Consider the following 115343-nt stretch of genomic DNA (forward strand, 5'->3'; position numbering starts at 1 on the left):
CTATCCTGGCTGCCAGCGCTTTCAGCGGTTCACTTGCCGCCGGCAAGCAGGCCGGGAGCAGGGGACTTTACCACGGGCTTGCTACGGGGCTGCTGTTTTTTTTCGCGTTATGGCTGCTGGCCGGTTTGTTCTTACCGGGGCAAGCCGGCCTCAGTATTTTCTCCAAATTTCTGTTATCTTTGAGCGCCGGAGCTCTCGGTGGTGTTGTAGGCGTTAGTTTAACATGAAATACAAGCTTATATTCTATAAAAGTTCATTCAGCCCTAGACTTACGCTTCTTAATGCCTACTATTGATGCTCACCAGAAAAAACCTTTTGCATTTTCAATATCTAGTTTGTGATAAAAATTATTTGTTGTAAATATGTCAACAAACTACGTCCCGCATCCCAAACCTACAAATAGTTGCTCTTGTTGACTGGTAAGTTGTTTTCTGTTAAACTTACTTTAATTACAAAACAATGTTTATGCTGAAGTAGCTTATAAAATACTCATAACCACATAAATTTGTCTAACAATATCGAATTTTGTCTAATTTTCATAAATTGCACACTGTTTTACTCTGTACTACTATTCTCCATAATAGTGAAATTTGGCAACCTCATAATTATTTAAAAACTTACTTAAACTTAGATTGTTATGCTTTAGATAAACCCTCTATGGCCACCAGTACGCCATGCCGGTTTATGATTACAGTTGCCTGCATGCTCACGTCCACGCATAAAAGCTGGGGCGTGCTGCTGGCTAAATTTGGTCAAGCCATCCCGAGTTTACACATTCACCCTATTTCAGGCGAAGAGCCTTTCATTTATCACTCATGGTCTTACGCTTGAAAGGCGGAATCTATTTAACTTCAAGGGAAACGTGTTGTTGAAAATCTTACATGAGCCACAGGGAAATTGCGATTAGAAAAAGTCATTAGAGAGGTTTATTTTGTGTGTCCTTAAAAAATGAAGGCTACATCCTCATTACGTTTGGTGGCAATTACGTGAGGAGAACCAAATAAATAGAGATTGGAACCCAAACGATTCCCAGTGCCGGTGGTCAACGTGGCATGCATTGTTATAAGTTACTGGGGAGGCTTCTTAAACTGATTAGTTTCAGTGCCACCAACGGTACCTTAGAAGGAAACAATAGCCTGGATAGGAGATGAGGGAATTCGGAAAACAATAATATTTTTTTATAAGGGTGGTTATTAGGGCTAATTTTAGCGTCATAATTTATTTTTTTGATTCTAGAAAGAAAGAATTTTTTTGAGAAATCAGGAGAGGTGATGATATTACAATGCTGGACACGCTTTTATTGATACTAATTGCATTACCGTTTATTGCGGGTTTTATTTGTCTTGCATTGAAGAACCACTCTGCCAGGGCAGTAGTTGTCGTTCTTGTTTCCATAGTTTTAATGATAACTTCAATAGTACTACTGGGTTATGGAGACTTCGAGTACACTTTGGGAGGGCAATGGAACGAATTAATTACGTATCTTGATTTTGCATTATTAGCTTATATTGCATTCCAAGCCTTTTACCACAGAAAATACCATTCCTTGTTTGCATACAGCGCTGTTATCTTTGCCATTGCTTCTATTGTAATGGTTTATTATTTTGACTTTGTAATGGCCCATGGGATTGAAGTAGAGCCAACTTTCTTTGCTGATCAGCTTTCAATTATCATGGTATTGATTATTTCGATAGTTGGTTCGTTGATTGCTATTTTTGGTATTCCTTACATGAAGGAACATGAACACCATATACATTTAGAAATAACCAGACAGCCGCGTTTTTTCCTTTACTTAGTGCTCTTCCTTGGCGCAATGAATGGTCTTGTTCTTGCCAATAATATTGTCTGGTTGTTGTTCTTCTGGGAAATTACCACTCTTTGCTCCTTTATGCTTATCGGACATGATAAAACTGAAATTGCCACAGTAAACGCATTAAGGGCGATATCATTAAACATGCTGGGTGGTGTTGGTTTTACTGCCGGTGTTATGATTCTTTTCAACAACGCCCATACACTATCTTTAATAGACATTATCAACAGTAAACATGCCCCAGCATTATTAATTTTACCGCTTTCACTGATGGTTTTTGCAGGACTAACCAAAGCTGCGCAAGTCCCGTTCCAGAGCTGGTTGCTGGGCGCGATGGTTGCCCCGACCCCTGTCTCGGCGCTGCTTCACTCCAGCACCATGGTTAAGGCAGGTGTCTACCTGATCGTACGCTTAGCGCCAGCCTATGCCGGCACCTGGTTAAGCACGATGGTCGCTATTCTTGGCGGTTTAACTTTTGTTATTACTTCAGCTTTGGCGGTTGGACAAAGCAATGGTAAGAAAGTCCTGGCGTACTCTACTATTGCCAACCTCGGTTTGATTATCGCATGTGCCGGGATAAATACTCCGCTCGCATATGCCGGCGCCATATTCTTGATTATTTTTCATGCGGTTTCCAAGGCGTTGCTCTTCCTCTGTGTTGGGACAATCGAACATGGTATTGGCAGCAGAGATATTGAAGACATGCATGGTTTAGTTGATAAAATGCCTATGACCGCCGTAATCAGCGTTATTGGTATGGTTACCATGTTCTTACCTCCTTTTGGCATGTTGATTGGTAAATGGACCGCTATGGAAGCAGCTGCAATTATGCCGATAGTTTTACTCCTAATGGTTCTGGGTAGTGCTATTACAATAGTCTTCTGGGTACGGTGGGCTGGAATTCTAATGAGTACTTCCAGCAAGCCTGTAAAACGGGTTATTGAAAATATTGCCTTCCTGACCAAGACTCCGTTAGTTGCCCTGGCGGCGCTGGCGATTATCCTCAATATTATAATCTTCCAGGTATATAACTTAATGATTTCCCCTCTGGCAAAAGTTTACTATACTAAAGCAGCGGACACCTTTACCCAGGTAGGGAACGGTACATTAGTCAACACCGTAGGATCTTTCACCCTGTGGCCCATATTCGCAACCGTTATAGTGGTCATTCTATTTAGTATTTACGCTGTCGGGAAAGCGAAAAACAGCGTGGTTACCGCGCCATATATGTGCGGTGAAACCGCCGATAATGATGAAGACCGGCCGCGGTTCCGTGCCATTGCTGACGGTTGGGTCGATTACGCTCATAGCAACTATTATTTGAACAAAGTATTTGGAGAAGAAGTACTGACGAATGGTTCCAATATCATTGCTATTATTGCGATTTTAGTAATGTTTATTGTGTCCTACATGGGATTGTAACAGCATCTCTTGTCAATTGTGCTGAAAAATAAATTATTGGGGTGATATATGAGATGAATACAGCGTTGATCGTTGTTTTAGCCATTGTCCTGGGCCCTATCATTGGGGGCTTGCTCACTGGTATTGATCGAAAAATAACCGCTAGATTGCAGGGTCGTTTCGGCCCGCCAATCATGCAGCCTTTCTATGATGTATTCAAATTGCTTGGTAAAGAAAAATTTATTAACAACAAAGTACAAATTGTATATGTAATCACTTATATATTCTTCGCGATGTTAAGTTTTGTGCTCTTTGTTTTAGGCCAGGACTTAATCGCTATCATCTTCGTTCTCACCGTTGGTGGCGGCGCAATGGTCATGGGAGCTCTTTCCGTCCGTTCCCCCTACAGCCAAATCGGCAGCCAGCGTGAGATATTGCAAATGCTGGCGTATGACCCGTTGTTAATCATTACTGCCTTCGGTATGTTTGTAGTAACCGGTAGTTTTAAAGTATCAGAAATAGTGAACTACCAGATTCAAAACAATACTCCTCTCTTATATGTATTACCCTTAGTGTTCATTGTGCTGATCGAAGTATTGTCTATTAAAATGAGAAAATCTCCTTTTGACATCTCGGCTGGACAACACGCCCACCAGGAACTTGTGCGTGGTGTGCATACAGAATTTTCCGGTCCTTATCTGGCGCTGATTGAAGTTGCCCACTGGTATGAATTAATGTTGGCGCTTGGTTTTGTCGCCATCTTCTTCGCAAGCAATTGGTATATTGCTGCAGCCTTGGTGATAGTAATGTACCTCTTGGAAATAATATTAGACAACACTACGGCCAGGTTAACCTGGAGATGGATGTTAAAATCCGCCTGGGGTTTCGGGATTGTGTTGTGTGCTGTTAACGTAATTGCTTTGTATTTTATCTAGCTCTTAAACACTCGCTGGTATATACAGGGGATATAAAGGAGATGATTATATGGGTTTGATTAACAATTCCAGGGCCAAGTCTCCGTGGGTCGTACATTTTGACTGCGGTAGCTGTAATGGTTGCGATATTGAAGTCCTGGCTTGCCTGACCCCACTTTATGATATCGAACGTTTTGGCATCCTGAATATTGGCAATCCAAAACATGCTGATATTCTGCTGGTAACGGGTACAGTGAATCCGCGCAATGAACGTGTCTTAAGAAACGTCTATGAACAAATACCCGAACCCAAGGTGGTAGTTGCGATAGGCGCATGTGCATGCACCGGCGGCGTTTTTGCGGATTGTTATAACGTTATACAAGGTATTGACAAAGTCATCCCTGTTGATGTATACGTACCCGGTTGCGCTGCGCGTCCGGAAGCAATTATCGATGGTGTGGTGCTGGGCCTTCAGAAATTCGGGGAAAAAGTAGCAAAGATGAATAGTAAAGCTGTCGGGAATTAGGAGGTGTTACGAAATGCTGCATAACCAAACAAAAGAAACTAATGAAGTGAAAATTACCATCGATAAACTGTTCGCAGAAACTCAAAAATTAGCGGATAATGGTTATCGCTTCATAATTGCGGATGTCTTTGAAAACGAAGATAATTTCGAACTTATCTATGAGTTTGGAAAGGATTATGACGCAACAACCTTGCGGTTAACTGTTGCCAAGGGTTCGGAAATACCTAGCATCTCCCCTATTTTCTTCAACGCGCTGTTAATCGAAAATGAAAATCAGGATCTATATGGCTTAAAATATAAGGGTTTGGTTGTTGACTTTGGCGGACGTTTATATATGTCACAGGACGAAGTGGAAGCTCCACCACAATCAATGGCCGGTATGAACGTCTCTCTCGTTAAAAAGTGGAACAAAAAAGCTGATACTGCGAAGAAGGAGGGTTAATCATGGGAGAAAGACGTACTGTTATACCCTTTGGGCCTCAACACCCTGTATTACCCGAACCAATTCAATTAAAACTAGTACTTGAAGATGAAAAAGTAGTTGAGGCGCTTCCGCAAATCGGCTATATTCACCGTGGCCTGGAAAGGCTGGTTAAAGTCAGGGACTTTAACCAGATGGTATTTGTGGCGGAAAGAATCTGCGGTATCTGCAGTTTTCAGCACGCTATGAGTTATTGTCTCAGTATTGAAAGGTTAATGAATATTGAAGTTCCTGAACGGGCTGATTATTTGCGCGTGATCTGGTCGGAATTACACCGGGTACACAGCCACTTGCTCTGGCTTGGGCTTATGGCTGACGCCTTTGGTTTTGAAGCCATGTTCATGGAAACCTGGAAAATTCGTGAAGCTGTTGTCGATATGCTGGAAGCAACCGCCGGCAGCCGCGTGATTATCTCCACTTGTCAGGTCGGCGGCGTACGCAGGGATATTTCACCTGAATTATTGCAGCAGATTGTTAAATTAGCCGACGATGTTCAACGCAGGCTAAAAGCTATTGAGCATTCAATCCTGAATGACTATACAATCAAAAAGAGAACTGTGGATAAAGGCATTATCAGCAAAGAACAAGCATGGAAATTGGGCGCCGCTGGTCCAACACTGCGTGGCAGCGGCGTAAAATGGGACGCACGGATGATCGGATATGCCGGATATAAATACTTGAACTTTGAACCGGTTGTAGAAACCGCCGGAGACTGCTACGCCAGGACAAAAGTCCGTTTCAGAGAAATGTTTGCAGCACTTGATTTATTGCGGCAAGCAATTGCTAAAATTCCTGCCGGAGAAATTAATGTCAAGGTTAAAGGGAATCCGGAAGGCGAAGCATTTATACAGGTTGAACAACCGCGTGGTGAAGTGACTTATACTGTTAAAGCGAACGGGACCAAAAATCTTGAAAAAATGCATGTGCGCACACCAACCTTTGCCAACATTCCTGCCTTCCTGACCATGTTGCCTGGTTGTGAACTGGCAGACGTGCCTGTTCTGGCATTGACGATCGATCCTTGCATCAGCTGCACCGAGCGGTAAGAAAAGGAGGACGTAAAGATGTTTGGAATGTTATCACCCATTTTGAAAAATGGCCTTGGGAAACCGGCCACCCGGTTGTATCCCTTTGAAAAAAGGGAAGCTTTCGATAAGGCCAGGGGTCAACTGGAAATAGATATTGATAAATGTATCTTCTGTGGGATGTGCCAGCGCAAATGCCCATCAACCTGTTTAAGCGTCGAAAAAGCTGCCTGCAAATGGGAACTTAACCCCTACAACTGTATTATTTGCGGTGTTTGTGTAGAAGCCTGTCCGACCAAATGCCTGTCTCTTAACAAGGTTTACAGGACTCCAGTTTATGTTAAAGAAAACCAAATAAAAATTGGTAAGCCACCGGTGAAAAAAACAGCTACCAAAGAGAACTCCTAAATAAAATATAATGCATGAACTGACAGTTACCCGGGGCATACTTGAAACTGGTTTGGATATCATTAGAATAAACGCACTCCTAAACAGCTTGGGTATTTTGCAGTATGCTGCTAAATCTGAAGGAATTAGAGAATGGACAGACTATCTAACGCTAATAGCAAAGACAATTTAACTCGGCGGATAATAGAAACCAAAGGGATAGTACAAGGGGTGGGGTTCCGCCCCTTTGTTTTTCAAATTGCCAAGCGGTATGGTTTGCATGGATGGGTCCTTAATACTTCCGGTGGAGTATTAATTGAAGTGGAAGGCGCGGAAGAAAGCTTGCATGCCTTCCTGGATGACTTAACCATGCAGCTGCCGCCGCTTGCCAAAATAGATACCATATCGGTAATTGAAGCAGAAGCAGCCGGGTACCAGGATTTTAAAATCAGGCAAAGTCAAGCACAGCCGGGAAAATATGTGTCTATATCGCCGGATGTCGGCACTTGTGCGGACTGCCAACGCGAATTAATGGATAGCACCGACCACCGCTATGGTTACCCTTTCATTAACTGCACAAATTGTGGGCCGCGTTTTTCAATCATAACCGATATCCCTTATGACCGCCAATTTACCTCCATGCAACGTTTCCAGATGTGCGACACATGCTCTCAAGAATACACAGACCCGGATGACCGCCGCTTTCATGCCCAACCAAATGCCTGTGCGCAGTGTGGACCACAGTTGACTTTTATGGGTGGAACACCATTGCAAGTTATCAATGGAGAAGCGATTAAACTGACGGCGCAGGCCCTGCAGGAAGGTAAGATTTTAGCGATAAAAGGGCTCGGTGGTTTTCACCTGGCCTGCAGTGCTACCGATGAAACCACAGTTGCTGAATTACGCAGGAGAAAACACCGTTACGGCAAAGCAATGGCCGTAATGATGAAGGACCTTGAGCAGGCAGCCAGATATTGCGAGCTTTCTGCTACCGAAGAGAAATTGCTGGTTAGCCCACGACGGCCCATTGTTATTTTGAATCAGCGGCAAGGTACAAAGATAGCGTCCAGTGTTACCTTTGGTTTACCTACCCTGGGTGTGATGCTGCCATATACCCCCCTGCATTTTTTACTTCTTGATAGTTATAGGGAACCGCTGGTCATGACCAGCGGCAATATTTCCGAAGAACCCTTAGTTAGTTCCAATGAAGAAGCAATTGTAAAGCTGGGCGTAATTGCAGACTGTTTCCTGATGCATAACCGTGATATCGTGAATAAAATTGATGATTCGGTGACCCGGATCATAGCCGGACGGGAAGCAGTAATCCGCCGCGCACGTGGTTATGCGCCGGAACCCTTGCTGCTGCCTGAACAACTGCCGGAAATCTTAGGCTGCGGGCCGGAACAAAAGAATACCTTCTGCCTTACCCGCGATTATCACGCTTTTGTCAGTCAACACATCGGCGATCTGGATAACCTGCCCACGCTTGAATACTACGAGCGTATGATTGATTTCTATAAACATATTTTCCGGATCAACCCGCGCATCGTCGCACATGATTTACATCCTGCTTACCTCTCGACCCATTACGCCCAGTCAATCGGCAACGCTCAATTGCTCGGCGTACAACACCATCATGCTCATATTGTTAGCTGCATGCTAGAAAACGGCGTCACAGATCAGGTAATCGGTATCGCCTTTGACGGTACCGGCTATGGAACAGACGGGAATCTCTGGGGTGGAGAATTTTTGCTGGCTGATTATCGTTCTTTTACCAGGCTGGGCCATTTTAAATATGTACGCATGCCCGGCGGAGAAAAAGCAATTAAAGAACCTTATAGGATGGCCTACGGTTATCTTTATAGTTTATTCGGCAAAGATACCCGCACTTTTCAAAAATATCTTGATACTATTGAAGATGAAGAGCTACTGATAATGGCGCAACAAATGGACAAGCATATAAATGCGCCGTTGACGTCCAGCTGTGCGCGATTGTTTGATGCGGTTTCGGCTCTTATTAATATAGCCAGAATTGTGCGATATGAAGGAGAAGCCGCGGTCCGTTTAGAAAGTATCATTGACGAAGGTGTGATAGATTTTTATGATTTTGACTTGCAGGGGTATATTTTGGATCCTGCTCCTCTTTTAAAAGGAGTATATAATGATCTGGCAAATAACATTGTCCCTTCAACCATTGCAGCTAAATTTCATAATGGGTTGATCAAGGCAATTTCTAATGTCTGCCGGAGAATCTCGAATCATACCGGGGTTAAAAAAGTATGTCTGAGTGGTGGTGTCTTTCAAAATGCTTTTTTGTTGAAAGGATTGGTAAAGCGCCTCACAAAAGAAGGCTTTAGTGTTTTCTGGCAACAAAAAGTGCCGGCAAATGACGGCGGCATTTCACTTGGCCAGGTTATGATAGCACACTATAATTTGAGCAGGTAGTATAATTGGTGCAGCTTCACCACCCTCCCCTCTTGGCTTCTTCTTTTATGGAACAGCGGTGGGTTTACTGTAAACAATAACTATATACGAGGAGCTGATGATATATGTGTCTGGGTGTAACAGCCAAAGTAGTCAAAATTGACGGCCAAAAGGCAGATGTAGAATTTGACGGTGTCACCCAAGCTATTTCCATAGCTATGACCCCGCAAGTTAAAATTGGTGAATATGTTATGATCCACGCAGGTTTCGCCATCAGTATCATTGATCAAACGCAGGCAGAAGAAACCATGGATTTGTTCAAGGAGATTAAAAAAATGATGGAAGAGGAACAGCGGGATGCATGAGGCTGAGATTGTCCAGTTACTGATATCTGAGATTAAGAAATGCGAAAAGCCACTTGCGTTTATGGAGGTATGCGGCACACATACCATGGCTATAAGCCGCTACGGGCTGAGGGAAGTATTGCCGGACAATATTAAGCTGCTTTCGGGTCCTGGCTGCCCGGTTTGTGTAACCGCTAACCGTGATATCGATATTGCGATTGCCTTTGCCGGAATCCCTGGCTTAATACTAACAACCTTTGGTGATATGATCCGCGTGCCCGGTTCCAAAAGCAGCCTCGCCAGGGAACGCGCTGAAGGAAGAGATGTCAGGGTAGTCTATTCAATTCTGGAAGCCTTGGAGATAGCCAGGCAAAATCCTGCCCGGGAAGTTGTTTTTTACGCTGTAGGCTTTGAAACAACAGCGCCCAGCACTGCTTTCGGCATTATGGAAGCCAAGAAAGACGCTCTTAAGAACTTTTCCGTGATTTGCATGCATAAGACACTGCCCAATGCGCTGCGCGCGTTGCTTGATTCAGGTGAACTGGGAATCAACGGCTTCCTCTTGCCGGGACACGTAAGCGCAATTATTGGCGCAAAAGTATATGGTTTCTTAGCGCAAGAATATGGTATCGGCGGCGCTGTTACCGGTTTTGAACCACGGGATATTTTAGGATCGATTTTAAAGCTGATTCGTCAACAAACAGCTGGGCCGCTGATTGAAAATGAATACCGGCGGGTAGTAAAAGATAACGGCAATCAAGCTGCCCTTCAAGGAATGAACCAAGTGTTTACTGCCTGTAACAGTGATTGGCGCGGATTGGGTATAATTTCCGACAGCGGTCTGGCGATCAAAGCTGACTGGCAAGAATATGACGCGCTGCACAGGTTTGAAGTTAAAGTGGACGAGCCGGTTGAGCACCAAGGCTGCAGCTGTGGAGACATTTTACGAGGAGTCAAATTACCGGCCGCCTGTCCAATGTTTGGTGTTGCTTGTACACCGGAAAATCCTATCGGACCATGCATGGTTTCCAGCGAGGGTTCATGTGCCGCTCATTACAGATACAGGGAATAACGATATTAAATTATAGCCTGACATTATTTTTAATCCTTACAGTGAAAGATATCACCTTAATTTGTGAAAAAGGGACTACCGAAAAGGAATGTCCCCTTACTTTGAAAGGAAGAATTTTTGTGGATAGAATAATGATCGGTCATGGTGGCGGCGGAAGACTTTCACAACAATTGATCAGTAATTTATTTCTAAAGTATTTTGGCAACCCCATTTTAAACGCCCTGGAGGATGCCGCCACTGTAATGTTGCCGCAGCGTAAAATTGCTTTCACTACTGACTCATATGTCGTTACACCGCGCTTTTTCCCCGGCGGCAATATAGGAAAACTGGCGGTATGCGGCACAGTCAACGATTTGGCTATGCGGGGCGCCCTGCCGCTTTACTTGAGCGTTGGGTTCATTATTGAAGAAGGTTTATCTATCGTCGAATTAGAGGATATTGTACGCGCCATGGCCGAAGCTGCAAGTACGGCAGAGGTACAAATCGCGACCGGTGATACGAAGGTGGTCGGCAGGGGAGCTGCTGACGGTATCTATATTAATACCGCCGGCATCGGTATTGTCGACGAAAAATTGAATATATCAGCTGAAAATGCGCAACCCGGTGATAAAGTAATTATTTCAGGGACAATAGGCGACCACGGGATGACTATTCTCAGCTTGCGTGAGGGATTAAGCTTCAAAGCAGATTTAAGAAGTGACTGCGCGCCGTTAAACGGTCTGGTCAAGGAACTGCTGCGTTTTGGCAATGATATTCATGTCCTGCGCGACCCAACCCGTGGAGGTGTCGCCTCATCCCTCAATGAGATAGCCGGCAGTAGTAATGCCGGCATGCTCATAGATGAGTCAAGCTTACCCTTCAAACCCCAGGTTAAAGCCAGTTGTGAATTATTGGGACTGGATCCCTTGCATCTGGCCAATGAAGGTAAGTTTATCGCGATTGTTGCAGCAAGTGCAGCAGATAATATACTGGAGGTCCTACACGGTCACGAATATGGTAAAGATGCGGTTATAATCGGTGAAGTTACAGATAAGACAAGAAGAGTTGCGCTACGGACCTATATTGGCAGTACACGGATAATTGATATTGCTTCCGGTGAACTGCTGCCGCGCATCTGTTAAGATGACACTGACAATATTGCTATCAAAAAAGAGCAGTTAGCCCCCCTTGTATCAAGAAGGTTCAACTGCCCTTTTGTTGTTATCGGCAGGTTCTATGATGGAAGCGGGGTAAATTCATAGATCAGCCCTTCGATCTGCAAGCTCTGATATACCAATCTATTACCCTCCAGATATATCCTGATTCCATCTGGTGCGCTAACGGCCCCCTTAAAAAAGTATACCTTAATTCCGTCAGCAATAACTTCGTCATAATTTTCAAGTACGGACGGTTCACCTATGGACACCAGAGGCTCATTGGTGGCGCCAAAGCAACCGCTCATTATTACCAGGTCCACAGTAATGGTATCAGACGTTTTGAGAATATAGTCCCTGGCATCTTCAGAAATCTCGACTTTGATCATTTTATTCAATCCCTAGATATTTTTAGTGTATACAGATCAATTTATTACTAAACTCATGTGCTCTGGTGATATTCTATCATATTTATTATTTCTTTTACAATAGTTCATCTATATGTAAAACTAATAACTATATGTAGAACTAATAAAAAGTCTACGGGCTTTATCGTGATCAAAAAAACACTTTTCTTGTTATCTCTATTATTTTGACAACCTGCAGCAAAAATAAAGGGCAGACATTACGCCTGCCGGGGACATTATTTTATAATTTTCATCAGAAAAGCTCTCAAAAAAGACGGAAGTTTTACAAAATATACACGCAAATTATTCACATCCCTTCTTAAACGTTCACTGATAATAGTTTATTTCGGGCTGTGTGTGAATGTGCCAAATATTTTTAAACAGACTTTACCAGGTATTAGTAGTGTTGTCAGAATTAATCCATTCCGACATTTTTGTGATGATCATATCAATACTACCTCTTATGTGGTTTTTCACAGGAAGTGAACGTAAAAATTGTCTGCCGTAGCTCTTGTTGAGAATTCGCCCGTCAAGAACAACCACGAAGCCCCTGTCGCTGCAGCTCCGGATCAGCCTGCCAAAACCCTGTTTGAAGCGGATCACAGCCTGCGGTACGCTGAGCAACCGAAAACCATCCCTTTCTTTTCTGGCTAAATCCTCCAAACGGGCTTCTATAATTGGAACCGAAGGCGACATAAACGGCAATTTCACGATCACCACACAGGTAAGCGCCTCACCAGGAACGTCCACTCCCTCCCAAAAACTGAAAGCTCCAAATAGAACGGTTCGGCTGTCCTGTTTAAACTCCTCCAATATCCTGGACCTGCTGCCGTCCAGTCCATGCCCCAACAGGCACACACCCAGGGTCTCCAGTTTCGGTTTCAACCGCTGATAGACCTCCCTTAAAGTCCGGTGGGAGGTAAAAAGAACCAGGGTCCTTCCGCCAGTTACTTCAACCAGCTTATAAATTGTATGTTCCAGGCTCTCCATATAGACATTATCTGCCACAGCGCCCTGTACGGGGAGATCACGGTTGATACACAACAGTGCCTGGTGGTCATAGGCAAAAGGTGAATCAAAATTTGAGGTAACCAGGTTTTCCCTTTGGATATAACGCAGGCCGGTCCGTTCAATAAAATGGTCATAGCTCCCGTTGACAGTAATTGTGGCTGAAGTCATTATTACCGTGTTTTTGTTTTTAAATAAGCGTTCATACAGCATGGCGCCCACATCAATAGGAGCAGCCATCAGCGTACAGTACCTGACTCCCCAGCGTACGGAAAAGGCCATATCTACCCAGTATACGAAATCTTCGTCGCGACCTTCCAGGATAAACTCAAAGTCATCTACCATACTCTCGCCGGAGTGGACAATTTGCCCAAGATCACGCGCATATCCCGCCCAGGACTCTTCGGTGATGGCCCAAGTTTCCATGAGCTCGACACATTGCTTCATATCGTCCGTCAAGCGGCGCAGTACCTCGATGCATTTGCCGCCGCAGACAACCACCTCACCATAGTTTGGATCGCGGCAAGGCAGCCTTGTGGAAACTCTCCCATACTCGTTGTCAGCCGGCGAAATACTTACTGCTATGGACTCTCCTAACAGTTTATAAAAAAGGCGCATTGATTCTGCCGCTTCAACCCTGGTTTCCTGGGATTTTTTCAGGTTCTCCGACCATCTTGCCCAGTCACCGGGCGGAGCTTTTTCGGCAAACCTGGCCATGGTCTTGCCTGCGATACCCAACCAACGGTTAAACATACCTTGGGCAAACTGCATTCCCAGGTGGGCTGTCGCAGATTCTTCCAGGTGGTGCGCCTCATCTATTATGAGCGGCCCGTATGCGGGGAGTACCCTGTTTTCCGCCTTTACATCGGCAAAGAGCAGTGAGTGGTTGGTAATAATCAGGTCGGCCTCCTCCGCTGCTCTCCTGGCCTTTTGGACAAAACAGTCCTTCTGATAGGGACAACGCATCCCCAGACAACCTTCCGCCTCTCCACAAATACCCAACCAGAGGTCTTCCTCACCCCCGATAATATTCAATTCACTTTTGTCGCCGGCACCGGTGTTCGTCAACCAAACCAGCACACGGGCATAAAATGCGGCCTCTTCCGGCTGATGTTGGCTTTCCAGTGATGTTAACCACCTGCGCAGGCAGACATAATTCTGCCGTCCCTTGGCCAGCGCCGCCCGAAACGGTTTGCTGATGACTTCGGCCAGTACCGGGATATCCTTAAACCAGAGCTGCTCCTGTAGGTTAATCGTATGGGTGGCCACCAACACCCTCTCTTTATTCTTGATGCACCACAGCACAGCCGGAACCAGGTAAGCCATAGATTTACCCACACCGGTCCCTGCCTCCATTAAAAGGTACCGTTCATCGTTAAGAGCTGCTGCCGCACAACAGGCCATAACCTCCTGCTGAGAGCGGTATTCATAAGTGGGTAGAACCTCTGCAAAAGGGCCATCCGGTCCAAATAAGTACCTGATGTCGCTCTCTTCCAAGGTTTCTTTTTGTCTCCCGGGATAATTGTCCTTACGGGCGGTGATGTTTTTACCATCCCCGCCATGTCCACGAGACCAATAAGCCTGGGTAGAAATTTTTTTATCGGGAAAACTTTTCAAACGCTCCTTGACCAAATCATTAAAGGCGCCGTTCCAACCGGAGGCTGCCTCCAGTAATAGCTTGGCCACCTGCATTAATACACCAAGTTCCAGCTGACCAGCTAATTTTAACATCAGCACAAGCAGGCGTGCAGTTGCCAGGGCGTCGTCTAAAGCCCTGTGACTGGCTCCTAAATTTATATCAAATTCATTGCAAAGGGATTCCAGACGGTAACTGGCAGCAAAAGGGGCAACCAGGCGAGCAAGTTCGAGCGTATCGTAAGAATTGTTTGCAAATGGCACTCCCCGGGCAGAAGCAAGAAAGCCCAAGTCAAACTGGACATTGTGCCCCGCAATAGGACTTTCACCAATAAAATCGAGTATCTGAGGCAGCAGGGCATCAATGTCCGGAGCTTGAACGAGATCTGAGTCATCCAGACCGGTGAGCCTTTTTACCTTGAGCGGCAGTGACCGGCCGGGATTTATCAGCGTTTGAAATTTTCCCGTGACCTCTCCCATCTCCAGGCTTACCAGACCCACCTCGATGATGTTATCAAATTTAGGATCCAGACCGGTTGTTTCAAGGTCACAAACCACAATCCTCTTATCCATGTACACTCACCTAGCGCGTTAGCCAATACTATTATATTACTCTAAAAGAATTTCTAGAAAGTCTGACTAAATCCCTTTAGCCCCCCACTACTTTTGCGAAATCGGTCGATGGCAGCGATATGGGATGTGGGACGTGGGACGTCAGAAAATAATTAACCTCATGGTTGTTTGACCATGAGGCTTAAAATTAATCTGGCGACGACCTACTCTCCCAGGGACCGACGTCCCAAGTACCATTGGCTCAGGAGGGCTTAACTGCCGTGTTCGGGATGGGAACGGGTGTACCCCCTCCGACATTGTCACCAGAAATATTTATCGTTTTAGTTGAGATGTTCTCTCAAAACTGTACAGCGTAGGAGTTACAATGTTTTAGTTGCTGTTTTAGGTCAAGCCCTCGACCTATTAGTACCGGTCAGCTGAACTGGTTACCCAGCTTATACACCCGGCCTATCTACCTGGTAGTCTTCCAGGGGTCTTACTAGCTTGTGCTATGGGAAACCTCATCTCGAGGGGGGCTTCGCGCTTAGATGCTTTCAGCGCTTATCCCGGCCAGACATAATTACCCAGCGCTACTCCTGGCGGAATAACTGGTACACCAGTGGTCTGTCCATCCCGGTCCTCTCGTACTAGGGACAGCTCCTCTCAAGTTTCCTGCGCCTGCGACGGATAGGGACCGAACTGTCTCACGACGTTCTGAACCCAGCTCACGTACCGCTTTAATGGGCGAACAGCCCAACCCTTGGGACCTACTACAGCCCCAGGATGCGATGAGCCGACATCGAGGTGCCAAACCTCCCCGTCGATGTGGACTCTTGGGGGAGATAAGCCTGTTATCCCCGGGGTAGCTTTTATCCGTTGAGCGACGGCTCTTCCACTCGATACCGCCGGATCACTAAGCCCGACTTTCGTCCCAGCTCGACCTGTTCGTCTCGCTGTCAAGCTCCCTTCTGCCTTTACACTCTGTGCGCGCGATTTCCAACCGCGCTGAGGGAACCTTTGGGCGCCTCCGTTACTCTTTGGGAGGCGACCGCCCCAGTCAAACTGCCCGCCTGATACTGTCCACGTCCCGGTTTCACGGGACTGTGTTAGAACTTCAATACTCAAAGGGTGGTATCCCAACGTTGGCTCCGCCAATACTAGCGTACTGACTTCCACGCCTCCCACCTATCCTGTACATCCAATACCAAAACCCAATGTCAGGTTGCAGTAAAGCTCCACGGGGTCTTTCTGTCCTGTCGCAGGTAGCCGGCATCTTCACCGGCATTACAATTTCACCGAGTCCCTCGTTGAGACAGCGCCCAAATCGTTACGCCTTTCGTGCGGGTCGGAACTTACCCGACAAGGAATTTCGCTACCTTAGGACCGTTATAGTTACGGCCGCCGTTTACTGGGGCTTCGGTTCAAAGCTTCGCGTTGCCACTAACCTCTCCCCTTAACCTTCCAGCACCGGGCAGGCGTCAGCCCCTATACTTCATCTCGCGATTTTGCAGGGACCTGTGTTTTTGGTAAACAGTCGCTTGGGCCTTTTCTCTGCGACCCCCTCACGCTCCAAACGTTTGTTCTTCACGCTACCGGGGTACCCCTTCTCCCGAAGTTACGGGGTCATTTTGCCGAGTTCCTTAACGAGGGTTTTCTCGCGCGCCTTAGGATTCTCACCCCACCTACCTGTGTCGGTTTGCGGTACGGGCACTCTTTCGCCTCGTTAGAGGTTTTTCTTGACAGTTTGGGCTTAAGCTGCTTCGCTACTTAATTTCGCTCCCCTTCAGTTCTCGGGCTTCTCAAGAGACGGTTTTTCCTATCTCTCACCCTACCTCCTTGGACGCACTTTTCCAATCGTGCGCTCAGCTTACCCTCCTGTGTCACCCCATCCTTCAAACGGCTATGAGTGGCATCGGATTCTCAACCGATTTTCCATCGCCTACGCTATTTAGCCTCGGCTTAGGCCCCGGCTTACTCTGGGCGGACGAGCCTTCCCCAGAAAACCTTAGGCTTTCGGCGGGCAGGATTCTCACCTGCCTTTTCGTTTACTTATACCGGCATTCTCACTTGTATGCGCTCCACAGCTCCTTACGGTACTGCTTCAATGTACATACAACGCTCCCCTACCCAACGCGTTAGCGTTGCCGTGGCTTCGGTGACAGGCTTAGCCCCGTTACATTTTCGGCGCAGAGCCACTTGACCAGTGAGCTATTACGCACTCTTTAAATGGTGGCTGCTTCTAAGCCAACATCCTGGTTGTCCGGGCAACTCCACATCCTTTTCCACTTAGCCTGTCTTTGGGACCTTAGCCGGCGGTCTGGGCTGTTTCCCTCTTGACTACGAATCTTAGCACCCGCAGTCTGACTCCTAGGGTCATAATATCCGGCATTCGGAGTTTGATTGGGTTCGGTAATCGGTGAAGACCCCTAGCCCAGTCAGTGCTCTACCTCCGGTATTCATCCCTAAGGCTAGCCCTAAAGCTATTTCGGGGAGAACCAGCTATTTCCGGGTTCGATTGGCATTTCACCCCTACCCACACCTCATCCGCCGCCTTTTCAACGACGGTCGGTTCGAGCCTCCACTTTATTTTACTAAAGCTTCACTCTGGACATGGGTAGATCACCCGGTTTCGGGTCTACTCCAACGGACTTATTCGCCCTATTAAGACTCGCTTTCGCTGCGGCTCCGCGTCTCTTTCGCTTAACCTTGCCCGCTGGACGTAACTCGCCGGTCCGTTCTACAAAAAGTACGCCATCACACCTCGGTCGTCGGTCGTCAGGCAGCAGTCGTCAGGTTTTCCTGCTTTCCTTTGGAGTCTTTGACCCCATAAAATTGCTTTCACCCTGACGTCTGACGTCTGATGACCGACGACTGAATGGTGCTCTGACTGTTTGTAAGCATACGGTTTCAGGTGCTCTTTCACTCCCCTCCCGGGGTGCTTTTCACCTTTCCCTCACGGTACTTGTTCTCTATCGGTCGCACCGGGTATTTAGCCTTGGGAGGTGGTCCTCCCGGATTCCCACAGGGTTCCCCGTGTCCCGTGGTACTTGGGATACTCTCGTAGTACCTCGACTTTTCGCCTACAGGGGTTTTACCTCCTATGCCGGGCCTTTCCAGGCCGCTTCGGCTAAATCTACTACACTATCTGATGAGAGTCCCGCAACCCCAGTCGTGCATGCACTACTGGTTTAGGCTCGCCCCGCTTCGCTCGCCGCTACTAGGGGGTTCGATCTTTCTTTCTTTTCCTCCGGCTACTAAGATGTTTCAGTTCGCCGGGTGCCCTCCGTTAACCTATGGATTCAGCTAACGGTGACGGGGGTTTGCCCCCGCCGGGTTGCCCCATTCGGATATCTACGGATCTATGCCTGTTTGCGGCTCCCCGTAGCTTTTCGCAGCTTGCCACGTCCTTCTTCGGCCCTGTGCGCCTAGGCATCCACCGTATGCCCTTTGTAGCTTGACCTAATTTCGCGCGCTACTTAGAACATCTTCTATGCTCTAGTTACTCTTGTTCTCCTATGCTGTGCAGTTTTCAAAGAACGGCCTTGAGTCGTGGGACGTGGGACTATCTGGCATTCCTTTTGGGTCCTAAACCCTCAAGTCATCCTTCCTTCCCATGTCTTTCTTCTCATTTCTCACGCTCAAACTGTAGAGAGCCTTTAAAATGAGAGGCGTTTGCCTCTCATTACAGTCTCTCAAAACTAAACAGTGTGTCGATGGATGGTCGACCTCGGAGTAATCAGTCGTCGGTCGTCGGGCAGCGGTCGTCAGTCTTAGGTTGGAATTCGCGTATGCGAATTCCTTCTATCCTGACGTCCGACGTCTGACTTCTGACGTCTGACATGTTCTCCTTAGAAAGGAGGTGATCCAGCCGCACCTTCCGATACGGCTACCTTGTTACGACTTCACCCCAATCACCAACCCCACCTTCGACGGCTCTCTCCTATAAAGGTTAAGTCACCGGCTTCGGGTGTTGTCAGCTTTCGTGGTGTGACGGGCGGTGTGTACAAGGCCCGGGAACGTATTCACCGCAGTATGCTGACCTGCGATTACTAGCGATTCCGACTTCATGCAGGCGAATTGCAGCCTGCAATCCGAACTGAGACCGGCTTTTTGGGATTTGCTCCGCCTCGCGACTTCGCTTCCCTTTGTACCGGCCATTGTAGCACGTGTGTAGCCCAGGACATAAGGGGCATGATGATTTGACGTCATCCCCACCTTCCTCCGTTTTGTCAACGGCAGTTCCTCTAGAGTGCTCGCCTTCACGCGTTAGCAACTAAACGTAGGGGTTGCGCTCGTTGCGGGACTTAACCCAACATCTCACGACACGAGCTGACGACAACCATGCACCACCTGTCTCCCTGTCCATCCGAAGATAGAAAACCTACTTTCATAGGCTGTCAGAGGATGTCAAACCCTGGTAAGGTTCTTCGCGTTGCGTCGAATTAAACCACATGCTCCACCGCTTGTGCGGGCCCCCGTCAATTCCTTTGAGTTTCAACCTTGCGGCCGTACTCCCCAGGCGGGGTGCTTATTGTGTTAACTACGGCACAGAAGGGGTCGATACCTCCTACACCTAGCACCCATCGTTTACGGCGTGGACTACCGGGGTATCTAATCCCGTTCGCTCCCCACGCTTTCGCGCCTCAGCGTCAGTAACAGGCCAGAGAGCCGCCTTCGCCACTGGTGTTCCTCCCAATATCTACGCATTTCACCGCTACACTGGGAATTCCACTCCCCTCTCCTGCCCTCAAGTCTACCAGTTTCTCAGGCACGCTACCGGTTGAGCCGATAGTTTTCACCATAAGACTTAGTAAACCGCCTACGCGCCCTTTACGCCCAGTAATTCCGGACAACGCTCGCCCCCTACGTTTTACCGCGGCTGCTGGCACGTAGTTAGCCGGGGCTTCCTCCTCAGGTACCGTCACTTTCTTCTTCCCTGAAGACAGAATTTTACAACCCGAAGGCCTTCTTCATTCACGCGGCGTTGCTCCGTCAGGCTTTCGCCCATTGCGGAAGATTCCCCACTGCTGCCTCCCGTAGGAGTCTGGACCGTGTCTCAGTTCCAGTGTGGCCGTCCACCCTCTCAGGCCGGCTACCCATCGTCGCCTTGGGGGTCTCTTACACCTCCAACTAGCTAATGGGACGCGGACCCATCTTAATGCGGATTGCTCCTTTCCTCACCCAAACATGTGTTCTGGGTGAGCGTATCCGGTATTAGCGCCAGTTTCCCGGCGTTATCCCGGTCATTAAGGCAGGTTATCCACGCGTTACTCACCCGTCCGCCACTAAAGTTTGAGATTCGCAAGCTTCCTCTCAAACTTCCGTTCGACTTGCATGTGTTAAGCACGCCGCCAGCGTTCGTCCTGAGCCAGGATCAAACTCTCCATTTATATCTGAAAAATTTGATCTCGCTCGTTAATTTAGTCGCAAGCCGTAGGTCGTAAGTCGTAGGGTCCAAGGTATTCCTCTTGGGTCTTTGGAACCTTTGAGTTTCCTTTCTTCCTCCGCCTTACTTCTTCGCCTTACGTCTGTTTGGAATACTGCTCGTTCTTTGACGAGAGTCATGTAATTCGGTCGTCTGTCGTCAGGCAGCAGTCGTCAGTATCCGGGCACTTCTCTTGGGCTTCTTAAAACCCTTAAGCCTTACCCTAATCCTGACGTCTGACGTCCGACGTCTGACGTCCTTTTTTCCATCCATCCACTGTTTAGTTTTCAAAGACCGTGTCGCCCTTTAGCGCGACGCAAATATTATCCTATCATTTCTGCCGGCCCCGTGTCAACTGGTATTTTCTGGCCGGATTCGCGCCTTGCGGCGCGAACAGTTGTTATTCTATCACTTCTACAATCTGCGGTCAAGTGGCAATCTTTCGATTAGATAAAAAAATTACACGAACTTAGTTGATTCTCGACGCATTTTTGCATTACTTTCATTATTATGGTAGAATAGGACTTACCGTCAAGGTATTAAAGGAGGATCGCCCATGAAAAAAGGCAGTATTGAGTTAGAGAACGGTAATAAAGTGATTATAGAGTTTTTTGATAAAGCTGCGCCGGGAACGGTTGCAAATTTCGAGAAACTCGCAAATTCCGGATTTTATAACGGTTTGAATTTTCACCGGGTAATACCGGGTTTTGTTGCCCAGGGAGGCTGCCCTAAAGGTAATGGGACAGGCGGACCAGGTTACAGAATAAAATGTGAAACTGCCGGCAACCCCCATAAGCATGTTAAGGGAGCCTTATCGATGGCGCACGCAGGAAAAGATACGGGCGGCAGCCAATTTTTTATATGCTACGACTCATTCCCCCACCTTGACGGGGTCCACACCGTTTTTGGCCAGGTGGTAGAGGGAATGGAATACGTAGATAAAATTAAACCAGGCGATAAAATGAAAGAAGTTAAGGTCTGGGAAGAATAGTAGTAAAGTTTTTAACAAGTGGACGGTCTGATTAATCACGGGTCCAGGATTAATCAGACCATCATTTAGTAGACTGGTGTAGACTGGTGTTAATGGTAATAATAAGGTACAGTTTCTTTTTTGTTGCGTTAATATTTTTAAAGAAGCTCAAAGTTTTCGCCCGGGGCAAGCACCGTAACCATACTTACTGTAGCAGACTCCACCTCCGCTTTAAATTTCAACGGGTCCTGTTTGATTAGAGGCCAGGTATTGTAATGCATGGGAACGACCATTTTGGGCTTAAGCATCTTTACTGCTTCTAATGCATCCTCCGGCCCCATCGTGAAATTATCGCCGATAGGCAGTAAGGCCAGGTCAGCCGGATGCAGGCGACCGATTAGTTCCATGTCACCGAATAAGCCGGTATCACCGGAATGGTAAATGGTTCTGCCGTCCATATTAATCAAAAATCCGCATGGTGTACCCAGATATTCCATGGGTCCTTCGCCGAAACCTGTCCCGTGCCATGCCGGCGTCAGCTTTATTTTTACTCCATTAAAGGTATGGCTGCCTCCAATATGCATTCCGTGCGATAACGCCCCCTTACGTCCGGCATAAGTTGCCATCTCAAACACGGAAACCAGCGTACCACCGGATTGTTTGGCGATGGCCACGGCATTACCCAGGTGGTCGCCGTGGCCATGTGTTACCAGTACCAGGTCAGCCCTGATTTCTTCGGGTTTTACTGCTGCAACAGGGTTGCCGGTCAGAAACGGGTCAATTACTATGGTCGCGCTCCCCTCCACAAGGAATCCCGCATGTCCCAAGAACGTTACCTTCATTTTTTCACTCCTTAAGTTTTTTCTTGATTATACCCAAAATAAGCAAAGATTTCACTGCGTTTCCAAAATATTATAATAAAAAAATAGCCCCTTATTTGGTAGGGCTATAGATAGCAGATCTTATTACCGGGCCGGCGTCGCCTGTCCAACCACCTGTTGCATAACCAAATCCAAAATTTGCACCGAAGCGGTATATGGGTCAACTTCCCGTGCAGCGACTTTTTCAAGAAGCCGTTTTACCTGCCCGGGCTGATTTACCTGCTTTCTAACCAACCTTTCCCATTGTTGGCTTACTATGTCAAGCGTTTCATTTTTTGCACGCTCGTTTCTTCTAACATCAAAGATCCCCTTGTCGAGGAGATAGCCGCGGTGTCTTTCAATAGCTGATAAAAGTTCAGTGATACCAACAATATTCATGGTAGATGTTTGCACTACGGGTGGCCGCCATTTTACGTGATCGTCACGAAAATCCAGCATCATATCCACTTCTGCAACAACTCTGTCAGCGCCCGGCATATCGCATTTATTTACGGCAAACACATCGGCGATCTCCATAATACCAGCCTTCATAGTCTGTATACTGTCCCCTGCCCCGGGAGTCAGAACGACTATGGTAGTGTCTGCTATATACATAATGTCCAGTTCAGCCTGACCTACACCCACAGTTTCAATGATGATCCAATCCATCCCAAAGGCGTCCATGACTTTAACTATTTCCTTGGTGGTCTTGGTCACCCCACCAAGGCTGCCTCTGGTGCCCATACTGCGAATAAAAACCCCTTCGTCCAAAGCATGCGCGTTCATACGTATACGGTCTCCCAGAATGGCCCCGCCGGTAAAGGGGCTGGTGGGATCCACCGCTATAATCCCGACATTTTCATTCCTTTTTCTTATTTCTTTAACAAGGAGGTCCACCAGAGAACTTTTACCTGCGCCAGGTGAGCCGGTTACCCCCAGAATATAGCTTCGACCTGTCTGCTGGTATATTTGCTTAATAAGCTCGTCCTTTTGAGGCATCTCGTTCTCTACAATTGAAATCACCCTAGCCAGCGCCCGGTGCTCGCCTGCCCGGAACCTATTAAGTAAATCTTCCAAGAGTGCACCTCCTAAATTATAATAGGTCAGAATAGTAAGAAACTTTAGTATATTATTTCTTCACTTGTGATTAAATTCCCTTCTAAAAAAAACACCTGTTGCTTTTTATAAAAAGATTTTTATGCACGAATCACAGCTTGATTCTGAACTACTCGATATTAAAATGATTTATACATTGTTATGTCATATATAATCTGAGTTTTTCTTTACCTTTGCGCTTGCAGGTATTTTTCTGCTGCTACAGCTGCTATAGCTCCGTCAGCAACAGCTGTTACAACCTGACGTAATAGTTTTTGCCGCACATCCCCGGCTGCGTATATACCCGGTTGAGATGTCAGCATGTTTTCATCGGTTATGATATAGCCTTTGTCGTCCACTTTGACGATGTCTTTAACAAGGTCGGCATTAGGCTGGTAGCCAATATATATAAAAACACCATCAGCCGAAAGCCTCGACCTGAAATTGTTACGGACATCTCTGAGCAGCGCAGCCTCAACCGTATCTGTACCATTGATTTCATCAACCACACTGTGCCAGACAAATTCAATCTTAGGGTTCATGAAAGCCCGTTGCTGGACTATTTTGGTAGCTCTCAACTCACCGCGCCTGTGGATGACGTAAACTTTTTCCGCAAATTTGGTTAGATAAATGGCTTCCTCAACTGCGGCGTCTCCCCCACCGACCACGGCGACTTTTTTACCACGGAAAAAAGCGCCGTCGCAGGTAGCGCAGTAGGAAACACCCCGTCCGGTATATTCAGCCTCTCCCTTTACATTGAGCAGTTGCGGCTGAGCTCCAGTGGCAATTATCAGGGCTCCGGTTTTGATTGGCCCTTTATCAGTAATCACAGTAATTTCCTTGGATGAAGGTTCAATCTTCTCAACATTTGAGGACATTATCTCCAGTCCGAAGCCGCGGGCCTGTTTCTCCATCTGGATCATAAGCTCGGGCCCGCCTATACCTGGAAAGCCAGGATAATTCTCAATATTTTGGGTGCTTACCACCATACCCCCTGGGACGCCCCTCTCCAGCAGCAATGTATTGAGCGCGGCCCTAGCTGAGTATATTCCAGCGGAGAGGCCTGCAGGTCCGCCGCCAATAATAACCAGGTCTCTTTTCTCCATAAAAAAACACCTCCTTAAATATCTTTCTATATTACAAATGATCTTAACTTAATAAAAATAATTTGGTCAACAAAATAAATATTACTTTTAAAGCATTTCCGGATTTACTTTTATTCAACAGACTCGTTTTTAAAACAAAATAAAAAATAAATAAAATTTAAACTAGCAAAAAAAACAGGCGAATTGATTTATCGCCCTGATATTCGCCAATCGTTTGAAAGTATTTATATTGAAACCATAAATTCCCGAAATCGGAATTATACATCAAGAAACCGTGCCTGCTGGTTTAAACCAGGAGATAGTAGCCCTAACCTCTAGAACCCCCCCCTTCTTAATATACTAATCTATATGCCGGGGGAGATGAATTTTTCACTGGCAATATTATGTTATTATCTCTAAACTGTTACTTGTCCAGAATGGTTAAGATATCACCCAACACTTTTTTAATATCCTGGTCTCCGTTGACGCTTTTCAGCAGATTTCTCTTGGCGTAATAATCAATAAGAGGCTGGGTTTTGGATTCATATATATCCAGACGGTTGTTTACAACAGTTTCATTGTCATCACTACGTTGATACAACTCGCCGCCACATGCGTCGCATACATCATCTTTTGCTGGTGGATTATATTGCACGTGGTAACTGGCGCCGCAGTCACGGCAAATACGCCGGCCGGTCAAACGATCTACTATTTTTTCACGTGGTACAAAGATGTTGATTACCCCGTCAAGCGTTCGTCCCATTGTCTTGAGTGTTTCTTCCAGCGCTTCGGCCTGCACTACAGTGCGGGGAAAACCGTCCAACAAAAATCCCCTGGCACAGTCCGCTTGAGAAAGGCGATCCTTTATAATTCCCACCACTACAGAATCCGGTACAAGCTCGCCCATATCCATGTACTCCTTCGCTTTCCTGCCCATCTCAGTGCCTTCCTTGATGGCAGCGCGAAACATATCGCCGGTAGAGATATTGGTTATATTAAGTTCCCTCGCCAACACTTCCGCCTGAGTGCCTTTTCCCGCACCCGGAGGCCCCATAATAAGAAGATTCACAAAGAACCCCTCCTAGCTTCTTTTCATAGCTGCTAAAACAATAATGGTATTATATCACAAATTGTCCACCACTGGAAACAGCTGCCGCATACACATTGATAATCCAGACAAACCTTTACCATTAAATATCATTTCTTTATGCCGAATGATAAATTCCCTGTTTTGTGACAATATCTAATTTATAAACATATATTAAGATAAAATTATCAAGGAGGCATAAAGTATGGCAGATGTTAAAATTGAGCAGGCAGGATTTGGTAACGCGGCGTTCATTTTCTTCTTAATCTTTATCCTTTTGGTCTTTGGTGTAGGTTTCTGGGCCTTTGGCGGCGGGGGTTGCATCTAAAGCTAATAGCGTCAGGGGTCTCGCCATCAACCCCTAGAAGAGCCGCCGGCGGTTATTTAGCTGGCGGCTCTTTTCTATACATGCGAACGGCAATGATAGCCGTCAAAGAATAAGCGTACCCTGAACAGGTCACATAATTCTACCTGATCAGGATACGCTCTGCCTGGGAGTGAAAAATATTTAGGGTGCTAAAAATAGCCGATAGTACAAGGATGTTGTTAGATGAAGAAGCAGCAACCGACACCAAATACTAACAGTATAAAAATAAGAAAGAAGATAAACGCTGGATTACCAAATCCTGTCTGCATTTCAACAAATTCTGCCATTTATTAACACACCTCCTTTTCCAAATGACACTTACGCAACATATTATGTTAAGGATCTTGGTATTGTTACAATGCAGTAGCGGGACTTAACTCAAGCACTCATACTAAAAATCCTTAATAAACGTAGATAATGATTGGCTTCTCTGAGGGTATGGTCAGCTAATAAAGGCAATATAATAGACCTTATTCTGCAGGCAAGAATACCCTCTGTGCCTTGCCTCTTGAAATCCCTTATCCCAATAGTTTCCTTCAGGCTTTTCTGCGTAACCTGCGGAAAAAGGTTAATCTGACTGTGCAAGGCCATCGCTTCAGCAGTAAGCAAATCAAATTCTTTACCAAAGTTATTGGCTGTTTGGAACAAGACCTCTTCGGTGGGATCTAAAAGCCCCCTGATAAATTTAGCATGTTCTGCCATAATTCTATTCCAAAAGGACTCCTGTTCAACTGCAAATCCGATAATATCTACCATCACCCTATTTTGCAGTCTGGTGAGCAGTTCGACAAACAATATAGCTTCCCGGCGAATGTGGTCAATTAATAGCGGGTAGTTGAATGTGAACATCTTGCAAGCTAAAATACTGTCCAGGACTATAGTCTTAAAATTTATTAAGCTTTGAGTCACAGCAATTGCCCGCTGATTTAAATCAGCGACACGTTGTACCAGCGTTTGTAAATTCAACTGCGTTACCCGCTTAGTAAGGGAAAGCTCCGCCCTGGTAATGTTGGTGTCAATAGATATGCCGGTGTAAAACTCTGTTGCCCTCTCAGCATTAAGTGTAAAATCGGTAACTACTTCTCCTGAAGAGGCTACACCGGGGCTGATACATCCGCCGGTTAGGGTTACCGCCTCTGTTAACAAGGCCTCGTACTTTTTCTTAAAAGTATCGGCCTGACGGGCCAAATCAGAATTCACGGGAGTAAAGCCTCCTTCCAAAAAGAAGGCATGCTCCTTCATAATTCTCAAAAAGAATAAGTGTATGTCCAATGATTGTATTACGAACTCTTCATTTGACAACATGAATATTTACCCCTTTCGCCAAGCCTCAAAAATCTATAATTTAGCATACTTACTATCAATTATATGCTGCAGGCAAAAAATGGGTGATTCATTCGAAGTAATTTAGCTGCCTTGATTTCCTTTTCGTACCATCTCAATAAGAAAACCCGTAAATCCTTGTGATATAAGGGTTTGCGGGTTTTCTTATTTAAATTCCAATCATCAGGTTATCATTTATTTTTACATTCCCATAAATTCTTTTTGCAATTTGCTTAATATTTCTTGTTCTTTTGCTGACATATCATCTTGTTCTTTTATTAATTGATCAACTCTAACTTTTTGTTCCCCGTAACCCTTATCAATAATTGCATAATTTTCATTGATTATCTTGACAATTTTGCTCTTCACCATGCCATATTTGGTTTTTTGATAAACAACTTCACCAATTTCAAGATTATTTTTCAACGATATTCCCTCCTCCAGCATCTATAAACAGCATATAGGGTTGGCAATCCAGTGTCAATATGAAAACCCGCAAGCCCCTAATATAAGGCTTTGCGGGTTTCCTGTAAAGTATTTGGTCGGGACGACACGACTTGAACGTGCGACCTCACGGTCCCGAACCGTGCGCTCTACCAAACTGAGCTACGTCCCGAAGCTAACCTAGCGGACTGACAAAATATATTTTCCCATAGTCGGCCCAAAAAGTCAAGGAGAAAAGCTCTCTTGGGAACAGCTGTTGTCTTTCAATAATTAAAGGTTATCCCAGCATTCGTGTCGAATTAAATTTAGGTCTGTCTTCTTGGGAGTGTTACCATGATCAAGTTGATATACAAGTTACTCCGGTTCTTAATGACGGGCTACTATACTTTTATGGCCGGCCGGCTGCTGCAATCCGTTGGACGCAACACTGTTTTTGAAGGGATGTTTGATGTACCCCTTTGTCACCGTGTTGTTATTGGAGACGAATGCCTTTTTGCGCCGGGGGTTTCATTTGTAGTAACCGACACAGGCAGTATTACGCTGGGCAATAGGATATACATTGGAAGGAACTGTGTGTTGTCCAGTGATACCGGCATATCCATCGGTGATAATACCATGCTGGCCGAGTTTGTCAGTGTCATCGACGCAAACCACAGCTTTGAAAAAAACGGGCTCCCCATCCGTGACCAGGATTTAAACGCGCTTCCCATCAAAATTGGCAGTGATGTCTGGATTGGGAGGGGCTGTGCGATTTTGCGGGGGACGACTGTTGGAGACGGAGCGGTAATCGGGGCCAACAGCGTGGTAACCCGTGATATTCCTGCATATGCCGTGGCCTGCGGCGCCCCCGCCAGGGTTATTAAATATCGCACCTGATATTTAGACCTGGCAACATGCCAAATATAAGGAGTGATTTTTGTTGACAGGTGAACCCAGTACATTTTCTCTGATAGCCAATTATTTTTTACTAGCCCTTTTCGGCGGCTCAGCCGTATTGGTCTTTTGGGACACACGCCGGCGGGGAAGGGTGCTCTCGGAGTCCATCGCCTGGGCACTCTTTATGGCTTTTATGTTTCCCCTGGCTATTGTAGTCTATATTTATTTTCGCAAAAAAAAGCTACTATAATGCAGTTAATAGATCTTTGGTAATACACCATTACATTTAAGTCATCCTTTTTTAAGGGGGACTTTTTTTACTGCGGTTAAAGGTTTCAAAGAGGTTTTTAGGAACAACCCTGTCCAGGCCGGGCAAGGAAAAGCTCCTCGGTCCAAGGTATCCTTGTCTGGTGCTGTCCGGGGATATTACCCCTCCACCGCTTCCCGGGCATACCGCGGCAGGTTCAGTACCCTGGATGAAAGCCGCGTCGATCACCCTGGTGTTGAACGGACCTGCCAGCAGCCCGTCTTCGGCACATATAGTGACCTTCATAACACCAGCCGGCATGGTAAAATCTGAGGCTGGAACATCCTTCAAGGCTGCCTCAGCAAAGCTGGCCCAGATGGGAGCGGCTATCTGAGCGCCGGTTTGTCCCACCTCTTTATTTTTGTCATCGTAACCGATATAAACGGCAGCCACAAGGTCCGGTGTATAGCCAACAAACCAGGCTTCCTTGAGGTTCTCCGTGGTCCCCGTCTTACCCGCCGCCGGCCGTCCTACAGCGGAGGAAATATTAGACGCTGTGCCACCCGGTTTTAATACCGCTGTAAGCATATCAGTGACAATGTAAGCGGTTTTCTCATCAAGGGATTGCTCCAATTTCGGCCTGTGTTCCTCCAGTACCCGCCCGTTTCTATCAGTTATTTTTTGTATGAAGTAAGGCTCCGCTTTAATACCTTTATTGGCCAGCGGACCGTAAGCCCTGGCCAGTTCAAGCGGGGTCACCTCTGAAGTTCCCAGAGGCAGCGAGAGTACTGGCCGCAGCGGTGATTCTATACCCATTCGCCGGGCATAATTAGCCACCTTGGCAGCCCCTACCTGCTCGTTCAGCCTAACAGCCACCACATTATCAGAGGTATACAGCGCTTCTTTTAGGGTAAACGGACGGTTGTGGTAGCCTCCCTGGTAGTCTTCAGGCTCGTATCTGGCGCCGCCGGTCTGGAGAAAACTGACGGGTTCACAGATGATGGTGCTGCCTGCTGTATATCCACTGTCGATAGCAGCGGCGTAGAGAAACGGCTTGAAGGCCGATCCCGGTTGAAACCTGGCTACGGCCCGGTTGAATTGGGACCTGGCATAGTCTTTACCGCCTACCATGGCCTTCACCTGACCGGTTTTTGGATCGATTGCCACCAACGCTCCGTCAAGTTCCTGGTCGCGTCCCTTAAGCCCCTGAGAAACGGCTTTTTCTGCAGACTCCTGCATATTTAAATCCAGCGTGGTATAAATTAACAAACCACCTGAATATAATCTTTCCAACCCGTTGGGATAATTCTTCTCAATATAGTTCATGATCTCATTGGAAAAGTAAGGGGCCTTCCTTACAGAAACAGGCGACTTGGATGGCTGCAAAAACTGCCCACTGGCCTCCTGGGCCTGCTCCCGGCTGAGCATTCCAAGTTCTACCATCCTGTTGAGAACAGTGGTCTGGCGCGCTTTGGCCCCCTCGAAGTTCTGGGAGGGCGCATATATACTGGGAGCCCTGGGGACTCCCGCCAGCATCGCGCTTTCAGCGAGTCCCAGGTCTTTGGCCGGCTTATTGAAATAAGTCCTGGCGGCTGCTTCCACCCCGTAAGCGCCTTGCCCAAAGTAAATCTGGTTTAAGTACATTTCCAGAATTTCTTTTTTGGTGTGTTTTCTTTCCAGCTGGATGGTGAGGAAAATTTCCTCCAGTTTACGCCCTGCGGTCCGCTCCGGTTCCAGGTAAAGGTTTTTGACCAGTTGCTGCGATATGGTGCTGCCCCCTTCAACGATACTGCGCTCTTTAATATTTCTCCACAGGGCTCTGGCCAGGCCAACCGGGTCGATCCCGTGGTGCTGGTAGAACCTGGCGTCTTCAATGGCCACGATAGCCTGCTGCATATAGGGAGAGATGTTGTCGAGAGATACCGGAACGCGATTTTCCTCACTAACGGTAGTGATTGTTGTGCCATTGGCATCCAGAATTTTTGAAGGTACCGGAAAGTCTGCGTCAATAAAGGACCGGGCAGAGCAACCGGCCAATACCATGGTGGTGGAGATAAGTAACATCAACAACGTTATTTTTGCTTTCATTGTATTAGTCACCTTGTCCCTAATTCTAAAAACACTAGTTGGATACCCTTTGGAGATTTAAACCATATATACAGCATTCCTCTATAGCTGTGCGAATAATTCGCACTCACATAATACAACCATCAAAGGTTGAAATGCTGACACTTTAGTGTCACGTTTACCTTGACTATTGAATACAAGATGAATATGCTATCATCAAAAGGAAATTAGTCTTTTTTTAAAGTAGGTGTATTTATTGGAAGTTTACGCTCTAGTCGGACCAAGCGGTACAGGGAAAAGCCACCGCGCGGTTAACCTTGCCCACCAGATTGACGCCCAAGCCATTATTGACGACGGCCTTTTAATTCAGGGCAACCGTATCCTCGCCGGAAAATCGGCTAAACAACAACCCACCCGGATATCGGCCATCAGGTCAGCTCTGTTCATGGATGACAGACAGGCGGAAATTATGAAAGAGTCCCTTGGCGAGCTTGACCTGAACAGGCTTCTGGTCCTGGGTACTTCTATCGGTATGGTGGAACGTATTGCCTCAAGACTGGGACTGCCACTCCCCTGCCGCATTATTAAAATCGAAGAAGTCGCCAGCGAAAAGGAAATCAGGAAAGCCAAATACTTGCGGACCTGCTACAGTAAACATGTCATTCCTGCTCCTACCCTGGAGGTTAAAAAAAGTTTTCCCAATACCCTGGTCGACCCTCTCAAAGTTTTTATGCGTAAAAAAGGCGGCGCCTCCGGAAGAAAAGACTGGCTCGAACAGTCAATGGTCAGGCCTACTTTCACCTATAACGGCCGGCTGACCATCGCCAACAGCGCCCTGAGCGCCATCGCGGGATACGCCGCCACATCAGTCAAGGGGGTCAGAAGCGCGGGTAAAATCGGGGTTGTTGTGGAGCATGAAGGGCTTGTCACTGTTGACGTTTCTCCTGTAATCTTTTTCGGGCTGAACCTCCCAGAAGTGGCAATTCAAATACAGCGTAAGATTAAACAGAGCGTGGAAGACATGACCGGGCTACAGGTTAAATCTGTAAATGTCCAGGTTAAAGGATTGAGTTTCGACCATATAGCGACAGAGGCGACCAGTTAACGGCCGCCTCCATTTATGTGCAGGTTGCAAAAACATGGTTGCCGATTTTGGTTACGACCGGCAGGGTCAGGATCCAGCTATCCCTACTGATATCTGGATTGTAAAAAAACAGCGCGCCACCTGTTGGGTCTTTCCCCGAGAGAGCCTGCTCAGCTGCCTTGAAGGCTTTTTCGTCAGGTTCCAGGTTGATTGAACCATCTCCTACCGGTGAAAACTGGTAAACCCTATTGTTTTTTTGCATAATCACTTCCGGTATTGTTTTCGGAAAATACGGACTGCTGATCCTGTTCAGGATAACGGCGCCGACAGCCACCTGGCCCTCAAAGCTTTCACCCCGTGCTTCAGCGTGAATTAACCTGGCTAGAAGCATCAATTCCTCCCTTGGCACAACCCCGCGAGACAAACGCCCCTCATAAGATAGCCCTTCGGGAATTTGCAGTACATCCCCTGGCCTGATCAGGCTGTCACTGAGGTTATTGGCCCTCATCAATTCACGTACTGCGACCTGATGTTTATAGGCGATTAAACTAAGATTATCTCCCTCTTGAACTGTGTAGCTTACCTCAACGGAACCGGTTTTTACCGAAGATTGAGTATTTGTGTTCTGGGAAGCCTCATTGGCTGAGGCTGCCACGCTTCCGATCATAAGGGCCGTTATGATTAACGCAGCCGTCATGACCATAGTCCTGGGAACCAGTTTACTCATTTTTCCTCCTTTCCCGACTCCAAAAGGTATTTTTGCCAGCCAAAGACTTAATATACATTTATTTTTATCCATGATAAAGAATTATGAACAGAATTGCCAAAAAAAATACCCTCCACGGGTACTTTTTCGTTAACGAGTTATATTAAGCCAGCGCAAGCAGGGCGTTTACCGCTGCTGCGGCAATGGCGCTGCCGCCTCGTGTACCGGGCAGGGTTATATATGGTATAGCCAGTTCCAATAATGTCTCTTTAGACTCGCCGGCCCCTACAAATCCCACCGGGGTTCCTACCACCAGGGCCGGGGCCGCTTCGCCTTTTTGGATCATCCGGCACAGGGTAAAGAGGGCGGTAGGGGCGTTGCCGATGGCTATAATCCCCCTTTTCGCCTCTCGCGCCGCGCGCTCCATGGCCACCATGGCCCTGGTAAGTCCTCTGTCTTTAGCTTCTCGTGCAACATCCGGGTCGCTGATGTAGCACACAACGTCAATGCCAAATGAGCGCAAACGACCTGAATTAATTCCCACTTTGAGCATGTTGATATCAGTGGCAATTATTCTCCCGTTCCTGATAGCCTTCAGGCCCGCTTCTACCGCCTCAGGATGGATGGTGATTAGACCGGCAATAGAAATATCCCCCGTGGTGTGGACGATCCTCTTGATAATCTCCCGCTCCCCTACAGGCAGCCTGGCCAGGCCGGGCAGGTTCTCCTCAATAATTTCCATACTCTTTTGTTCAATCGCCTTGGGCTCACTAAGAACCATCATTTAGCAGACCTCCCTGATTCGGTCCATTATAACCTGGGCTACCCTTTCATCAGCGCCGATATTACTTGCTAACACCAGTTCTACCTCCGGATACTTCTCTCTTTCTCTCTGGACAATTTCAGGAATATCATCCTGGACGTGTCTTCCCTGGTAAAGAAATAAAGGCGCAACCACGATTCTTTGGGCGCCTTTTTTTATCATCTCCTCCACGGTAGCGGGGAGATCCGGCTGGTTGAACTGGAGCGAAGCTGTCGCAACAAAATCGTAGCTACAGGATTTTTCCAGCATCATTCGGTATGCCTCAAGCACCGTCCTTGCATCAACGGCCCGGCTGCCATGGCTGAGCAATATCACAGCAGTTGTCATGCCCCAATCACTTCCTATGCCTTCTTAGTCAATCATCTTCATTAAGTCCCCGACGCTGCCCACTGCTCCGGAAAGTACGTCCGGCCGTTCCACAATAACTACCGGGATACCGGTTTCCAGCGCCGCGTTGAGCTTTTCCTCCATCCCGCCGGGGGTCCCGCCGTCTTTGGTAACCAAAACCTCAGCTTTGTAATGGCGCAATAAGGCTGCGTTGAGCTCCTGGCTGAACGGCCCCTGCATGGCAACCACATCGGCCGGAGTGAGGCCTAGTTGGAAACACTTATCCAATTCTTTCGGGTCAGGCAAAAGCCTCACAATCACCCTGCAGCCTCTCCTCTGCGCCTCTGCTACAAATATACCGAGTGTTTTGCTGCCTGTAGCCAGAAATATTACCCTGCCCAGCGCCGCAGCTTTTTGAGCAGCGCTTTCATAACTGCCGGCATAATGGAGCAGGGGGCTCTCCAGGACTCTGGAGGGGGGCCGCTGGTAACGTATGTAACGGATATTCTTCTCTCTGCACACCTTTAAAGCCAGCGATGAGATTTCTTGAGCGTAGGGATGGGTGGCATCCACCAGCAAGTCCACATTTTTATCATCAATCAACCGGCCGATTTCCTCCCCACTCAAACGGCGGCCGCTTACCTCAGCCGCGCCGCACCCCTCAAGCAACGCCGCCCCATAAGGTGTGGCGGCACAGGCCAGGACCTCTTTTCCTTTTTCAGCAAGGGTTTGCACGATCAATCTGCCGTCAGACGTGCCTGCCAGTACCAGGATCATAGCCGGTAGCCCCTTGGTGTGACTAAAAACCTGCCGACCCGGCGGGTCTGGCTATTTCCAATAATGATGGTGGTAAACATGTCAATGGAGTAATTCACCATACGCTCCAGGTCGGTGATCACGCTTACCTCATCTTTCCTGGCGACGTTGCGTACAATCCCCACCGGGGTTGCCGGTTTTTTATACTCAAGCATTATTTCTCTGGCCTTATGGATCTGCTCCGTCCGCTTACGACTGGACGGGTTGTACAGGACAACAACAAAGTCGCCCCGGCAGGCGTGCTCCAAGCGCTTCTCTATGATTTCCCAGGGCGTTAGCAGATCACTTAAGCTGATTACCACAAAATCGTGCATCAGCGGCGCTCCGAGACAGGCGGCGGCGAAAGTTGCCGCGGTTATGCCGGGGATAATCTCCAGGTCAAGAGATTCCACTGCGCCCTTCTGTTCCAGAAGCTCCAGTACCAGCCCCGCCATGCCGTAAACACCCGGGTCGCCGCTGGATACAAGAGCAACTTTTTTGCCTTCCAGCGCTCTATTAATGGCAAGGCTGCAACGCTCCACCTCCTTGGTCATGCCGCTGCTCATGACTTCTTTCTCCAGCAGCAGACCAAAGATGAGCTCAATGTACGCCTTATAACCCACCACCACCTCGGCCTGTTCCAGAGCTTCAAGGGCACGGCCGCTCATCTGGCCGGTTTCGCCCGGACCAATACCAACTACGGCCAGTCTTCCTCGACAATCGCTACCGTTACCCCGTTGAACGCTCTCTTGCGCAAAATCAACCTGGCCGCCGGGGCGGCCAATAGGGCCACTGGCTCGCAAACTCCACCAACTCCTATCCTGTCCTGAACAAATTGGGAATAAGAAAGGTCCCTGCCTTTTACGTCAAAAACACCTGCTATTTCTAACCTGCTGAAGGAAACAAGGGGCAATCCCATTTCATACGCAGCCTGAACCAGTCCTGCTTCTCCCGACCTCAAATCAATAGTAGCCAGCAGGCGCACCGAAGCAAGGCTGCGGTCCGCCAGGACCAGGGCTTGTTCCACAGCTTCCTTGACTGCCGCAGCGCTGATACCCGTGCGGCATCCCAGTCCCACCACCAGGTGTCGCGGTCGCAAAAACAGCGATTCAGATGGAAGACCGGCGATTAACCTGCTGGTAATAAAAACAATAATGCCTTTCTTTGGCGCCTGCAGGTAATTATCTATGGGTTTGGGGTGAAATTTTATAATCTCTGTTATTTTTGATGCGTCGTCAATATAAAAATGGACATCCTCCCCGTTAACCATGGCCGCACTGACAGTTTTCAGATGATGTAGAGGTTCAACAGCAAGGTTGTAGTCACGCGCCAAAAGATCCACCGCAGGTAGTCCTTGCACATCAGTAGCCGTGGTGATTACCGCCAGCGCACCCAGCTTGCTCTGGATATAACGGGCCATGTCGTTCGCTCCTCCCACGTGGCCGGAAAGAGCACTGATGGCGAACTGCCCCATTTCGTCCATTACAACAACCGCGGGGTCTGTCCTTTTGTTGCCAAGGCAAGGCGCCATGGTTCTGAAAACGATACCCATGGCCATAACCATAACCAGGCAACTGTACTGTTGGAATATTTCACTGCACAGTTGACGCAGGGGCTGCTTGTATGGGCGTGAGCCTGGAAAACTAGCAGCGAATCTGGCCGGCGCCAGTATGTCAACCTCTGCCCCCGGCAGTTCCGAGAGCGCAGTTGAAACCCTTAAGGCAGTCGCGGCGCCTTGCCTGGTCACGGCCACTACCCCTATTTTCACTGTGCCGGCCCTCTGAAGGTATGGTCGAAGCTTGTGTCATAAAGCCTGGAAGGCTCGTAATTCGCCCCGAAAGCCTTGCCCACCATGATTTGGGCGGTCCTGTTGACCCCTGCTTCCATCACCTTTTGCTCAATATCTTCAATGGTACCGTGAATGACCCGCTGTTCAGGCCAGGATGCCCGCTCTACCACAATAACCGGTGTGTCCGGTGTATACCCCCCTGATTTAAGCGCCTTGACCACTTCCGCCATCATATGCACGCTTAAAAAGATACACATGGTTGCGCCGTGCCCGGCCAGGGAAGACAGCGTTTCTCCAGCTGGCACAGGTGTCCGTCCTTCAGCCCTGGTCAGGATTACCGTCTGGGTTACACCCGGCAAGGTTAGCTCATGAGGGATAGCCGCTGCGGCAGCAAGGAAGGAACTAACCCCCGGTATTACGGAAAAGGGTATGCCGTCCCGGCGCAATTCGTCCATCTGCTCCTGGATCGCGCCGAACAGGGCAGGATCGCCGGTATGGACCCTGGCCACCCTTTTACCTTTGGCGTGCGCTTCAACCATAGTGTCTATAATTTCTTTCAGGGACATACCTGCGCTGTTATGTATCTCGGCCCCCTCTTTACAGTAATCGAGTAAGGCCGGGTTAACCAGGGAACCGGTATATATGACCACTTCGGCTTCAGCCAAGAGTCTTGCTCCTTTTACTGTAATCAGCTCCGGATCCCCTGGGCCTGCTCCGATAAAATAAATCATATCAACCCCCCCTTTTTGTACGAATAAACAACTACCTTGAAACCTTTCGGCCGCTACAATGTCGCTCAAATATAGGTGCGAATTCATTCGCACAAAAGCCCCATTTAAGATGTCCAAGTGCGGCGCCGACACGCCGTGTGCGATTAAAATGGCGCCTACACCGGGGTATTTTATAAGAATGTTTGGTCTTTTTCAGGTATTTAAGGCCGTGTCAGATCTTGAAAGACTACTTTATTGAGATCTATTATCAGTAATTAGCCCTCTTCTCCGCTGAAAGAACCGTAACCGGATTCATACCCTTAAGGAGGTGGCTGGCGCCGGCTTTCACTACCCTGGCGACGCTGATTTGCACCGCGTCGACATCGCCATAGAACTGTTGCAGTAGTTCTAAAGCGTGAGCCGCGGTTTCCAGAGTAATCGTGTTTACAATAATCCTGCCCCCTGGTAGAAGTCTCTGGTAAACACTTTCTAATATGCCGGTCAAATGTCCCCCGCTGCCGCCTACAAAAACACGGTCAGGGTCCGGCAGCTCGTCCAGGGCTTCCGGCGCGACACCTTCAATGATTTTCAAGTTATCCAATCCAAAAGCCTTCATATTGCTTTGAATCAAGTGAATCCCTGCCGGACTGCGCTCCACGGCGTAAACAAAACCACCGGTGGCCTGCAAGGCGGCTTCAACTGACAAAGACCCTGTTCCTGCTCCAATATCCCACACGACATGATTGGGCGCCAACCTGGCCTTGGCCAGGGTGATCACCCGTACTTCCTCTTTGGTCATGGGGACGTTGCCGCGCACAAAAAGCTCATCGCTTATTCCCGGTGTCCGGTAAATCCATCGGCTGTTCATCCAAAATCACCATAACATAATTTCTTTTATCCCACTGGCCTTCCCATCGGGCAAGATCAAGGATGGTAAAGGCATTAATTTCTTCGGCAGGGTACGAAAGTTCGGCGCAGACATAAGCAGTTTTGTCTTTCATGCCGGCGTTTACCAGGACACTTGCCAGAACCGGCGGTGGTTCCTCCGGTCCGGCCAGGACAACTACCTTGCTATTGCCTGCCACGGTCTCTGCCAGTACGGTCCGGTCCCGTCCATGGGTACTGACCACAACGGCGTCGTGCCAGGAAACTGCCAGCCGGGCGCAAGCATACTGTACCGAACTGATACCCGGGATGACCTGCAGCTGGGCAGGGGTAAAATGCCGCCTCAGGTACTGCAGGATACCGTACATGCCGGGATCACCCGAAGCTATTACCGCAATTTTTTTCTCGTCCATTCTCTCCCGGATATACTCAATCATTTCCTGCAGATTGTTTTTAATAGTGAAAATTTCGCCCGGTTGACCGCTGAAAAGGGCCAGGCTGCGCTCCCCGCCCACCAGGACATCCGCCTCAGCGACCGCCCGTATGGCTGCCGGAGTCAGATGTTCCTTGCCACCGGGTCCAACCCCTACTACAGCAATTTTTGCCATCCCATTTCCCTTCCAATTAAACGAGTTGACTCGTCCATACCCAGTATCGTTCCATCCAACCCCAGCAGTACCGTACCAGCTTTCAACCGGGTGCGGGTATAAGCCTCGGCCCTGGTACTGGCCCTGGCCGCAATAGCATTGAATATTCCGGCGAAGCCGCTCTCTTTAAGCAAACCCAACGCTTCTTCAGCAGAACCCGCTGCCATAATTTTGCTGATTAGACCGGCCGGCGCCCCGTAAAGACCTGCGAAGGCGGCAAGGGTCTCCATCCTCCCGTCGGCCAACCTGTTGTGGGTATGAAAGATGCCGGCTGCGACTTTTACTAATTTCCCATGGTGACCCCATAATAAAACTGCTTCAATGCCCCGGTCGACACAGACATCCAGCATGTAGCCCACAAAATTACTCATTTCAACCACAGCTTCGCGAGGCAATCCATACCGTTCGACCGCCGTCCGGAAGCCAATCCGGCCCGGGGTGAGGACGACCTTCCGGTAGCCGGCGGCCACAGCCAGGTCAACCTGTGGAGCGAGTGATTTTTTAAAAGCTTCTTCAGACATCGGCCTGACAATGCCGGTGGTGCCCAGGATGGAAATACCTCCAACAATCCCCAAACGCGGGTTAAGGGTCTTGAGAGCCACCTCCTCGCCCCCGGGGACTGAAATAGTAACCTCTACGCCCGAGCCTGGCCTAATAAGGTCGTCCAGGGCATCCACAATCATTTTACGCGGAACGGGATTTATGGCGGGACTGCCTACCGGCGCCTGCAAGCCTGGCCTGGTAACAACCCCGACACCTCGTCCCCCCATGATATGAACGCCGCCAGCACAGACAGCGACTTCAGCTACCACAGGCAGGCCGCTGGTTACATCGGGATCATCCCCCCCCTGCTTGATTACAACAGCCCTGGCACAGGAGCCGTCCAGTTCCAAACTCTCAACAGGAACCTCAAGCAGGTTTCCTTCAGGGTTCACAATGGTAATATTTTTGTTGGTTTCACCCCGCAACAGCAGCAATGCCGCCGCACGCGCCGCCGCTGCAGCTGACGCGCCGGTGGTAATTCCGGTCTTCAGCATGGATATTTCCAATTCATTCATAACAGTTCATTCATAACAGCTTCCTCCATGCGGCCGAAGAACTAAAATTCCTTGCGACAAAAGCTCCGTTGGCCGCACCAAGCCGGAGAAATGATAAAAGCCCGGTCAACTAGACGGGGCTTTTCATATGCGTCAAAAAAACCCCTGGCTTTCCAGCGAAGCCTGCGGTGAGCAGCAGACAGGCAGGTCTCCTGGCTTCCGGTCTTTGTTGCCGCGTCTTCCCGGTTAACCCAGTGACAAAAGTGCGGCGTACTCTCCCGGTTACAGTTGCGGGACCGCGCCGGCTCCTTAGATCTGGACCTTTTTGGAACCAGTTTCCATTTCCCCGGTCTTCCCTATTCTCCCCTCGGCGGGGCACCTGTCCGCGTTGTTCTTTTTCATATTTTACAGGTTTTAATAACCTTTTTCTTTGCGCTGTATAGCGCGTATGTCCATATCCACCAAAAACCGGTAGGGCTTGCACATCTCCAGCAAGCGTGAAGTAGTCCTTTCTCCCAGATAGCCTTCCAGGTCCTCGGGGCTGATATTGGTGGTTACGATGACCGGAAGACGGTGGTTGAGGCGGTAATTGATAATTGAATAGATTTTATTTCTGGTCCACTCCGTGTAATTATGAGCCCCCAGGTCGTCCAAAATCAGGAGCGGCACCTGCCTGGCCGTATCCAACAGGTCAAACTCGGTAAGGTCCTCAGTATTTCTTCCCGTGTCATAGGTCGAACGTATTTGATCCAGCAGGTCAGGCACCACAGCAAAAAGAATTGAGTTTCCTTCTTTCAGCAGGGTATTGGCGATACAACAGGCCAGAAATGTTTTACCGCTTCCCACCTGCCCTGTAAATAGCAGTCCGTCGGCTCCGGGATCAGCCGAAAATCTTTTGACAAAACCTTGAGCCGCTTCAAAAGCATGTTTAGCCAGTTCATAGTAAGATATCCCATTGACCAGATCGAGACAGTTTTTAGCGTAATATTTGAATTTGAAGTTTTCGAATGTGCATTTTTGAAGATTAACAGGCAGTCTGGAGTCCTTTAACAGTTTTGCTGCTGCCTTTTCTTTCATGCACCGGCAGGGTATAGCCCCTTCCTCCATTATAATTACGCCACGGTCACCGCACAGCTGGCAGCCCACCCAATCACCTGCATCCCTTAAATATTGTTAAGAAAAGTCATGTTTTAGATATAAAGAGTCCGGATGAAAGCCTTTTTCCTGGCATCGTTATTATTGTCCGCGCCACCCGGGCTTGTCCCGGTATTTGTGCTTTTTTGCCTGGAGCGCCGTTTTTGAAAATCCTGCTCGTAGCGGGATATTTCCTCCAGCGTCCTGACATTGTTCTTTTTCCATTCTATCAAGATGGTGTTAATATATTTGAAGTTGTGTTTACCCCCCAGAACCGCCCTTTTCAGCGCCTCAACAACAAGCAATGGCTCCATTTCACTTGCCCACTGGTCGATTTGCTCAACTTCTATGGGGGAGAGAAGCCGTCCAAATTCATTCTCAAATAAGGAAATAAGGTCGACGGTATGGACATCAAACCGGCTGTCACCTAAACCGGCCGAACTTTTAATCAGCTTTTCAGATTCCTCAATCTCCTGGGCGCGCAAGCCTGCCCAGATATCCGAGACCCTTAAGAATAGGGGTTCAAAATCATACCCCTCCACAATAAGGTTGCGGGTGCCGTCATAGAACCGGCTGACCGAGATGATATCTTTTTCGAGCAAACCAGCCAGTTCCCTCCTAATCCTGGCTGGATCAGATTCCATGCATTCAGCCAGCTTTTCGGGGGACGGAAAAAGCTCCTTTTCCTCCACGTGCAGTCTGATCAGCTGGATTAAGAGCATCATCTGGTAATCGGAGATACCAATACTTGAGTAAATTTTTAGAAGGATGTTGGGAATTGACGTTGAGCCCTCAAGCAGGAGGTCAGCTCCAAAAGTAGCGGTGATATTGCCTTCCTGGTCACATTTTACTATTTTCCCGCTTCTCTGAGTCATGGGGTTTGCCTCCTGGTTTTCCTAATTTTATTTTATGGTAAGGGGGTGGTTTTGTCCACCTTTTTCCGCCCCTTAAACCGGCTGCCGCAAGAGGTAGGAAACGGGTTCGATACCATAGCCGGCCAGTAATTCCAGTGCGCTATCCAAACCCATCCCGAGTTCCGCCAGGCGATGGGCGTCGGAGCCCAACGTAAATAGCCTGACACCTGAATCCACAGCCAGTTCAAGGATATCCATGGAAGGATGGAAATCGTTGAGTCCACGGCGCAAACCGGAGGTATTAACCTCCAGGCTCATGCCCCTTGCTGCTATAGTTTTGAGGACCGGTTCCGCAAACTCCTCGTGGGCGCGCGAAATCTCCGGCCCCCAATAATGCCGGCCATGACGGCGATAAAGATCCAGGTGCCCGATACAGTCAAACAGGCCGGAGCTTACCGCCTCTGACAGGAGCCTAAAGTACTCCCCTACCCCCGTTAGCATTTGCCTGCCAGGGAAATACAGGCGGCTTTCCTTCTTTGAAGATATGGCCAGATGTTCCAGGCAGTGGACAGAGCCCATCACAAAATCAAAAGGGTAGCCCCTGACTACCCGCTCAATAGCTTTTTCCTGCCCCAGGTCGTACCCCACTTCGATTCCTGCCCTAACCTTCAGGCCGTGTGCCGACCACTTCCGCCTCGCGTCCTCGATATCTTGGAAATACACGTCAAGCCATATCAGGTCGTCCATTGGTACTATGCCTTGGGCGATGCGGACAAACCAGTCCAGCTGCTTGCGCTGCGGGTCAACTTCCAGGTGAGTGGTGAAACAGATTTCACTAAGCCCAATATCGATAGCCTTCCTGCAGTATTCATCAATACCGGAAGGTTCCGCGTCAATTGAATAACCGGGGTGAACATGATAGTCGCGCATCTATTTACCCCCAAGCTGAAATGCAGGCTTAAATTTGGGAATGCAGGATCCACCTGCGCCCTACTACCTACAGCTTACGACTAAAATTGCGGGTTTAAAATTATTCGAGCATGCCTCATAGAAATTTAACGCATCTTTAAGTTATGAACTCAAGTATACTGGTCAGGCTGTCGACACTGATGTGACCGCCCAGAGGTTCCTCATCCTCAAAGTCCCAGGTGTGGGGATGGTGAATGAAGATACAGTTAAAGCCTGCCTGCAGCGCCGGGTTTATGTCTGACTTCATGCTGTTGCCCACCACCCAGGACAGCGGCGGCTTGATTTTCTGCTCGAGGGCAATTGAGGTATAAGCTGCAGCGTTTTTCTCGTTCAGGACATAGACCTTGTCAAACCAGCGAGCCAGCCCGCTCTGCTCAACTCTCAGGTTTTGCACTGCAGGTTCCCCTTTGGTGGCGAGAAGAAGCGGGTACCTCCCGGACAGCTGCGTCAAAACGTCTTCAGCGCCCTGGATTGGCCGGACTGGCTGCCGGTACACCCACCAGCCCAGGTCTTCAATTTCCTGCCGCGTTTTGCTGCAGTAATTTGTGCCATAAACGCGACAGCAATACTCATAAGTCTCACCAACGCACGTGGAAAGCAGTCCTTAAAAAATCCCCCGCTCAACTGCACGTTTTTAATATCATACTCGTTTAAGGTGGACAAAGCCTTCTCAGCGGGAAAACCCATTCCAGCCATTAGCGTGGCAAACCAACTTTTTGCCTGGTTGAAATAGACCGTGGTTTCCACCAGGGTATCATCAAAGTCCATTAAAATACCACGCTTCATAACCCTTGCCACTCCTCTTTAAAGGGATGTCTATATTATAAAACAATCCATACTCCCTGTGTTTTTTATTTTCGTGGAGGGCTCCAAATCAGTTCCGGCATAATAAAACATACAATAGACAATATAGAAAAGCCTTACGGCTCCTTCTTTATATTTTCAGCTATCATCCTGATTGATTCGGCAATTGACTCATGTGCCCTCATAAACCGCCACACTGCTACCGACAAGAACACATACAAAGCTGCTATAGGGATAAACGCAATTGCATTCATAAAACAACTCCTTTCAACTACCCCTAATATTCAGCAAAAAAAATTCTATTCCTGCAGATAAACCGAGCCCCTTTTGGCTTAGATAATTGATAACGCAACAGCTACTACAGCTATGGCGCCGGCCAGTACAATCAATATGTTTAATCCAGCCAGCGCCAGGAGCCCTGCTGTAAATCCTCCCAACAACCCCAGCCAGGGTTGCCGGCCGTCAACAGATGCCAATACGCCAGGAAAGATTAAAGCCCCCAGTGCCGCATAAGGCACATATTGCAGCCAACGGTCCAGCCAAATAGGAAACTGCAGCCTCTCGGGAAGTACCATCGGAAGCAGCCTTGGTATATATGTGACCAGGGCCATACCGGCTATCAACAGGTAAATTTTCACTATTTTCCCTCCTTGTAACACAACGCGCCGCAGGCGGATGCCAGCATGGTCGCCGCAACGACACTCCAGCCGGTGGATAATTTGAGCTCACTTAATAATATCCAGTTAAGGGCGCCTCCCAGCAAGGATATCATAGCAACCCTGCCCGATTTTTTCATGGACGGGACCAGCAAGGCAATAAACATTGCATATATTGATATACCCATGCTTTTCATTGCTATCTGCGGCAGGATGTCGGCAAATACTGTCCCGAAAACAGTACCGGTAACCCAGCCGCTGTATGCGATCACAGCCACCCCCGCAAAGCGTGCAGCTGTAATTTCTCTCACGGTTTCTTCCGACCCTGTTCCGACAGAACTGCCAATGGTGGTAAGCACAAAGGTCTCATCGGTTATCCCAAAGGAGAGAAGACCCTTTAGCGCCCTGTTTCCCTGTATTCTTTTCGATAGGACAGTGCTCATTAAAACGTGGCGCAAATTCAGGACGAATGTCGCCAGGATTATCTCAGGTACGCTCACCCCGCTTTGGAGCAGATTCAAGCCCATAAACTGGCTGGCCCCGGCGTACACCCAGGCCGACATCGCAGCAACCTGAAAATACGAAAGTCCGGTAGATGCGCCAAGTACTCCAAAAGCTACCGCGGCCGGGAGATAACCGAGAAATATTGAGAGGCCCTGCATTAAACCCAGGCGGAATTGCGCTACCTCTTTTTGAGCCCCCCATAAAGCCATAAATATCAACTCCTACATGAAAGACCAAAGGTTTTTATAATATATAATATCTCTGTCCTCAAAAACAAAAAAGCCCTGTTTTCCCTAAACAGGGCGATAAATCATAATTATTTCCGAGCTAAAAATCCTACAGAATGGTTTTGATGATTTCGTCCCGCAGGCCGGGGTACTTATTGAGCCACTCAGTACGCTCGCTGCGCAGTTTGGCAACCCGGTCCTTTAGTTCCGCAGGGCTGAAATAGGCAGCTGGATTGTATTCACTGATCTCTATCCCCGGAACTTCAAGCGGGATCAGGTACTTCCAGTCGGGGTCGTAACCCCATTTGATATTGCCCCTGGCCAACTCCGTCATGATCGTTGTCGACACCTTGATTGTAATTTTTTTTCCATTTTTATTTCCACCAACCCCAACACTTCCGGTGTTTAGCAGGTAGCACTCGATATCCGGATTCTTCCTCAGGATATCCAAGAGCCTGTTCCCCTCTTCCGACTCTTTGCCAATCATAAAGGGGTTTGTTCCCACCTCACGCTTTGACTCGCCGGCGCGGGTGGGATCACCGGCCGAAGTTTCGATCGACTCGCCCAGCATGAAATAGGCGGCGGCCTGTTCAGCAGTTAATTTGGCCACCGGGGGGATTATATCGTCACGCCTGGTGATAAAAACTATCCTGTTTGCTTTATCCAGGTCAATTCTATCGTCAGTGCCGGCAACCTCCTCGCGCAGGATTACGCCCCTGCCGTTTGATGTCAGGTCCGCATTGTCAAAAAGAACAGTCCCGTCATCCAAAACTTTGACATTCTCCAATATGGCATTGGAGGAAGTAGCCGCATCGTATAGAACCTTTTGAGAGGGATCCAGTCCTTCGGTTTTAATATAGAAACCATTCTCAGTTCCGTAGCAGTAGCCTGTTTCGTCCATCATCACCATGTCATCCTGGCGAATGATAACCTTTTCCTCACCTGTAAGACCATGGTCGTGGATGGTCAGGGTGGTCTTGCCGGTTCCGCTCAGGCCGAACATAATAAAGCCGACATCCTCAAGTTTGCCATTTGGCTTTTTAACCCTAAGCACCTTGCTGCCGGCGTGAAAACCGATTCCTCCCTTTTTTTTCCAAATGTACAACGCCATTCTTAAAAAGGATTTTTTAACCTCTCCCATGTAGTCAGTACCGAGGATAAAGGTTACACCTGCTTCCGGGTGTACAAAAACAACCCGTTCCGGCCACTCCGGAACAAAAATTGTTGTGAGATCAGGCTCCGACTTGACTGGATTGGGCTCGAACAGCATATTGCGCCACATATAAGGGATACGGGCATACCTTTTGGTAATGTAAAGACGGCAATTGAGATTGAAGTGGGGATGACGGCCCATCTGTCGCTCCAGGCTAATAACCTCTTGTGTTTTTAAGTATTCCAAAACCTTGGAAGCCAGCTCTTTTTCCCTGGCAAGCGGGATCCCGTGCTGGTCGACACCCAGGTATTTGCCATCCAAAATAAATGTGTTTTTGGCGCTACGGTTCCTAACCTTGGAGATAAAACTGGCGCTGCCGTAACAGGTTGTTTTCTCATCCCGGCTGGCCATCTCTCTTAGTTCCCACAACAACGGGTCTACGATCATCCGAGCTGCCTGGACCTGCTGGTTAAAGGGCGCGTGCACTGTAAAAGAATCGCTCAAGCTTCTCGGGTACGAGCTTGTCATCATCCTATTCTCCTCGAACTGCTTTTTAAGGGGGTAGTGCATTTGATCAATCACCTCTAGCGCTTTTTGGATATTGAATAAAGTATACAATGTCAGAAAAATATTTCAATAGTTATCCTTATTTAGTTCATATTTTATATAATGTATGTAATATTAAACTGAAAATTCGCGATTATCTCTCTTATCCGGAAATTGTGTTACGCTATTTTACGCAAGAGGATATACTAATAAAGCTAAAATCCCTTCATTTAGAGCAATGGTTTGGTAATTATGAGTTTAAAATTGGCAACAATTTGGCGGCAAGCTGCTCCCGATCGACAAACACAATTAAACTTCTTGCATATGCCCACATGGCCAAATTTTGACCCGATGCTGGCGCCACCATAGCGGCATGTGGAACCACTCTGTCATTCCTGACGTACAACCAGTAGATATTCCTGCTTGTTAAGCTTCAGAGGCTTATTGACCGGCCTCACCCTCTGCGGTCCGGGGAAGCCGGCCGGGCTCCCCAGGAGCGCTTTTAAGCTCTGTTACCAGCATACCAACCAGGATTAACAAGCTTCCCGCCCACTGCCGGAGAGTAAGGATCTCACCGCCCAGAAGCCAGGCGCAGGCTGCCGCAAAAACCGGCTCCATGGTAAAGATAATGGCCGTATGGGTGGGAGAGGTAAAACGCTGCACACTGTTCTGGATCAGGAAAGCAAACGCAGTAGCAGGCAAGGCTGTAACAAGCAAGGCTACCCATACCTCCCCGGAAAATGAAGCCGGCATTTCCTCCAGGAAAGCCGCGCACCCCAAGCTGGCTGCCGCCACCACACCCACCTGGATGATGGTCAGGACAACCGGGTCATGCCTTGGAGCGTAGTGTCCCACCAGGATAATATGCAGGGCGTAGGATACAGCGCATAAAAAAACCAGCCCGTCGCCATAGTCTATATTCAAACTATTATCCAGAGACAGCCCGGCCAGCCCAATTGCGGCGCTGGCAACGCCCGCTAGGGGAATCACACCGGGCAGGCGGCGTGTTAAACCGGCGGACACCAACGGTACCAGCACTACTGCCATCCCGGTGATAAAACCAGCCTTGGAAGCGCTGGTATATTTAAGCCCCACCGTCTGAAAGGCGTAACCGGCAAAAAGAAATAATCCAATCAAAAGGCCTGCCGACAGGGTCTTACGATCGACTTTCCTGAAGCGCTTCCAGAAGCTCGCCGCCAGGAAAATAAAGGCTGCAGAAAAGCGTAATACATTAAAATAGTACGGACCAATACCAGCCAGCGCGTCTTTAATAACTGTGAAACTGACGCCCCAGACCAGGGCCACGAATAGTAGCGCCAAGTCTGCCTTAAACTGCTTCTTAATCATTATATATTGTTCCTTTTTTATACATCCTGCTCTAAATTCATAACACCGCAATTACACTGTGTCAATAAAAGCTGGTGTCTGATTTCAATATGTTCATTTTGGTCATTCTTTTTTGTATGTAAATTTGGCGTGTTAGATTGTGTGCATAGAAGGAGTTTTATGTTGAAAGGCGAAAAAATAAATCTGATTGCCGGCCTTGTTGCCAACCAGATCGATGTCGCCATCTCTTCCATGTCCATAGATGAAGAGCGTAAGAAATCCATCGATTTTTCCGATCCCTATTACAAATCAGGACTCAGTATAGCAGTACAGTCTAAAAACGATACTGTTAAAAGCTTAGACGACTTAAAAGGTAAGACTATCGCAGTGCAAAGCGGTACCACCGGCGAAAAGGAAGCAAAGAAAGTTGCCGGGGCCACGGTACGCTCCTTTACCAACTCCGACCAGACCTTTATGGAGCTTAAAAACGGTGGGGTTACTGCGGTAATCAACGATTACCCGGTCACGCAGTACTTCATCAAACAGGGTAACGCTGATGTTAAAATTGTGGGCGAACGCCTTACCTCCGAAGACTACGGCATTGCCTTGCCCAAGGGGAAAACAGACCTCCTCAACAAGATTAACCACGGTCTGAAAGAGCTCAAGAATAACGGCAAATACAAGGAACTCTACATGAAGTGGTTCGGTGAGGAGCCGCCCCAGGAATTACTCCAGTAGCTTCAAAATCAAATTCTGTTCGTCAAGGAAATGTGCGTAGCATCGATAGTGTTACGCATATTTCCTGTCAGGCGGTTTGAAAGGTGGAACTACCCTTGGAATTAATCTGGAATTCCCTCCCAATCATTCTGGAAGGCGCCCTACATACCCTGGAAATAACCTTAATCGCTATATCTTTAGGCTTCATTCTCGGCCTTTTTGCCGGCCTGGCGCGCCTTTCCAAAAAGCGCGTCGTCCGCCTGCTGGCCACTTGTTATGTCGATTTTTTTCGCGGGACCCCGCTCCTGGTGCAAATTTTCATGGTTTATTTCGGACTTCCCCAGCTTCTCGGGTCATTCCAGAACTTTATGATGGACACATTTCATATCGCTCAGATCTGGGAGAGCACTCATATCAACCCTTTTCCCGCCGCGATTATATCTACCAGCTTAAACAGCGGCGCCTACATTGCCGAAATCTTCCGGGCCGGGGTCCAGTCCATCGAGCGCGGCCAGATGGAGGCGGCCCGCTCTCTGGGTATGACCCACATACAGGCCATGCGTTTTGTCATTCTGCCTCAGGCTTTCAAAAGGATTATCCCGCCGCTGGGCAATGAGTTTATCGCCATGTTAAAAGACACTTCTCTCCTTTCTGTTATAGGCTTTGAAGAAATGGCGCGCCGCGGCCAGTTAATTATTGCCCAGACCTATAAGCCCTTTCATATCTGGCTTACAGTGGCGTTTATATACCTGATCATGACTTTCGCCATCTCGCGCCTGGTTGACTACATGGAAAGGAGGCTCAAGGCTGGCGATGATCGTCGTTAACAATCTGCACAAGTATTTTGATAAGCTTGAGGTTTTAAGAGGCATAGATTGTCATGTGGCGGAACAGGAAGTCGTTGTGGTCATAGGACCGAGCGGCTCAGGCAAAAGCACCTTCCTGCGCTGCCTGAATTTACTGGAGGAACCGACCTCAGGAGAAATTTTTATTGAAGGAATATCAATTACGGCCAAGGAAACCAATATTAATATTCTCAGACAGGAAATGGGCATGGTTTTCCAGCGCTTCAATCTGTTTCCACATAAAACAGCTCTGGAAAATATAACCCTCGCGCCTGTCCAGGTCCGGCGGATGTCCAGGAGTGAAGCCAATGAGATCGGGCACAGCTTGCTTGCCAAGGTTGGTTTGAGAGACAAGGCTGACGTTTACCCCGATCAACTATCCGGGGGACAGCTCCAGCGGGTGGCCATCGCCAGAGCGCTGGCCATGAAGCCCAAGGTGATGTTATTTGACGAGCCCACTTCCGCGCTGGATCCCGAAATGGTCGGCGAGGTCCTGGCTGTAATGAAGAACCTCGCCCGTGAAGGTATGACCATGGTCGTGGTAACGCACGAAATGGGTTTTGCCCGTGAAGTCGGTGATCGCGTACTCTTCATGGATGAGGGAAAGATTGTTGAGGAAGGCACACCCGAACAAATATTTGGCAACCCCCGTAATGAACGGACCAGGGCCTTCTTGAGTAAAATACTGTAGAAAGACACGTTTGATAAAGAATTAAGCTTGGCTCGTTGCTGGTAGCCCTATCAGCACTATGCTTCAGCACAACAGCTATTCTTGCCAAGCTTGCATACAACGGCGGGGTCTGGACCCCCCGCTATGCTGTCTATACGCTTTATTCTGGCCAGTGCCGTGATCTGGTTGATTATTGTTTTGTTAAAGAAGCCGGCTGCTGTAAGTCCTGCTGATTTAAAACAGCTTGCGATACTGAGTTTGCTCGGTTATGGGGTTGCTACCACCTTATTTTTTCAGGCAATTAAGCTGCTTTCCGCTTCTCTTGCCTCGTTGCTTTTGTATACTTACCCACTTATAGTATTTACAAAGGAGCCTGGCTGATGACCACAATCCTGCTGTCTCTGACCTTTGGAATTATAATCGGCTTTGCTTGGCGAAATTCCCCGGAAAAAATTAAAAGAGCTAATTTCATAACCCTGATTGGTCTATTTTTTTTACTTATGGTGATGGGAGCTCAGTTGGGCTCCAATAAAGAGGTACTGTCCGGGATAGGTGAAATGGGTAAGGAAGCCCTTATTATTGCAGCCTTCAGCATTATTGGGAGCGTCCTGCTGGTCCATCTGGCCAGCAAGTTTATTCAAAAAAACCTGCGTAGAGCACCCCAAGAAGGCGCTGCGGGGACAGGTGGAAAACGTTGACCATACTAGTCCTTATATGTATAGTTTTAGGTGGCCTATTGGGTGCGGCGCTCCCCCCCAACCTGACTACACACCTGGAAGCCCTTACCACTGGCGCGCTCTGCTTCATGCTGGTAGGCATCGGCATTGAATTGGGCAGCCAGAAGGAAGCCTGGCTGCGCCTCCGTTGCATGGGGTGGCGAATTATGCTGGTGCCCGTCCTGGTGGCAGTTGGCAGCCTGGGCGGAGCCGTTGCTGCTGGTTTTTTTCTTGGTATGCCAATCAAAGAAGCCTCCGCTGTGGGGGCCGGTTTTGGCTGGTACAGCCTGTCCGGCGTTATTCTATCAAAAATATACAGCGTCGAAACCGGTGCGCTGGCTTTTATGACCAACATCATGCGGGAATTGATATCTTTTGTAATTATCCCTATCGTGGCTGCCAGAATCGGCAACCTGGCGGCTGTAGCCCCCGGCGGCGCTACTACCATGGATACAACCCTGCCCTTGATTGCCAGGACAACCGACGCTGATACAGCTGTAATCGCCCTGGTTAACGGCACCACCCTGTCAGCCATGGTCCCGTTGCTGGTGCCGCTGCTTATTGGACTGTGAAATGAGTCGTGGGGCGTGAGTCGTGAGTATATCCTGCATTCCTTTCGGGTCGTAAGCCTCGGGGCGTAAGCCATCGACCGCTTCTGCTGAAGAAGCGGTTTTTTGTTTGTTATGGGACTTCATTTGTAGGTGGTTCTTTATTCTCAAAGAATGTCCCCCCTGCCGCTATCGCGGCGCAGGCATAAAATAAGGCTTGATCTATGTGGGTGTGATTTCAATCACACCCGGCGCGCCAGCGCTAAAATTGTGTGCTAATCACACATTTGTGCGAACGAAGTCACACCTACATTTTTACAGGGGAATTGCTCCATATTCTGCATAATTTTTTTCAGTGTGGCTGGGCTGCCTTATATGAGTATTACGAAATACCTGTGGGTAATCTAAGGGTGAAAACAACACTATGTCACGAAATAGAAACCATAAGGGGGACCATAAAATGGCAGTTAAAGTTGGTATTAACGGCTTCGGGCGAATTGGCAGAAATGTATTCCGCGCCGCTATGCAAAGGGATGATATTGATATTGTAGCGGTTAACGACCTGACTAATGCTTGCACACTGGCGCACTTGCTGCAGTTTGATTCCGTGCACGGCATTCTTGACGCTGATATCTATGCTAATGAGGAAAGGGAATTCAGGGTCAACGGAAAGGAGATCAAGGCCTTCGCTCTCCCGGACCCGGGTACCATCCCCTGGGGGGACTACGGGGTGGAGGTTGTTGTAGAATCAAGCGGGCGTTTTACCAACCGGGAAACTGCATCCAAACACCTGAACGGCAAGGCCAGGAAGGTAGTAATCAGCGCCCCGGCAAAAAATGAGGATATCACCATCGTAATGGGTGTCAACGAGAATATGTATGACCCCTCCAAGCACCAGGTGATCTCCAACGCCTCCTGCACCACCAATGGCCTGGCGCCGGTCGCTAAAATTTTGCACCGGGAGTTTGGCATCGTGCGAGGCCTGATGACAACCATTCACTCTTATACCAACGACCAGCAAATCCTCGATTTGCCTCATAAAGACCTGCGCAGGGCAAGGGCGGCGGCCATGTCGATAATCCCTACCACCACCGGCGCCGCGAAAGCGGTGGCCCTGGTTATACCGGAGCTTAAAGGCAGGCTAAACGGCCTATCGATGCGAGTACCCACACCCAACGTCTCAGTGGTAGACCTGGTAGCCGAATTGGAGCGGGAGGCTTCAGTGGAAGCTATCAACAGCGCCCTGAAGGCAGCCGCTGAAGGGGAACTAAAAGGCATCCTGTCCTACAGCGACCTGCCTCTGGTCTCCAAGGACTATAACGGCAATCCTTACTCCTCGATTGTAGACGGTCTATCTACTATGGTCATCGACGGCAAACTGGCCAAGGTGATTGCCTGGTATGATAATGAGTGGGGTTACTCGTGCCGTGTAGTCGACCTGGTCGCTTACATCGGCAAACATGGTATAAGCTAATGCATTAAGCCCACTACGCATGAGGCTTTTCGAGAACCAGTTAACATGACCTTTTCCATTGCGATAAATAAAAGACGGCCTGCTTCCGGCATTATTGCCACAAGATACAGGCCGTCTCAATGTTTTGTTACAGGCAAAATCCACCTGGCCCAACTTTAAAATGACTAACAACGGTTGTTGCTTTGCTGCAGGATCTCTAGCGCTGCCTGAATGTTTTTAAAAACGCGTCGCAATAAATGCTTCTGTTGAGCAGTATTTCGGTGGCGGCCGCCGCGTCAACCAGCAGGTCGTCTTCCATATCCACTATTGCCGAATCAAGGCCTGCGGTTATGCACATCACCATATAAGTCCGGTTCAAGAGGCGGCGCTCGTTGCACCGTTGGGATACATTGGATAGACCAATAACTGTCTTGGGCGACGGGCTGGCCAGCATCTTAATTTGGCGGATGGCCTCAATTACTTCCGGGCCGTGCTCCTGAGCAACGTTAGCCGGCAGAACCAGCGGGTCAATATAGAGATCTTCCATCGCCAACCCGTGCATATCGGCATTTACCACAAGCTCCATAGCCAGGGCGGCGCGTGCCGCCGCGTCCTTCGGTACACCCGCCTCGTTCATAGCCAGCCCGATCAGCCTGGCTCCATACTGAACTGCCATCGGGAAATAAATGTCCATCTTGCTCTGTTCAGCGCTGGTTGAGTTGATTAAGGCCTGGCCGCGGTGTACTTTTAACCCGGCTTCAATGGCTGCGGGACTGGTTGAGTCCAGGCAGCAAGGCAGTGTACTTGCCGCTTGGGCAGTCTGGACCAGCCATGTCATTACTGCAGGCTGCTCTTCCGGGGAAACGGTGGGGCCGGTGTTAATATCCAGCCAATGGGCTCCTTTTTCTTCCTGCCGCTTTGCCCAGTATTGAATGACAGCTGCGTCTTTATTTAATATTGCTTCTTTGATGTCCTTAAACATTCCGTTAATGCGTTCACCGATTAATTCCATAATATTTACAACCCCCCTTGTGCGAATGAATCCGCAACCACGTTTGATACGATTATCATTTTGTTGCCCCGGTCATGGCGGCAATGTGAGTCTTACACTGTTTAAGCGATTCCGGGTGACGAAGGATTAATACGGAGCCACCGGCCTGGACAAAACTGACCGCTGTAAGCGATTCCCAAAGGACGGCACGGCGCGCCTGCTCACCCCATTCCTGATTATCTTCCGTTTTGGCTTCTTTAGTCTTCCAGGTTTCAGACCCGATAAAGCAGATCACCGGCATGGACAGCATTTTATCCCCGGTCAGGGCGCCGATCCGCGCCCGCTCCATGATCGAATAGGCATACTCAAGACCATAGCCGAGGGGACCAACCAGAGGGTCGATAGCGATGCGATTTAGGGGCAGGTTCATTTCATTAATCAAGATGTTCAACTGCTTGGCCAGGTTTATATCCAGCGGTGAAGAGGCGATGATGTTATGGCCGTGTACCATGCAGGAGGCGGTAATGGTTTTATAGTTATTGGGCGTGGCGCAACCGATTAACACATTTCTCCCGGCCAGCGCTTCAGCAACAGCCGCCAGCAAACCAGCGTCCTTTTCTTCCATGCCGCAGCCTAATACCACAAGAGGAACGTTCACAGCCTCAGCCACAGCCCGCGCAGTTGCGGCGGCTGCTTCCGGAGAGGTATCTTTTTGGTCCGGGTGAGCGCTGATAAGTCTCAGACAAATCAGGTCGGCCCCAAAGTCAACACACTTGCGGGCCCAAGCTGCCGGATCAGTGAGCACATCGCCGTATTGAATCTTCAGCGTCTCCGGCCATTCTTCCGGCTCCATATCCAATACTTCCAAACCAACAACCGGCTTATTTGGACAACCTCCCTCAAAGGGGAGAAAGGGTAGGGTGCTTTCCCCTCCAACCTTGAGAGCGTTTGGCTCCAGACCCATGGTCATTTCGGCAACCTGCCCGGTCCAGCGTTCCTTCACAATCGCAACCGCCATAATTTAATGCTCCTTTCAACCTCAGCAAATGGGGTATTAACCAATATGTTAGATGCTTTTTGAATAGCAGGATATTTTAATGCCTCGAGCGGCGCCGGCTCATGATGATAATTCCAGCAATGCATATGGTTTCAGACGCACAAAATTTCAAGGGTTTACGCTAAACCATTTACACTGCATTCCTATGGGGTCATGTGCGAATGAATTCGCACCTACATTTTTTTAAAGCGCTCTGGGTGTATTTTCAGTGTAGGCATTTATGAATCAGGAGCTGTGCAACAGTTATGTTATGCCAGCCTTGCTTAATATCTGTTGGACGGCTTTCACTGCAGGCGTGTCATCCGGCAGGTCAACCAGGGGCTTACCATGCAGATCATATTCAACAATCACCGGATCAAGCGGAATTGTACCGATTAGCGCCATGCCTGTATCCTCAATTTCTCCGCGCAAGGCTTCCAGCGAACCTTCCTGGACTTTGGTAACCACCAGGAATATTTCTTTCATTTTAAGACTTACAGAGTCAACCAGATGTTTGACCCTCTTGGCGGAACGTATCCCCCTGGCGCTGGCGTCGCTGAGCACAAAAAGAAAATCGACATCCTGGGTGGTGCGACGGCTCAGGTGTTCCAACCCTGCCTCGTTGTCGGCCACCACAACTGCATAATTGCGGGACAGGCTCTCCATACATTTGCGTAGAATATTATTGGCGTAGCAGTAACAGCCCGGACCTTCCGGCCCGCCCATGGAAAGCAGGTCCACGTCCTCGCCTTCGGCCAGGGACCGGTAGATTTTGTATTCCACATACTGGTCCTTGGTCATCCCGGCAGGCATGGGTTCCGTCCCGTTTTTTAAGTCCGCCAGTATGTCGGATATGGTTTCTTCTATTTCAATGCCGAGCGCCTCGTTCAGGTTGGCGTTGGCATCCGCATCCACCGCCAGTACCGGCTTCATCCCGTTCAGAGTCAATTGCCTTATGGCCAGTGAGGCAAAAGTTGTCTTTCCGGTCCCGCCTTTCCCGGCGACAGCTATCTGCAGGGCCATCTCCGCCCACCTCATTTCAAAGTAGTTCCACACACCGCTATCGCGGCGCCACGTATCATGAAAATACCAGGTGCGATTTTAATCGCACACGGGGCGTCAGCGCCGAACTTGGGTATCTCAAGTAACTTTTGTGCGAATGAATTCGCACCTACATTTTTAGGATAGTGATTATCGTCGCGCTGCCGTGGGAAACAGCTCCAAATCCGTGTGCGGTATAAAAAGAGCCGAGACAAATTCCTCCATAAAAGTGTTGCCGGCGCTGAGCTCAAGGTAGGTAATCTTCCCCGCTATCTTTTCAGCGGCATCCCTGGCTGATTTTGAGAGCAGTGAGAGCCTGGCCCCTTTTAGTGAACTATTGCCGATGTAGGCGTATTTTTGGACGGGGATATCAGGCAGCAGCCCGATATTGATTGCTTCCCTGATATTAATATAGCGGCCGAACCCCCCCGCGATAAACACCCGTTCGATTGCTTCAAACGGCAAACCTACCATCTGCAGCATGCTGCGTATTCCCGCGTAGACAGCAGCCTTGGAGCGAAGGATATATTTTATTTCAGCTTCGGATATGCTGATGTCGGAACCTCCTCCGGCTTCCCCGGACCAGGCCAGGACAAACTCCTTTCCCCCGCCGGCATCACGAACGCGGGGACTGGGAGTATGTGGAGCAAAGGAACCGCCACGATCGATCACTCCTGACCGGTAAAGCCAGGCTACACAATCAATCAGACCGGTGCCACAGATACCCAGGGGAGCTCCACCACCAATAGTGCTGTACTGGACTGTTGAGCCGCCTGCCGTGATTCGTACATTTTCAATTGCGCCATCCATCGCCCGCATCCCGTACCTTAGCCCGCCGCCCTCAAAAGCCGGACCGGCCGAACAGGCGCAGGAGATCAGCCATTCGTTGTTGCCCAGCACCATCTCACCGTTGGTACCGATATCAATAAAAAGAGTCAAGGTATCGGCCTCCGACATACCGGTCGCAAGCACTCCGGCCGTTATATCACCGCCGATGTAACTGGCTGTGCCGGGAATAAAGCGTACCCAGGCCTGGGGATGGATGTGCAGTCCCGCCTGGCCGGCCTGTACGGCCGGGATATTATTAGCTGCCGGGGTATAGGGCTCCAACCGGATATAGGCCGGGTCGATCCCGAGAAAAAGGTGGGTCATCGCCGTGTTGCCGGCGCACACCGCCGCGCGTATATCGGCTTGTCCGATCCCAAGCCCCCCGGCCAGATCTTTGATTAAATCATTTACCGTCTCTAAAATGGCCTTCTGCAATTCTTCCAATCCGCCCGGGTTCTCTTCGGCATGGATAATCCGGGAAATGACGTCGTCACCGTAAACGGACTGACGGTTAAAGCTACCCCTGGCGCCCCCGGTCCGACCGGTTTCCAAATCAACCAATTCAGCGGCAACGGTCGTGGTCCCAATATCAACGGCAAGACCATAGTATTTCCGCCCGCTGGGAAAAGGTTCAACCCCGGCGATTTCCACACCCTGCCAGGTATCCTTTTCCGCAAGGGCAACCGACACATCCCAACCGGCGTCTCTTAAAACACGAGGTAAGTCGCGCAACACATTCAGGGAAACGCTAAGCCGTTCGATACCGGTCTCTCCCCGGGTAGCCCTGGTCAGCCTGCCCCAATCGTCCGCAGGGTCGTCCAGGGTTGGTTGAGGTATTTTAAGCCTTATTTTTCTGTAGACAGGCAGTTCAACAGCAGGATAACTGTTATCACCGTACAGGACAAAAGCTTCTGCATCTTCACCGTACCGTGCATCCCGGGCTTCCTGCTCCTCCCCAAGGAGCACCCGGTGTTCACCGAGTTTTGTACCGGCCGGAACTTCTACAACCAGGTCACTAGCCGGCCGGGACTGGCAGGCCAGGACATATCCCAGACGTTGTTCCTCTTGGCTTATTGTTCCGGCCTCTGATGAACACACCTGTCCTTCTTTTATAATCACCCTGCACTGACCACAGGTCCCCCTGCCGCCACAGGATGCTTGAAGTGGTATACCTGCGGCAGTCATGGCCTTTAGTAAGTTTTGCTCGTCGCTTAATGTGATCAGCTTGTTATCCGGCAGGATGCGTACATGGTAATCAGCCATAAATAAGATTAATCCCTTTCATGAAAAACCTTTGATAAGTAGATTATGCCCCCCAGCGCTGCTTTATGAAAGCCGGTATGCCGGCTGATTCACTGGGGCCCACCATGACTTCCCAGCCTGATAATTCCTCCAGCCTGCCGCTGATTACCGCCACACCCCCGGGCAACACCAGTTTGCGGTGCGATACCCGGTCGGCTATACCGCAGCTATTCAGCATTTCGGTGATTTTTTCAGCCGTAAACTTCCCGGCGGCCCACCCGGTGAGGACCGAAACACCGTCCGTATCTACCGGCAGCAGGTAACCCGGCACCCTCGACGCTTCTATATCACCTGCCACGCAAAAATAGGTCAGGGAAAAGTTTGTCGTGATATACACCGGCGAGTCAGGACCCGGAGCTAAAATTTCGTAAACTTTTGATTCCACTGCAATTGGTTTTTGCGGGTCGGTATAAATATTCAGGCGCAGTGTGATCAATGACAGTATATCAGCGCGATTGACGCTGTCAACCACAACGATACCGGCATATTTGGAAATATAGATACCGGCGTCCAGCACGGCCTGCATGGAATCAACATTGGTGGCAAAGGCAATAGTGGGATAGCCGAAAGGTCTGAATCTCTTCAGAGCCTGACGTCTGATCTGAGTCTGGTCGGCAAGTACTTTGCCCACAGAACGAGCGCCGGAATCCAAAATAAGCTGTTTCCAGCCCAAAGCGGCAACCTTTTCCACCAAGGAGGCCAGCTCATTGAGGTCGCTTCCCCTAACTAACAAGGGTGTTTCATATAATTTGGCCAGGGCGGTCATCGCTTCGTAATTCGCCAGGTTGGCCGGGCCGACTAGTGGCTTTTTAGCTGACACTATGGCTAATGCCTTTTCAATAGCGCTAGGATCATCGCTAAGCAGAGCCAGCGGTAATTCACTGACGGCGGCAACTGTCTGTACAACAAGCGCAAATCTATCGGCGTCCTCGGAGCTGTTGACCACTGCCACCATGTTGACACCATGTAACTGCCCGACCCGGTCAAAAACCAGCCCGTTTATCGCAGCCACCCTGTCATAAACCTCAATCTCGCTAAGCATGTCACTAACAGAAACGGCAATAGCGCAAGGATTTTCAAAGCGCTTATCATGCCGGAAAAGAACGGTTTCGTTGCCCAGCGCCACCTGTTTTTCACCCACGCCGATCTTAACTAAAGCCACCGGCGGCGCCGAAGCGGAATCAAGGACTTCCCTGGCGGCATCACTCACGTGAGGACATTGTTCAAGGCTGGTTTTCCCTGTGGCCAGCGCCATGGCAAAAGCCAGACAGGTGGCCTGGCCGCAGTCCTTGCAATTGGTCTTGGGCAATTGCTTAAATATTTCTAAACCTGTTAATGCCATTCACCCTGATCCCCTTTCTATCATTAAAACCTACCCCCAAAAAACATCCCGAACACAAACAAATGGGGATGAATCATTCATCACACATGAACTTACAGTATAAAATAAGGCTAGTACAAATTATTTAAACTTCTTGCAGCGCAAGTGCGATCGGAATCGCACCAACATCGCTATGTTTTCATCTTTCTGCCAGCGCCGCATAAAGCATAAAGGTTAAAAAAACAACTAAAAGAGCGGTTCCATGGTCAGTGCCGGGTGACCTTTTTCCTCCAGGAAGGGCAGTATTCCTTCTCCGCCGGCGCCAATCGTCTCATCTGCGATACTGTCAACGAAGTCACGGCCCAGGCCTGCCGCCTCAGCTGCCTCCGCCAGCCTTTCTCTTAAGTCTTCCTTGAGGTCTTTGGGCATCCAAATCAACCTTGCCAGTCCACCGTCAGCCTGGATAAACTTAGGTGAGGACAGATACGACCTGCCGATACCCATGAAGCCAGGCATCTGGGCGCCTCCGCCAATGGCTCCGGCCAGATTTGAGAAGGTCATGCCGCTTGGGGTCATGCCGCCGTACTCCCGGCTGACCACCATAAAACCATTGCATTCAGGGACCAAGGCCAGAATACACTCAAAGCAGCCGCAGGAGGTCATCGGGTATTCCATGACGGTGTAAAAGTTGACTGCCGTCACTGTTTGCTGAGAGTTTTGAAAGATAAATTCGTTGAATGACTGCCACTGCCCTTTGACTTCGTCAATAATCCCCTCCTTGGGAACAGGCTGGTTTGGACCGTGCGGGTTTATCTCATAAGAGGCCTTGGCATCCAGCCAGCTTACCGCGCCGCACAGGCCTACACGCTGGGGAGATACCATGCAGACGTGGGTCGGCGCGAAGGACTGGCAGAGGGTGCAGGAGTAAAAAGTGTCTACCGTCTCATCCCGCAGTTGCCGCAAGCGGTCGTCCCTTTTCTGGTAGTACCCTCTCGCTTCCTCCCGCATTTTAAGCACCGCAGCCTCATCCGTAATAATCGTAACCTGAACCCGGTCAACAATGGAAGGGAACTCGGATTTAAACTTGGCATAAAGGATATTCCCCAGGTGCTTGAGACGAAAGCCCTTATTGTAAGCTTCTTTGCTAATCCGTACCCAGGTGATATCCCGCTGGGCCACGTGCCAGATACCTTCGCCGTAGTTGGCGTAATAATGGATACGCCGTTCCAGCACCGGCTCAAAGTCCTCCTGCATCTTACGGCCGCATACTTCTACCAGGATGCCGATGGGCAGGCTTGCGCCTGTCTCTACTGTGTCGATATCCGGACCGATTATGTTTACCTTGCCGTCCTCAATCTTATCCGTGCCTGCCATCTTCACCAGCTCAAAACCCGGGGTCCGCTGCCCGCCAAACTCACAGTGCATATCTTTCCTGCGGATGCTCTCGCCCTCAAAAGCCGGTCCGATCGTTATGGGAGCGTCGATATCAATGGAGGTGATCTGAATACCCCTGGTTTCCAGTGCAACCTGGACTATTTTCTTGTAGTCGGGCTCTGAGATAAACCAGTCCTTTATCTGCTCGTCGTCAGCCAGTGGCTGATCGGTAATGACGGGGTAACCAGCAAATATTGCTCCGGCACAGGCGGCATCCTTGACCACGTCCCGCTCACCCAGGTAGAGGACAAAAGCCATGATGCGACGGCGCTGGTAGTCCCGCTGCGCTTCCCTCTGCCCTAGCGGGACACCGCCGAACATCATACCGGCGCGCAGGGCATAGTTGGCGGCGTGGACTACCTGCGTAAATTTACCGACGGGATAGGAGATAAACTCCGCCCCCATCTTCACGTTTTCTTCGAGTAACTGTTCAATGATCTCGTCACACAAAAACAGCATCATGCCTTTGGCCATCAGGCTGTCCACAATCATTTTGGCGTCCTTGGAGGTTCTGGCCCGGCCGATAATAACTGCCTCACCCGGGATCGTCCAGTCAACCATCTTAAGGCCGTACTGGCGGACGACCGGATCCCCAACAAACCCGGTCCACGGCGGTACATGCAGCGGTTTTTCAGGAGTGTGCTCAAGGTAGCGCAGCGCTTCGATTATCTCGGCGGCGTACCAGGTTGACTCACCCCATAGGAGCATGTTTTGAAAGGTTCTTTCTTCCTTTACCCTCGCTCTCATCCGGTTCAGAATCGGGGGCAGTTCACCTAAAGTGGTAACCCGCTCACCGCTTATGCAGGCAATGACCGGGAGGTAATAAGCCGTATCCGGGTACCCAACCGGATGTTCGGCGCCATACTGGCTGATGGCTTTGCCGAGCAGGTTTTCCGCATAGCTTAATGCAGTAATAGCGCCGTCATAAACACACTGGAATAATTTCTTGGGCTCTCTGCCGGGCTCAATGCAACCGTCGTAGATCTGCTCGAAATTTACCTGTTCTGTCATTTCACTTCCCCTTTCACGCTTTCGGCTAATAATTCCGGCAGAGAAATTTTTTATAAGGGAAAAAGGAAAAGGCTAATTACGCTTGACCATACTGCAAGGATGAGAATGTCTCCGGTTACTGGATGGCATTTTTAATGTGCTTTTTTTATAGCTTTTCGATAAACCCTGGTGTTTTGGTTACTAATAAACTTTTTTCTACACAGAAATATAATATTCCTTCTACTGCAAGCGGGAGACTTAAATCTGGTAAGCAAACCCTTTATCATGCAGATTTAGACTATTATGAGTAAAATATTAACAACAATCAGGGACGCCAACCAAATCAATACCAATTGAAGAAGACATACTCGTGCATAATGGTATCATGGTTCCTCACCAATAATCAATTAGAATCTCTTTAGCCACCACAAAAACATAATAAAACTGCTCATCACTTCATGTCCAAAAAACGCCGGCAAAACATTCTTCTTTTATAGTATTTCATTCCTAAGATGGCTATGAAGTTGGTCTTAACGGATAAACAGAGCATTGAAATTGTATTGAAACCGGTTACACTATTTTTCACAGTACTATAGTATATTTTCAAATGAGCCTGAGAATACTATCATTACTCCGCTTTGGTGAGTTCTATCTCTCCCCGTCCAGCGTAAGCTGGACATTTTTTTATATGTCTTGACGCACACATTATTTTTGGTTATAATAATTTTTGTATCAGTTTTACGGGATGTAGCGCAGTTTGGCTAGCGCGCTTGCCTTGGGAGCAAGAGGCCGGGGGTTCAAATCCCTCCATCCCGACCATCCAAATTACGATTGGGGCGTCGCCAAGCGGTAAGGCACCGGACTCTGACTCCGGCATTTCGTTGGTTCGAATCCAGCCGCCCCAGCCAAAATAACACAAAAATAAACTTATGGGCCATTAGCTCAATTGGTAGAGCAGGCGACTCTTAATCGTCAGGTTTAGGGTTCGAGTCCCTAATGGCCCACCAGAAAAAGTAGAAACGGCAAGGCTTCCGGGGATCGGAGACCTTGCCGTTCTTTATTATTTTGAAAAACTTGAGAAAAAGTTGAGAAAATAGTCTATTCATTTGCCAAGAGATTGTCAATTTTTTTGGCTGTTTCCTTCTGCATACCAGGCATTACATGTGAATAGATATCCAGCGTTATCCCAATCTGTGAATGTCCCAAACGTTCACTTACTACCTTTGGATGCTCTCCCGCTTTCAATAACAGACTGGCATGAATATGTCTTAAATCATGGAAGGATATAGGATACCCAGCCTTTCGCGCCATGCTCCTAAAGTTACTGCCAATAGAAGAATTTTTAAATGGTATGCCACAATCGTTACAACATAATACTAAATCGTCATCTTGGTAGTAATCACCATATTCCTCTTTATTTTTTTCCTGTTGACTCTTATGTATTTCTAACTCATTTTTAAGCATTTCTGGCATCGTAATTTCTCTTCTACTTTTTGCGGTTTTTGGGTGCCCAAATTCCAGTATGTTTGTCCCCTTCTTTAGGACTTGTATTCTGTTGATATTTATTACTGCTCTGTTAAAATCTATGTCTCCCCACTTTAACCCCAAAACCTCTCCCGGTTTAAACCCCTAATTTTAGAGTCTACTCCCTTATTCGCTTTTTTACATAGAATTAATAAAAATTACTTACGTATAGCTTAGAGAAAAGAGGGGAGAGCGTCGGGAGCAGTTCTCGACGCTTCCCCTCTTTGGTCGAGTAGATTGAAGGACGTGTTACGGAGCCCTTCGCACCCTCACAGAACCGGACTTGTGCTAGTAACACATCCAGCTCTTCATCAAACGTTCAAGTCACCCAGTTTTACGTATATACGGGGGAATGGTAGCGGATTAAATTTAAGGAGCTTTTAAACCTGTTCCAGTTCATTCGCTTCTTTTGTCCTCTCCGTGAAAGCCAGAATTTAAGGCGACATTGCACATGCCTCAGGAATCTTGCTAGAGATATATAGTCTCCAGTGACTCCGTAATAGCGATAGTGACCGACAAGCTTGATACCAAGTTGCGTAAGCGTACAAACGGGCACACCTGTATATCAAGAGAGATCTGGAGTATTATCACTTTGGGCATGTTGGGGCATGCGGCAGTCGGTCGGCAATGCATCAGACCAGGGTAACAAAATGTCAATCTCTTAACATGCACGTTCTGCGACGGCGTATTCAGCTTGCGTTTATGTTCCGGTCAGTAGCTGCCTTCTTACAGCTGGGACTGCTGGGATAGGAACAAAGGCTTTGTCACCTATTTTCTTTACATATTCATGGAAGAAGCAGACTACCATTTTATGGCTAAGCCATGTCGCCCAGATGCAACCTTTGCATTTATTCATAAATACACCACCTTTCCAGGACAATAAAAAACTCCCGGTGCTCTACCGAGAGTTCTAAAAAATACTCTATATTCATTAAGCCAGTCAATGTCGGTAGCTGCTTCGGCAAATATGGCTCAAATATTAATATTCTTATTTAATGGCAAAGGGCCTCGCTACATAATAAATAATAATCCACCAATAAATAGCAAACCAAGCAATAGCCCGCCAACGATAATTCACTAATAAATGAATAATGAATATCATATTTTATGACAAAATCCAATGGGAACATCGCTGTATGAATAAATTATGAGAAGAGGTAAAAAATGGAGAAGAAAAAAAATTTAGTTCGGGCGGCTCTCGTGGTCGACCCGGATACTGGATACCCGGTTCCGGACTATTTCGGTACCGCCAACTGGGCCTATAGTCCGCCGCTGAGAAAATTTGTTGATGCAATGCCAAGACTCGGACCTGCCGGTGCAAACGCTTTGGGCCAGTATATCCCGGTTGCTGTCGCCGATTCTACGACCTATCCGGGCTCTGACTACTACGAAATCGCTGTGGTTGAGTTTAAAGAGCAGATGCACTCGGATCTGCCACCCACCACGCTCCGAGGCTATGTGCAATTGTCTACAACAGTCGTTCCCGGTGCGCAAATTGCTTTGACCTATAATGGTACGCCGATTATAAAAGGTGATGGCACCCAGGCTTACGGTGTGGATGCGCCCCATTATATGGGGCCTGCCATTATTGCCACCCGTGAAGTACCGGTGCGCATCAAGTTTTACAATTTGCTTCCTACCGGCGCTGGCGGGGACCTCTTCATCCCGGTGGATACAACCGTTATGGGGGCGGGGCATGGACCGCTAGTAATGGATGCCATGCCTATGCATTACACGCAAAACCGTGCCGACATCCATCTCCATGGTAATAACACCGTCTGGATCAGCGATGGGACGCCGCACCAGTGGATTACCCCGGCGGGAGAAGACACTCCCTATCCTGAGGGTGTAAGTGTAGTGAATGTCCCTGATATGGAGAATGTAGACGACCCCCGCGATGGGATGCAGACCTTGTACTACACCAACGCACAAAATGCCAGGCTGATGTTCTATCATGATCACTCATATGGTATCACTCGCCTTAATGTCTATGTAGGAGAAGCCGCAGCTTATCTACTGACAGACCAGGTCGAACAGGATCTGATCAATGGCGCCAACGAATCCGGCGTCAACCCGGGCCTGGAAAAGATTCTCCCTGATCTTGGGATTCCCCTGGTCATCCAGGACAAAACTTTCGTTGATACCAACACCATTCTCAATACGGACCCGACCTGGATCTGGGGGACAACACCAGGCACACCCAATACCGGCGACCTCTGGTATCCTCACGTCTATAGCCCAGCCCAGAATCCCTGGGATCCCACCGGAGCAAACCCGTTTGGCCGCTGGATGTACGGTCCGTGGTTCTGGCCGCCCACGGCTAATGTAAAACATCAGCCGGTGCCGAACCCGTACTACGATCCCGAAAATGCACCCGAGCAACCGCCGATGATACCCGCGATGCCTTTCCCCTCAATGCCGGGCGAGGCGTTTATGGATACACCTATTGTCAACGGCACGGCCTACCCCTACCTGGAAGTAGAGCCCAAGGCTTACCGCTTCCGCATCCTGAATGCCGCCGATGACCGTTTCTTTAACCTGCAGATGTATGTAGCGGATCCTGCCGGCTACATCTCACCTGAGACAGGATATGCTTCAGAAGTCAAGATGGTATCTGCTGCCGGAACAACGGGCCTTCCAGCCGACTGGCCGAGTGGTATACCCGATCCGGCCCTGAAAGGACCAGACTGGGTTCAGATCGGCACCGAAAGCGGTTTCCTGCCGGCGCCTGTGGTGATACCCAGCCAGCCGATCACCTGGAACCTGAATGCGACAAACTTCAACTTCGGAAATGTCGACCAACACTCGCTTCTACTGGGAACCGCAGAACGGGCGGATGTCATCGTTGACTTCTCCCAGTATGCCGGGCAGACCCTCATTCTCTACAACGATGCTCCCGCAGCTTTCCCGGCAGCCGACCCTCGCTACGATTATTACACGGGTAACCCGGACCTGACTGGCGAGGGTGGCGCCCCGTCCACACAACCTGGCTACGGTCCCAACATCCGTACGATCATGCAGATCAGAGTGGCGGCTTCTACTCCCGCTCCTGCGTACGACATAACCGCGTTAGAAGCAGTGTTTGCTAAAACAGGCACGAAAAGGGGCGTCTTTGAAGCGTCCCATGATCCGATCATCATGCCACAAGCCGCTTACAACTCCGCCTACAACGTGACGAATCTCCCTGCCGATGCTGCCAGCGCCTACGTGCTGCTTCAAGAGTTCTCCAAAACTTTTCGGCCGATAGACGCAAGCGGAGCACTTCTGCCACCTGTTACCCTGCCGATTGAACCGAAGGCTTTGCAGGACGAGATGGGTGAAGTATACGACACCGGGTATGGACGGATGAGTGGCATGCTTGGGCTCGAATTTCCGGTCACCAGTTCCAACTTCAGCCAATTTGTAGTCTACGGCTTTGCCAGCCCGCCCGTTGAGATTATCAAAGGCACCGCAAATCTTAATGCGACTCCCATTGGCTCTTTTAATGATGGGACTCAGATCTGGAAGATTACTCACAACGGTGTGGATACCCATACCATTCATACTCACCTGTTCTCAGCACAGCTCATCAACCGGGTTGCCTGGGACGGAGCCATGCTACCGCCTGCTCCCAACGAGCTGGGCTGGAAAGAAACTTTCAGGGTGAACCCGCTCGAGCATACGATCATTGCGCTGAGACCGAGTATTCCCAACCCTTCACAGGTACCCTTCGAGGTACCAAACAGTGTTCGCCTGATCGACCCGACCATGCCCGAGGGATCTGTACTAACACCGCCACCACCCGCAGGATGGTTCGACCCGTTAGGTAATCCAATTAACCAGGTGACCAACCACTACGTGAACTTCGGTTGGGAGTACGTGTATCACTGCCATATCCTCGCCCACGAAGAGATGGATATGATGCACGCGATGGTGTTTGCTGTTCCGCCGAAAGCACCATCTAATCTCGTTGCTAATCTTTTCGGTAACGGCTTAAACAGGCGTGTAGTTTTAACATGGATGGGCAGTTCCACAAACGAGACTAGCTGCACTGTCCAGAGAGCGGCCAGTAGTGCTGGCCCGTGGACTACTCTAGCAACGCTGCCATCCGGTTCAAATTCATACACCGATCCAATCGACATCACAAGCAACGCTTACTACTACCGGGTATTTGCCTCCAACACTGTCGGTGACACCGCCACTCCCGGCTTCCCAACAATGACAGTAGACTCTGATTTTTCCAACGTCGTGCAGGTTGGTCAAAATCAAGATCAACCACCAGCGGCTCCAACCAACTTGACGGCAACGCTGCTAACCGGACCGAGAGTTCGTCTGACCTGGTGGGACAATGCCTTTACCGAGACCGGTTATGTGGTCGAACGCTCTGATAATGGGGAACCCTACTTTACGCTCGTCACAGTACCGATATATAATACAGGTAACGCCAACTACACTGATACAACTGTCATGCCTGGCAATGACTACACCTACCGGGTCGCGGCCGTGAATGCGGCAGGATTGTCAACTTACTCTAACACGGCAAACGTGAATCTGCTTACTGCACCCGCAGCACCATCTAATGTGATAGCCATAGCCGAAAGGGTGGGAATTGGCTCTAACGACTTGGTCACGTTAACCTGGAGCGATAATGCCAACAATGAGACCAGCTACAGAATCCAGGGAGCTACCAACGCAACCTTTACGAATAACCTGGTAACCAGCACGGTTGGCGCCAATACCATCATGTACCAAACCATCGTACCGCGCTTCACGACATATTACTTCAGAATCCGGGCGATTAGTGGTGCAGAACGGTCAGTTTGGGTGAATGCTAATCCATTCCCTATAATTACACCGTAAGTCGTTAACAAGTGAGTTAATGAACAGGAGGGAGCTTATGCTCCCTCCGCTTGATTATTTAATCTTTCCTTATCCGATTTACACTAGTCTCGTACTTATTGAGGTAATCCTCCAGGGTTATCTTCCTACAAAGCTATGCTATCAGTTCTCATTTTGGGCATGTTGGGGCATGTCTCATCGGCATGCAGGATATCCCGCTTGACCAACTGCTCATGCATCCAGTCATAAATTATCTTAAGCCACGGATCTGCAACAGCTAACAGCCAATTGGCCATCGTCTGGCGGGATAGATCAATGCCCAACCGGGAAAACTGCTGTTCCTGACAAAGTTGCGTATTGTCTCTTCCGGTTTGTCGTGCAAGTGTTCTTTCAACCATTGGTTCACGGCGGCGCATTTCTGTTTGAGTTTCTTCTTACTGGTTCTGAGTATTACGGCGTATTTTCCGTCTTTTCTCCCTTTTCCGTTGATGAATGTGAACCCAAGAAAGTCAAAGGTGTTTTTGTCTTTGGCAAACCGTCCGAAGCGTATTATATTGCTCTTTTCCTCGGAAAGCTCTAAGCCGAATTTTGCCAGTCTGATTTTTATGGCTTCAAAGAACGCCTTGGCTTCAAACTCGTACTGAAACATGAAGGCTACGTCATCAGCGTAGTTATAGCAGATGAATTGGCTTGAGAAAAACTTGAGAAAATATTTTCTCAAGATAGTAACTGGAATATTTTTCATGCCTCCCCAAAAGCCTTTAAAAATAATCATTCTGTATAACGCTGTATCACGCTATATAACAAGATTTACCAACTCTTAATCGTCAGGTTGAAGGTTCGAGTCCTTCATGGCCCACCAGAAAAAGGAGAAACGGCAAAGCTTCCGGAAGAAGGAGTGCTTGCCGTTGTGCTTTTCTTGTGGGCAAAGAGCAATTAACCCATCTTTTTAACAGATGGGTTAATTTTTTGAGTTAAGACATTTTGGGTTTGAAAGTTTCGCAACAGGTATTCTCAGACATGTTGCAAATCTTATTATCGACACTTGACCTGACCTCAATATTATCTGCAAGACACTTACCGGTATCGTTGTGATGGCACTCTTCAATTTTACAGTTAATACCTTCCGGCATCAGCGCACCTCCTTTAATCCGGTTTTAATTATTTTAACCACATCTAAGGAAGTGATACTTTTAAAATTTTGTTAATCATATAAACAATATAATTTATTTCTTTTGTTTCTTCTCCTGCTGCATAGCCTGCTCCGCCAGTTCAACCAGTTCAGCAGCAGTAGAAACGTCTATGGTGGGGACTGCGCTGATCAACCCGATGTCCGGAACGCTGTGTCCGGGCTCCAGGGTCTTAACTCTGGTCCGAATTCTATCGACTACCACAGCCGCTCCTTGGGCGTCTGTTTCCGGTAAAATAGCCATAAACTTTTCGTCGCTATAAAGGGCCAGGAAGTCTCCTGGGCGGTTCAGCTCTTTGTTAATTGCGCTTCCCAGCAGCTTAAGGTATTTGTTGTCTTTCTGACTGTTGTGGCCGGCGCTGCACATCACCAGGGTAAGTGATCTTACGGTGCGGGCTGCCCGTCCCCATTCCCGCCTCAGGTAATCTTCAAAAAAGCGGCGGTTGGGGAGCCCGGTAAATTCATCAAAGTAGTTATTACTAATTTTTTCCTGCGCCTGCTTTTGTTCAGTAATGTCCAGGCCCGAACAAATATAACTCTCAAATCCTCCCCCGGGTGAAGTAACCGGCTTACCCTCTTCCAAAATCCAGCGGTACACACCGTCCGCCCGCCGCAGGCGATACTCATAGCGGTTGCTTTGGCGGTTGCCACAAGCTTCTTCAACAGCTTTCAGATAACCCTTAATGTCTTCAGGATGCAGGCCATCCGACCACCCGCTTCCAATTTCCTGCTCTAACGTGCGGCCGGTGAATTCCAACCAACCTTTATTAAAAAATGCGCCTGTTCCGTTGTGGTTTAACACTTTGACTAATAACGGGATATTATCAATTAAATTTTGGAAAAAGCTGTCACTCATGTTGGGCGACCTCCTTTCATTTCCTTTGGTTCGATAACTTTCACCTTCTAAAACATTGCCCATTCAATATTATTTGTTTAAAAAAGGCTTAAAATGTCGGCTTAATATTTAGACATTAACTTCATAATTCCTTCTATGAAAAATTAATTTTTATAACCCTTAAGAACTGTGATAAAAAATATCTCCCTTTTTCTCATCCATGTTATATTATGTAAATATCACCCTTATTATTGAGTTTTAAACTGCAGCGACAGCACATTGAGCCGGTCAACCATGCGGATCAACTTTTTAGTCAGGGAATCTATGTCGTGCAGGTTCTCCATCTGAACTTTGGTATCGCTCCCGGCGCCGGAGCTTTTTTTGATTGATTTCAGCAAGCCGTTAATGATACCGCTCTGGCTCCGGATGATGTCTTCAATGTTGGCCGATTGCTGTTGGGCTGAGGAAGCCACGGCCTCGATAAAGTCCTTGCTCTGCAGAAGAGACCTCATTACTTTTTCCAGAGAATCCCCAGCTTCAGTGACCGCCTCCTGTCCTTCCGAGAGGCTTTTTATGTTTGAATCCATGGCTTTTTCCGCAGCCGACCAGGTATTATCAACATCAGCCAGTTCACTGGACATTTGGCTAACCCGCTGCGCAGATTCCTCGGAGATGGCATGCAGGGTCTCCGCAGCGCGAGCAAGTTCCTCATTTCCCGAACGGGCCGCCTCCAGCGCCACCTGAACAGTGCAGGAGTTGGTTTTTTTGAGCAGCTCAGAAAAATCGGCGATGGTTTGAGAAAACTGCCGGGCTTTCTCATCCACCTGCCTGATTAAGTTCCGGGTGCCGGCAAGAGACCGGCCTGATTGCTGAATGTTGTCACCGACCCTGGAGATGTCATTGACCCCTTTTTCGCTCACTTGAACTGTCTTTTTTACTTCACTTAATATTTGCAGGATCCCGTCCATAGCGTTTTTGGACTGTTCAGACAACTGCTCCGCCAGGGAAGAAGATTGTTTTAAAATGGCCACCTGCTCCTCTGTTCCCTGTTTTAATAAATCGAAGGTCTGGGATAACTTGTTGTTGGTCCGGCCGGAAGTTTGGAGCTGGCCGATGATTTGCTCTGCCGATTTATTGATGTCAATCACGCTGGATTGTACCGAATGGATCAGGTTGGCCAGGTGGAAGGTCATGGTGTTGAAAGAATTGGCCAAATCCCCCAGTTCATCCTGACTATAAATTCGAACCTTATAAGAAAAATCTCCGGTGGCCAGCCTTTCGGTCGCAACGGTCAAATCCTGAAAGGGCTTTTTAAGCATTCTTTTGGTAATGAGCTGGGCCAGAAAGATGCCGGCAATGATTGCCGCCAGGCAGATCAGTATAATACTAACGGACGTTTGCCTGGTCTGCCCGGTGAGTCCGGCCAGGCTCACACCCATGCGGAAATAGCCTATAGTGCTGCCGCCGGTAGTCTTAACCGGAGCATAAAAGTCCATCAGGGCGGGTTTACCGGCATCGTCTAAAAGCAGATTCACAGCATCTGATTTTATAGACATGACGTTCTTGGTGGCGTCATCATCCACCTTTTTCCCAACCTGCCTTTCATCGGTGTGGGCAACTACCCTCCCCCATTCGTCCAGGACCATAACATAACTTACGTCCTGGTACTTGCCGATGGCTTTAATAATGCTGTTGACGTAATCTAAATTGCTGCTTTGCAGGTAGTTTGAGAAATATGGCAGGGCGGTATGGACGATGCTCCATCCTTTATCCTTGAATTCAGCTTTAAAGAGCGCCTGCTGTTTCAGAATTACAGATATGCCTACAACCGATATCAGAAATGTTATTAAAAGGCTCAAGGCTATGGCAATCTTGCTTGTAATTGATAAGCGGGATGCACGGAAGTTACTTTTGCCGGTTTTAAGCTTTTTCATCATAATGCCTCCTTCATTGATATTTTCATAATAATTTGATCCGGTGTCCGACTCCTGTCAGGGTAGCGGCAAGGCGCCCGGCCGGCATCTCAATAACCATACGGGAACCTGCCACGATGGGACTGAACCTGTAAGGCTGTATGTTCTCTATTATACGAAGAATGTATAAATCTTCATTTAAAAAAATCACATCAATGGGAAAACGCATAAAACAAGTATGTACCGATTTGCATGGCCGAATGATTAAAGCCTCATCGCTTTTCAAGCCGCCCCTGCCAATCAGTCCCTTCAGTCTTGTCTTAAAATCATCAGCTATTTGAACCATATTGGCTAATACAGCACCGTTGGTAATATTTATTAACTTCATCGCTTCACCCCGCGGTATGTTTCTTAAACTTAAAAAGCATTGGCAATTTTAAGGGCTGCAGGCCCCAATAGAACTACGAAAATGGCCGGGAAAATAAACAGCACCATGGGAACCAACATTTTCACCGGAGCTTTCATAGCCATTTCCTCAACCCGCTGGCGGCGCCTCTGCCGGATCTGCTCGGACTGCAGGCGCAGAATATTACCGATGCTTACCCCCAATTGATCAGCCATAATAACGGATCCTGTGAAAGTTGACAGGTCATCAACATCAACCCGGTTGGACATATCCCTCATAGCTTCAATTCTGGGTTTGCCCATCTTAATTTCCTTTAGCATTAATGTGAATTCCTGGGATAATGCGCTTTTGGTTTTTTCCACAACCTTCATCAACGCCCCGTCGAAGCCAAGTCCGGCTTCAACGCTGACAGTGAGCAGGTCCAGGACATCCGGCAAAGACTTTTCAATTTCCCGCATACGGTTTAGACCCTTACTATTAATATAGAAATCCGGCATGTACCAGCCCAGCCCCAGTCCGGCGGCACTCAAAACCATCGCTTGCATAAAGCCTTTCCCCAGCATATCGCCAAGCATCCATAACAGGGCGGCCCCCGCAATACCGGCCAGGTATTTTATAACCAGCAGCTCTCTGGGCTCTATGGCTTCATTGAGGTTAGCTTTGACCAGTTTGCGGCCCAACTGGGTCTCTTTTTCAATTGGCAGCGCCTTGATCATCCATAAAGACATCTTGAGCAGTATTGGCTTTACTGCCCGTCGATAAAAGGGAACCCTCAATTCCTGCTCTCTGACGGTAGTAGTCCGGCGGCTGACCACCTCAGCAACCCTCTGTTCAATTTCCCGGCGGCCTTTGAACAGAAAGTTGTATAACAATAGGGACAAAAGCAAAGCCTCGATAAAGATTGCCGCGAGGATTAGTAAAAGCAAGATAATTCCCCCTAAGCCGGTATATTGACTATCTTACTGATTATAGACAGCCCTATAACCTGCGATAGTACCGCAACAAAAACTAACAATAAACCTGTTTTATTATTAAACAGAACCGCTATGTATTCCGGGCTTATCAAATATATTACTACCGTTAAGAAAACGGGGAGAAGACCGATAATCAGACCGGAGATACGCCCTTGAGCGGTCAATGTTTTTATTTCACCCTTAATCTTCACTCTTTCCCTGATCGTGGATGCAATAGTGTCAAGCACTTCGGCGAGGTTTCCTCCCACCTGCCGCTGAATCATAACGGCAGTGATTACCAGTTCGAGGTCTTCGCTGTTTAGCCTGGCAGCCATGTTTAGTAACGCCTCATCAGTCGGGGCGCCCCAATTCATTTCCTGGAGGGCGGCTCCGAAGTCCTTGGATATCGGAGGGGGCAGTTCCTTACGAACCATATCCATGGCCTGCAGAAAGCTGAAACCCGAGCGCATCGAATTAGCCATAATCACCAGGGCATCGCCAATCTGAGCGTTGAATTTATTAAGCCTCTTTGTCTTGGCCCGGCGAAGAAAGAATTGAGGCAGGTAAACACCGAGGGCCGCCGCAATAAGCCCGGCCACCATGTTCCTGGTGGCAAGGGTAACCAAAAAGGTTCCGGCAATGGGCAGGATCAGCATCAAGCCCATAAACTCTTCGCCCTTTAGCGGAATATCTGCTTTGGTTAATTCACTCTCAAACTTACTCGTTAACTTGCTGGTCAAAAATAAACGGCCGGTCAGTTCCAGGATCCTGTGACCTCCCCCGGCATTACTTTTTGCTTTAACCTTTTCAACCACAACTTTCATCCGGTCACCGATGATCCTGTGCAGCCGCAGGGCTATTTGCTCCTGCTCCCCGGCCTTTAGCTGTTTAAAACCCAGGAAAAAAAGCAGAATTGAAAGAAAAACCAGGCAGAAGATGGCCATAAGGGACACTTTAAGACCTCCCGTCAATCATTACAATATAGATGGATCAAAAGCTTCATAGGGTATATTTATCCCGTGCGCCTCCAGCTTGTTGATGAACTTCGGCCTGATGCCTGTGGCGATGAACCGCCCCTTTTGTCTGCCTTCAGGATCGGTTCCTTCCTGTTTGTAGACATAAATATCCTGCAAAACAACGATGTCCCCTTCCATACCCTGCACTTCGGTAAGGTGCGTGATTTTTCGTGACCCGTCCCTCAAACGGCTCTGCTGGATAATCAAATCTATAGCTGAAGAAATCTGTTCCCTGATAGCTTTAACCGGCAGGTCCATACCCGCCATCAAAACCATCGTTTCAAGCCTTGACAGCATGTCACGGGGCGCATTGGCGTGCCCGGTAGTCAACGAGCCGTCATGACCGGTATTCATAGCTTGAAGCATATCCAGCGCTTCCCCGCTGCGGACTTCGCCGACCACAATACGATCCGGACGCATGCGGAGGGCATTGCGCACCAGATCACGGATGGTTATGGCTCCTTTGCCTTCAATATTGGGAGGGCGGCTTTCCAGGGTAATTACGTGCTCCTGTCTTAGCTGGAGTTCGGCCGCATCCTCGATCGTTACAATTCTTTCATCATTGGGTATAAACGAAGATAGCACATTAAGCGTGGTGGTTTTACCACTGCCCGTCCCCCCGGAAACAAGGATATTTAGCCTGGCCTTAACACATGCCTCAAGAAAACCGGCAATTTGCGGGGTAAGTGTGTCAAATTCGACCAGATTATCGATAGTCAAGGGGTCTTTGAAAAACTTACGGATCGTGATGGCCGGCCCTTTTAAACTAAGTGGGGGGATAATGGCGTTGACCCTGGATCCATCCGGCAGGCGTGCGTCGACCATAGGCATACTTTCGTCGATTCGCCTGCCCAGCGGAGTTACGATTTTTTCAATAATATGCATGACATGGCCGCTGTTGCGAAAAAACAGGTCGGTTAATTCTATTTTACCTTTTCTTTCCACGTATATTTTATCCGGACCGTTAACCATAATCTCTGTAATCTCAGGGTCATTTAATAGTGAGGTAATCGGTCCAAAAGCAATGGCGTCATCAGAGATTTCCTTGGCGATCCGTAGACGATCCAGGCGGGGGATACTGCTTTCTTCATTCTCCAGCAGCTCAAGTACCATCCTCTCGATTTTACCGGATAATTCTTCCTTGCTGTTTTCTCCTTCTGGCGCCGCTAAGTCCTTCAGGTCCTCGATTACCCTCTTATGGATGGATGTCTTAAGGCTTTCGTATGGGTCCTTCTTAAAGGCTGCTATTTTCTTGGAGTTGTCTTTTATTTCCGGTTGAGCGGCCTTTTGTTTTTCAATCCTGGCTAGAAGTGACATAACCTTACCTCACTTAATAAATAGCTACTTTTAGAAGCTGAATAATTTATTAAAAAGTGATTTTTTACCTGCAGCTGCGGAAGCTGTTTCAGCAGCCGTTTCAAATTCCGCGGCCAAAGCCTTGATGCTCTGGGTAATCCTGCTGTTAGCGCTGGTTATGACAAACGGATGTCCCTTATTTATTGAAGACAGAACCGTTTTCTCATCGAAAGGTAATATGGCGGCCGGCGGCGCGTTCAGGTTTTTTTGCAAATCAGCAAGCTTTACCCCAAAATCCTGTGTGGATTTGTTCAGAACCAGCTTGACTTTGTGGGACTGGTTCAGTGTTTCCAGAACCTCAAGGTCTGTTTTGACATGTTTGATGGACGGCAGGTCGCGGGTAAAGATTAAAATTATGTCATCGGCCATTTCCAGAGCACTTAGATTCAAGTCATTAAAGAGCGGTGATGTATCAACAACGACGTAATCGTGATTAGCCTTTAACATGGTGAGTATATCAACCACATGGGCAGCAGTAATCAATTCGGCCTGCTCCGGGCGAAATGGAGCGGGGAGGACCTTGACCCCTGACATGTGCGGCGCTAAATAACTATTAAGGAGGGAGTATTCCAACTGCTCCTCTTCCTGAACCATTTCAGCAATGGTACCCCTGGGGGTAAGGTTCAACATCACTGCATCGTCACCGCCCTGCAGATCCAGATCCACCAAAGCCACCTTTTTTTGGGTTTCCTGAGCCAGGCATACCGCCATATTACAGGAAACCGTACTCTTACCGACACCACCTTTGCTTGAGAAAACAACGATTATTCTCTTGTCCGGAGGTTCCGGCTCAGTTTGTACTGCCGCAGGCGGCGGCACTGTGTTACGGTTGGGTCTAATTTTATAGCTGCTGCTGGCGCGGCGTATGGTTTCAGCCAGTTCATTGCAGCTGAAAGGCTTGACCAAATAGTCCCTTGCACCCGCAGCCATGGCCTTTCTCAGGTATTCCGGCTCCCCCTGAATAGAAATAATGACAATAGCGGTCTCAGGTATCTGACTGGATATTTTTTCGGATGCCATAATCCCGTCCATACCAGGCATGTTGATATCCATGAGTACTACGTCAGGCTTTAGATTTTCTGCCATTCTGAGGGCTTCTTCCCCGTCCCCCGCCTCTCCGACAACCGAGATGTCTTCCTCAAAGTATAGTAACCGCTTGATATCCTCCCGGACGTTGGCGATATCGTCAACAACGAGTACGCTGGTCTGGCTCATGTTATGACCTCCTTTAACGCACCAATTGGTTAGTTCTAATCGATGGCAGGTTAATGATATCCTGGTCGGTAGCCGAGCGCAGGCCTAACCTGATTGTACCTTTTTCCGAACAGAGGATTAGCGGTTCGGCTTGTTCCGGCGTCACCTGTAGAGTAATGGTATGATCACTTGCAGTAGCCGCATTTTTCTTGGCATCTTGACCGGCGGCCGTCTGGATAGCCGACTGGTCGACGCTGAGCACGTCCACGTTCTGGATGAGAAGGCTGTTGACACTTGCTTTTTCCTGATTCTGCCCTTGCAGGTCAAAGGTTCCGAAAACATCTACCCGGTCACCCGGCTTAATCAGCCCTGCGACACCGGAAACCTGGTTCACCGCTATTGTAACGGCCCTTTTCCCGGGCTGGACGACAAAGGATAGGCCGTCGGAGTCTTCTTTGTCTTTGGCCAGCTTATCCCTTAAGACCTGTTCCCCCGGCAGGATATCAGACTTGACAATTTTACCGGTGACTTCATTGATGTCCACCGCCGCCCTATCGTTAACATACTTGGCGGGGATTTCTTTTAACTCAATCATTTGTGATGCAACCTGGGTCCTGGCCGGTATACGTTGGCGGGCGGTTACTACTTTAACAAAATCGCCTTCTACCACGTAAGTCCTTTTTAAGCCATCTAAAAACGCATAGATGCCGCCGGCCGCGGCCAGGCCGACAACGACGGCCAGGATTAGAATTATTTTGTTTTTCACTTTATTTACCGCCTCGTTTATTCAATTAATTTGGCTCCCTGCAGGCCGTAATCGGTCTGCCCGGGAGAGGTTTCTCCATCTATAACCAGCCTGATAAATGCGCCCTCGATATAGCTCTGCGTTCCCTGGCCGGTTACCCGGTCCACCAGGAAAGCAGCAAATCCGGATATGGTAATATTTTTAATCTGCCCACCTGCTTCATAGTTCTCTCTGTAAACAGGTATAAATAGTATCCTGGGACAACCCGGATCAAAATGAGCAGGTGTGCAGGCCGGGGTATGCGTGCAGAGGTCCATCCGGTAGTCAACGGCGCGTTTGGTCGGGTTGGACATGTTTCCAGTTTCCGTATTAACTACATCTCCCACCTTGAGTTGTCCACTATACCCGTATTTAAGATTATCTTCGTAATTTGAAGCGCCGTTCCCCCCCAGGGAAAGTGCGCCAAAAGTCCCCGGACCTAACGGTGGCGGGTCTTCGCTGTTCGCTCCTACCTTCAAAGTGTAAGATGCCCCGAATTCAAAAGGCTTGTCAGGTACGGCCAAAGGAGCCGCCCCATTTAAGGCGCGGATGCCCGAGAGGCCTGCTGTTGCCGTCGCACTCACGGTGCCCGAGTTGATACCCAGGACTCTGGCAAAGGCAAATTCCACCTGCCTTGCGGCGGATACCGTCAGCTTTGTATTTGGGTCGCCCAGGTATTCCCCCACCTGTGGTTCCAATGGGTTGGCCCCGTTTTGCAGGGCGTAGTTCACAGCTACGGCTTTTGCCTGGTCCGGGTTTACCGGAAGTTCGTGAACCCCAGCCAGCGCAGCGGCATCCACGGCATTGACAAGTCTTTGTTTGTTGAGGGCAAGCAGCCCGACATCGGCTACCAGGGCCATAAAGCCGGTAAAAGCCACCATACCGGCAGCTACTAAAACCAGGGCCATGCCCCGCTGGTCACTGGTAAAGCGCCAAAAGATTTTTTTAAATCTTTTCATTAACCCACCTCATTTTCACTCTACCCTCATTGTGGTTGAGGTCGTTAAGGGGAACGGGTCCGGCAGAACCGCGTCAAGGAGCGGGGTGATCAAGCCTATAGAATAATTGACCTGGACTGTCAGCGGGACACCCCTTACCCGGGAACTTTGGGCCGGTTCAATTGAAATTTGAGAGTCTGTAAGTCCCAGTGAAACAGACGCATCTTTTACCTTTGTTCTGATTGCGGTATCGTCTAAACCAACGATACCTGCCCGGGCGCCCTCCCTGGCAGCGTTTGTTATGAGCAGGTAGGAGTGAAAGATCCGTCCAAATTCGACCGTACCCATAACCAACATAATCAAAATAGGGAGTACCAGCGCCAGTTCCACCAGCGCCTGCCCCTGTTTGTTCTTAATCAATTTTTTAATAAGCCGCATTAAGATCACCTCACGAAATATGCGGCGGCAGCGCCAAGAGCAATAGCCGCGCCGTAAGGGATGGTAACCGCTGTTTGGCCGTTGTCGTCAATAACCTTTATTCGTGGCGCCCCTATAGCCAGGTAATATATGTTATATCCAATATTTTTTAAGATAGACAGCATCTTTTTTTGTTTTATCAAATAGACTGCCGACATGACCCCACCCACGATAGCGCCTGCGAGAAAAGCGATTACCACAAACTCAGGCCCCTTTAAAACCCCGATAATACCCAATAGTTTTACATCTCCCGCACCTATACCGCCCATCGCGAAAGGGATGACCAGCAGGGCAATCCCCAAAAGCAAGCCCTGGACCGACCACCAGCCCAGGTCCAACCCACCGGTCAGAAGGTAGTAGAGCAAGGCCGAAACACAGGCGGGCAGAAGAACAAAATTATAAATTTTTCTTGCGGTAATGTCTGTATATACGCAGACTGCCAATACAACAAATAAAACAATCTCAATAAACATGTTTAATTCCTTATGTGTAACTTTTCAGTGAACCCGGCGGTGGAAGCATGGCGTTATCAACGCTCACTCCAGTGCTCCGCGCCGGCAGCACCACGGCTCGCTTCGGACCGAACAAGTGCCTGGCTGAGTGCATCTTCCAAACTTTTAATCAGGGCAAACTGTCTTTACGTTTGCGCTAAAATCCAAATTCTTTGACGGCACTTGCCCGATTTAAAGCGTGCAGCTTTGACTTAAAAGTCCTTTTCGTAACAGATAGAGGAAACCTGAAGGATAAATTTACGGACTTTTAAGTCGCTGCACTTATGGCGCTGCAAAGGCGGCGGTAGACTGGTTATAAAAGGAGCCTATTAACCTCTAAGATACTGATACTCATATACGCCACTTTGGTAGACCGCTGGTTTCGCGCCGCAAGTTCGGTTACCCTCAGCTTCGCCGGGTGCTGCTAACGGCTAGGCTGCGTCGTTCGCTAATGATAACACCATGCTTTCACCTGGTTGACTGAATATATACCCTTATGTATTTAGAGTATGGCCCTACTCAAGGAAGCTCAAGTAGGGCCGATAATAAGACTATTAATGCTGGTACTGCGATTCGATATGAATTATTCTGTTGTTTCTGGTGTTAGTTCACCATTGACCTCTGTTAATTTGTCCCTAATACCCTCGCCCAACGTCGTCAGGGCAGCGACAACAATAACGGCAACCAGGGCGAGAATCAACCCGTATTCAGCCATCCCCTGACCGCTTTCTTCAACCATCAGCTTCTTAAAAACATTGATCACTATCCTACACCACCTTTCTTTTGAGATTTTTAACTCAATTTGCCTGGCTAATTGAGACAATCGGTTGTTTTGTTATACGCACCAATGATTCCCTCCGGCAGGACTTTGAGCCCCGCTATAACTACTAACGCTACCAGCATCAGGATAAATGCGTATTCCACTAACCCCTGGCCTGTTTCTTCCCTGAAAAATTTCCCAACCAGGTTCGTCATATCCTTTATCCTTCCTTTCCCTGCTGGCTTGATGAGATAATCTTACCACCTGTCTGTTGTTATGACATGATTCTCCAGTCTCATTTTATAAACGTCAAAATCCAGCTTTTTTGGGGACATAGGTCCTATACTTTGACAATAATTTCACTCATAAACTACAAAAACCCACGTTTGCCGCGGGCTTTAAGTTCATGTTAGGAATGAGGTTATTGACGCTTACCGATTAGAGCTTGACCAGTCTGTTTTTTACTGCATGGATGGCTGCCTGGGTCCGGTCCTCTACCCCCAGTTTTTGAAATATGTTGGTCAGGTGGTTCTTTACTGTTTTCTCGCTGATAAATAATTTCTTGGCAATGGCACGGTTGTTTTCCCCGTGCGCAACCAGTCTCAACACATCGAATTCACGCCTGGTCAGTCTCTCTGACGAGGTCCCAAGTTGGTTTTGAGATGACAGCCGGGCATATTCATTAAACATTTTGGCCGTCATGGACGGAGTGATAAATGACTCTCCTCTGGCCACCCCCAGAATGGTTTGGATTAAAACGCTGGGGCTGATATCTTTTAAAATATAGCCGGACACTCCCGCCTTGATCAATTCAAAAAGGTATTCCTCCTGGTCATGGATAGTCAAGGCAATTATACCGATCTCAGGTTTCTCATTTTTAATCGCCCGGGTAGCTTCAATTCCGTTGGTAACCGGCATATTGATATCCATCAGAATCACGTCCGGCTGCATTCGGAAAGCCTGTTCAACGGCCTGAGCGCCATTTTCGGCCTCACCCACAACTTTGATGACCTCTTCGGTCGATAAAATTTTGGTTAACCCTTCTCTAACCAGAGCATGATCGTCGACGATCAACACCTTTACTTTCTCCATAGAACCGGTTTCCCCCCAAATAACGAAGTTATGACAAGCATTAATAGTCTGTAGGGACCGAAACACATAATGCCGTACCATTACCGGGAGAAGAGGTGATACTCATCTCTCCTTTTAAAAGCTGCACTCTCTCCCTTATGCCAACCAGACCGTATCCCTCAGCGGACCGCTCTACCATCACCTTATCCTGCTCAAAGCCGAGACCGTCATCCTTGATATGTATATTTATCTTGTTCTCAAGCACTTCTACCTTAACCAGAGCATTGTTAGCCTGGGCATGCTTTCTAATGTTGGTTACCGCTTCCTGCACAATTCTGAACAAAGCTACCTCGACAGAAGTGTCCAGTCGTCTCGGCTGCCCAAAGAAAAGAAATTCTATTGGGTGTTCGTTCTGCAGCCTGCAGTCGCTGAGGTATCTTTTTATAGCGGGAACCAACCCCAGGTCGTCCAAGACCATGGGCCTTAAGTCAAAAATGATTTTTCTGACGTCCATGAGGCTCATGCGGACCAGTTCCTGTAAAGCGACCAGCTCTTCCCTGACTTTAGCCGGGTCCAGGTCCAGAAGTTTCAGGCAATACTCCGCCCTCATTACAATATTGGCCATGGATTGAGCCGGGCTGTCGTGAATTTCCCGCGCCAGCCGCTTACGTTCTTCTTCCTGGGCTTTGATGATGCTCAGGGCAAGGTGCTGCGCTTGCCGGTACTCGCCAATTTTCGAACTGAGGTCATTCAGCCCACTACCCAGAAAACTGTAAACAACACCGACCTGAGCGATTATTTTTTCAGCCCGCGCTACAGTCTCCCGAAACTGTTGCAAGCTCTTTTCAATTTGAGCGCATTGCTGCTCTAAAGCCTTTTCTTTCTCACCCAGCTTGAATATTTCCAATTGGAGGTTATAAGTATGGTCATAAACGTTTTTAATAACCTCGTCGGTATACTTGTTAAAATTTTTCTTAATTTCCATCAAACGCAGAGTGGCTTTTTTCCCTTTATAGGATAAATCATCCACCTGCGCCCGAACTTCCAAAAGTTCCTTTTTAACCCTGGTTAACTCTTCTGTCAGCCTGGCAAACTCCAGGCGTGAGTTTTCCAAGACATTGTATACCTGAATTTTCCTGCGATCAAGCGCATCCAGCGTATCCTTAAATATTTGATTGAGAATCCGGTCGAGTGCATTAATGTCTAACATTAGTCGGACCTCTTTACCTTTTCGATAGATATTCGATAAACTCTGGATTAATCATTCCTTTATACGAAAGATTTTGCAACCTTATTTATATATTTTTTAATAGTGCAAGTAAATAGTACAAAAGGCCCAAGTTATGTAGGACCTTAAAAAGGGCTCGTGGCTGCCCGATCGGGGTTAAAGGAGATGGCCATAATATTTTATAATTAATTGATTGAGTTAGAGGATGGTGCTATAATTTCACCCATGAAGAGAAAAACAAGGGTAAAACTGGCCAGGCTCAGCAGAGCCGGGAAAAAAGTCTCAATAAGGCTGGCGGGCATTGCCACCGGCGCCGCCTTAATTGCAATTTCGATCAACGCCTTTATTATCCCCTACGGGCTGCTGTCGGGGGGAGTGTCGGGCCTGTCCCTGATGATCAATTATCTTACCGGCTTTCCTGTCTACCTTGGTATTTTTCTCATAAATCTACCTATTTTTATCTGGGGTCTGAAGGAACTTGACCACAAGTTTATCATTTACAGCGCCGCAGGAACAATCGTGCTCATTCTCGTCCTGCCTCTATCCAGACCATACATACCTGTATACGGGCTTGACCTGTTCCTGGCCTCCCTTTTCTCCGGCATTGTCACAGGTCTGGGCAGCGGCATCGTATTAAAATATGGAGCCTCCACCGGAGGAACCGATATCATATCTATGATCGCGAAAAAAAAGAAGAACATTTCCGTTGGGGCTACTTCCTTCTATTGCAACATCGCGGTGTTGCTCCCCTCACTGTATTTTTTCGACCTGAAGATTGCCATGTATACCGCCATCAGCATGTGGGTTGGGGGGAAAGTTATCGACACGGTTATAGAAGGGTTTAACCACAACAAGTCAGTCATGATCATCTCAGATAAAAGCTCTGAAATTGCTGACCGCATCATGCATGAAATGCGCCGGGGGGTAACCTACCTGGAGGGTCAGGGAGCATATTCAGGACAACCAAAGCTAGTGATTAGCTGTGTCGTCAGTCATTATGAAATCCCCAGGGTCAAAGAAATCGTGCATTCAATTGATAAAAAGGCTTTCATCTATATCACCGAAACGGTAGAGGTAAAAGGTAGAGGTTTCACCTGGTAACTAACCGGTTAAGCTCAACACCTCAATAATTGGAATAGCCAGGCCTATAACCTTCTCCTTACCGTTCTCGGTACGATGCATAGTGCCAAAGACCACCCCGACCACTTGACCGTTCCGGTTGTAGACCGGGCTTCCGCTGTTTCCCGCATAAATAGGGGCGTCAATGGTGAATACCTGCTCTGCTTTGCCCCTAACAATCAGGTACTCTTGCACCGTGCCTTCAACAACAATATTGTTGAGTGAAAGCGGGTTGCCAACTACCCTGATCCTGTCACCTGGCTGGGGCGCGCACCGTGCATCCAGGGCAACCACCGGCAACTCGGCGCCGTCGAGGTTTATTACCGCCAGGTCATATTCCGACCTGCCGGACCAGTTAACGGCTTTGAAAACTCTGCCGTCAGGGAATTCCACCACCACGTTTAGCGCGTCCTCAACCACGTGGTGATTGGTGACAATTACCCCCTGCGGGTTGATATTAAACCCAGTACCGCGCTTCTGCTCCACTGTGATAGAGGAACCATTTTTACGTGCCACCACCTGGACCTGCACCACAGCCTGCATCATTTCATTATCTATATCTTTTTTCAGGTGAAGCGATTCGGTAATTAGCTCAGCTAACGGAGCGTTCCCGAATGACTGGAGGGATGTGGCAGCAACAAGACCGATAAAAGCCAAAAGCGTTATTAGTGCAGCAAACCTAAAAAGAGCCGGCCGGCCGGCAGTATTTTCTTCACCGTCAGTATTTTCCTCTGCATAGCCATCTTCAAGCCCATAGTAATCTTCTTCCCTGTCCATGGTACACACGCTCCGGGAGCAAATTTGGGAGGCCAAGGTTATCATATCCGGAAAACGTCAAATAGTCCAGTTGCTGTCGATATGTTAACAAATATTAATAGCATAAAATCAAACAGGGCTCGACCGGATAGCCAAACCCCGTTTTGATATGCTAAATTTTTATACGCTGGGCCTGTCAGGGGGGGTCAACTTCCACCTTTTCTTGGAGTTGGCCGCCTTGCCCATATCCCATGTTTCCTTATAGCCCATTGTTGCAGTCGACGGGACTTTACATCCCTTTAAAACACCTTTCACCCTTTTGCCCATAAGCGCCTCCCTTTCTTTAAGTTAAAGGTTGCCCCTGAACGGCAAATGAAATGCGCCGTTTTAAAGTGAATTAATGACACAGGTTAAAGTCAAATCCCTTAATTTACAGACTTCATGGCTGTTGACAGGTCATTAATAATTATGCTATAGTATCTATGCGGTTTTCGCCGGAATAAATTTAATTGTATGCGGCAGTGGCGGAATTGGCAGACGCGCAAGATTCAGGTTCTTGTGCCCGTAAGGGTGTGAAGGTTCAAGTCCTTTCTGCCGCACCAATATTTTTTTCAGGGTTAGAACACTTACACAGGGTTCTAGCCTTTTTGTTGTCACCCTCTAATATTGCCGATATTTAAAATTTACGCCCAATCAAAATTATGGTACAATTACCTTAAAAAAGGAGAGTGAACGATGAAACTCTATTGGCTTTGCGAATATGCTCAAAAAGGTGAATTTAAAGTAGCTAAAGATACCGATGATTTATTTCAAAAAAAAAGTGAAGAGATTAACAAGGAATTTTCCTGGGTTAAAGATAATTTTGAGTGCACAGAAATTTGTGAAGTCGATGGATATAAGATTGTGTTGGAAAAAATTAACAAATCAACTGACGGGTTGGAAGGCAAAGTCTGGATTGAAGAAATTCAAGAAACTTTTAAATAAATTATAAACCTCCCCAAGTAAATATTCAGAAATACTTACTTCAAAAATTCACAGCTCTACATGCGGCAGTGGCGGAATTGGCAGACGCGCAAGATTCAGGTTCTTGTGTCCGTAAGGATGTGAAGGTTCAAGTCCTTTCTGCCGCACCAATTAAAATCAAGGCTTCCGGGTTCGGGGGGCTTTTTATTTTATTGTTGCGGCAACTATCACCTCATGAAAGCCCGGACCAGATGTGCGGCAAAGTAGGTCACAGCAGCCAGGCAAAGCCAGAAACCCGCCAATATCTCCAGCTCCCCGTCCTCCCTCTCCAACCAATCCAATAACCGGTCGATCAACACGAAGTCCGTATAACACGCATACTCTTCTTTAATTCTCATAACTCTATCCATCAAGACGCCCCCTTGTCGTACATATGTTTGTTATCATACTACATCAGAACACGTGTTCTGTCAACAATAAAACACAAGCATTAGCCCGATTAAAGTAAGTTAAATATAATTGTCACCTTTTTCAACACGGCTCAATAATATTTTTCGGAGGGGGTGATAATTTTGAAGAAAAAGGCTGATGCAATTTTTGAAGGTGGCGGCGTTAAAGCCTTCGGTATGCTAGGCGCTCTTTTTGAAGCCGAGAGGCGGGGTTACCAGTGGGTAAACGTGGCTGGCTCTTCTGCCGGCGCAATCATCGCAGCCCTGGTTGCGGCGGGGTATTCGGCGCTTGAAATTAAAGAGCAGATCTGGAAACTTGATTTCAGATACTTAAAGGATGTTGACTGGGTGGGACGAATACCCATTATCGGTCATGCGCTTAACCTGTGGTTCAAGCACGGTCTTTACGTGGGAAATCACCTGGAAAGCCTGATCCGGGGATTATTGGCCGCAAAAGGGATTGTCACATTTAAAGACCTTGTCCAGAAAGAGTATGACAGCGATCCTATCCGCCACTACAAACTTGTTGTTACCGCCACAGATGTCACCAGGCGCAAGCTGTTAAGGCTGCCCTACGATTTCATAGACTACGGTATTGATCCTGACAGCATGGAAGTATGCAAGGCAGTAAGGATGAGTTCCTCACTTCCCTTCTTTTTTGAACCCTGCCGCATTGTTTCCAGCAGTTTGAAAAATAGACAGAAACTAAACTATTTAATTGATGGTGGAGTACTCAGCAATTTTCCAGTCTGGGTATTCGACGACGATGATGTCCCCGCCTGGCCGACTTTTGGCTTTAAAATTGTGGAGGAAGATCAAACCGAACCCTCGCGCATCAACAACCCCTTCGACCTTTTCAAAGCCATACTTTCAACTATGCTGGAAGCTCATGACAAAATCCATGAGTCGAACCTCAAAAGCAGCCTCCGCACCATTTCAATACCCTCGCTTGGGATTAAGACTACTGATTTTGACACCATCAACAAGGAAAAGGATGCGTTATTCGAGGCCGGAGTACAAGCGGCGGTAGGTTTCTTCGAGGGCTGGAACTTTGAAGCTTTCAAACTCCAGTGTTGCAATTATCCACGTCTTCACACACTACCCAACTTGCAGCTTTTGCATAATAAGCCTGCGTCAGGCGCCCGTAAAAAGGTTTGACTTTTAGATCAGCCAAGGTTAAGATTATTTTATATTTCCCCATATTTCGTGGGAATATCGCATACTCTATATGCGTAAGCAAAGCTGGCCGCCAGCTTTAATTTTTTTGTTAAAGGGGAGAACTATGATGCTTGCGGAGCTTAAGAAGACTGAATCAAAGGGGAACCGGGTCATAGTTACCGTCGTGGGGCCGGACTGCGTGGGCATTATCGCCGGAGTGGCCCAGGTACTCGCGTCAAACGGCATTAATATTCTGGACATCAGCCAGACCATTTTGCAGGAATTTCTGGTGATGGTCATGGTTGCGGATATGTCCGGCAGCCCTGTGGACTTGAGCACCTTAAAGGAAAGATTGGCCGCAAAGGGACTTGAACTGGGTGTGAGGATCGATGCTCAGCACGAAGATGTCTTCAAATTCATGCACAGGATTTAGCCGGGGGGGAATAAGATGCTCACCTTACAGGAGATAATGGAAACTATCAAGATGGTGCAGGAGGAAAACCTTGATATCCGCACGATTACCATGGGTATCAGTCTGCGGGACTGTGCCGGACCGGACTCCCGCCAGACGAGGACCAAAATTTATGACAAAATCACGAGACTGGCCGGCCAACTGGTCAAAACCGGGGAGCAGATAGAGCGCGAATACGGCCTGCCCATTGTCAACAAGAGGATCTCGGTGACACCCATGGCCCTGGTCGCCGAAAGCAGCGTAAAGGGTGATATGGTTGACTTCGCCAGGACCATGGACGATGCTGCCGCCGCTGTCGGGGTCAATTTTATCGGCGGCTATTCCGCGCTGGTGCATAAAGGGTTTACCGGAGCCGACCACCGCCTGATCGACAGTATCCCTGAAGCGCTGGACGTCACAACCAGGGTTTGCTCCTCCGTAAATGTGGCGACAACTCATGCCGGAATAAATATGGACGCGGTATACCGCATGGGCCAGGTTATAAAAAAAACCGCAGAGCTTACGGCTGACCGGGACGGGCTGGGATGCGCCAAGCTGGTTGTTTTTGCCAATGTGCCGGAGGACAACCCTTTTATGGCGGGGGCCTTTCACGGTATCGGCGAGCCGGAGTGCGTCATCAACGTCGGTGTAAGCGGTCCCGGTGTAGTAAAAAAGGCGGTTGAAACTGTTAAGGGAGCAGACTTTGGAGTGCTGGCCGAAACTATCAAGAAAACCGCTTTCAAGATTACCAGGATGGGTGAGTTGGTAGGGCGAACCGCCGCAGAAAGACTTGGGGTTCCCTTTGGCATTGTCGACATATCGCTGGCTCCCACCCCGGCGATCGGGGACAGCGTTGCCGAGATCCTGGAAGCAATGGGCATTGAAATATGCGGTACGCACGGGACCACGGCCGCGCTGGCCCTCTTGAATGACGCTGTTAAAAAAGGCGGCGCCATGGCCTCATCCTACGTTGGAGGCCTTTCAGGGGCTTTCATTCCTCTTAGCGAAGACGCCGGCATGATCCGTGCCGCCGAGGCTGGCGCTCTTACTCTGGAAAAGCTTGAGGCTATGACTTGTGTATGCTCGGTCGGGTTGGATATGATCGCCGTACCAGGTGATACACCGGCAGAGACAATCGCCGCGATTATTGCAGATGAAGCAGCCATAGGCATGATTAACAAAAAAACCACCGCTGTACGGATGATTCCCGCGGTGGGTAAAAAAGTGGGCGATTACGTCGAATACGGCGGCTTGCTGGGCAGTGCCCCGGTGATTCCTGTAAAGCCGTTTTCACCCGCTGATTTCGTGCGGCGTGGCGGTAGAATACCCGCCCCTATCCAAGGCTTGACCAACTAAGCTGCCGACAATAGAAATTACGGCTTTTGATATGGATATGGTCAGGCTACTCCTGAACCATTTTGACCATAACCTTCCTCCGTCTGGGACCGTCGAATTCGCAAAAATACACACCCTGCCAGGTCCCCAACTGGAGCTTTCCGCCGCTGATAAACAGAACAAGGCTAACCCCCACCAGCGACGATTTGATATGGGCGGCCGAGTTGCCTTCACTATGCCTGTAGCCGTCATCAAAGGGTACCAGCTTGTTAAGTTCCATCAGCATGTCGGCCGCCACCGTGGGGTCGGCATTTTCATTTATAGTAAGGCCGGCCGTGGTATGCGGAACATAGAGCAGGCAGGTACCTTCCGCTACTCCGCTCTGGGCAACCAGCCGGCCGACCGCTGAGGTAATATCCAGTAATTGCGTCCGTTCACGGGTGTTGACGTCCAGTGTATAGGTTCTTGAACTCATACCCTCTTGCCCCTTTGCGTTAAAGCCGGTAACCCCGGTGCAACGTTTCCTAAATCCCTTTATGATTCAAATTATTCATGTTATAACCAGGGACTAAGAATCTCTTATGCCCAGGTTAAAGGTTAGTATCTCCAGGTTAACGGAAAGGTCAACATTCCTATACACAATGTGCTCAGGCACATTAAGTGAAACGGGAGCAAAATTGAGGATTGCGTGCAACCTGTTTTTTACCATTAAATCGGCAACATCCTGGGCTGATTTGGGGGGAACAGCAATTATTCCGATACGTACCTTATGCTTATTGATAATATCCGGCATCTTCTCCGGCGGGTAGACATCCAGGTCCCCGACCTTTCTACCAATTTTATTAAGGTCATTGTCAAAAACGCCAACGACGGAAAATCCCCGGCTGTTAAACCCCCGGTAGGTTGAAAGGGCGTAGCCGAGGTTTCCCGCCCCAACCAACAGCAGTGGCCAGGGTACGTTCAGACCGAGAATTTTTAAGGTATAGCGCATGAGGTCCTGTACATTATAGCCTACACCACGGGTGCCGAACTCACCAAAGTACGCTAAATCTTTTCTAACCTGAGGTGGGCTTACCCCTACCCCTTCGGCAATTTCATTAGATGATACGGTAATTATGCCTTTTTCGTCCAGCCGCTCCAGAAACCTGGAGTAAACCGACAACCTGTTAATAGTTGCTTCGGGCACCCTTTGGGTTTTCATATTACTCCTCCACCAGGTATGTGTTCCCCTCTCAACAAGGGTATTACTAAATTATCCCAACGTGCTGGTTTTCACAAACTTGTAGCACTGTTTTATTGTAAATGATCCGCATGAAAAACGTCAAACCCTTTTGATAACTTCAGTGGATATGTTCATTAAAAAAAACAAATAAGCCACCCTATCATAGCAAAGGGTGACTTATCGAATAATAGCTTACTTGGCTACAACAACAGCGGTACCGCTTGCTGTTACCATCAGCATCCCTTCCCTGATTACCTCGTAATCCAAATCAACTCCCACCACCGCATTGGCTCCCAAGGCTTGCGCCTGCTGGGACATCTCTTCAAGCGCGAGCTGCCTTGCTTGGGCCAGTTTTTGTTCATAGGCACCGGAGCGGCCGCCCACAATATCGGTAATACTGGCAAAGAGATCCCGCACGATATTGGCGCCCATAATTGCCTCACCAGACACGATGGATAAATACTGCAGTACCGGTTTACCTTCAATGGTTTGTGTTGTGGTTAAAATCATCTAAGTCCCCCCTTAGAATTATTATACCCTCTCTTCGTCAACAAATCTTCCACCCAGTAAAATAAATTCGCTGCCTTTTACCAATCTACTCCAAGGTAGTCTCGACTATCTCATGGACTGCAGGGTTGCCGGCCATTGCTTTCTCAAGCAGACCCTAGACGGACTACAGTCCAGAGCAACTCTTTTCATGCTGCAGCGTGTGGCCATAGCCGGCCCCCACGCGGCGTCCGGATTTTTCAACATCCATGACCGCCCTGGCGTAGCTTTCCTCCGGCGTATCGTTCAGACCGATTTTGCCCGGATAAATGGCGTAATCCTCCCGGTACTTGGCCGGTGTCATGTTTGGCATAATAACGTTGGCGCCACATTGTAAAACCTTTACCCTGCCCAGCGGATCAATCGTCGCTGCCGATGTTGTCGCGGGCAGGTGCGCGCGCGGCATAGCCAGCCGGGCAACGGCCAGCGTCTTCAAGGTCATTGCCAAGGTCCCACCGGCCTCCCCGGCTAGAGGTGTCCGGCTGCTTGGTATAAAGGGACCGATTCCGGCCATTTCTATACCCATCCTGCGAAACAGCAGGATATCATCCGCCAGAGTTTCTAAAGTCTGCCCGGGCAAACCCACCATGTTGCCGGAGCCGACCTGGTATCCCAGCTCCGAGAGCCACCTCTGTCTTTCCAATCGCTCTTCCAGGAATGTGCCTGGACGTAAGCGGGCAAAAAGGCGCGGGTCGCTTGTTTCATGCTTTAATAAATAGCGGTCCGCCCCGGCCTTCCTAAATAGGGTGTAATCCTGGCGGGAACGGTCCCCGACGGAAAGCGTGATCGCAACATCATTGTCCTTCTTGATGGCCCGGATAATTCCGGCCAGCATTTCTCCCGAATAATACCCTTCCTCGCCTGATTGCAGCACGATGGTGCGACAACCAAGTGCAGCCGCCGCGCCGGCGCTCTCGATGATTTCCCAAGGAGGCATACGGTACCTGGCAACTTCCAGGTTATCCTTGCGCAAGCCGCAATAGGAACAGTTCCTGGCACAGTGATTGGAAAATTCAATGATACCCCGCAAATGGATTTCATCCCCTACAAACCTGGCCCGCGTCTTATCTGCCAGATGAAAGAGGGCGATACTTTCCTCATCGTCCGCGCTGAGCAGAGCCACCAGGTCCTCCCTGGTCAGTTCCAGGAACTTGGCGGCACGCTCCAACACTTCCAAGAACTTTTTTCTCAACTTAATTCACTCCAGTCTCAATTTCGTCCAGCAGCTGAAGCGCAGAGGGGAAGGGTGATAGAGCCCTCCTCAATATGCCGTGCACGTGGGCAATCAGCACCCCGTAATTTACCACCGGCGCCCCGGCGCTGTTGGCCTGTATAATCCGGTGCAGCATTTCCTTACGGTTAATCATGCAGGCCCCACAGTGAACAATCAGGTTGTACTGCCCCAGGTCAGCCGGCAGCGTATTTCCGCTGGACCAGTCGAAATGCAGTTCTCCTCCCGCCTTTTGGCGCAGCCAGCGGGGAATTTTTACGGTGCCGATATCGTCCGATACCCGGTGGTGGGTGCAGGCCTCGGCAACAAGAACACGATCCCCGGGCTTCAATCTGTCAACTGCCATCGCCCCTGCCACCAGCGCCTCCAGATTCCCCTTGTAACGGGCAAACAGTATGGAAAATGAGGTCATCATCACGTCTCCAGGAGTATCAGCGTCCACTTTCAAAAAAGCCTGCGAGTCCGTAACTACCAGCTTGGGTTTGGAGGAAAGCCCTGCCAACGCTCTCTTAAGTTCCCTTTCCTTGACTACCAGGGTAATGGCGTCATTATCCAGGAGGTCCCTGATAGTCTGCACCTGGGGCAGGATGATCCTGCCTTTGGGGGCTGCCAGGTCTATGGGAACTACCAGCACCACGGTATCGCCCGGGTCAATCAGGTCCCCGAGGATAGTTGGCGAGGTCCACTCCTTGGGCGCAGCCTTGATGATTTCCTTTTTTAAACCCTCGATGCCCAACCTGGTCACAGCGCTTACCGGCACAACCTTAATCCCCAGGATTTCCTCCACTGCCTCCGACCCGGCCTCCTGGTTAAGATCCATCTTGTTCAAGACTCCGACTACCGGCACTCCCTGCTCTGCGGCTTTCTTGATCAAATCCTTCTCATATTCCCCGGCGCCCTGTACCGGGTCGATTACCAGGAGCATCAAGTCAGCCTTGTGAAGTACGGCAATTGTCTTCTGAATACGCAGGTCGCCCAGTTCGCCCACGTCGTCAATACCGGCTGTGTCAATTATCACCACGGGACCTACCGGCAGGATTTCCATCGACTTGTAAACGGGGTCGGTAGTTGTGCCCGGAATGCTGGATACGATAGCGATTTCCTGGTTGGTCAACGCGTTGATCAGGCTGGACTTGCCGGCATTGCGGCGGCCGAAAATAGCGATATGGAGCCTATTTCCCCGCGGTGTGTCATTTAAACTCCCCACACTCATCTTTTATCCCTGCCTTTTTTCAGGTATTTGGTCCCGGCCACACCCGGCCTGGTAAGTTCACCAGGAGTAAAAATAGCTGCCAGGTCTTCTGAGGTAAATAATCCTGATTCTATGACGACTTCCCTTAAATTCTTGCTCTCCCGCCTGGCTTGCTTAACTAGTTCCGCAGCTTGACCGTAACCCAGGTGGGGAGTTAAGGCGGTAATAAAACCGTGGCTTTCTTCCAGCCAGCGACGGCACCTGGCCTCATCCGCCATGATCCCTTTAACACATTTTTCGTTTAAGATGTTAACCGCATTGATCAGCATTTCCAAGGACTGGAGCAGGGTATGAGCAATGACCGGCATAAAGGCGTTCAATTCTAAACTACCCGCCGCTGCGGCTGCCGCAAGGACCTGATCGTTGCCCATCACCTGGAAGGAAACCTGGGTAATCATTTCAGGAATCACCGGGTTTACCTTGCCTGGCATGATCGATGACCCGGCCTGTATTTCCGGCAGCTTGATTTCAGCCAGACCTCCGAGGGGGCCTGAGGAAAGAAGCCTCAGGTCACCGGCCATCTTGGCCAGGTTTACCGCCGCCGCTTTTAAAAGACCGGACACCTCCACGAAGACATCGGTATTCTGGGTCAGGTCTATGGTATTCTCAGAACGTGCTAAACCGTACCCGGTTATAGCTCGAAGTTCTTCAATAACTGAGTAGATATAATGAGGATTGGCGTTCAAACCCGTACCCACCGCAGTACCACCCAGGTTAACCTGACGCAGCCTCTCTTCGACCTTATAAAGGCGCCAGCGGTCTCTGGCAATGGCTTCGGCATAGGCGCTGAATTCCTGCCCCAGCGTAACCGGCACTGCGTCCTGCATCTCAGTGCGGCCAATTTTTAATATCCCTGCGAACGACGCCTCTTTTTCCTGCAGGGCGCCCTGGAGATCAGCCAGTACCTCGCTGAGGTCCAGGACCCTGCCAATGGCGGCAACCCGCAGGGCGGTCGGATAGACATCGTTTGTCGACTGGGATAAATTTACGTGCTCCAAAGGGTCAACCAGCAGGTAGTCCCCTTTTTGCCCCCTGAGGAGTTCTATGGCACGGTTGGCAATCACTTCATTAACGTTCATGTTGGTGGATGTCCCCGCCCCGCCCTGAAAGGCATCAACAATAAACTGGTCGGACAGTCCACCGCCAGCTACCTCGCCTGCAGCCTTGACGATGGCTTCGCCAATCCTGCGGTCCAACAGTCCCGCGCTCATATTGGCCTCTGCCGCTGCCTGCTTGACCTGGGCCACCGCTCTGATTAGGAAGGGGTTTGTTTTAAATCCGGATACCGGAAAATTGCCGGCCGCACGAACGGTATGGATGCCGTAATAGGCTGCCTGTGGAACTTTTACTTCACCAAGCATATCCTTTTCAATGCGAAACTCCACTTAACGGCCCTCCAGTCTAACCTTTTGTCAATAGCGCTGTTTTTACTTTAACTCCGGTAAGGCTGCCAAGCTTACCGGTCATAGCGCCAATCTCGTCCGTAGATCCGTCCACAATCAGGGAGATAATCGAGAGATTGCGGTCCCGGTAAGGGACCCCCATCCTCCCCACAATCATTTCTCCATACTCACTCAGGACCGTGTTAATCCGGCGGGAAGCATCCTCTCTGCTTTCCACCACGATCCCGATCACACCAATGCGCCTGTCCATATGAATCCCCCTATATTAAACTTGCCACGGCGACCTGCGGGCTTACAACGCAAACATAACCTTCAACAATAATAAAGCCCTTTTCTCTTGTGCGAAAAAGGGCCTAAAAGTGCTGTCACTTCTCCTTGAGAGCAGGGGATTTCCCTTCTTCGCAGAATCTTTTTGACCCTCCGGGACGGTTTCGCCCGTACCCGTCAGGCTTATGAATTTTTACTTGTAAACATTATACTCTTTATTGCCATAAAAACAATCAGCCAATTCTTAAACTTTATTTTAATTTAATTCGCAGACAATCATACCTATCGCGGTGCCACGTATCATGAAAATACCAGCCGATGCAGATGCGATTTTAATCGCACACGGCGCGCCAGCGCCGCACTTGGGCATCTAATGCAACTCTTGTGCGAATGAATTCGCCCTACATTTTCAGGTTGGAGGATATATTCCTCATACCATCATTTATCTAAAATTGTTCCATATGCATTTACTTATAGAAGTCTACTTTTCCATAGCTGTCTTGAAGGAGTGGCGCGCAGCCTCCACTGTCTCGTCGATTTCGCCGTCGCCGTGGACTAAGGACATAAATGCCGCCTCAAACTGCGAGGGAGCCAGGTAGACCCCCTGTTCCAGCATCGCCTTAAAGAAGGCCGCATATTGAGCAGTATTGGAAGTACAGGCTGAAGCATAGTCCTTAACGTCTTGCCCGGTGAAGAAACAACACAACATTGAGCCAACCCGGTTAAGACACACCTCTGCCCCGGCTTCCCCGGCAGCCTCGGCCAGACCGCTCGCAAGGGCTTGAGAACTCTGTTCTAGCTGCTCGTATACTCCCGGTTGCCGGATTATCTCCAGGGTGGCAATGCCGGCGGTAACAGCCAGGGGATTGCCTGACAGGGTCCCCGCCTGGTAGACCGGACCGGATGGGGAAACTCTCTCCATGATTTCACGTTTTCCGCCATAAGCCCCTACTGGAAGCCCACCGCCTATGATTTTACCCAGGCAGGTTAAATCAGGAGTAATGCCGTAAAGCTGTTGGGCTCCCCCATAGGCGACACGAAATCCGGTCATGACCTCATCAAAAATGAGAAGGCTCCCGTAAGTGCTGGTAAGGTTGCGTAGACCCTCCAAAAACCCTGGGGCCGGCGGGATGACCCCCATGTTGCCGGTAACCGGCTCGACAATGACTGCCGCGATATCCTCGCCTTCCAGCTTGAAAATTTCGTTAAGACCGTCGAGGTCGTTGTAATTGGCAATAATGGTGTTAACCGCCGAGCCGGGCGGTATTCCAGGGCTGGTGGGAGTCCCCAGGGTCAAAGCGCCGGAACCTGCTTTGATCAGCAAAAAGTCGGCATGCCCGTGGTAGCACCCTTCGAATTTAACAATTTTATTGCGTCCGGTGTACCCCCGGGCCAGCCTTAGAGCGCTCATGGTGGCTTCCGTCCCGGAGTTAACCAGACGGACCATATCTATCGAGTGAACAGCTTCCACAACCATGGCAGCGAGGATATTTTCTAATTCCGTTGGGGCTCCGAAACTGGTGCCGACCTCCCGCAGACATCTTTCCAGAGCTTCAATTACATGGGGATGCCGGTGGCCCAGGATTAAAGGGCCCCAGGAACCCACATAATCGATATATGAATTGCCATCAGCGTCATAAATATGCGCGCCTTCACCCCGGCTGATAAAGACGGGATTTAAACCAACAGATTTAAAAGCTCTGACCGGGCTATTTACACCGCCGGGAATGATCTTAAGCGCTTCTTCGTAAAGAGCAACTGATTTGGAGAAGTCTTTTGGCACTTTTAGAAAACCCCTTTCCTTATTCAAAGTAGCGCATGCTGCTTTTTTTCAATTCAGCAGTGCTGAATAAAAGACGGTATTTTTCCAAGCCTGCGGCCCTGGAAATTCTCTCCGCCACCTGCAAACATTCCTCTCTGGTCTGTCCATGCACCATCGTATACAGATTGAAAGGCCACCTGGGGTGGCGGGGCCGCTGGTAGCAATGGGTTACCTCTTCAAAAGCGGCCATAATCCTGCCGGCCTCATGAACCTGACTGTCAGGAACATCCCATACTACCATGGCGTTGGCCACGTAACCGAGATCCTGATGGCGCACGGTAGCCCCAAAACGCCTGATCAGGCCTTGGTCAACAAGCCTTTTTACGTCCATTATGAGGGTCTCCTCGGACATCCCCAAAACTTGTGCCAGGGCCTGGAAAGGACGGCTAACCAACGGCAAGCCCTCCTGTAGAACCCGAACTATTTGTCTGTCCTGTTCGCTCAGCTCCAAAACTAACACCTCAGTCGAGATCGAAGTTCACCCTTATTTTATAAATATTTTCAGCGGGAAAGGTCATGATTTCTTGTATACCGGTACGTTCCCTGATCCCTTTTAAAGTCTCCGCCAGCTTTTCCTCGGAAGGAGCCAGCAGTGTAAACCACATATTGATTGGGTCTTCTCTCAAGTAGTTGTGGGTCACTCCAGCAAATGAATTGACCACTTTAGCCACCTCATCGATGCGCTCTGCAGTGACCTCCATGGCACATAGAGCCCCACTGTAACCCAGTTTCCTGGAATCAAAAACCCCGCCGAGGCGGCGGATGACCCCGTTTTCAATCAGCAGCCTTAGCCGTGCGATTACCTCAGTTTCACTGAGGCCCAGCACTTCTCCTACCTCCCGGTAGGGTTCGGGAACAATAGGCAAACTGGTCTGGATAAGCCTGAGAAGCTTCCTGTCCGTCTCGTCAAACACCATGTTCAATATCCCCTTCGCCCGTGGTAGATACACCACGGCTCTTCAGCCATATAGTCACCGTGGTAAAAGTAGGCACGGGCCCGACAGCCGCCGCATACCTTTTGGTACCGGCAGCTTCCGCAGCCTCCCTGGTAGTCCTCGGTGCGGAGCTTTTTAAATATCTCCGCTTCCCGCCAGATTTCCCCAAAGGGTGTTTCTCGGACATTCCCGGCCGGCAAATTCAGGTAGGCGCAGGGTTGCACAATACCCTTGGGACTGATGATGCAATAAGATATCCCGGCCAGACAGCCCTTGCTGAAACGGGTCTTGACCCCCATCTGGTCAGCAACGCGCATAAACTGTGGGGCGCAGGTCGGTTTCAACTCGATTTTAACTTCAGCCTGTTTTTGCATAATCCGGCGCAAGAGCTCCTCATACTGTTCAGACCTGAGCGATTCGGCCTCAATATTAACAGCGCGCCCGGTAGGGACCAGAAAAAAGATGTGGTGGCCAATGGCTCCCATCTTCACAGCAAAATCGGTCAGCTTTTCCACTTCCGGCATATTCCAGTCCATCACTGTGGTATGGAGCTGAAAAGGCAGTCCGGCCTCGCGGCAGGCCAGCATGCCGTCGACCGCGCCCTGCCAGGCGCCTGGTGTGGCGCGAAAATCATCGTGACGCACGGAGTCGACACTGTCGAGACTGATGCCCATGGCCATCGCCCCGGCTTTCTTCAGCTTCTGAGCTGTTCCCCCCGTAATCAGGGTACCGTTGGTCCCGAATACAGGCCGCAGACCCATCTCGCGAGCGTGGCTCACCAGATCAAAAATATCATCTCGCATCAACGGCTCGCCACCGCTGAATATCATTATTTTAAAACCTGCCCCGGCAATCTGGTCAATCAGGGCCAGGCCTTCCTCAGTGCCGAGCTCCTCTTCGGCCTTGGCCCCGGCATCCCGGTAGCAGTGCTTGCAGTACATGTTACAGGCATTTGTTGTATTCCAGGAAATTATCACAATAAACCTCCGTATAAAAGTCGTAGGTCGTAAGGCGTAGGGCGTAAAACCAATTGTTTAAGGAAGAGGTGTATTTTTTGTTTATTAGTTAAAGTACAGGTTAAATCTTACTCAAAAGTCATAAAGCGAAGGAAGAAAATTTTTTACGTTTGGCAAAACATACAGTTGCAAAAAATACTACTTTTTCAAAAGTATTAAAATGTCCTTATATCTTACGCCCTACGACCTAAGCCTTACGCCTTTACCGTGGATTTGCTACAACTTAGACTTTCCCGTATCTCACTTACAAGAGATCTTTGTCCCACTTATAACCCTTTTATCCACTTGGCAGCGTCGATGGCGTGGTAGGTGATGATGATATCGGCGCCGGCCCGTTTAATGCCGGTGAGGGTCTCCAGTACGATCCTGCGCTCATCCACCCAGCCATTTGCGGCCGCAGCTTTGACCATGCTGTACTCACCGCTGACATTATAGGCCGCTACGGGATAGTCGCACGCATCCTTGACCCGGCGAATTACATCCATATAGGCCAGGGCCGGCTTGACCATGACAATGTCGGCCCCCTCTTCGATATCCAGCCGGACCTCGCGCAGCGCCTCGGCTGCATTGGCAGGATCCATCTGATAGGCCTTCCTGTCTCCGAAGCGGGGGGTTGAGCCTGCCGCTTCCCGGAACGGACCATAGTAGGCGGAAGCATACTTGGCAGAATAGGCCATAACCGGTATGTTTTCATAACCTCCGGCATCCAGCGCAGCTCGTATGGCGCCTACCCTGCCGTCCATCATGTCCGAAGGGGCAACCATATCCGCGCCCGCTTCCGCGTGAGAAACCGCAGTCCTTGCCAGCAGCTCCAGGGTTGGATCGTTCAGTACGCAACCGTCTTCAACGATCCCGCAGTGTCCGTGGCTGGTGTACTCACAGAGGCAAAGGTCGGTGATTACCATTAGTTCCGGGTACTCTTTCTTGACAGCCCGCACCGCCTGCTGGATAATCCCATCATCGGCGTAAGCCTCAGAACCAACTTCATCTTTTGCAGCAGGAATCCCGAAGGGCATTATGGCAGGGATTTTTAAGCCAACAACTTCCTGAAGAACTCCCAGCAGTTGATCTATTGAATAATTGCAGATACCGGGCATGGCCTCCACGGGACGGGCAACTCCTTTTCCGTGGGTCACGAAAACAGGGTAAACCAGGTCGTTAACGGACAGGCTGGTTTCACGCACAATTCGCCGTATATTCTCGCTAAGTCTGAGCCGCCTGGGGCGTTGTACAGGAAAAGGCATCCAAAATACCCCCTATTTCAAGTATGTCTGTGCAAAGCTTGCAATCCAACAAAAAAATATACAGCATCAGTTTTTTTGACCAATCTCCTCCGCAGTCAGGTAGCAGGCGGGGTCATACTCCCAAAAATCCCCCGTAACTGCCTCGGCCCGGGCCCTGAAATTGCCGTTGCAGATGTCCAGCCAGCGGCATTGAGCGCAGCGCCCCTTGAGCAAGGATCTACGGTTTTTCAAGCCTGCTAAAATTGGCTGGCCGGCGTCGGTCCAGATATCGCCAAACTTGCGTTCCTTGACGTTGCCGAAGGTGTGGTTCTGGGTAAACTGGTCCGGGTGGACATTGCCATACCAATCCACAGCGCCGATGGCAACTCCAGTCCGGTTCCCCCCGTTGAGCCGCAAAAGTTTAAGCGCCTGTTCCGCCCTGACGGGCTCCGTTTTCTTAAGTTTGAGGTAAATATATACACCGTCGGCATGGTTGTCAACGGTCAGTATTTCTTTTTTCAGACCACGGCGGTAAAAATCCAGGGTCCTGTCCATGATCAAATCTAAGGCCGCACGGGCCTCCTGGCGGGTGACATCCTCTTCCACCATCTTGCTGCCGCGTCCGGCATAGACAAGGTGGTAAAAACAAACACGGGGGATATCCTCCTGCTCGACCAGGTCGAAAATATCGTTCAAGTCTTTATAGTTATTACGATTGATGGTAAAGCGAAGCCCCACCCGTTGGCCTGCCGCAATACAGTTCCGAATCCCTTTCAAGGCAGCGTTAAAGGCGCCCCGGCGCCCGCGAAAGCGGTCGTTGTTTTCCCCAATCCCGTCCAGGCTGACGCCGACATAGCCTACTCCGATATTTTTCAGAAAGTTTACAGTATCAGGCTCTAGAAGGGTGCCGTTGGTGGAAATAGTGGGTCTGATCCCCTTGCTTGCAGCGTATGAGGCCAGTTGCAGCAGGTCTTTTCTCAGAAGGGGCTCACCACCGGAAAAAAGGAGAACCGGGACCTTGAACTCAGCCAAGCTGTCAATAAAGCGCAAGGCCTCGCCTGTGGTTAGCTCCCCCTCATAATCTTTGGCTTCGGAATTTGAGTAGCAATGCCTGCATTTTAAATTGCAGGTACGGGTGCAATTCCACACCACCACCGGACCATGTCCCGCGGTTGTCCCGTGTACCTGGCCTTGCGAGTCCTGGCTATAGCGGAGAGAATCACCAAAATACTCCGTATCACATAAAAGCTTGGTGACACTGATCATTTAACCACACCTTTACGGTTCAATATTTGGGAAGCAGGGGGAAGCAGGGGGACGGTTCTTTTGCTTCCTTGAAAATAGCTGCACAGTTGTTCAGCTCACAGAGGGAACCCCAGAAATGCAGGTGCGAATTCATTCGCACAAATGTTACATTAGCTCCCCAAGTCCGGCGCTCACGCGCCGTGTGCGATTGAAATGGCGCCTACATCGGCTGTTGTTTTCTGATGCGCCGGCGGCGTGGGCAACTACTTAAAAACTAATCAGTATTAAGCCGGAAACCGGCTAAAATAATCCCGGATAGATTTTATCAACCCCTCGATGGTATACTCACCTGCCACCACGTCAACGTTAACGCCAAGGTCGCGGGCAGTAGCAGCGGTTATAGGTCCGATGCAAGCCACTGTGATCCCTTCGAGGAGGTCGCTCAGGTTCGGGGCGTCCAGCATTTTCACAAAGTTTTGGACAGTTGAGGAACTGGTAAAGGTTATTACCTGGATTTCTTTCCTTTGCAGCATGGCCGTAATCAGACTACTGTCGTCACTTCCGGTGCGTGTCCGGTAAGCCGTAACCTCTGTTACCACCGCTCCCATGGCAGTCAGCGCCTCCGGCAGCACCCTGCGGGCTATTTCAGCCCGCGGCAGCAACACCCTGTCTCCAGCCACAACTTTGTCCTGCAGTTCTCTCACAATCTCTTCGGCACGGTATTCACCGGGTACTGTCTCCACCAGAAGTCCGTAGTTTTCAAGGGCCTCACTGGTTTTAGGCCCGATGGCACATAATCTCGCACGGTGCAGCCTGCGGACATCCTGGCGGTGATGGCGCAACCGTCTAAAAAACGATGCCACACCGTTAACGCTGGTGAATATTATCCAGTTAAAAGACTCTATTTCTTGAATAGCCATGTCCATTTTAGCATAATCGTCCGGTTCTGCAATACTGATGGTGGGATACTCCACCGGCTCTCCCCCCAGGGCGTGGATTGCCTCCGAGAGCCTGCTGGCTTGCTCTCTGGCCCTGGTCACCAGCACCCTTTTACCGAAAAAGGGCTTGTTTTCAAACCAGTTGAGCTTTTCCCGCATTGACACAACCTCACCCACAACAATAACAGCGGGATTTTTAAAACCTGTCTGAATAGCTTTGGCGCTGATGTCTCCCAGCGTTCCCACCAGGGTCTGCTGCTCCGGTGTGGTCCCCCACCGGATCAACGCTGCCGGTGTCTGAGCCGGTTTGCCGTACGCAAGCAGGCGTCCGGTAATGTTGGGCAGGTTGGACATACCCATCAAGAATACCAGGGTACCGCCCGAAGTCGCCAGCTTGTCCCAGGCAATGCTGCTGTCATCCTTGACCGGGTCTTCATTCCCGGTAATAATGGAAAGGGTTGAGGCGAGCTCCCGGTGTGTCACCGGAATGCCTGCGTAGGCCGGAACCGCTACAGCGGAAGTAACCCCCGGAACTATTTCAAAGGGAACACCTGCTTCAACCAGAGCCTCCGCTTCCTCACCACCCCGGCCGAATACGAAGGGGTCACCACCTTTAAGCCTGGTCACAACTTTGCCTTCCAGGGCTTTTTCCACCAACAGACGGTTTATTTCTTCCTGTTTTAAGGTGTGGCGGTCTGGAGATTTTCCGGCATAAATAAGTTCGGCCCCAGACCGGGCAAAAGCCAGGAGCCTGCGGCCGGCAAGCCGGTCATACATGATTACGTCAGCTTTCCGGATCGCTTCAAGTCCCTTGACCGTAATTAATTCAGGATCGCCCGGACCTGCCCCTACCAGGTAAACCAAGCCTTTATTCATAAATCCTTTTCTCCTGTCTCATTTCCTGTAAAATATCCCCGGCGCCCATCTCCAAAAGCTTCTCCGCCAGTCTTTCACCGAGTTTCTCAGCTTCCCCCATGCCTCCTGCCATAGAGGAACGCACCACTTGTTTGCCGTCAAGGCGGGCCACCAGTCCCTCCAGCATTAGACGGGAGTTGTCAACTGTACCCAGGGCGCCTACCGGGACCTGGCATCCCCCCTCCAGTTTTTTGAGGAGCGCCCTTTCGGCCTGAATAGCGCAACGGGATTCAGTGTGGTCTATCCTCGAAACCAACCTTAATACTTCTTCACTGTCTCTACGTACCTCCACCCCAATCGAACCCTGACCAACAGCAGGCAGGCAAATATCGAAAGGGATCATCTGTGTAATCCTGTTCTCCCACCCCATGCGTTTAACGCCGGCATAAGCCAGTACAGTAGCGTCAAGCCCGTCTTCATCGAGCTTGCGCAGGCGGGTATTGATATTGCCGCGCAAATCCACCATCTTGAGGTCGGACCTGTAGCCGAGCAGTTGGGCGCAACGCCTGAGGCTGCTGGTGCCGATCAAGGCGCCCCGGGGTAACGCATCCAGGCTTTTCCCGTACTTTGTAATCAGTACGTCACCAGGGTATTCACGGCAACAAACGGCCCCTACGCACAAGCCCTCCGGCAATTCGGTAGGCAGGTCTTTCATGCTGTGGACAGCCAGGTCAATATCCCCACGCAGCATGGCCAACTCCAATTCCTTGGTAAAAATCCCCTTGTCTCCTATTTTAGCAAGAGCTACATCCAGGATGTTGTCACCCTGGGTGCGCATCCCCACGATGCGAAAATGATATGCTGGGTTGGCTTCTTTCAGGTTCTCTACAACCCAATTGGCCTGCCACAAGGCCAGCCTGCTTTCTCTGGTGCCTACCACAATTTCACGTCGCATACCCGGCCTCCTATCCAAACAAATGAAAAAATTAATCAGCATTTTCTGGCATTTATTCTGCTGCAGCAAGGTAAAAAAGCGCTGATTTCCGTATTAAGGTCCAGGATAATCCTCTTTAATTAAAACAAATTTTCCTTGGGGTGGGAAGCCGTCTTTTTCTTGGGCTTCTGTCCCGCGACTTCCAGATCAAAGAGGTTTTGCAGGATCTCGGTATACAAGTGCCCCTCTGTGGTGAGGGCGTAACTTTTAAGCTTGGATACCGGCAGGTGCAGGACCTGATTGACAATGGAGTTTGCCAGGGAACCAACAACCTTCCGGTCATGCTCGGAAAGGTCGCCCAGCCTGTTCAGCGCCCGCTTCAGCTCCTTTTGTTTTATCTTTTCACCCCACTGTTTCAGGGCTGTAATGGTGGGCACCACAAACTGCATGCCCAGCCACCGCATAAATTCGTCCAGTTCCTCTTCGATGATACCTTCCGCTATAACGGCTGCTTTTTTACGCTGTTCCAGGTTCTGGCCAACAATATTTTTCAAATCATCTATGTCATAAAGGGTTATACCCTCAATATTACCAACTTCTGTCTCAATATCCCGCGGCACCGCGATGTCGATCATAACAATCCGGCGGCCATTCCTTCTTTCCATTACCCTGCACATTTCTGCGGCCCTCACCACGCAGTGGGCGGCCGCGGTGCAGCTGATCACAATGTCTGCTTCCTCCATGTACCGGTACATCTCGTTAAATTTGACGGCCTTACCGTCAAGCTGCGTAGCCAGGGATTCCGCGCGTTCAAAAGAACGGTTGGAGACAATGACGCTGGTAACACCATTTGCGACCAAATGCTTGGCGGTCAGCTCGCTGATCTTGCCGGCGCCCACCAGCAGCACGGTGCGGCTGTCAAGGCTGCACAGGTGTGTCCTGGCCAACTCCACGGCGGCGTAGCCCGTCGAAACGGCGTTCTGATCAATCCCAGTCTCTGTACGTACCCGCTTGCCAATCGTAATTGCCTGCTGGAAAAGCATGTTCAGGACACGGTTGGTGGTCCCATACTCAACTGCCTGCTGGTATGCCGTTCTCACCTGCCCTAAAATTTGGGTTTCCCCCAGCAGCATCGAATCCAGGCCGGCCGCAACACGGAAAATATGGCGAATAGTATCGTAGAGGGTATGGCAGTAAGTGAAGTTTTTGATCTGGGAAATATCTGCGCCCGAAGAGCGGGAGAGAAAATCCCAAATGGCATTGAGCCCTTCGTCCATTTCCATGGTGGCGGCATAAATCTCGGTCCTGTTACAGGTCGAAAGGATGGCGCAACCTTGAATGACAGGATAAGATTTGAGCTGTAACAGCGCACCCTCAAGTGTTTCTCCTGAAAAAGACAGCTTTTCACGTACCTCCACAGGCGCCGTCCTGTGGTTAAGACCGACCACTGCGATAAGCACTGCGCAACCTCTCCTTTACCCTCTCTATGCAGCCCTCTTTAAGAAGGCTGAGGACTTCACTGTCAACCATATTTTCCAATATCGCTCTCTTTAAATCCCGATCGGCAACATTTCGGATGACCTCCTGACGTAAATCTCCCAGCAACTCAAGAAACTCCCCAAAGGGAGCGCCATAGGTTTTTTCCAGGTCTTCGCGAATTTTACGGGCCAGCATGGGGCTCTTGCCGTCCGTGGAAACAGCAATACTAAGATCTCCCCGCCTGACCACCGCGGGTACAAAAAAATTACCTTTGGCCTGGTCATCAACAATGTTCACTATCAAATTGCGAACTGCGCAATCGTCAGCAACCTGCCGGTTGACCTCCTCCCGGTTGGCAGCGCCGATCACCAGGAAAACGCCGGCCAAGTCGGATACCCTGTAATAACCCTGTCTGTAAACAAGCTTGTCTTCCTCTGCCAGCTTCGCGAGGCCGGGTGTTATGGAAGGACTGACTACAACAACGTGAGCGCCGCATTCAAGCAAGGAGTGGACTTTGCGCTCGGCTACTTGCCCGCCGCCCACAACCAGACAAGTCTTGCCGGTTAAATTCAGTGAGATAAAGTAACGTCTTGACAATCATATCCACCTTATGTCTGTATTAGTATTTTCTTGCTCCAACAAAATCCGCCGCAAGGCTTAAGGTCAACCTGGTGGGTATGTCAGGAAGCTCTTTTAAAGCCTGCTTGGCCCTGTTGATATATTTCCCAACCAGTTCAAAAGAACGCTCTATAGCCCCACTATTGGTGATGATGCTTATGGCTTCCTGCATCTCATCCTCGTCTTTTTCAGGTTTTGCTACCAGTTCTCTGAGCCGGTCCTTTTGCCTGGCAGAGTCCAGGGCATAAATAACCGGGAGGGTGATTATCCCCTGGCGCAGGTCACTGCCGATTGGTTTGCCCAATTCCTGCTGGTCGGCAACCATGTCCAGGATATCGTCGGTAATCTGAAAAGCCATCCCCACCCCATGTCCGTACCGATACAGCGGGTAGTAGACGCTTTTGGGGGCGCCGCAGGCTACGGCTCCCAGTTGAGCGCTGGCCGCAATAAGCATGGCCGTCTTGCGGTTAATACGGTATAGGTAATCCCTAAAGCTCTGTTTGACGTCAAAGGAGGCTGCTATCTGCTGGATCTCGCCCTCACCCATATTGACACTGGTGCTGGCCAGGACGATGGAAATAAGAGGTGCATATTCATAACGGGCGATCAAGATGAGAGACTTGGCAAAAAGGTAGGAACCTATATGGGTGGAGATACTGTTGCCCCACATGGCCTTGACCGTGGGCTTGCCCCTGCGGGTTAGCGACGCGTCCACCACATCGTCATGTACAAGTGTAGCCATATGGATCAGTTCCAAGGCAGTAGCCAGCGGCAGGATCCTCTGCGGGTTAAAGTTGTAAAATTTTGCCCCGAAGAGGCAGAGCGCAGGTCTTAGTCTTTTACCTCCCGCATTGAGGAGATGCGTGGAGGTCTCGGTTAGGAGCGGGTTTGGCGTTTTCACCACGACACTCAACTCTTTTTCCACCATCTGCAGTTCTGTTGCGATGTCTTCAAAAAACTCCAACATCCTTACCGCTTCCTCTGCCTTTTAAATGAAAAAAAGAATATTTAATAAAAAATTATAAATATTATGCAAATTGTTTCCAGAAATAATTATTCGCGGTAAGCATTTAAATTCCTTCCTGTTAATTGGGAAAAGTTTGTTTATTTAGTTCTTCCATCCAACCTCTAAAAGTAAGTATAATTATTATACATAAAGTTTGTCCCGAAACAAAGGATTCCAGATCTCCTTTGGGAGAGCGCGATTCAACAATTTATCAAAAGGCAGACCTTTCCTGGAAGCAAATCTTAACAGAAGTGTTTCCATGGGGCATATAACATACTCGGTTACACTCCAAAAGTTAAGCTTGCTGAATGAAAGCAAGCTTCCACTGTACTGTAGAAATGGCAAAGTTATACAATTATAACTTGTATTGATTTAGTTAAGCTGGGAGAAATCCATTATTGGATAAATTTGTATAGGTATACACCTCAATCCGTCAACGTGGCTCCCTAAATATGTCCCGAAGCTCCATCCTGTACAACCCACCGGAGAATCTAAAAAGTAAACCGGATGTGAAGGAAAAAGGCTGCAGTTCAACTTGGATTATAGGTTTTAAGGCTTCTTTCTTGATTTTTATAAGATTTTATTATACAATGTAGCCCAGTCTACAATTATTGTAAATACCAAGTTATTTTTTCGGGGGTGGATGGCGCCTGGTGGTGCTCCTGGTCTTCAAAACCAGTCGTTGGGCTGATGAGGTCCATGGTGAGTTCGATTCTCACACACTCCCGCCAAAGTAATAGCAAAGCCTCCTGGGAGCGAAGGCTTTTTGTATGTGAATTAACTGAAATCAGGGGTTAAGCATTTTGATTGAGAAGTGGATAAAAAAAAAGGTAGGAGCAATTTCCTGCCTTAATAACATGTATTATACTTATTAACTATTTCCAACCTTTAGCCACGAATGCAAACTGGGTTACACCGTATTTATCTACATATTGCCGCACTTCATAATCCCTATCCGGGTCAAGGTAGAAATAATGGTTCACACCATTGGCGTCAACATAGAAATACCTTTCAGCGTTCCTATTGTTATTCCATATGTGGCGCCAGCTAATTTTTTTATTATTCCAGCTCTGGTAATACCTGTCAAGTATTTTGTTAATATTTATTGTTACTTCCCGATCTGAACCAGAATGGTTCCAGCTATAACCTTGGTAACCATTAGATATACTCCCAACTTGACTATTACCATAGAAAACAAAAGTATCTGACTGACCGGCAAACGCTGCGGACGACAGTGTTAGCAAAAAGGTCAATGTCAAGACAATCAAGAAGATTTTTCGCATTTAACGCACCTCTCCCCATATATCATAGTAGTTTTGCAGCCATAATTAATATAATTCAATTAGTAACCCAGAGCAACACGCAAGTTTTGGGTAAAACAAAAACGTATCCCTGTTTTAGGCTATGGTATCCAATAGTTTATTATTTGACCAAATATGAAACGTCTTAACTGGAAAAAAATCCGGGTGTTTTTAACCCGGATCTTAAGATGTACATAATTCAGCAGGGGCATGGGGTTGGTTGTAAAACCAGTCTTTTTTTACTATTATATATAATATATAAGAAAATAAATCCTTTAGGAGGAAAGTACATGCTTGACCCTGTAGCCTTTCAGATAGGTCCGTTTACCATCTATTGGTACGGAATTATTATTACCTTCGCTTTTATCCTGGGGACGATCCTGGCGTACTATCATGCCACAAAGACAGATATTGACCCGGAACATATCCTTAATATGCTGATCCTGATTATCCCCGCGTCAATTATCGGAGCCCGATTGTTTCAAGTGTTTTCACTCTGGGATGATTACAGGTCGAACCCACTTGAGATTTTTGCCACCTGGCATGGTGGACTGGCCATCCACGGCGGGCTGATAGGCGGTTTTCTAGTAGGGTATTATTATGTAAGGAAACACCGGTTGGACTTCTGGAAGCTGGCTGACATCTTTGCGCCAAGCATCATCCTGGGGCAAGCTATCGGCCGCTGGGGAAACTTTATCAACCAGGAAGCGTACGGAAGCGCTGTTACCCGTGCGTACATCAGCCACTTTCCGGATTTTATCCAGCGACAGATGTTTATCGGCGGTCAGTACCACCACCCGGCTTTCTTGTACGAATCAGTCTGGGACCTGCTGGTATTTATTGTTTTAATGGTTTACCACCGGCGACAACACTTCAAGGGACAAATCATGCTGTTATATCTCATCCTTTATTCGGCCGGACGCTTTTTCATTGAAGGTCTTCGTTTGGACAGCCTGATGTGGGGTCCGTTCCGGTCAGCCCAATTTCTTAGCGTACTGATTATTATTGCCTGCGCAGTCATTTACCTGCGCCGGTTAAAAAAAGGAGATTCACATAAATCACCAGAGCCCTGAACCATATAATAACAATAATCGCATTTTTCTACTTTTGTCACACACTATCTCCACTATTCATAATATAAAAAAAATAGTCTTCAAGGAGGTAGTAAAATGTCCCTTTCTACTGGTGCTGGCGGCGGTGTCAGCGGAGGTTTTAGTTTCAACTTCAGCTTCTTTTTCTTCTTTTTCATCATCATCTGCGTTTTCTTCTTCATCGGGTTTATCTAGGATCCCTCAATACCGGCCTGGTTTTATAAAACCAGGCCGGTACTTTTTCAGGACATATAGTTAGTTACTTATCATCTTTTGGCAGGCCCCAGGAACTTGAGGACGGCAAGTTATCGGGTGGGGCTTCAGCAAGGGTCCGGCCGTCTGCAGGCCGGTCAAGGGGTGTGCTTACGGAGTTTGAACGAAGCAGCGGATAAAATAAATTATCATGACTAATGATACCGATCTCACAGTTGTAGGTAAGGCCTGGTTCGACGTCTGAAAAGTAAAAGCTCTTTTGGGACATATTGAACTCAGTCGTGTAAAAGGGACCGCGACCTTCAATATTTAACCGGATCTGAACCTTTTCTTTTTTCTCCAGCAAATCCTTCAGCCCCGGAGAAAGTTCCCAGTAGACGTAAAGTACCCTGGGACTCTGCACCAATAAAAACAGCGCGTTTTCGTGATAGTCCGGCGGCAGAGGAACGGGGATATGTTGATGATCCACCTTAGCCCCTCCTTCCTGTATACATCAATTTGACGCCGGACCATTATTATCCTGCTCGAAAACTGCGTATTCAATGGCTTGATAGCTAAAGATATTCAAAAAGGTCCTATCGTTTACTGGTCCAGGTATTGCACCGCGCTCAAAGCGGCAACCTGTCCCTCGCCCACCGCCTTGGCCAACTGGTACGGCTTCCCGGTGCAATCACCTGCTGCAAATACACCTTTAACATTGGTCTGAAATGAACGGTCCACATTGATATGGTTATCTGTGATAGTTAGTCCGGAGATAAGCTGGTCCGGCAAATAGGTTTCCCTGTAAATAAAAACCCCATTGACGGCAAGGGTGCGGTCACCGATTATAACCTCCGACACAAATTCTTTTCCGGTAATAGCTCCTACCTTTTGATTTTCAATAACCTCCACTACATCCTTCAGTCCTTGCGGCGCAAGCCCGCCACCGCTGATAAAATACACTTTACGGCAAATGCCGGCCAGATAATTGGCGTCTTCTATCCCTTCTTTAGTATAGGCCAGGACCGCCACCTGCTGGCCGGCAAACAAAGGCCCATCACAGGTCGCACAGTAGCTGACCCCCTTACCTATAAACTCACGCTCACCTTTAACCAGCTCCGATACTGTTACACCCGTAGCCATAATTACTGTTCGGGTATGATACTCTGATTGCCTGGTCTGCAGGGAAAAAATATCTCCCTCAATCCGGGTGACCGAGTCCACCTTTTCTTGTAAGACAGGTACATCCATTGAGCGGGCATGCCGCAGAAACTTATCACGCAAGGAGGGCCCATCGATCTCCGGGAACCCCAGGTAATTGCTGACCAATGGAGATTTCTGCAGCTTTGGGGTACAAAGCTCACCTCCCAGTAAAACGATGGATTTCCTCCTGATGCTGGCGTTGACGGCAGCGGAAAGACCTGCCGGGCCACAGCCTATAATGGCGACGTCATAGGTTTTTTTGTTCATGGCGGGCTCCTTTTTAGTTTAAGTATTCCCGCAGGCCGGGCTTATATTTATTTGTATTTTTGACACCAGGGTAAAAGAAATCATCTGCAAGCCCAGGGAATTTTAAAACCGGCGGTAACCGCCGGTTTTTTGTGGTCAAAATCATGTTTTGTTCTTATGGAATGACCTTTGATAAGGGATATTCAATGATGTCCTGCGCGCCGCCCCTTTTAAGCGCAGGGATCAGGTCGCGCACCTGTATTTCTTCTAAAATTGTTTCCACTGCAACCCAGTCGCTCTGGACCAGCTGTGAGATCGTGGGCTGTTTCATGGCGGGCAGCACTTCCAGAATATTAGCCAGTTTATCCCCCGGAACATTCATCTTGAGGCCTACCTTTGACCTGGCCCGTAGCGCCCCCTGCAGCAGTACGGACAAATTTTGCAGCTTTTCTTTTTTCCAGGGATCTTTCCACGCGTTCCGGTTGGCATGGAGTTTGGTTGTGGACTGCAGAACGGTGGCTATGATCCGCAGGTTGTTAGCCTTGATTGAACTGCCCGTTTCTGTAATATCGGCGATTGCATCCACCAGGTGAGGCACTTTTACCTCCGTCGCCCCGTAAGAGTACTCAACATAGGCGTCTACACCGTTTGACTTCAGGTATTTCTCAGTGACCCGGACCAGTTCAGTGGCGATTCTCTTGCCTTTAAGATCAGCAACAGTCTTTATGTCACTGTCGTTGGCCACAGCGATAACCAGCCGGATAGGATTGGAAGTGTTCTTGGCATAAATCAGGTCGGCAACCTCAACCACATCAGCCTCGTTTTCCATAATCCAGTCAAGGCCGCTCAAACCGGCGTCAAGTACCCCATCGTTGACATAGCGGGGAATTTCCTGCGCCCGCATCAGTACGACTTCCAATTCGGGGTCATTGATCGTTGGGAAATATGACCGGCTGCGAACTGTCAGTTCAAAACCGGCCTGTTTAAAAAGCTGAAAGGTAGCCTCCTGGAGGCTGCCTTTAGGTAGACCCAAACGCAACTTCAAAAAATACTCCTCCTCGGATTTTTACTGTTCATCTTGCTATATTGTAAAAGTATACCTATAGGCTACTGTAGTGTCAATACCATGAGGAGTTCACTACAAGTTAAAAGTATGATCACGGGATGGCCAAGTACCGGCCGACAAAAATCAGGTCGGGGTTTAGCCCGCTATTCAATTCAATGATAGCCTCCATTGTGGTATTGTAATTACGTGCTATGGAGGTCAGAGTGTCTCCGGGAACCACGGCATGTACGCTTTTGCCCCTGCCGGAAAGCAGCCACACCTGAAGCCACCCGTCCCGGGTACCCAGGCCCAGTAATCCTTCACTGCTTACTTCCAGATCATTTACAGAACGGCCCGCTTGCAACGCCCAATCCGGACTGGTGGATTGAACCGGCGCACTGAAACCGAATAAATAACCCTCCGGGGTACCGGCAACCAGCGTTTCAAAACCGTCTCCGACCAGCCTTCCGGCGGTCAAAGCCGGTACCGAGCTTCCCAAATTATCCGTAGTCAGTACAGTATTGAGCTCCTGGTTGACTTCAACAACCCTTACAAAACCGTCTTGACCACCCCAGGCCAGTTGTTCATCTAATCTTTCCCGCAAATTGCCTGCTGTTAAGGAAGCTACCCGGGCAGACAAATTCTCCTGAGCCGGGCCTTCGGCAAAACCCCGTTCGGTAAAAATCAGGGTAATGATACCGGAACTTCCGTCTGTACTGTAGGCTGCAGCTGTCAAGGGGAGCAGGTCCCCACTTCTCATAACAACTGCAACCTTTTGTGGGGCTCCGGGCAGCGCTCTGATGGCCAGAAGATCAAGTCGCACCTCGCCTGGAGCCTGACCGGTCTGCCTGTAAAAATAAAGAGCATTCCTGCCCTCCGCCGCTGCTATGACTTCCTCCCGGCCATCGTTGTCAATATCCGCAAGGGCTACATCCACATAGCGGGCGCCACTCTCGGGGGCAGTCTCCGCCAGCAACAGAAGGGTTCCCTCCCTGCTGCCGTACACCGCAACTCTGTCCTCCAGCCCTACCACAATATGATCAAGAGCAGGACCCGGCAGTCCTACAGCCAGGCTCAACACTTCAGTTCCAATATCCAGGGCTGCGCTAAGGCTATAACCATCCTCAGACGGACTAAACAAAAAAAGATTGGTTCCTGATGTTGCAACAAGATTCGTTCTTTCTCCAGTAATAACTCCCCAGTTAACCAGGACCGGGCCGTCCAACTCCCGGGACCACAATAATCTGGTTAGCGACAGAGGCATAACCTGACCACACCTTTACTTATTTTATTGTAAGTGTATGCTCCCACCTCCAATTTATATGAACACAGTCAGCGACAAACAAAGAAAAAAGCCCGTCTAAGGCTTTAAACCAAGCGGCGGGCTTCTGAATCTTTAATTGTAGGTTACATTCTCTAGAAAAAAGGAACTGCCTCAACCCTGGTATTACTGTTCTCTTTTTCTGTGACTACCTCAACCCTTCTCAAAACCAGGCGCCCTTTCTCAATGTTGATATAAACCTGATTTCCTGCCCCAATCCCGAGGGTTTTAAGTATTTGCCGCGGAATAGTAACCTGTCCGTTTGGAGTAAGACATGACAAGCTCCCCATAGTATCCTCCTCTTTGTGTATGTTAACCGCCGGCTAATTTAATTATAGAGCAACCCTCCAACCTTATCCAGGGTATTTTCTTGCAAGGTTTTGTCACTCTTCCCCGATCATGATATAAACAAAGAATGCTTTGAAAAATTTGTAGAATGAGGTAAGATAACAACATAAACATTTTACATAAGGGGTGTAATCGGTGGCTATCTCAAAAAAAATTGAATCTTCCCTAGCAGGCGCTTCCTTTATCCGCAAAATGTTTGAGGAAGGAGAACGGTTAAGAAAAATTCACGGTCCGGAAAAAGTTTATGACTTTTCTCTCGGCAACCCGAGTGGAGAACCTCCCAAAGCGATAAAAGAAAGGCTTAAGAAATTAGCCCTTGAGCCTGTACAAGGAATGCACCGCTACATGAGCAATGCCGGTTATGCCGACACGCGCCGGGCAGTCGCCGAGTTATTAACCGGACAAACCGGCCTTCCATTTACCGAGGACCACATAGTTATGACCTGCGGCGCCGGCGGGGCATTAAACGTGGCTCTTAAAACACTGCTGGATCCCGGTGATGAAGTAATTGTATTGGCCCCTTTCTTTATGGAGTATAAGTTTTATATTGATAACCATGGCGGAGTGTTACAGATAGCCCACACTGACGAGGACTTCATGCTGGACATGCACGCTATCGAGGAGGCAATCACTCCCAAGACAAAAGCTATCATCATCAACTCCCCCAACAATCCGACCGGGGTGGTTTACGATGCGTATTCCCTGGCTATGCTGGGCAACCTGCTAAAAGCCAAAGAGCAGGAAACGGGGCGGCAGATCTTTGTCATCTCCGATGAGCCCTATGCCAAGATAGTCTACGACAATATCACCGTTCCGAGTGTTTTTAAATACATCAAAAACAGTATAATAGTTACATCGCACAGCAAAGATTTGTCTCTACCGGGTGAGCGCATAGGCTACCTGGCCGCTTCCCCCAATATTGAAGAAATCGGGCTGTTTATAGAAGGGGCTATCTTCTGCAACCGTACCCTTGGTTTTGTTAACGCACCGGCACTGGCGCAGCGTCTGGTAACAGGACTGCAGGGGGAAAACGCAGACGTTGCTGAATACCAGGAGAAAAGAGATATCTTGTTCGATAATTTAACCGCAATGGGCTACCAGATGGTGAAACCGCATGGCGCCTTTTACCTTTTCCCCAAGTCGCCCCTGCCTGATGACGTGGAGTTTGTCAGGAAAGCGCAAGAGCACAACATCCTGGTAGTGCCGGGCAGCGGTTTTGCTAAACCGGGCTATTTCCGCATCTCCTACAGCGTTGACAAACAAATGATTCTGAATTCCCTCCCCGCGTTCAAAGCGCTGGCCGCGGAATTGGGGTTGAAAAATTCATAATAGCCCCCGCCAACAGTCCTGGAGCATGATTATTACTATGCTTGCCTGAAAACATTCAAGTATCTCCCAAGAGCAGCATTTCTTGGGGGATGCTTTTTGTAGGAAGCATATGTTTAAAACTATTTTTTCACGCCACACTTTCAAGGCTCGAAAAGCCATAAAAATTGCCTCTGCTGTTAATCAAATTAACTTTATTAAAAGCTGTTAAAAATTTTGCGGTCATAGAGCAGCCTGCTGGCATTCATAAAATCCCGATCC

The 115343-nt window shown here is 48.9% G+C and carries 111 protein-coding genes, 7 tRNA genes, 3 rRNA genes, 2 pseudogenes and 1 riboswitch (2 of these 124 running past the window's edge); of the genes and pseudogenes, 37 read left to right on the top strand and 86 right to left on the bottom strand.

What is annotated here, in order from left to right:
• The 11 genes from Psch_RS02270 to hypE form a co-directional block, all read left to right on the top strand.
• A protein-coding gene (locus Psch_RS02270; protein ID WP_134218464.1) for a TIGR04086 family membrane protein crosses the window boundary here: on the top strand, positions 1–227 show its 3' portion. It extends 166 nt beyond the left edge of the window; only the last 227 of its 393 coding nucleotides appear in the window; its start codon lies beyond the left edge, outside the window; the stop codon is at positions 225–227.
• 1055 nt (positions 228–1282) lie between these two features.
• Positions 1283–3232 (top strand): NADH-quinone oxidoreductase subunit 5 family protein, encoded by a 1950-nt coding sequence (locus Psch_RS02275; RefSeq protein ID WP_134218463.1) that lies wholly within the window; start codon positions 1283–1285, stop codon positions 3230–3232.
• Between the two features lie 53 nt (positions 3233–3285).
• Entirely contained in the window at positions 3286–4146 is an 861-nt protein-coding gene (locus Psch_RS02280; protein ID WP_134218462.1) for a respiratory chain complex I subunit 1 family protein, read from the top strand.
• Positions 4147–4195: 49 nt separating this feature from the next.
• Entirely contained in the window at positions 4196–4651 is a 456-nt protein-coding gene (locus Psch_RS02285; protein WP_134218461.1) for an NADH-quinone oxidoreductase subunit B family protein, read from the top strand.
• 13 nt (positions 4652–4664) lie between these two features.
• On the top strand, positions 4665–5093 hold the full coding sequence (locus Psch_RS02290) for an NADH-quinone oxidoreductase subunit C (protein WP_134218460.1): 429 nt from the start codon (positions 4665–4667) through the stop codon (positions 5091–5093).
• 2 nt (positions 5094–5095) lie between these two features.
• Complete coding sequence (locus tag Psch_RS02295) at positions 5096–6178, top strand: hydrogenase large subunit (protein ID WP_134218459.1); 1083 nt, start codon at positions 5096–5098, stop codon at positions 6176–6178.
• A gap of 18 nt (positions 6179–6196) precedes the next feature.
• The gene (locus Psch_RS02300; RefSeq protein ID WP_134218458.1) at positions 6197–6565 is read left to right on the top strand and encodes a 4Fe-4S dicluster domain-containing protein; all 369 of its coding nucleotides are present in this window, start codon (positions 6197–6199) and stop codon (positions 6563–6565) included.
• A gap of 132 nt (positions 6566–6697) precedes the next feature.
• A complete protein-coding gene (gene hypF / locus Psch_RS02305) occupies positions 6698–8989 on the top strand; it encodes a carbamoyltransferase HypF (RefSeq protein WP_134218457.1) in 2292 nt (763 codons plus the stop codon).
• Positions 8990–9093: 104 nt separating this feature from the next.
• Positions 9094–9333 carry a HypC/HybG/HupF family hydrogenase formation chaperone gene (locus Psch_RS02310; RefSeq protein WP_134218456.1) on the top strand — a complete coding sequence of 80 codons (240 nt, stop codon included), beginning with the start codon at positions 9094–9096 and terminating at the stop codon, positions 9331–9333.
• On the top strand, positions 9326–10384 hold the full coding sequence (hypD, locus tag Psch_RS02315; RefSeq protein WP_134218455.1) for a hydrogenase formation protein HypD: 1059 nt from the start codon (positions 9326–9328) through the stop codon (positions 10382–10384). Before Psch_RS02310 ends, hypD begins: the two co-directional genes overlap by 8 nt.
• A gap of 131 nt (positions 10385–10515) precedes the next feature.
• Positions 10516–11505, top strand: a complete 990-nt coding sequence (hypE, locus tag Psch_RS02320; protein WP_190240201.1) for a hydrogenase expression/formation protein HypE — start codon at positions 10516–10518, stop codon at positions 11503–11505.
• Positions 11506–11597: 92 nt separating this feature from the next.
• On the opposite strand, the gene Psch_RS02325 is transcribed toward hypE, so the two are convergent.
• The 5 genes from Psch_RS02325 to Psch_RS02345 form a co-directional block, all read right to left on the bottom strand.
• Positions 11598–11906 (bottom strand): CC/Se motif family (seleno)protein, encoded by a 309-nt coding sequence (locus Psch_RS02325; RefSeq protein WP_134218454.1) that lies wholly within the window; start codon positions 11904–11906, stop codon positions 11598–11600.
• A 405-nt stretch (positions 11907–12311) separates the two neighbouring features.
• A complete protein-coding gene (locus Psch_RS02330) occupies positions 12312–15140 on the bottom strand; it encodes a helicase C-terminal domain-containing protein (RefSeq protein WP_134218453.1) in 2829 nt (942 codons plus the stop codon).
• A gap of 190 nt (positions 15141–15330) precedes the next feature.
• Positions 15331–15447: ribosomal RNA gene (gene rrf / locus Psch_RS02335) — 5S ribosomal RNA — on the bottom strand.
• A 75-nt stretch (positions 15448–15522) separates the two neighbouring features.
• Positions 15523–18579: ribosomal RNA gene (locus tag Psch_RS02340) — 23S ribosomal RNA — on the bottom strand.
• A 392-nt stretch (positions 18580–18971) separates the two neighbouring features.
• A 16S ribosomal RNA gene (locus Psch_RS02345) occupies positions 18972–20509 on the bottom strand.
• Together the 16S, 23S and 5S rRNA genes form the textbook arrangement of a ribosomal RNA operon.
• A gap of 591 nt (positions 20510–21100) precedes the next feature.
• On the opposite strand from Psch_RS02345, the gene Psch_RS02350 reads away from it, so the two are divergent.
• Complete coding sequence (locus Psch_RS02350; protein ID WP_134217495.1) at positions 21101–21535, top strand: peptidylprolyl isomerase; 435 nt, start codon at positions 21101–21103, stop codon at positions 21533–21535.
• Between the two features lie 137 nt (positions 21536–21672).
• Here the strand turns inward: Psch_RS02350 and Psch_RS02355 are convergent, their stop codons facing one another.
• The 4 genes from Psch_RS02355 to Psch_RS02370 form a co-directional block, all read right to left on the bottom strand.
• Positions 21673–22356: a metal-dependent hydrolase gene (locus Psch_RS02355; protein WP_134217494.1), complete on the bottom strand. Its 684-nt coding sequence runs from the start codon at positions 22354–22356 to the stop codon at positions 21673–21675.
• Between the two features lie 123 nt (positions 22357–22479).
• Entirely contained in the window at positions 22480–23451 is a 972-nt protein-coding gene (meaB, locus tag Psch_RS02360; RefSeq protein WP_243120490.1) for a methylmalonyl Co-A mutase-associated GTPase MeaB, read from the bottom strand.
• Between the two features lie 206 nt (positions 23452–23657).
• Complete coding sequence (gene trxB / locus Psch_RS02365; RefSeq protein WP_134217493.1) at positions 23658–24575, bottom strand: thioredoxin-disulfide reductase; 918 nt, start codon at positions 24573–24575, stop codon at positions 23658–23660.
• Between the two features lie 403 nt (positions 24576–24978).
• Complete coding sequence (locus Psch_RS02370) at positions 24979–25623, bottom strand: adenylate kinase (RefSeq protein ID WP_134217492.1); 645 nt, start codon at positions 25621–25623, stop codon at positions 24979–24981.
• A gap of 223 nt (positions 25624–25846) precedes the next feature.
• Here Psch_RS02370 and Psch_RS21340 point away from each other — a divergent pair, with 223 nt between their 5' ends.
• On the top strand, positions 25847–25969 hold the full coding sequence (locus tag Psch_RS21340) for a hypothetical protein (RefSeq protein WP_282432414.1): 123 nt from the start codon (positions 25847–25849) through the stop codon (positions 25967–25969).
• A gap of 417 nt (positions 25970–26386) precedes the next feature.
• On the opposite strand, the gene Psch_RS02375 is transcribed toward Psch_RS21340, so the two are convergent.
• The 3 genes from Psch_RS02375 to Psch_RS02385 all read right to left on the bottom strand — a co-directional run bounded on the left by Psch_RS02375 (position 26387) and on the right by Psch_RS02385 (position 27947).
• Positions 26387–27313, bottom strand: coding sequence for a DUF2935 domain-containing protein (locus Psch_RS02375; protein ID WP_134217491.1), 927 nt, complete (start codon positions 27311–27313; stop codon positions 26387–26389).
• 219 nt (positions 27314–27532) lie between these two features.
• Complete coding sequence (locus Psch_RS02380; protein ID WP_134217490.1) at positions 27533–27757, bottom strand: hypothetical protein; 225 nt, start codon at positions 27755–27757, stop codon at positions 27533–27535.
• 113 nt (positions 27758–27870) lie between these two features.
• A tRNA-Pro gene (locus tag Psch_RS02385) sits at positions 27871–27947 on the bottom strand.
• A gap of 161 nt (positions 27948–28108) precedes the next feature.
• Here Psch_RS02385 and Psch_RS02390 point away from each other — a divergent pair.
• Positions 28109–28651, top strand: a complete 543-nt coding sequence (locus Psch_RS02390) for an acyltransferase (protein WP_134217489.1) — start codon at positions 28109–28111, stop codon at positions 28649–28651.
• Between the two features lie 301 nt (positions 28652–28952).
• On the opposite strand, the gene Psch_RS02395 is transcribed toward Psch_RS02390, so the two are convergent.
• Complete coding sequence (locus tag Psch_RS02395; RefSeq protein WP_134217487.1) at positions 28953–30986, bottom strand: transglycosylase domain-containing protein; 2034 nt, start codon at positions 30984–30986, stop codon at positions 28953–28955.
• A gap of 226 nt (positions 30987–31212) precedes the next feature.
• Between Psch_RS02395 and Psch_RS02400 the strand changes: the two genes are divergently transcribed.
• Entirely contained in the window at positions 31213–32070 is an 858-nt protein-coding gene (locus Psch_RS02400; protein WP_427910068.1) for an Asp23/Gls24 family envelope stress response protein, read from the top strand.
• Between the two features lie 13 nt (positions 32071–32083).
• On the opposite strand, the gene Psch_RS02405 is transcribed toward Psch_RS02400, so the two are convergent.
• From Psch_RS02405 to Psch_RS02500, 20 genes are all read right to left on the bottom strand, one after another.
• Complete coding sequence (locus Psch_RS02405) at positions 32084–32776, bottom strand: cell wall hydrolase (protein WP_190239013.1); 693 nt, start codon at positions 32774–32776, stop codon at positions 32084–32086.
• A gap of 142 nt (positions 32777–32918) precedes the next feature.
• The gene (locus Psch_RS02410; RefSeq protein ID WP_190239014.1) at positions 32919–33539 is read right to left on the bottom strand and encodes a precorrin-8X methylmutase; all 621 of its coding nucleotides are present in this window, start codon (positions 33537–33539) and stop codon (positions 32919–32921) included.
• On the bottom strand, positions 33540–33905 hold the full coding sequence (locus Psch_RS02415; protein WP_134217483.1) for a sirohydrochlorin chelatase: 366 nt from the start codon (positions 33903–33905) through the stop codon (positions 33540–33542).
• A gap of 24 nt (positions 33906–33929) precedes the next feature.
• Complete coding sequence (cobK, locus tag Psch_RS02420) at positions 33930–34682, bottom strand: precorrin-6A reductase (RefSeq protein WP_134217482.1); 753 nt, start codon at positions 34680–34682, stop codon at positions 33930–33932.
• Entirely contained in the window at positions 34679–35368 is a 690-nt protein-coding gene (cobJ, locus tag Psch_RS02425; protein ID WP_190240202.1) for a precorrin-3B C(17)-methyltransferase, read from the bottom strand. The genes cobK and cobJ overlap by 4 nt, the downstream gene beginning before the upstream one ends.
• Before the next feature lie 29 nt (positions 35369–35397).
• A complete protein-coding gene (locus Psch_RS02430; RefSeq protein ID WP_134217481.1) occupies positions 35398–36468 on the bottom strand; it encodes a cobalt-precorrin 5A hydrolase in 1071 nt (356 codons plus the stop codon).
• Positions 36465–37220 (bottom strand): precorrin-4 C(11)-methyltransferase, encoded by a 756-nt coding sequence (gene cobM / locus Psch_RS02435; protein ID WP_134217480.1) that lies wholly within the window; start codon positions 37218–37220, stop codon positions 36465–36467. Before cobM ends, Psch_RS02430 begins: the two co-directional genes overlap by 4 nt.
• Before the next feature lie 247 nt (positions 37221–37467).
• A complete protein-coding gene (gene cbiT / locus Psch_RS02440) occupies positions 37468–38067 on the bottom strand; it encodes a precorrin-6Y C5,15-methyltransferase (decarboxylating) subunit CbiT (protein ID WP_134217479.1) in 600 nt (199 codons plus the stop codon).
• Entirely contained in the window at positions 38024–38692 is a 669-nt protein-coding gene (gene cbiE, locus Psch_RS02445; protein WP_134217478.1) for a precorrin-6y C5,15-methyltransferase (decarboxylating) subunit CbiE, read from the bottom strand. Before cbiE ends, cbiT begins: the two co-directional genes overlap by 44 nt.
• Positions 38674–39789 (bottom strand): cobalt-precorrin-5B (C(1))-methyltransferase CbiD, encoded by a 1116-nt coding sequence (gene cbiD, locus Psch_RS02450; RefSeq protein ID WP_134217477.1) that lies wholly within the window; start codon positions 39787–39789, stop codon positions 38674–38676. Before cbiD ends, cbiE begins: the two co-directional genes overlap by 19 nt.
• 164 nt (positions 39790–39953) lie before the next feature.
• A riboswitch (cobalamin riboswitch) is annotated at positions 39954–40166 on the bottom strand.
• Positions 40167–40182: 16 nt separating this feature from the next.
• A complete protein-coding gene (locus Psch_RS02455) occupies positions 40183–40914 on the bottom strand; it encodes an ATP-binding protein (RefSeq protein WP_243123929.1) in 732 nt (243 codons plus the stop codon).
• Between the two features lie 44 nt (positions 40915–40958).
• Positions 40959–41777, bottom strand: coding sequence for a DnaD domain protein (locus Psch_RS02460; protein ID WP_134217476.1), 819 nt, complete (start codon positions 41775–41777; stop codon positions 40959–40961).
• A gap of 72 nt (positions 41778–41849) precedes the next feature.
• The gene (locus Psch_RS02465) at positions 41850–42686 is read right to left on the bottom strand and encodes a histidinol-phosphatase (protein ID WP_134217475.1); all 837 of its coding nucleotides are present in this window, start codon (positions 42684–42686) and stop codon (positions 41850–41852) included.
• Positions 42687–42822: 136 nt separating this feature from the next.
• Entirely contained in the window at positions 42823–43119 is a 297-nt protein-coding gene (locus Psch_RS02470) for an HAD family hydrolase (RefSeq protein WP_486644308.1), read from the bottom strand.
• A gap of 53 nt (positions 43120–43172) precedes the next feature.
• Positions 43173–43511, bottom strand: coding sequence for a hypothetical protein (locus tag Psch_RS02475; protein ID WP_190239016.1), 339 nt, complete (start codon positions 43509–43511; stop codon positions 43173–43175).
• Between the two features lie 134 nt (positions 43512–43645).
• Entirely contained in the window at positions 43646–43783 is a 138-nt protein-coding gene (locus Psch_RS02480) for a DUF8066 domain-containing protein (protein ID WP_190239017.1), read from the bottom strand.
• 78 nt (positions 43784–43861) lie between these two features.
• Complete coding sequence (locus tag Psch_RS02485; RefSeq protein WP_134217473.1) at positions 43862–44167, bottom strand: AzlD domain-containing protein; 306 nt, start codon at positions 44165–44167, stop codon at positions 43862–43864.
• Positions 44167–44898, bottom strand: a complete 732-nt coding sequence (locus Psch_RS02490) for an AzlC family ABC transporter permease (protein WP_134217472.1) — start codon at positions 44896–44898, stop codon at positions 44167–44169. The genes Psch_RS02485 and Psch_RS02490 overlap by 1 nt, the downstream gene beginning before the upstream one ends.
• Positions 44899–45025: 127 nt before the next feature.
• On the bottom strand, positions 45026–46600 hold the full coding sequence (locus tag Psch_RS02495; RefSeq protein ID WP_243123930.1) for a phosphoenolpyruvate carboxykinase (ATP): 1575 nt from the start codon (positions 46598–46600) through the stop codon (positions 45026–45028).
• A 456-nt stretch (positions 46601–47056) separates the two neighbouring features.
• Positions 47057–47962, bottom strand: coding sequence for a DMT family transporter (locus Psch_RS02500; protein WP_134217471.1), 906 nt, complete (start codon positions 47960–47962; stop codon positions 47057–47059).
• 159 nt (positions 47963–48121) lie between these two features.
• On the opposite strand from Psch_RS02500, the gene Psch_RS02505 reads away from it, so the two are divergent.
• The 7 genes from Psch_RS02505 to gap all read left to right on the top strand — a co-directional run bounded on the left by Psch_RS02505 (position 48122) and on the right by gap (position 52911).
• On the top strand, positions 48122–48679 hold the full coding sequence (locus tag Psch_RS02505; RefSeq protein WP_190239018.1) for a basic amino acid ABC transporter substrate-binding protein: 558 nt from the start codon (positions 48122–48124) through the stop codon (positions 48677–48679).
• Positions 48680–48762: 83 nt separating this feature from the next.
• Positions 48763–49485 carry an amino acid ABC transporter permease gene (locus Psch_RS02510; RefSeq protein ID WP_205079466.1) on the top strand — a complete coding sequence of 241 codons (723 nt, stop codon included), beginning with the start codon at positions 48763–48765 and terminating at the stop codon, positions 49483–49485.
• Positions 49472–50194, top strand: coding sequence for an amino acid ABC transporter ATP-binding protein (locus Psch_RS02515; RefSeq protein WP_134217469.1), 723 nt, complete (start codon positions 49472–49474; stop codon positions 50192–50194). The genes Psch_RS02510 and Psch_RS02515 overlap by 14 nt, the downstream gene beginning before the upstream one ends.
• A 90-nt stretch (positions 50195–50284) precedes the next feature.
• A complete protein-coding gene (locus tag Psch_RS21570; protein ID WP_427910084.1) occupies positions 50285–50554 on the top strand; it encodes an EamA family transporter in 270 nt (89 codons plus the stop codon).
• Positions 50554–50871 (top strand): LysO family transporter, encoded by a 318-nt coding sequence (locus Psch_RS02525; RefSeq protein WP_134217468.1) that lies wholly within the window; start codon positions 50554–50556, stop codon positions 50869–50871. Before Psch_RS21570 ends, Psch_RS02525 begins: the two co-directional genes overlap by 1 nt.
• Complete coding sequence (locus Psch_RS02530) at positions 50868–51461, top strand: LysO family transporter (protein WP_134217467.1); 594 nt, start codon at positions 50868–50870, stop codon at positions 51459–51461. The genes Psch_RS02525 and Psch_RS02530 overlap by 4 nt, the downstream gene beginning before the upstream one ends.
• A 436-nt stretch (positions 51462–51897) precedes the next feature.
• Entirely contained in the window at positions 51898–52911 is a 1014-nt protein-coding gene (gene gap / locus Psch_RS02535) for a type I glyceraldehyde-3-phosphate dehydrogenase (protein WP_190239020.1), read from the top strand.
• A gap of 196 nt (positions 52912–53107) precedes the next feature.
• On the opposite strand, the gene Psch_RS02540 is transcribed toward gap, so the two are convergent.
• From Psch_RS02540 to acsB, 6 genes are all read right to left on the bottom strand, one after another.
• Positions 53108–53902 (bottom strand): methyltetrahydrofolate cobalamin methyltransferase, encoded by a 795-nt coding sequence (locus Psch_RS02540; protein ID WP_190239021.1) that lies wholly within the window; start codon positions 53900–53902, stop codon positions 53108–53110.
• A 55-nt stretch (positions 53903–53957) separates the two neighbouring features.
• The gene (locus tag Psch_RS02545) at positions 53958–54899 is read right to left on the bottom strand and encodes an acetyl-CoA decarbonylase/synthase complex subunit delta (RefSeq protein WP_190239022.1); all 942 of its coding nucleotides are present in this window, start codon (positions 54897–54899) and stop codon (positions 53958–53960) included.
• Between the two features lie 282 nt (positions 54900–55181).
• Complete coding sequence (locus Psch_RS02550) at positions 55182–55940, bottom strand: ATP-binding protein (RefSeq protein ID WP_190239023.1); 759 nt, start codon at positions 55938–55940, stop codon at positions 55182–55184.
• Between the two features lie 168 nt (positions 55941–56108).
• Positions 56109–58049, bottom strand: a complete 1941-nt coding sequence (locus Psch_RS02555; RefSeq protein WP_190239024.1) for an ASKHA domain-containing protein — start codon at positions 58047–58049, stop codon at positions 56109–56111.
• A gap of 43 nt (positions 58050–58092) precedes the next feature.
• Positions 58093–59430: an acetyl-CoA decarbonylase/synthase complex subunit gamma gene (gene acsC, locus Psch_RS02560; protein ID WP_190239025.1), complete on the bottom strand. Its 1338-nt coding sequence runs from the start codon at positions 59428–59430 to the stop codon at positions 58093–58095.
• Between the two features lie 225 nt (positions 59431–59655).
• Positions 59656–61854, bottom strand: coding sequence for an acetyl-CoA decarbonylase/synthase complex subunit alpha/beta (gene acsB, locus Psch_RS02565; RefSeq protein WP_190239026.1), 2199 nt, complete (start codon positions 61852–61854; stop codon positions 59656–59658).
• Positions 61855–62574: 720 nt separating this feature from the next.
• Here acsB and Psch_RS02570 point away from each other — a divergent pair.
• The 3 genes from Psch_RS02570 (at position 62575) to Psch_RS02580 (ending at position 62840) form a co-directional block, all read left to right on the top strand.
• Positions 62575–62652 (top strand) — tRNA-Pro (locus Psch_RS02570).
• Positions 62653–62665: 13 nt separating this feature from the next.
• A tRNA-Gln gene (locus Psch_RS02575) sits at positions 62666–62741 on the top strand.
• Positions 62742–62764: 23 nt separating this feature from the next.
• Positions 62765–62840: transfer RNA gene (locus tag Psch_RS02580), tRNA-Lys, on the top strand.
• Positions 62841–62931: 91 nt separating this feature from the next.
• On the opposite strand, the pseudogene Psch_RS02585 reads toward Psch_RS02580, so the two are convergent.
• Positions 62932–63444: pseudogene (locus Psch_RS02585) on the bottom strand (site-specific integrase); the annotation flags it as partial.
• 1077 nt (positions 63445–64521) lie between these two features.
• On the opposite strand from Psch_RS02585, the gene Psch_RS02590 reads away from it, so the two are divergent.
• Entirely contained in the window at positions 64522–68196 is a 3675-nt protein-coding gene (locus tag Psch_RS02590) for a hypothetical protein (RefSeq protein ID WP_190239028.1), read from the top strand.
• Between the two features lie 170 nt (positions 68197–68366).
• Here Psch_RS02590 and Psch_RS02595 read toward each other — a convergent pair.
• The 14 genes and pseudogenes from Psch_RS02595 to Psch_RS02660 form a co-directional block, all read right to left on the bottom strand.
• Positions 68367–68519, bottom strand: a pseudogene (locus Psch_RS02595) (IS66 family transposase); the annotation flags it as partial.
• A complete protein-coding gene (locus Psch_RS02600; protein ID WP_345789055.1) occupies positions 68453–68950 on the bottom strand; it encodes a reverse transcriptase domain-containing protein in 498 nt (165 codons plus the stop codon). The gene Psch_RS02600 and the pseudogene Psch_RS02595, both read right to left, overlap by 67 nt.
• A 199-nt stretch (positions 68951–69149) precedes the next feature.
• Positions 69150–69308 (bottom strand): DUF1540 domain-containing protein, encoded by a 159-nt coding sequence (locus Psch_RS02605; RefSeq protein WP_134217459.1) that lies wholly within the window; start codon positions 69306–69308, stop codon positions 69150–69152.
• 93 nt (positions 69309–69401) lie between these two features.
• A complete protein-coding gene (locus Psch_RS02610; protein ID WP_190239030.1) occupies positions 69402–70220 on the bottom strand; it encodes a sensor domain-containing diguanylate cyclase in 819 nt (272 codons plus the stop codon).
• Positions 70221–70447: 227 nt separating this feature from the next.
• On the bottom strand, positions 70448–72136 hold the full coding sequence (locus Psch_RS02615; RefSeq protein ID WP_190239031.1) for a methyl-accepting chemotaxis protein: 1689 nt from the start codon (positions 72134–72136) through the stop codon (positions 70448–70450).
• Positions 72137–72158: 22 nt separating this feature from the next.
• Positions 72159–72500 (bottom strand): DUF192 domain-containing protein, encoded by a 342-nt coding sequence (locus tag Psch_RS02620; RefSeq protein WP_190239032.1) that lies wholly within the window; start codon positions 72498–72500, stop codon positions 72159–72161.
• Between the two features lie 29 nt (positions 72501–72529).
• A complete protein-coding gene (locus Psch_RS02625; protein ID WP_190239033.1) occupies positions 72530–73444 on the bottom strand; it encodes a type II secretion system F family protein in 915 nt (304 codons plus the stop codon).
• An 11-nt stretch (positions 73445–73455) separates the two neighbouring features.
• The gene (locus Psch_RS02630; RefSeq protein ID WP_243124020.1) at positions 73456–74415 is read right to left on the bottom strand and encodes a type II secretion system F family protein; all 960 of its coding nucleotides are present in this window, start codon (positions 74413–74415) and stop codon (positions 73456–73458) included.
• Positions 74416–74445: 30 nt separating this feature from the next.
• Positions 74446–75804 (bottom strand): TadA family conjugal transfer-associated ATPase, encoded by a 1359-nt coding sequence (locus tag Psch_RS02635; protein ID WP_190239035.1) that lies wholly within the window; start codon positions 75802–75804, stop codon positions 74446–74448.
• 30 nt (positions 75805–75834) lie between these two features.
• Positions 75835–77058 carry a CpaE/TadZ family protein gene (locus Psch_RS02640; protein WP_190239036.1) on the bottom strand — a complete coding sequence of 408 codons (1224 nt, stop codon included), beginning with the start codon at positions 77056–77058 and terminating at the stop codon, positions 75835–75837.
• Positions 77059–77071: 13 nt separating this feature from the next.
• The gene (cpaB, locus tag Psch_RS02645; RefSeq protein WP_190239037.1) at positions 77072–77803 is read right to left on the bottom strand and encodes a Flp pilus assembly protein CpaB; all 732 of its coding nucleotides are present in this window, start codon (positions 77801–77803) and stop codon (positions 77072–77074) included.
• 17 nt (positions 77804–77820) lie between these two features.
• Positions 77821–78780 (bottom strand): pilus assembly protein TadG-related protein, encoded by a 960-nt coding sequence (locus tag Psch_RS02650; protein WP_190239038.1) that lies wholly within the window; start codon positions 78778–78780, stop codon positions 77821–77823.
• A gap of 15 nt (positions 78781–78795) precedes the next feature.
• On the bottom strand, positions 78796–79197 hold the full coding sequence (locus Psch_RS02655; protein ID WP_190239039.1) for a TadE/TadG family type IV pilus assembly protein: 402 nt from the start codon (positions 79195–79197) through the stop codon (positions 78796–78798).
• A gap of 5 nt (positions 79198–79202) precedes the next feature.
• The gene (locus Psch_RS02660; protein ID WP_190239040.1) at positions 79203–79709 is read right to left on the bottom strand and encodes an A24 family peptidase; all 507 of its coding nucleotides are present in this window, start codon (positions 79707–79709) and stop codon (positions 79203–79205) included.
• A 47-nt stretch (positions 79710–79756) separates the two neighbouring features.
• On the opposite strand from Psch_RS02660, the gene Psch_RS21345 reads away from it, so the two are divergent.
• Positions 79757–79888, top strand: a complete 132-nt coding sequence (locus Psch_RS21345) for a hypothetical protein (protein WP_282432415.1) — start codon at positions 79757–79759, stop codon at positions 79886–79888.
• Between the two features lie 422 nt (positions 79889–80310).
• Here the strand turns inward: Psch_RS21345 and Psch_RS02665 are convergent, their stop codons facing one another.
• The 4 genes from Psch_RS02665 to Psch_RS02680 form a co-directional block, all read right to left on the bottom strand.
• On the bottom strand, positions 80311–80490 hold the full coding sequence (locus Psch_RS02665) for a Flp family type IVb pilin (protein ID WP_190239041.1): 180 nt from the start codon (positions 80488–80490) through the stop codon (positions 80311–80313).
• Between the two features lie 47 nt (positions 80491–80537).
• Complete coding sequence (locus Psch_RS02670) at positions 80538–80702, bottom strand: Flp family type IVb pilin (protein ID WP_190239042.1); 165 nt, start codon at positions 80700–80702, stop codon at positions 80538–80540.
• A 223-nt stretch (positions 80703–80925) separates the two neighbouring features.
• Positions 80926–81579, bottom strand: coding sequence for a response regulator (locus Psch_RS02675; protein WP_190239043.1), 654 nt, complete (start codon positions 81577–81579; stop codon positions 80926–80928).
• A gap of 40 nt (positions 81580–81619) precedes the next feature.
• Positions 81620–82768, bottom strand: a complete 1149-nt coding sequence (locus tag Psch_RS02680; RefSeq protein ID WP_134217444.1) for a sensor histidine kinase — start codon at positions 82766–82768, stop codon at positions 81620–81622.
• Between the two features lie 243 nt (positions 82769–83011).
• Between Psch_RS02680 and Psch_RS02685 the strand changes: the two genes are divergently transcribed.
• Positions 83012–83887 carry a YitT family protein gene (locus tag Psch_RS02685; RefSeq protein ID WP_134217443.1) on the top strand — a complete coding sequence of 292 codons (876 nt, stop codon included), beginning with the start codon at positions 83012–83014 and terminating at the stop codon, positions 83885–83887.
• On the opposite strand, the gene Psch_RS02690 is transcribed toward Psch_RS02685, so the two are convergent.
• Together Psch_RS02690 and Psch_RS02695 are read right to left on the bottom strand one after the other, a co-directional pair.
• Positions 83888–84682 (bottom strand): S1C family serine protease, encoded by a 795-nt coding sequence (locus Psch_RS02690; protein ID WP_190239044.1) that lies wholly within the window; start codon positions 84680–84682, stop codon positions 83888–83890. It lies immediately after the preceding gene.
• Positions 84683–84841: 159 nt separating this feature from the next.
• Positions 84842–84988 carry a hypothetical protein gene (locus Psch_RS02695; RefSeq protein ID WP_190239045.1) on the bottom strand — a complete coding sequence of 49 codons (147 nt, stop codon included), beginning with the start codon at positions 84986–84988 and terminating at the stop codon, positions 84842–84844.
• A 188-nt stretch (positions 84989–85176) separates the two neighbouring features.
• Here Psch_RS02695 and Psch_RS02700 point away from each other — a divergent pair.
• The 3 genes from Psch_RS02700 (at position 85177) to Psch_RS02710 (ending at position 85794) form a co-directional block, all read left to right on the top strand.
• Positions 85177–85263: transfer RNA gene (locus Psch_RS02700), tRNA-Leu, on the top strand.
• 133 nt (positions 85264–85396) lie between these two features.
• Positions 85397–85645, top strand: a complete 249-nt coding sequence (locus tag Psch_RS02705; RefSeq protein ID WP_134217441.1) for a hypothetical protein — start codon at positions 85397–85399, stop codon at positions 85643–85645.
• A gap of 62 nt (positions 85646–85707) precedes the next feature.
• Positions 85708–85794: transfer RNA gene (locus Psch_RS02710), tRNA-Leu, on the top strand.
• Positions 85795–85851: 57 nt separating this feature from the next.
• Here the strand turns inward: Psch_RS02710 and Psch_RS02715 are convergent.
• Complete coding sequence (locus Psch_RS02715) at positions 85852–86034, bottom strand: hypothetical protein (protein WP_134217440.1); 183 nt, start codon at positions 86032–86034, stop codon at positions 85852–85854.
• A gap of 162 nt (positions 86035–86196) precedes the next feature.
• On the opposite strand from Psch_RS02715, the gene Psch_RS02720 reads away from it, so the two are divergent.
• From Psch_RS02720 to Psch_RS02730, 3 genes are all read left to right on the top strand, one after another.
• Positions 86197–87231 (top strand): patatin-like phospholipase family protein, encoded by a 1035-nt coding sequence (locus Psch_RS02720; RefSeq protein WP_134217439.1) that lies wholly within the window; start codon positions 86197–86199, stop codon positions 87229–87231.
• Between the two features lie 127 nt (positions 87232–87358).
• On the top strand, positions 87359–87664 hold the full coding sequence (locus Psch_RS02725) for an ACT domain-containing protein (RefSeq protein WP_134217499.1): 306 nt from the start codon (positions 87359–87361) through the stop codon (positions 87662–87664).
• A 15-nt stretch (positions 87665–87679) separates the two neighbouring features.
• Entirely contained in the window at positions 87680–89038 is a 1359-nt protein-coding gene (locus Psch_RS02730; protein ID WP_190239046.1) for a PFL family protein, read from the top strand.
• Positions 89039–89084: 46 nt separating this feature from the next.
• Here Psch_RS02730 and Psch_RS02735 read toward each other — a convergent pair whose 3' ends face one another.
• The 18 genes from Psch_RS02735 to Psch_RS02820 form a co-directional block, all read right to left on the bottom strand.
• Positions 89085–89492: a secondary thiamine-phosphate synthase enzyme YjbQ gene (locus Psch_RS02735; protein WP_134217314.1), complete on the bottom strand. Its 408-nt coding sequence runs from the start codon at positions 89490–89492 to the stop codon at positions 89085–89087.
• 93 nt (positions 89493–89585) lie between these two features.
• The gene (locus Psch_RS02740) at positions 89586–90218 is read right to left on the bottom strand and encodes a redox-sensing transcriptional repressor Rex (RefSeq protein ID WP_134217315.1); all 633 of its coding nucleotides are present in this window, start codon (positions 90216–90218) and stop codon (positions 89586–89588) included.
• 213 nt (positions 90219–90431) lie between these two features.
• A complete protein-coding gene (locus Psch_RS02745; RefSeq protein WP_134217316.1) occupies positions 90432–90749 on the bottom strand; it encodes a YbjQ family protein in 318 nt (105 codons plus the stop codon).
• A 163-nt stretch (positions 90750–90912) separates the two neighbouring features.
• The gene (gene hydE / locus Psch_RS02750) at positions 90913–91977 is read right to left on the bottom strand and encodes a [FeFe] hydrogenase H-cluster radical SAM maturase HydE (protein ID WP_134217317.1); all 1065 of its coding nucleotides are present in this window, start codon (positions 91975–91977) and stop codon (positions 90913–90915) included.
• 1 nt (position 91978) lies between these two features.
• A complete protein-coding gene (gene hydF, locus Psch_RS02755) occupies positions 91979–93229 on the bottom strand; it encodes a [FeFe] hydrogenase H-cluster maturation GTPase HydF (protein WP_134217318.1) in 1251 nt (416 codons plus the stop codon).
• On the bottom strand, positions 93226–94653 hold the full coding sequence (locus Psch_RS02760; RefSeq protein WP_134217319.1) for an aspartate ammonia-lyase: 1428 nt from the start codon (positions 94651–94653) through the stop codon (positions 93226–93228). Before Psch_RS02760 ends, hydF begins: the two co-directional genes overlap by 4 nt.
• Positions 94654–94669: 16 nt before the next feature.
• Entirely contained in the window at positions 94670–94921 is a 252-nt protein-coding gene (locus tag Psch_RS02765) for a TM1266 family iron-only hydrogenase system putative regulator (RefSeq protein ID WP_134217320.1), read from the bottom strand.
• 498 nt (positions 94922–95419) lie between these two features.
• Entirely contained in the window at positions 95420–96721 is a 1302-nt protein-coding gene (gene hemL / locus Psch_RS02770) for a glutamate-1-semialdehyde 2,1-aminomutase (protein WP_134217321.1), read from the bottom strand.
• A 19-nt stretch (positions 96722–96740) separates the two neighbouring features.
• The gene (gene ahbB / locus Psch_RS02775) at positions 96741–97211 is read right to left on the bottom strand and encodes a siroheme decarboxylase subunit beta (protein WP_134217322.1); all 471 of its coding nucleotides are present in this window, start codon (positions 97209–97211) and stop codon (positions 96741–96743) included.
• A 10-nt stretch (positions 97212–97221) separates the two neighbouring features.
• Entirely contained in the window at positions 97222–97677 is a 456-nt protein-coding gene (ahbA, locus tag Psch_RS02780) for a siroheme decarboxylase subunit alpha (RefSeq protein ID WP_134217323.1), read from the bottom strand.
• Positions 97678–97679: 2 nt separating this feature from the next.
• A complete protein-coding gene (gene nirJ2, locus Psch_RS02785) occupies positions 97680–98672 on the bottom strand; it encodes a putative heme d1 biosynthesis radical SAM protein NirJ2 (protein ID WP_134217324.1) in 993 nt (330 codons plus the stop codon).
• Positions 98673–98977: 305 nt separating this feature from the next.
• Positions 98978–99955 carry a porphobilinogen synthase gene (gene hemB, locus Psch_RS02790; RefSeq protein WP_190239047.1) on the bottom strand — a complete coding sequence of 326 codons (978 nt, stop codon included), beginning with the start codon at positions 99953–99955 and terminating at the stop codon, positions 98978–98980.
• Between the two features lie 66 nt (positions 99956–100021).
• A complete protein-coding gene (gene nirJ1 / locus Psch_RS02795) occupies positions 100022–101200 on the bottom strand; it encodes a putative heme d1 biosynthesis radical SAM protein NirJ1 (protein WP_134217326.1) in 1179 nt (392 codons plus the stop codon).
• A 263-nt stretch (positions 101201–101463) separates the two neighbouring features.
• Positions 101464–102993, bottom strand: a complete 1530-nt coding sequence (gene cobA / locus Psch_RS02800) for a uroporphyrinogen-III C-methyltransferase (protein ID WP_190239048.1) — start codon at positions 102991–102993, stop codon at positions 101464–101466.
• Complete coding sequence (gene hemC, locus Psch_RS02805; protein WP_190239049.1) at positions 102986–103927, bottom strand: hydroxymethylbilane synthase; 942 nt, start codon at positions 103925–103927, stop codon at positions 102986–102988. The genes cobA and hemC overlap by 8 nt, the downstream gene beginning before the upstream one ends.
• A gap of 119 nt (positions 103928–104046) precedes the next feature.
• Complete coding sequence (hemA, locus tag Psch_RS02810; RefSeq protein WP_134217329.1) at positions 104047–105366, bottom strand: glutamyl-tRNA reductase; 1320 nt, start codon at positions 105364–105366, stop codon at positions 104047–104049.
• On the bottom strand, positions 105341–105982 hold the full coding sequence (locus Psch_RS02815; RefSeq protein WP_190239050.1) for a precorrin-2 dehydrogenase/sirohydrochlorin ferrochelatase family protein: 642 nt from the start codon (positions 105980–105982) through the stop codon (positions 105341–105343). The genes hemA and Psch_RS02815 overlap by 26 nt, the downstream gene beginning before the upstream one ends.
• 22 nt (positions 105983–106004) lie before the next feature.
• Positions 106005–106970 (bottom strand): polyprenyl synthetase family protein, encoded by a 966-nt coding sequence (locus Psch_RS02820; protein WP_190239051.1) that lies wholly within the window; start codon positions 106968–106970, stop codon positions 106005–106007.
• Between the two features lie 674 nt (positions 106971–107644).
• Here Psch_RS02820 and Psch_RS02825 point away from each other — a divergent pair.
• Positions 107645–107740: transfer RNA gene (locus Psch_RS02825), tRNA-Sec, on the top strand.
• A gap of 144 nt (positions 107741–107884) precedes the next feature.
• Here the strand turns inward: Psch_RS02825 and Psch_RS02830 are convergent.
• Positions 107885–108292: a hypothetical protein gene (locus Psch_RS02830; protein ID WP_190239052.1), complete on the bottom strand. Its 408-nt coding sequence runs from the start codon at positions 108290–108292 to the stop codon at positions 107885–107887.
• Positions 108293–108600: 308 nt separating this feature from the next.
• On the opposite strand from Psch_RS02830, the gene lgt reads away from it, so the two are divergent.
• Positions 108601–109383 carry a prolipoprotein diacylglyceryl transferase gene (gene lgt, locus Psch_RS02835; RefSeq protein ID WP_190239053.1) on the top strand — a complete coding sequence of 261 codons (783 nt, stop codon included), beginning with the start codon at positions 108601–108603 and terminating at the stop codon, positions 109381–109383.
• A gap of 277 nt (positions 109384–109660) precedes the next feature.
• On the opposite strand, the gene Psch_RS02840 is transcribed toward lgt, so the two are convergent.
• From Psch_RS02840 to Psch_RS02860, 5 genes are all read right to left on the bottom strand, one after another.
• The gene (locus Psch_RS02840; RefSeq protein WP_190239054.1) at positions 109661–110083 is read right to left on the bottom strand and encodes a DUF4912 domain-containing protein; all 423 of its coding nucleotides are present in this window, start codon (positions 110081–110083) and stop codon (positions 109661–109663) included.
• Positions 110084–110196: 113 nt separating this feature from the next.
• Entirely contained in the window at positions 110197–111063 is an 867-nt protein-coding gene (locus Psch_RS02845; RefSeq protein ID WP_190239055.1) for an NAD(P)/FAD-dependent oxidoreductase, read from the bottom strand.
• A 154-nt stretch (positions 111064–111217) separates the two neighbouring features.
• Positions 111218–112087 carry an ATP phosphoribosyltransferase gene (hisG, locus tag Psch_RS02850; RefSeq protein WP_134217337.1) on the bottom strand — a complete coding sequence of 290 codons (870 nt, stop codon included), beginning with the start codon at positions 112085–112087 and terminating at the stop codon, positions 111218–111220.
• A gap of 112 nt (positions 112088–112199) precedes the next feature.
• A complete protein-coding gene (locus Psch_RS02855) occupies positions 112200–113351 on the bottom strand; it encodes a LysM peptidoglycan-binding domain-containing protein (RefSeq protein WP_190239056.1) in 1152 nt (383 codons plus the stop codon).
• Positions 113352–113503: 152 nt separating this feature from the next.
• Entirely contained in the window at positions 113504–113698 is a 195-nt protein-coding gene (locus tag Psch_RS02860; RefSeq protein WP_190239057.1) for an AbrB/MazE/SpoVT family DNA-binding domain-containing protein, read from the bottom strand.
• Between the two features lie 193 nt (positions 113699–113891).
• Here Psch_RS02860 and Psch_RS02865 point away from each other — a divergent pair, with 193 nt between their 5' ends.
• Entirely contained in the window at positions 113892–115085 is a 1194-nt protein-coding gene (locus Psch_RS02865) for a pyridoxal phosphate-dependent aminotransferase (protein WP_190239058.1), read from the top strand.
• 194 nt (positions 115086–115279) lie between these two features.
• Here the strand turns inward: Psch_RS02865 and Psch_RS02870 are convergent, their stop codons facing one another.
• On the bottom strand, positions 115280–115343 hold the final stretch of the coding sequence (locus tag Psch_RS02870; protein ID WP_190239059.1) for an energy-coupling factor ABC transporter ATP-binding protein. The gene runs 692 nt beyond the window's last position; the window shows 64 of its 756 coding nt (coding positions 693–756); the start codon falls outside the window, past its right edge; its stop codon occupies positions 115280–115282.

Origin of the sequence: Pelotomaculum schinkii (genome assembly GCF_004369205.1) — a bacterium.
Classification (GTDB): domain Bacteria; phylum Bacillota; class Desulfotomaculia; order Desulfotomaculales; family Pelotomaculaceae; genus Pelotomaculum_C; species Pelotomaculum_C schinkii.

Bases quoted from the DNA above. Each gene is read 5' to 3' on its own strand.
- Psch_RS02615 (WP_190239031.1), bottom strand. From the start codon at position 72,136: ATGATGAAAAAGCTTAAAACCGGCAAAAGTAACTTCCGTGCATCCCGC.
- Psch_RS02290 (WP_134218460.1), top strand. From the start codon at position 4,665: ATGCTGCATAACCAAACAAAAGAAACTAATGAAGTGAAAATTACCATC.
- Psch_RS02540 (WP_190239021.1), bottom strand. From the start codon at position 53,902: ATGGAATTAATCGGTGAACGCATTAACGGAATGTTTAAGGACATCAAA.
- Psch_RS02695 (WP_190239045.1), bottom strand. From the start codon at position 84,988: ATGGGCAAAAGGGTGAAAGGTGTTTTAAAGGGATGTAAAGTCCCGTCG.
- Psch_RS02490 (WP_134217472.1), bottom strand. From the start codon at position 44,898: ATGGCTTTATGGGGGGCTCAAAAAGAGGTAGCGCAATTCCGCCTGGGT.
- Psch_RS02685 (WP_134217443.1), top strand. From the start codon at position 83,012: ATGAAGAGAAAAACAAGGGTAAAACTGGCCAGGCTCAGCAGAGCCGGG.
- Psch_RS02495 (WP_243123930.1), bottom strand. From the start codon at position 46,600: ATGATGACAAGCTCGTACCCGAGAAGCTTGAGCGATTCTTTTACAGTG.
- Psch_RS02280 (WP_134218462.1), top strand. From the start codon at position 3,286: ATGAATACAGCGTTGATCGTTGTTTTAGCCATTGTCCTGGGCCCTATC.
- Psch_RS02310 (WP_134218456.1), top strand. From the start codon at position 9,094: ATGTGTCTGGGTGTAACAGCCAAAGTAGTCAAAATTGACGGCCAAAAG.
- Psch_RS02630 (WP_243124020.1), bottom strand. From the start codon at position 74,415: ATGGCCATCTTCTGCCTGGTTTTTCTTTCAATTCTGCTTTTTTTCCTG.
- cbiT (WP_134217479.1), bottom strand. From the start codon at position 38,067: ATGAACAGCCGATGGATTTACCGGACACCGGGAATAAGCGATGAGCTT.
- Psch_RS02635 (WP_190239035.1), bottom strand. From the start codon at position 75,804: ATGTCACTTCTAGCCAGGATTGAAAAACAAAAGGCCGCTCAACCGGAA.
- Psch_RS02640 (WP_190239036.1), bottom strand. From the start codon at position 77,058: ATGAGCCAGACCAGCGTACTCGTTGTTGACGATATCGCCAACGTCCGG.
- Psch_RS02845 (WP_190239055.1), bottom strand. From the start codon at position 111,063: ATGAACAAAAAAACCTATGACGTCGCCATTATAGGCTGTGGCCCGGCA.
- Psch_RS02660 (WP_190239040.1), bottom strand. From the start codon at position 79,709: ATGTTTATTGAGATTGTTTTATTTGTTGTATTGGCAGTCTGCGTATAT.
- acsB (WP_190239026.1), bottom strand. From the start codon at position 61,854: ATGACAGAACAGGTAAATTTCGAGCAGATCTACGACGGTTGCATTGAG.
- Psch_RS02655 (WP_190239039.1), bottom strand. From the start codon at position 79,197: ATGCGGCTTATTAAAAAATTGATTAAGAACAAACAGGGGCAGGCGCTG.
- gap (WP_190239020.1), top strand. From the start codon at position 51,898: ATGGCAGTTAAAGTTGGTATTAACGGCTTCGGGCGAATTGGCAGAAAT.
- Psch_RS02465 (WP_134217475.1), bottom strand. From the start codon at position 42,686: ATGCGCGACTATCATGTTCACCCCGGTTATTCAATTGACGCGGAACCT.
- Psch_RS02620 (WP_190239032.1), bottom strand. From the start codon at position 72,500: ATGAAGTTAATAAATATTACCAACGGTGCTGTATTAGCCAATATGGTT.
- Psch_RS02820 (WP_190239051.1), bottom strand. From the start codon at position 106,970: ATGTTGGAGTTTTTTGAAGACATCGCAACAGAACTGCAGATGGTGGAA.
- Psch_RS02745 (WP_134217316.1), bottom strand. From the start codon at position 90,749: ATGATTTTAACCACAACACAAACCATTGAAGGTAAACCGGTACTGCAG.
- Psch_RS02860 (WP_190239057.1), bottom strand. From the start codon at position 113,698: ATGGGGAGCTTGTCATGTCTTACTCCAAACGGACAGGTTACTATTCCG.
- cbiE (WP_134217478.1), bottom strand. From the start codon at position 38,692: ATGGCAAAAATTGCTGTAGTAGGGGTTGGACCCGGTGGCAAGGAACAT.
- hemB (WP_190239047.1), bottom strand. From the start codon at position 99,955: ATGCCTTTTCCTGTACAACGCCCCAGGCGGCTCAGACTTAGCGAGAAT.
- Psch_RS02525 (WP_134217468.1), top strand. From the start codon at position 50,554: ATGACCACAATCCTGCTGTCTCTGACCTTTGGAATTATAATCGGCTTT.
- Psch_RS02355 (WP_134217494.1), bottom strand. From the start codon at position 22,356: ATGAAGGTAACGTTCTTGGGACATGCGGGATTCCTTGTGGAGGGGAGC.
- hydF (WP_134217318.1), bottom strand. From the start codon at position 93,229: ATGAGTGTGGGGAGTTTAAATGACACACCGCGGGGAAATAGGCTCCAT.
- Psch_RS02555 (WP_190239024.1), bottom strand. From the start codon at position 58,049: ATGGCTGATTACCATGTACGCATCCTGCCGGATAACAAGCTGATCACA.
- Psch_RS02600 (WP_345789055.1), bottom strand. From the start codon at position 68,950: ATGATTATTTTTAAAGGCTTTTGGGGAGGCATGAAAAATATTCCAGTT.
- Psch_RS02545 (WP_190239022.1), bottom strand. From the start codon at position 54,899: ATGGCGGTTGCGATTGTGAAGGAACGCTGGACCGGGCAGGTTGCCGAA.
- Psch_RS02740 (WP_134217315.1), bottom strand. From the start codon at position 90,218: ATGAAAACCCAAAGGGTGCCCGAAGCAACTATTAACAGGTTGTCGGTT.
- ahbA (WP_134217323.1), bottom strand. From the start codon at position 97,677: ATGGTGTTTGACGAGACGGACAGGAAGCTTCTCAGGCTTATCCAGACC.
- Psch_RS02690 (WP_190239044.1), bottom strand. From the start codon at position 84,682: ATGGACAGGGAAGAAGATTACTATGGGCTTGAAGATGGCTATGCAGAG.
- Psch_RS02390 (WP_134217489.1), top strand. From the start codon at position 28,109: ATGATCAAGTTGATATACAAGTTACTCCGGTTCTTAATGACGGGCTAC.
- Psch_RS21345 (WP_282432415.1), top strand. From the start codon at position 79,757: ATGGCGTTATCAACGCTCACTCCAGTGCTCCGCGCCGGCAGCACCACG.
- Psch_RS02705 (WP_134217441.1), top strand. From the start codon at position 85,397: ATGAAACTCTATTGGCTTTGCGAATATGCTCAAAAAGGTGAATTTAAA.
- Psch_RS02675 (WP_190239043.1), bottom strand. From the start codon at position 81,579: ATGGAGAAAGTAAAGGTGTTGATCGTCGACGATCATGCTCTGGTTAGA.
- Psch_RS02590 (WP_190239028.1), top strand. From the start codon at position 64,522: ATGGAGAAGAAAAAAAATTTAGTTCGGGCGGCTCTCGTGGTCGACCCG.
- Psch_RS02475 (WP_190239016.1), bottom strand. From the start codon at position 43,511: ATGAAGCGTGGTATTTTAATGGACTTTGATGATACCCTGGTGGAAACC.
- acsC (WP_190239025.1), bottom strand. From the start codon at position 59,430: ATGGCATTAACAGGTTTAGAAATATTTAAGCAATTGCCCAAGACCAAT.
- hemC (WP_190239049.1), bottom strand. From the start codon at position 103,927: ATGCGACGTGAAATTGTGGTAGGCACCAGAGAAAGCAGGCTGGCCTTG.
- Psch_RS02325 (WP_134218454.1), bottom strand. From the start codon at position 11,906: ATGATCAAAGTCGAGATTTCTGAAGATGCCAGGGACTATATTCTCAAA.
- Psch_RS02680 (WP_134217444.1), bottom strand. From the start codon at position 82,768: ATGTTAGACATTAATGCACTCGACCGGATTCTCAATCAAATATTTAAG.
- Psch_RS02505 (WP_190239018.1), top strand. From the start codon at position 48,122: ATGTTGAAAGGCGAAAAAATAAATCTGATTGCCGGCCTTGTTGCCAAC.
- Psch_RS02515 (WP_134217469.1), top strand. From the start codon at position 49,472: ATGATCGTCGTTAACAATCTGCACAAGTATTTTGATAAGCTTGAGGTT.
- Psch_RS02460 (WP_134217476.1), bottom strand. From the start codon at position 41,777: ATGACTCAGAGAAGCGGGAAAATAGTAAAATGTGACCAGGAAGGCAAT.
- cobM (WP_134217480.1), bottom strand. From the start codon at position 37,220: ATGATTTATTTTATCGGAGCAGGCCCAGGGGATCCGGAGCTGATTACA.
- Psch_RS02375 (WP_134217491.1), bottom strand. From the start codon at position 27,313: ATGTTGTCAAATGAAGAGTTCGTAATACAATCATTGGACATACACTTA.
- Psch_RS02405 (WP_190239013.1), bottom strand. From the start codon at position 32,776: ATGAGTAAACTGGTTCCCAGGACTATGGTCATGACGGCTGCGTTAATC.
- cbiD (WP_134217477.1), bottom strand. From the start codon at position 39,789: ATGAATGAATTGGAAATATCCATGCTGAAGACCGGAATTACCACCGGC.
- cobA (WP_190239048.1), bottom strand. From the start codon at position 102,993: ATGAATAAAGGCTTGGTTTACCTGGTAGGGGCAGGTCCGGGCGATCCT.
- Psch_RS02300 (WP_134218458.1), top strand. From the start codon at position 6,197: ATGTTTGGAATGTTATCACCCATTTTGAAAAATGGCCTTGGGAAACCG.
- nirJ1 (WP_134217326.1), bottom strand. From the start codon at position 101,200: ATGATCAGTGTCACCAAGCTTTTATGTGATACGGAGTATTTTGGTGAT.
- Psch_RS02410 (WP_190239014.1), bottom strand. From the start codon at position 33,539: ATGATGGTTCTTAGTGAGCCCAAGGCGATTGAACAAAAGAGTATGGAA.
- cobK (WP_134217482.1), bottom strand. From the start codon at position 34,682: ATGATCCTGGTACTGGCAGGCACGTCTGACGGCAGATTGATCGTGCAA.
- Psch_RS02350 (WP_134217495.1), top strand. From the start codon at position 21,101: ATGAAAAAAGGCAGTATTGAGTTAGAGAACGGTAATAAAGTGATTATA.
- Psch_RS02855 (WP_190239056.1), bottom strand. From the start codon at position 113,351: ATGCCTCTGTCGCTAACCAGATTATTGTGGTCCCGGGAGTTGGACGGC.
- trxB (WP_134217493.1), bottom strand. From the start codon at position 24,575: ATGGAGAAAAGAGACCTGGTTATTATTGGCGGCGGACCTGCAGGCCTC.
- Psch_RS02730 (WP_190239046.1), top strand. From the start codon at position 87,680: ATGCTCACCTTACAGGAGATAATGGAAACTATCAAGATGGTGCAGGAG.
- Psch_RS02650 (WP_190239038.1), bottom strand. From the start codon at position 78,780: ATGAAAAGATTTAAAAAAATCTTTTGGCGCTTTACCAGTGACCAGCGG.
- Psch_RS02830 (WP_190239052.1), bottom strand. From the start codon at position 108,292: ATGCGAAAAATCTTCTTGATTGTCTTGACATTGACCTTTTTGCTAACA.
- hypE (WP_190240201.1), top strand. From the start codon at position 10,516: ATGATCGGTCATGGTGGCGGCGGAAGACTTTCACAACAATTGATCAGT.
- Psch_RS02715 (WP_134217440.1), bottom strand. From the start codon at position 86,034: ATGGATAGAGTTATGAGAATTAAAGAAGAGTATGCGTGTTATACGGAC.
- Psch_RS02610 (WP_190239030.1), bottom strand. From the start codon at position 70,220: ATGAGTGACAGCTTTTTCCAAAATTTAATTGATAATATCCCGTTATTA.
- Psch_RS02550 (WP_190239023.1), bottom strand. From the start codon at position 55,940: ATGGCCCTGCAGATAGCTGTCGCCGGGAAAGGCGGGACCGGAAAGACA.
- hypD (WP_134218455.1), top strand. From the start codon at position 9,326: ATGCATGAGGCTGAGATTGTCCAGTTACTGATATCTGAGATTAAGAAA.
- Psch_RS02500 (WP_134217471.1), bottom strand. From the start codon at position 47,962: ATGATTAAGAAGCAGTTTAAGGCAGACTTGGCGCTACTATTCGTGGCC.
- hypF (WP_134218457.1), top strand. From the start codon at position 6,698: ATGGACAGACTATCTAACGCTAATAGCAAAGACAATTTAACTCGGCGG.
- Psch_RS02395 (WP_134217487.1), bottom strand. From the start codon at position 30,986: ATGAAAGCAAAAATAACGTTGTTGATGTTACTTATCTCCACCACCATG.
- Psch_RS02415 (WP_134217483.1), bottom strand. From the start codon at position 33,905: ATGACAACTGCTGTGATATTGCTCAGCCATGGCAGCCGGGCCGTTGAT.
- cobJ (WP_190240202.1), bottom strand. From the start codon at position 35,368: ATGAGCGGCCGTGCCCTTGAAGCTCTGGAACAGGCCGAGGTGGTGGTG.
- Psch_RS02725 (WP_134217499.1), top strand. From the start codon at position 87,359: ATGCTTGCGGAGCTTAAGAAGACTGAATCAAAGGGGAACCGGGTCATA.
- Psch_RS02285 (WP_134218461.1), top strand. From the start codon at position 4,196: ATGGGTTTGATTAACAATTCCAGGGCCAAGTCTCCGTGGGTCGTACAT.
- Psch_RS02275 (WP_134218463.1), top strand. From the start codon at position 1,283: ATGCTGGACACGCTTTTATTGATACTAATTGCATTACCGTTTATTGCG.
- Psch_RS21340 (WP_282432414.1), top strand. From the start codon at position 25,847: ATGGCAGATGTTAAAATTGAGCAGGCAGGATTTGGTAACGCGGCGTTC.
- Psch_RS02480 (WP_190239017.1), bottom strand. From the start codon at position 43,783: ATGAATGCAATTGCGTTTATCCCTATAGCAGCTTTGTATGTGTTCTTG.
- Psch_RS02605 (WP_134217459.1), bottom strand. From the start codon at position 69,308: ATGCCGGAAGGTATTAACTGTAAAATTGAAGAGTGCCATCACAACGAT.
- Psch_RS02670 (WP_190239042.1), bottom strand. From the start codon at position 80,702: ATGACGAACCTGGTTGGGAAATTTTTCAGGGAAGAAACAGGCCAGGGG.
- Psch_RS02765 (WP_134217320.1), bottom strand. From the start codon at position 94,921: ATGGACAGGCGCATTGGTGTGATCGGGATCGTGGTGGAAAGCAGAGAG.
- lgt (WP_190239053.1), top strand. From the start codon at position 108,601: ATGCTTGACCCTGTAGCCTTTCAGATAGGTCCGTTTACCATCTATTGG.
- Psch_RS02330 (WP_134218453.1), bottom strand. From the start codon at position 15,140: ATGGATAAGAGGATTGTGGTTTGTGACCTTGAAACAACCGGTCTGGAT.
- Psch_RS02735 (WP_134217314.1), bottom strand. From the start codon at position 89,492: ATGAGTTCAAGAACCTATACACTGGACGTCAACACCCGTGAACGGACG.
- Psch_RS02295 (WP_134218459.1), top strand. From the start codon at position 5,096: ATGGGAGAAAGACGTACTGTTATACCCTTTGGGCCTCAACACCCTGTA.